Annotated in this window: 75 protein-coding genes, 3 tRNA genes and 1 pseudogene (1 of these 79 cut by a window edge); 35 read left to right on the forward strand and 44 right to left on the reverse strand. The window is 41.8% G+C overall.

Annotation, left to right across the window (positions count from 1 at the left end; all coding sequences use genetic code 11):
* The 3 genes and pseudogenes from FWE23_01500 to FWE23_01510 all read left to right on the forward strand — a co-directional run.
* A pseudogene (locus FWE23_01500) lies at positions 1 to 8 on the forward strand (lytic transglycosylase domain-containing protein) (it extends 391 nt beyond the left edge of the window).
* 1 nt (position 9) lies between these two features.
* A complete protein-coding gene (locus FWE23_01505; protein ID MCL2844118.1) occupies positions 10 to 501 on the forward strand; it encodes a hypothetical protein in 492 nt (163 codons plus the stop codon).
* A 144-nt stretch (positions 502 to 645) separates the two neighbouring features.
* Complete coding sequence (locus FWE23_01510) at positions 646 to 1518, forward strand: Abi family protein (protein ID MCL2844119.1); 873 nt, start codon at positions 646 to 648, stop codon at positions 1516 to 1518.
* A gap of 62 nt (positions 1519 to 1580) precedes the next feature.
* On the opposite strand, the gene FWE23_01515 is transcribed toward FWE23_01510, so the two are convergent.
* Positions 1581 to 2255 carry a hypothetical protein gene (locus tag FWE23_01515; protein ID MCL2844120.1) on the reverse strand — a complete coding sequence of 225 codons (675 nt, stop codon included), beginning with the start codon at positions 2253 to 2255 and terminating at the stop codon, positions 1581 to 1583.
* Positions 2256 to 2661: 406 nt separating this feature from the next.
* Between FWE23_01515 and FWE23_01520 the strand changes: the two genes are divergently transcribed.
* The 6 genes from FWE23_01520 (at position 2662) to FWE23_01545 (ending at position 8916) form a co-directional block, all read left to right on the forward strand.
* Positions 2662 to 4107, forward strand: coding sequence for a putative DNA binding domain-containing protein (locus tag FWE23_01520; GenBank protein ID MCL2844121.1), 1446 nt, complete (start codon positions 2662 to 2664; stop codon positions 4105 to 4107).
* Positions 4104 to 5156 (forward strand): DsbA family protein, encoded by a 1053-nt coding sequence (locus tag FWE23_01525; protein ID MCL2844122.1) that lies wholly within the window; start codon positions 4104 to 4106, stop codon positions 5154 to 5156. Before FWE23_01520 ends, FWE23_01525 begins: the two co-directional genes overlap by 4 nt.
* A gap of 3 nt (positions 5157 to 5159) precedes the next feature.
* Positions 5160 to 5648 carry a 2-amino-4-hydroxy-6-hydroxymethyldihydropteridine diphosphokinase gene (folK, locus tag FWE23_01530; protein MCL2844123.1) on the forward strand — a complete coding sequence of 163 codons (489 nt, stop codon included), beginning with the start codon at positions 5160 to 5162 and terminating at the stop codon, positions 5646 to 5648.
* A 133-nt stretch (positions 5649 to 5781) separates the two neighbouring features.
* Positions 5782 to 8346, forward strand: a complete 2565-nt coding sequence (locus tag FWE23_01535; protein MCL2844124.1) for a PEGA domain-containing protein — start codon at positions 5782 to 5784, stop codon at positions 8344 to 8346.
* 17 nt (positions 8347 to 8363) lie between these two features.
* Complete coding sequence (locus FWE23_01540; GenBank protein ID MCL2844125.1) at positions 8364 to 8789, forward strand: hypothetical protein; 426 nt, start codon at positions 8364 to 8366, stop codon at positions 8787 to 8789.
* A gap of 54 nt (positions 8790 to 8843) precedes the next feature.
* Positions 8844 to 8916, forward strand: a tRNA-Phe gene (locus tag FWE23_01545).
* 77 nt (positions 8917 to 8993) lie between these two features.
* Here FWE23_01545 and FWE23_01550 read toward each other — a convergent pair.
* From FWE23_01550 to FWE23_01560, 3 genes are all read right to left on the reverse strand, one after another.
* A complete protein-coding gene (locus FWE23_01550) occupies positions 8994 to 10028 on the reverse strand; it encodes an NYN domain-containing protein (GenBank protein MCL2844126.1) in 1035 nt (344 codons plus the stop codon).
* Positions 10029 to 10043: 15 nt separating this feature from the next.
* The gene (gene pgi, locus FWE23_01555; protein ID MCL2844127.1) at positions 10044 to 11696 is read right to left on the reverse strand and encodes a glucose-6-phosphate isomerase; all 1653 of its coding nucleotides are present in this window, start codon (positions 11694 to 11696) and stop codon (positions 10044 to 10046) included.
* Positions 11697 to 11788: 92 nt separating this feature from the next.
* Positions 11789 to 13882: an ATP-binding protein gene (locus FWE23_01560; GenBank protein ID MCL2844128.1), complete on the reverse strand. Its 2094-nt coding sequence runs from the start codon at positions 13880 to 13882 to the stop codon at positions 11789 to 11791.
* A gap of 228 nt (positions 13883 to 14110) precedes the next feature.
* On the opposite strand from FWE23_01560, the gene murJ reads away from it, so the two are divergent.
* Entirely contained in the window at positions 14111 to 15667 is a 1557-nt protein-coding gene (gene murJ / locus FWE23_01565; GenBank protein MCL2844129.1) for a murein biosynthesis integral membrane protein MurJ, read from the forward strand.
* Positions 15668 to 15709: 42 nt separating this feature from the next.
* Here murJ and FWE23_01570 read toward each other — a convergent pair whose 3' ends face one another.
* Positions 15710 to 16027 carry a helix-turn-helix transcriptional regulator gene (locus tag FWE23_01570; GenBank protein MCL2844130.1) on the reverse strand — a complete coding sequence of 106 codons (318 nt, stop codon included), beginning with the start codon at positions 16025 to 16027 and terminating at the stop codon, positions 15710 to 15712.
* Between the two features lie 283 nt (positions 16028 to 16310).
* Between FWE23_01570 and FWE23_01575 the strand changes: the two genes are divergently transcribed.
* From FWE23_01575 to FWE23_01585, 3 genes are read left to right on the forward strand one after another with little or no spacing between them, the layout of a single operon-like run.
* Entirely contained in the window at positions 16311 to 16826 is a 516-nt protein-coding gene (locus FWE23_01575; protein ID MCL2844131.1) for a 3-isopropylmalate dehydratase small subunit, read from the forward strand.
* Positions 16801 to 17523: an SDR family oxidoreductase gene (locus FWE23_01580; GenBank protein ID MCL2844132.1), complete on the forward strand. Its 723-nt coding sequence runs from the start codon at positions 16801 to 16803 to the stop codon at positions 17521 to 17523. Before FWE23_01575 ends, FWE23_01580 begins: the two co-directional genes overlap by 26 nt.
* Entirely contained in the window at positions 17520 to 18329 is an 810-nt protein-coding gene (locus FWE23_01585; GenBank protein MCL2844133.1) for an RNA methyltransferase, read from the forward strand. Before FWE23_01580 ends, FWE23_01585 begins: the two co-directional genes overlap by 4 nt.
* Before the next feature lie 10 nt (positions 18330 to 18339).
* Here the strand turns inward: FWE23_01585 and FWE23_01590 are convergent, their stop codons facing one another.
* From FWE23_01590 to FWE23_01615, 6 genes are all read right to left on the reverse strand, one after another.
* Positions 18340 to 18750 (reverse strand): polymer-forming cytoskeletal protein, encoded by a 411-nt coding sequence (locus FWE23_01590; GenBank protein MCL2844134.1) that lies wholly within the window; start codon positions 18748 to 18750, stop codon positions 18340 to 18342.
* Between the two features lie 27 nt (positions 18751 to 18777).
* Positions 18778 to 19554, reverse strand: coding sequence for a M23 family metallopeptidase (locus FWE23_01595; GenBank protein MCL2844135.1), 777 nt, complete (start codon positions 19552 to 19554; stop codon positions 18778 to 18780).
* 3 nt (positions 19555 to 19557) lie between these two features.
* A complete protein-coding gene (locus tag FWE23_01600; protein ID MCL2844136.1) occupies positions 19558 to 20469 on the reverse strand; it encodes a ParB/RepB/Spo0J family partition protein in 912 nt (303 codons plus the stop codon).
* Positions 20466 to 21275 carry an AAA family ATPase gene (locus tag FWE23_01605; protein ID MCL2844137.1) on the reverse strand — a complete coding sequence of 270 codons (810 nt, stop codon included), beginning with the start codon at positions 21273 to 21275 and terminating at the stop codon, positions 20466 to 20468. The genes FWE23_01600 and FWE23_01605 overlap by 4 nt, the downstream gene beginning before the upstream one ends.
* A 36-nt stretch (positions 21276 to 21311) precedes the next feature.
* On the reverse strand, positions 21312 to 23246 hold the full coding sequence (mnmG, locus tag FWE23_01610; GenBank protein ID MCL2844138.1) for a tRNA uridine-5-carboxymethylaminomethyl(34) synthesis enzyme MnmG: 1935 nt from the start codon (positions 23244 to 23246) through the stop codon (positions 21312 to 21314).
* Positions 23247 to 23495: 249 nt separating this feature from the next.
* Positions 23496 to 23696: a hypothetical protein gene (locus FWE23_01615; GenBank protein MCL2844139.1), complete on the reverse strand. Its 201-nt coding sequence runs from the start codon at positions 23694 to 23696 to the stop codon at positions 23496 to 23498.
* Positions 23697 to 23921: 225 nt separating this feature from the next.
* Here FWE23_01615 and FWE23_01620 point away from each other — a divergent pair, with 225 nt between their 5' ends.
* The 4 genes from FWE23_01620 to FWE23_01635 all read left to right on the forward strand — a co-directional run bounded on the left by FWE23_01620 (position 23922) and on the right by FWE23_01635 (position 28771).
* A complete protein-coding gene (locus FWE23_01620) occupies positions 23922 to 26279 on the forward strand; it encodes an SLBB domain-containing protein (protein ID MCL2844140.1) in 2358 nt (785 codons plus the stop codon).
* 21 nt (positions 26280 to 26300) lie between these two features.
* Positions 26301 to 27233, forward strand: a complete 933-nt coding sequence (locus FWE23_01625) for a methionyl aminopeptidase (GenBank protein ID MCL2844141.1) — start codon at positions 26301 to 26303, stop codon at positions 27231 to 27233.
* A gap of 94 nt (positions 27234 to 27327) precedes the next feature.
* On the forward strand, positions 27328 to 27630 hold the full coding sequence (locus FWE23_01630; protein ID MCL2844142.1) for a glycine cleavage system protein H: 303 nt from the start codon (positions 27328 to 27330) through the stop codon (positions 27628 to 27630).
* A 4-nt stretch (positions 27631 to 27634) separates the two neighbouring features.
* Positions 27635 to 28771 carry a cysteine desulfurase gene (locus FWE23_01635; protein MCL2844143.1) on the forward strand — a complete coding sequence of 379 codons (1137 nt, stop codon included), beginning with the start codon at positions 27635 to 27637 and terminating at the stop codon, positions 28769 to 28771.
* Positions 28772 to 28774: 3 nt separating this feature from the next.
* On the opposite strand, the gene FWE23_01640 is transcribed toward FWE23_01635, so the two are convergent.
* The 6 genes from FWE23_01640 to FWE23_01665 are packed head-to-tail and all read right to left on the reverse strand — an operon-like array spanning position 28775 to position 34311.
* Positions 28775 to 29260, reverse strand: a complete 486-nt coding sequence (locus FWE23_01640; protein MCL2844144.1) for a hypothetical protein — start codon at positions 29258 to 29260, stop codon at positions 28775 to 28777.
* Positions 29244 to 30806, reverse strand: a complete 1563-nt coding sequence (locus tag FWE23_01645; GenBank protein MCL2844145.1) for an undecaprenyl/decaprenyl-phosphate alpha-N-acetylglucosaminyl 1-phosphate transferase — start codon at positions 30804 to 30806, stop codon at positions 29244 to 29246. The genes FWE23_01640 and FWE23_01645 overlap by 17 nt, the downstream gene beginning before the upstream one ends.
* Positions 30807 to 30829: 23 nt before the next feature.
* Positions 30830 to 31147, reverse strand: a complete 318-nt coding sequence (locus tag FWE23_01650; protein MCL2844146.1) for a DUF721 domain-containing protein — start codon at positions 31145 to 31147, stop codon at positions 30830 to 30832.
* Positions 31135 to 32235 (reverse strand): DNA replication and repair protein RecF, encoded by a 1101-nt coding sequence (gene recF, locus FWE23_01655; GenBank protein ID MCL2844147.1) that lies wholly within the window; start codon positions 32233 to 32235, stop codon positions 31135 to 31137. The genes FWE23_01650 and recF overlap by 13 nt, the downstream gene beginning before the upstream one ends.
* Before the next feature lie 26 nt (positions 32236 to 32261).
* On the reverse strand, positions 32262 to 33410 hold the full coding sequence (dnaN, locus tag FWE23_01660) for a DNA polymerase III subunit beta (protein MCL2844148.1): 1149 nt from the start codon (positions 33408 to 33410) through the stop codon (positions 32262 to 32264).
* A gap of 52 nt (positions 33411 to 33462) precedes the next feature.
* Positions 33463 to 34311, reverse strand: a complete 849-nt coding sequence (locus FWE23_01665; protein ID MCL2844149.1) for a hypothetical protein — start codon at positions 34309 to 34311, stop codon at positions 33463 to 33465.
* Between the two features lie 337 nt (positions 34312 to 34648).
* On the opposite strand from FWE23_01665, the gene floA reads away from it, so the two are divergent.
* Both floA and FWE23_01675 read left to right on the forward strand, forming a co-directional pair.
* Complete coding sequence (floA, locus tag FWE23_01670; GenBank protein ID MCL2844150.1) at positions 34649 to 35635, forward strand: flotillin-like protein FloA; 987 nt, start codon at positions 34649 to 34651, stop codon at positions 35633 to 35635.
* Between the two features lie 2 nt (positions 35636 to 35637).
* A complete protein-coding gene (locus FWE23_01675; protein ID MCL2844151.1) occupies positions 35638 to 35805 on the forward strand; it encodes a hypothetical protein in 168 nt (55 codons plus the stop codon).
* Positions 35806 to 35910: 105 nt separating this feature from the next.
* Here FWE23_01675 and FWE23_01680 read toward each other — a convergent pair whose 3' ends face one another.
* Positions 35911 to 37056: an ATP-binding protein gene (locus tag FWE23_01680; protein MCL2844152.1), complete on the reverse strand. Its 1146-nt coding sequence runs from the start codon at positions 37054 to 37056 to the stop codon at positions 35911 to 35913.
* A 575-nt stretch (positions 37057 to 37631) separates the two neighbouring features.
* On the opposite strand from FWE23_01680, the gene FWE23_01685 reads away from it, so the two are divergent.
* Positions 37632 to 40001, forward strand: coding sequence for a hypothetical protein (locus tag FWE23_01685; protein ID MCL2844153.1), 2370 nt, complete (start codon positions 37632 to 37634; stop codon positions 39999 to 40001).
* Positions 40002 to 40098: 97 nt separating this feature from the next.
* Here the strand turns inward: FWE23_01685 and FWE23_01690 are convergent, their stop codons facing one another.
* A complete protein-coding gene (locus FWE23_01690) occupies positions 40099 to 40638 on the reverse strand; it encodes a hypothetical protein (GenBank protein MCL2844154.1) in 540 nt (179 codons plus the stop codon).
* A gap of 132 nt (positions 40639 to 40770) precedes the next feature.
* Between FWE23_01690 and FWE23_01695 the strand changes: the two genes are divergently transcribed.
* The gene (locus tag FWE23_01695; GenBank protein ID MCL2844155.1) at positions 40771 to 41727 is read left to right on the forward strand and encodes a flippase-like domain-containing protein; all 957 of its coding nucleotides are present in this window, start codon (positions 40771 to 40773) and stop codon (positions 41725 to 41727) included.
* Positions 41728 to 41750: 23 nt separating this feature from the next.
* On the opposite strand, the gene rimO is transcribed toward FWE23_01695, so the two are convergent.
* The 4 genes from rimO to FWE23_01715 are packed head-to-tail and all read right to left on the reverse strand — an operon-like array spanning position 41751 to position 48178.
* Positions 41751 to 43034, reverse strand: coding sequence for a 30S ribosomal protein S12 methylthiotransferase RimO (gene rimO, locus FWE23_01700; protein MCL2844156.1), 1284 nt, complete (start codon positions 43032 to 43034; stop codon positions 41751 to 41753).
* Between the two features lie 48 nt (positions 43035 to 43082).
* On the reverse strand, positions 43083 to 44312 hold the full coding sequence (locus tag FWE23_01705) for a hypothetical protein (protein MCL2844157.1): 1230 nt from the start codon (positions 44310 to 44312) through the stop codon (positions 43083 to 43085).
* 12 nt (positions 44313 to 44324) lie between these two features.
* Complete coding sequence (gene mutL / locus FWE23_01710) at positions 44325 to 46238, reverse strand: DNA mismatch repair endonuclease MutL (protein MCL2844158.1); 1914 nt, start codon at positions 46236 to 46238, stop codon at positions 44325 to 44327.
* On the reverse strand, positions 46238 to 48178 hold the full coding sequence (locus FWE23_01715; protein MCL2844159.1) for a pyruvate carboxylase subunit B: 1941 nt from the start codon (positions 48176 to 48178) through the stop codon (positions 46238 to 46240). The genes mutL and FWE23_01715 overlap by 1 nt, the downstream gene beginning before the upstream one ends.
* Before the next feature lie 101 nt (positions 48179 to 48279).
* Between FWE23_01715 and FWE23_01720 the strand changes: the two genes are divergently transcribed.
* The 3 genes from FWE23_01720 to FWE23_01730 are packed head-to-tail and all read left to right on the forward strand — an operon-like array spanning position 48280 to position 50562.
* A complete protein-coding gene (locus FWE23_01720; GenBank protein MCL2844160.1) occupies positions 48280 to 48765 on the forward strand; it encodes a hypothetical protein in 486 nt (161 codons plus the stop codon).
* 14 nt (positions 48766 to 48779) lie between these two features.
* On the forward strand, positions 48780 to 49517 hold the full coding sequence (locus FWE23_01725) for a phosphatase PAP2 family protein (GenBank protein MCL2844161.1): 738 nt from the start codon (positions 48780 to 48782) through the stop codon (positions 49515 to 49517).
* A 10-nt stretch (positions 49518 to 49527) separates the two neighbouring features.
* Positions 49528 to 50562, forward strand: coding sequence for an ABC transporter permease (locus FWE23_01730; GenBank protein MCL2844162.1), 1035 nt, complete (start codon positions 49528 to 49530; stop codon positions 50560 to 50562).
* A gap of 24 nt (positions 50563 to 50586) precedes the next feature.
* On the opposite strand, the gene FWE23_01735 is transcribed toward FWE23_01730, so the two are convergent.
* From FWE23_01735 to FWE23_01745, 3 genes are read right to left on the reverse strand one after another with little or no spacing between them, the layout of a single operon-like run.
* Entirely contained in the window at positions 50587 to 51558 is a 972-nt protein-coding gene (locus FWE23_01735; GenBank protein MCL2844163.1) for a calcium/sodium antiporter, read from the reverse strand.
* A gap of 2 nt (positions 51559 to 51560) precedes the next feature.
* Positions 51561 to 52556, reverse strand: a complete 996-nt coding sequence (locus FWE23_01740; GenBank protein MCL2844164.1) for a M48 family metallopeptidase — start codon at positions 52554 to 52556, stop codon at positions 51561 to 51563.
* Positions 52557 to 52576: 20 nt separating this feature from the next.
* Entirely contained in the window at positions 52577 to 53140 is a 564-nt protein-coding gene (locus tag FWE23_01745) for a LemA family protein (protein MCL2844165.1), read from the reverse strand.
* Between the two features lie 250 nt (positions 53141 to 53390).
* Between FWE23_01745 and FWE23_01750 the strand changes: the two genes are divergently transcribed.
* The 3 genes from FWE23_01750 (at position 53391) to FWE23_01760 (ending at position 55806) form a co-directional block, all read left to right on the forward strand.
* On the forward strand, positions 53391 to 53705 hold the full coding sequence (locus FWE23_01750) for a nucleotidyltransferase domain-containing protein (protein MCL2844166.1): 315 nt from the start codon (positions 53391 to 53393) through the stop codon (positions 53703 to 53705).
* Positions 53706 to 54028: 323 nt separating this feature from the next.
* Positions 54029 to 54991 carry a penicillin-binding protein activator LpoB gene (locus FWE23_01755; protein ID MCL2844167.1) on the forward strand — a complete coding sequence of 321 codons (963 nt, stop codon included), beginning with the start codon at positions 54029 to 54031 and terminating at the stop codon, positions 54989 to 54991.
* A gap of 20 nt (positions 54992 to 55011) precedes the next feature.
* Complete coding sequence (locus FWE23_01760) at positions 55012 to 55806, forward strand: penicillin-binding protein activator LpoB (protein ID MCL2844168.1); 795 nt, start codon at positions 55012 to 55014, stop codon at positions 55804 to 55806.
* A gap of 73 nt (positions 55807 to 55879) precedes the next feature.
* Here FWE23_01760 and FWE23_01765 read toward each other — a convergent pair whose 3' ends face one another.
* From FWE23_01765 to FWE23_01790, 6 genes are all read right to left on the reverse strand, one after another.
* On the reverse strand, positions 55880 to 56233 hold the full coding sequence (locus FWE23_01765; GenBank protein MCL2844169.1) for a DUF2335 domain-containing protein: 354 nt from the start codon (positions 56231 to 56233) through the stop codon (positions 55880 to 55882).
* Complete coding sequence (locus FWE23_01770) at positions 56223 to 56414, reverse strand: hypothetical protein (GenBank protein ID MCL2844170.1); 192 nt, start codon at positions 56412 to 56414, stop codon at positions 56223 to 56225. The genes FWE23_01765 and FWE23_01770 overlap by 11 nt, the downstream gene beginning before the upstream one ends.
* A gap of 151 nt (positions 56415 to 56565) precedes the next feature.
* On the reverse strand, positions 56566 to 57474 hold the full coding sequence (locus tag FWE23_01775) for an aldo/keto reductase (GenBank protein ID MCL2844171.1): 909 nt from the start codon (positions 57472 to 57474) through the stop codon (positions 56566 to 56568).
* The gene (locus FWE23_01780) at positions 57474 to 57683 is read right to left on the reverse strand and encodes a PspC domain-containing protein (protein ID MCL2844172.1); all 210 of its coding nucleotides are present in this window, start codon (positions 57681 to 57683) and stop codon (positions 57474 to 57476) included. The genes FWE23_01775 and FWE23_01780 overlap by 1 nt, the downstream gene beginning before the upstream one ends.
* 21 nt (positions 57684 to 57704) lie before the next feature.
* On the reverse strand, positions 57705 to 59939 hold the full coding sequence (gene glgB / locus FWE23_01785; protein MCL2844173.1) for a 1,4-alpha-glucan branching protein GlgB: 2235 nt from the start codon (positions 59937 to 59939) through the stop codon (positions 57705 to 57707).
* Positions 59940 to 60041: 102 nt separating this feature from the next.
* Positions 60042 to 62291, reverse strand: a complete 2250-nt coding sequence (locus FWE23_01790; GenBank protein MCL2844174.1) for an MMPL family transporter — start codon at positions 62289 to 62291, stop codon at positions 60042 to 60044.
* A gap of 137 nt (positions 62292 to 62428) precedes the next feature.
* Between FWE23_01790 and FWE23_01795 the strand changes: the two genes are divergently transcribed.
* Positions 62429 to 62505, forward strand: a tRNA-Met gene (locus FWE23_01795).
* Between the two features lie 21 nt (positions 62506 to 62526).
* Positions 62527 to 63840, forward strand: coding sequence for a tRNA lysidine(34) synthetase TilS (tilS, locus tag FWE23_01800; GenBank protein ID MCL2844175.1), 1314 nt, complete (start codon positions 62527 to 62529; stop codon positions 63838 to 63840).
* Between the two features lie 123 nt (positions 63841 to 63963).
* Here the strand turns inward: tilS and FWE23_01805 are convergent, their stop codons facing one another.
* Positions 63964 to 66180 carry a hypothetical protein gene (locus FWE23_01805; GenBank protein MCL2844176.1) on the reverse strand — a complete coding sequence of 739 codons (2217 nt, stop codon included), beginning with the start codon at positions 66178 to 66180 and terminating at the stop codon, positions 63964 to 63966.
* Between the two features lie 201 nt (positions 66181 to 66381).
* Here FWE23_01805 and FWE23_01810 point away from each other — a divergent pair, with 201 nt between their 5' ends.
* Complete coding sequence (locus FWE23_01810; GenBank protein ID MCL2844177.1) at positions 66382 to 66594, forward strand: hypothetical protein; 213 nt, start codon at positions 66382 to 66384, stop codon at positions 66592 to 66594.
* Between the two features lie 197 nt (positions 66595 to 66791).
* The gene (gene gltX / locus FWE23_01815; protein ID MCL2844178.1) at positions 66792 to 68222 is read left to right on the forward strand and encodes a glutamate--tRNA ligase; all 1431 of its coding nucleotides are present in this window, start codon (positions 66792 to 66794) and stop codon (positions 68220 to 68222) included.
* Between the two features lie 99 nt (positions 68223 to 68321).
* Here gltX and FWE23_01820 read toward each other — a convergent pair whose 3' ends face one another.
* Positions 68322 to 69767: a hypothetical protein gene (locus FWE23_01820; GenBank protein ID MCL2844179.1), complete on the reverse strand. Its 1446-nt coding sequence runs from the start codon at positions 69765 to 69767 to the stop codon at positions 68322 to 68324.
* Between the two features lie 329 nt (positions 69768 to 70096).
* Here FWE23_01820 and FWE23_01825 point away from each other — a divergent pair, with 329 nt between their 5' ends.
* The 3 genes from FWE23_01825 to FWE23_01835 all read left to right on the forward strand — a co-directional run bounded on the left by FWE23_01825 (position 70097) and on the right by FWE23_01835 (position 73145).
* Positions 70097 to 70864: an HAD-IIA family hydrolase gene (locus FWE23_01825; GenBank protein ID MCL2844180.1), complete on the forward strand. Its 768-nt coding sequence runs from the start codon at positions 70097 to 70099 to the stop codon at positions 70862 to 70864.
* A 63-nt stretch (positions 70865 to 70927) separates the two neighbouring features.
* Positions 70928 to 71003: transfer RNA gene (locus FWE23_01830), tRNA-Asn, on the forward strand.
* A 153-nt stretch (positions 71004 to 71156) separates the two neighbouring features.
* On the forward strand, positions 71157 to 73145 hold the full coding sequence (locus FWE23_01835) for an ABC transporter ATP-binding protein/permease (protein ID MCL2844181.1): 1989 nt from the start codon (positions 71157 to 71159) through the stop codon (positions 73143 to 73145).
* A gap of 74 nt (positions 73146 to 73219) precedes the next feature.
* Here the strand turns inward: FWE23_01835 and FWE23_01840 are convergent, their stop codons facing one another.
* The 6 genes from FWE23_01840 to FWE23_01865 form a co-directional block, all read right to left on the reverse strand.
* Entirely contained in the window at positions 73220 to 73882 is a 663-nt protein-coding gene (locus tag FWE23_01840) for an Abi family protein (protein ID MCL2844182.1), read from the reverse strand.
* A 363-nt stretch (positions 73883 to 74245) separates the two neighbouring features.
* A complete protein-coding gene (locus tag FWE23_01845) occupies positions 74246 to 74884 on the reverse strand; it encodes a GyrI-like domain-containing protein (GenBank protein ID MCL2844183.1) in 639 nt (212 codons plus the stop codon).
* A 15-nt stretch (positions 74885 to 74899) separates the two neighbouring features.
* Positions 74900 to 75061 (reverse strand): hypothetical protein, encoded by a 162-nt coding sequence (locus FWE23_01850; protein ID MCL2844184.1) that lies wholly within the window; start codon positions 75059 to 75061, stop codon positions 74900 to 74902.
* Between the two features lie 2 nt (positions 75062 to 75063).
* Positions 75064 to 75339 (reverse strand): BrnT family toxin, encoded by a 276-nt coding sequence (locus tag FWE23_01855; protein MCL2844185.1) that lies wholly within the window; start codon positions 75337 to 75339, stop codon positions 75064 to 75066.
* A gap of 109 nt (positions 75340 to 75448) precedes the next feature.
* Positions 75449 to 76207, reverse strand: a complete 759-nt coding sequence (locus FWE23_01860) for a virulence RhuM family protein (protein MCL2844186.1) — start codon at positions 76205 to 76207, stop codon at positions 75449 to 75451.
* Positions 76208 to 76390: 183 nt separating this feature from the next.
* Positions 76391 to 78055, reverse strand: a complete 1665-nt coding sequence (locus FWE23_01865) for a T9SS type A sorting domain-containing protein (protein ID MCL2844187.1) — start codon at positions 78053 to 78055, stop codon at positions 76391 to 76393.
* Positions 78056 to 78458: 403 nt separating this feature from the next.
* On the opposite strand from FWE23_01865, the gene FWE23_01870 reads away from it, so the two are divergent.
* Positions 78459 to 80393, forward strand: coding sequence for an ABC transporter ATP-binding protein/permease (locus FWE23_01870; protein ID MCL2844188.1), 1935 nt, complete (start codon positions 78459 to 78461; stop codon positions 80391 to 80393).
* A 46-nt stretch (positions 80394 to 80439) separates the two neighbouring features.
* Here FWE23_01870 and FWE23_01875 read toward each other — a convergent pair whose 3' ends face one another.
* The 4 genes from FWE23_01875 to FWE23_01890 form a co-directional block, all read right to left on the reverse strand.
* Positions 80440 to 80877 carry a type II toxin-antitoxin system PemK/MazF family toxin gene (locus FWE23_01875; protein ID MCL2844189.1) on the reverse strand — a complete coding sequence of 146 codons (438 nt, stop codon included), beginning with the start codon at positions 80875 to 80877 and terminating at the stop codon, positions 80440 to 80442.
* A 297-nt stretch (positions 80878 to 81174) separates the two neighbouring features.
* Positions 81175 to 83946: a hypothetical protein gene (locus tag FWE23_01880; protein MCL2844190.1), complete on the reverse strand. Its 2772-nt coding sequence runs from the start codon at positions 83944 to 83946 to the stop codon at positions 81175 to 81177.
* Positions 83947 to 84363: 417 nt separating this feature from the next.
* On the reverse strand, positions 84364 to 84813 hold the full coding sequence (locus FWE23_01885; protein ID MCL2844191.1) for a hypothetical protein: 450 nt from the start codon (positions 84811 to 84813) through the stop codon (positions 84364 to 84366).
* Between the two features lie 117 nt (positions 84814 to 84930).
* Positions 84931 to 85281 (reverse strand): ORF6N domain-containing protein (locus tag FWE23_01890; GenBank protein ID MCL2844192.1); only part of this gene is annotated, 351 nt, incomplete at its 5' end.

Raw genomic sequence — 85281 nt, forward strand, 5'->3', positions numbered from 1 at the left:
GAGGGTAAAATGGATAAAGACGTAGTAAAAAAATTCAAGTCAATAATGGGCAACCAAATAAATCTTCAAGACCAATTGACGAAAATGAACGAACAAATGCTTGTCGCGATTAAAGGACAAAACGTCGTGAACGTAAGAACGCTTTCGGGAGAAATCGACCAAATCGTCGAGCAGATGGATACGCTTGAGCGCGACAGGATAGAACTGCTCAGCCCTTACATAAACGACAAAAATCGCTTAAAACGCATAAGTTCTTTTATAGACGATTTTCCAAAAGAGGAGATTTTGGGGATACAGGAACTCCATAAACAATTAAAGGAAAAATCGCTTCAAAACTTTGAAAACACGCGCGTAAACCAAATTTTGTTGAACGAAGTGGTTTTGGAAATCCGCAAAAATATGGAAATAATAAACACCCAAGTAAACCGCCCGATAAAATACGGCTTCGACGGAGAAAAACAGTCGGCGTTGCCTGTACATTTGGTTAATCAGCGGTGTTGAGGAAACAGAAAAAGCGCAAAATTAGAAAAAACCTTGACTTTTGTTTGTTAAATTTATTATATTTCTTATACTAGAACTCCCCTTTGCTCATTATTGTTATCCGATTTTTCGGCGCAATAATGTCGGGGGGAGACATTTTTACACTTGGAACTACTTACTATGAAACCCGAAACTACAATAAAACAGCAAATCGAAATATTAAAATCCCGCAGTTGCATAATTGATGACAATGAGTTTGCGGAATATATTCTTTCGCACATAAATTATTATCGTTTATCCGCCTATCTTTTGCCATATAAATCTGATAATTACACTTCTTATGAGGAAAATACAAATTTTTCAAAAATATACAAAACATACGAATTCGACCGAAAAATGAGAAAGATTGTTTTTGTTGCCGTAGAGGAAATAGAAATAGATTTCAGAACGCGTATATCATACTATTTTGCTCATAAATATGGAGCAGAAGGATATTTAGATCCAAATAACTATAACGAAAAACATAATCACGAAATATTTGAAAAAAAGATAAAAACTTGCTTGGAAAACCATAAAAACAGCCTGATAGTTAAGCATCACAACAACAAGTATGGCGGCAGATTTCCAATATGGGCGTTAATAGAATTGTTTACTTTCGGAATGCTTACATACTTTTATTCGGGCTTAAAAATTGCCGACAAGCAAGAATTAGCGACAAAAATGTTTCAGACAACTCACAACAATGTCAGCAGTTGGTTGCGCTGTTGTTCGGACTTAAGAAATATTTGCGCGCATTACGGGCGATTGTATTATCATAAATTTTCGGCAATTCCTGCAAATTTGTCGGAAGTAGATAAAACGAGTGAAAGAAGTTTGTTTGGGGCTGTGTGCGCGTTAAAGGCACTTTATTATGATAAAGACAAATGGAACGACGAAATTTTCAGCGGCATAGAAAATTTACTAAACATCTATAAAAACGACATAAATTTGAAACATATCGGTTTTTCTGAGAATTGGAAAGAGAAGTTGGTTAAATAATAAAAATATGGTTTTGGCAGAGCAGCCCTCGTTTAAGAGGACTGCTAAATTTTAAAACAATTTTATCGCAATTCCAATCTTCTTTTCATAATCAAGCGCGTATAAGCAAGACTTGTTTGATACAATACCGAACGTCCGCCCTCATAATCAATATCGCCGCCAAATCCGATTAGTAATTTTTGAGATACTTCACCCCAATTTTTGCCTTTGCCAAAAAGAAACTTAGAAAAAGGACCTGTTCCCAAATTAAAATATATATCATTGGTAATATAGCCATAGCGCCGCCCGAAACGATCCGATGTGTATTTGTAATAATCCTCGGATACGTGCCACAAAAAACCTAAATGTCCGCCGACAATCATTTGAAACCAATCGTGCGACTGTATCCTTTGTCCCAAATTAAGCCCTGCACCGGCAGACCTCGGCAAACCGTAAAATTCAGCGCCCGCAAAGAAATTTTTCTCATTTATTCTTCCAAACCCAAAGCCTGCAACACTTGCCGCAGAGCCGCCCATATAACTTGGCGACGACACAAAAAATCCCATATTCAGGTATCGTTGCCTTGATACCACATTAGCATTGATTAAAGTATCAGACGTTCTGAACACAGAGGTGAATTCCTCTCTTTGCCTCGCTTGCGAGTTTTCGTTTTCTGTTTCATTTTCCAAGTCTGCCGCATACAAACACACCGACAAAGCCAACATAAAGCACAAAAAACCTCTTTTTTTTACTATCATTGTTCCTCCTAATAAAATTTATCACAAAAAGCACCATTGCTTGTTGCCTAATTAAGCCTATAATTTACAGTTATGGAAAAGAAAAAGCATACAGTAAATTCTGAATGGCTGTTCTGCCCATAATCATAATTTACCACAAAAACGACCATACCCATTAACAAACAAGGTGTGCTTGATAAGAGAAAAAATAGACAGAACAACCATAAAGGAAGTTTGTTTCTTTTTCTCTTATCGAGAAATCAAAAAATAAAGAGCCAATGGATTTATGAGAATACTTTATTTATGGGTATTTCCATAAAGCCGTTTTTGTGGTATGGGGAAAATACTATTTTCCTTTATAAAAAAGGAGAAATTTCTTTTTTATTGTGGCATTTAATATTTTTCTTTTGGAAAACACGGAGAAAATATGAACAAAAACGAATTGCTTGAGCGCCTAACCGACATCGAATGGGATGATTTTGAAGTCAAAGAAGCAAAAAACGAACTTCCTAAAAGCGTTTGGGAAACGGTATCGGCGTTTTCCAACACTTCGGGCGGTTGGATAGTTTTAGGCGTTTCGCAAAAAGGAAAAAACTTTGAAATTTTGGGCGTTGAAAACCCTGAAAAAACAGAGCAGGACTTTACAACTACTTTGCGTAGCAAAAATAAATTTAACGTATTGATAAACCCATTGTGCAGAAAATATAATATTGACAGTAAAACCATTTTGGCATTTTTTATTCCGTCGTCGCAACAAAAACCTGTTTATTTTAATTCGTTAGCGAACACATTTATTCGCTCGGGAAGCGGCGACCAACGTGCAACCGACTTAGAAATCAACGCTTTATTACGCGATCAGGCGTTCGGCGTGCGCTCCGACTTGACTGTTGAGGGGCTGGGAATAGGCGATTTAAGCACGGGGTCGCTTACAACGTATCGAAACAGAGTTAAGCACCAAAACCCACAATTGCCTTACAACGACTTGCCCGATACGGAATTTTGCGAAAAGTTGGGCATCACAAAAAACGGAGTATTAACTTACGGCGGATTACTGATGCTCGGCAATGGAGATACCGTGCGGCGAACATTAAGTTCTTTTTGGGTTGATTATCTCGAAATCCCCGGAATTTCTTACGCCAACGCCGAAACACGATACACTTTTCGCATTCAGGAACAAGAAAATTTGTGGGAATACTATAACGTGCTTATTCAACGCCTGCGAAACTACGCCGACAATCCCTTTAGAATGGGCGACAACGGTTTTGCATACGAGGACGAAACACAATTGGACGCATTGCGCGAAGGACTTGTAAATATGCTTATGCACGCCGATTATTTCAGCGTAATGCACTCTACAATAAAGGTGTTCAGCAATCGAATAGTTTTTCAAAATCCGGGAAAATTTTGTGTGGATATTTCCAAATTATCGAAAAATGCCGTGTCTGCTCCACGAAATCCTGCGATAGCGCGCCTTTTTCGCTGGGCAAAACTCGCCGAAAACGCAGGCTTTGGCGTGGACAAAATGCTCGTTTGGAAACATAAAGTCGAATTTGAAACTTTTGTCGAATATTCTGAGGTAACATACTATTTGGAAGAAAAAGAGGTCAGTGCCCCCAATACTACCCCCGATAGTACCCCGTTTAGTACCCCATTTAGTACCCCATTTAGTACCCCATTGCTCACTAATATGGAACAGAGTATATTAAACGCTATTTCCGAAAAAAATTCTATCACAAAAGAAGAATTGGCGACTACTTTCAACGTAGGATTAGATGCAATAAAAAAACACATTAAAAACCTGAATCGAAAAGGTGTTTTGACACGAGAGGGAAACAACAGAAGCGGTCATTGGCGATTGGTTGAAGAACAATGAAAAAAACAGCGTTTTTTATTTTCATCTTAATTCTCACACACGCATCATTGGCTAATGACAATAAATTTCAGGAAGTTAGCCCAATTTCCATAGAAATTTTTTCTATGAGCGGTTGCCCTTTCTCTAAAATAGCAATAAAAGATTTTTTACCGCTTTTTTCTGACGCTAAATTCAACATAACTATAAGATTTGCAGGAGATTACAACGAAACTACGAGCAAAGTTTCCCCTGCCCTGCCCGACGGTTCTCTATTGGACGAAAAAACTTGGCTTGCCGTTCAGGATTTGCTTCCCGAAAGATTTGGGGATTTCTTGTTTTTGGCGACAGTATCTGACGGCGACTACCAAAAAATCGCAGAAAGCATTGGACTAACATCCGAAATTTTTGAGAAATGGAGCCGCGAAAGAGGCGAAAAACTTCTTGTGCAAAATTATAAAAGAGCTTTGACATTTGGCATAAATTCTTGCCCGAGCTTCGTTGTGGATAATGAAAAGATATCGATTTCGCCAAAAAATCTTATCAGAAAATTGTGCCGTCAAACGGACAATATGGATTGTTTCGGCATTTTTGAGGCGGCAAATGTAAAACTTATCCTTCCTCCGCGCAAAACACCGAATTTGTCGGTAGGCTCTGTCCTCGAAAACACTTTGACGGATTTTTTGAAAGTAGAAATCGATACGCTCGATATTTCCTCTCCCCGCGCCCAAGAACTTTTGCAAAGATTTGAAATTCGCCGCCTCCCTGCGATTATTCTTGACAATCGCTTTGATTGGAATTGGGGCGATATTCCCGACGGTTTTTATTACATGCGAGAGCGACAAATTGACGAATTTGTTATTTTGGCGGATAGTAAAACGGCAGAAAAATTAAGGCGTTTTGTTGACAGAAACATAGAAAATCTGCATTTGCTTACAGACAATGAAGCTTTAGGTTGGCGTATTTGGCACGAAAACCAAAATTTGATAAGCGGACGAAATATTACCGAAGCAAAAAAGCATATTTTAGAGATACTGAGAGAAAAAATGACAAATTATCGAGAGCAAAGGTAAATTATGAGCGTTGCAGTTTTAAGTTTGGGAACAAACGTCGGCGACAGAGCGGCGAATATAAAATTGATGGAAGAAGAATTGCAAAAAATAAGCACAAAGCCAATTATTTGCTCGCCGCTTTACGAAAGTGCGCCCGTCGATGTAAAAGACGTGCAACAAAACTACTACAACAAAACCGTACGTATCGAAACCGAATTTTCGCCGACCGCGCTTTTGGAAGAAACGCAGAAAATCGAGAAAAAACTTGGACGAAAATCAAAAAACGACAAAGCGCCGCGCACTGCCGACATCGACATTTTACTGTTCGACGAAATTACGCTCGATTTGCCCGAACTTTCCATTCCGCACCCAAGAATGTTTTTCAGAAAGTTTGCGATTGAAGGCGTAAAATCCGTTGCCGCCGACTTAAAAAATCCGCTTACAGGCGAAAAATTCGGCAATTATTGCGTATGCAAAGAAGTTTTGCGGCAAAAAACTATGATTATTGAATAATTTCGCAGAAAAAACAATTTTTTTATTGCTTTTAGCGTTGGTTTTTTTTTATATTTAATATAGATTAAAATTAAAAAGGGTTATCTAAGGAGGGGTTATCAATATTTCAATATCTCAAACAGGCGTATTTCAGGTGCTTCTTCCCGAACTTGTCGGCGATGAACTGCTTGATTCTGTCGCGTTGGAAGTAAAAGTTAAAGCGCTTTCTTCATCAGGCAAACATTTCGTTGCGATCGACTTATCGCCGCTCGACTATATTTACTCGGATTCCATAAATAAGTTTATCGGAATGAATCGCTTACTTCTATCAAGCAACGGGCGGCTTGTTCTTGTTGCGCCTCACGATAAAGTTTTTGAAATTTTAACACGGGCAGGCGTTGCCAAACAAATAAAAATAGTTCGTTCTCCCGACGAATTGCACGCGCTTTCGGATTACCTTTTGGAAGCAAATCCCGGACTGAGAGCAGGAACACAGCAAAAAACCGAGCCGCAAAAGGAAGAAATCGCGCCATCCGTTGTCGAAAAAGAAATAGACGACTTCTCGGATTTGAGGCAAATTCTTTCGGACACGCTGACAATAGGCGAAGATTTACCCAAGCAAAGCAACACTTTACAAACTCCAAGCCCCAAGCCGACATCTGATATTGTGCCGGAAAGCGAGGCTTTTGATACCGAATTTGAAACAGAGCCCGATACAGAGGTTGCACCAATTCCAAGTTTTGAGACAGGACTTGAATTAGAACTCGAACAAGCTATCGACGAAGAACCAACAGCAAAAACCACCCCTGAACCGACTGCAAGCGCGATTTTTGAAGAAACTTTCGATGATTTATTTATTGAAGAACCGACCGCCCCCAAACCAAGCGAAACAGATTTTGAACTCGCAGACGAAATGGTTGCGGAAAAAATCGAACAAGATATAGAGCCAATAGATGAAATTTCCATAGAAATGCCCGACATAGACATAGAAATACCTGTAGAAGCGCCGAAAGCCGCCCCTGTCGTCGAGCAGGAAATCGTGATTGAAGAACCTAAAACAACACCTGCACCAATACCGACGTCGGAGCCAATACAAGAAATAGACTTAGACTTAGGCTTGGACATTGAAATTCCGCAACCCGAACCGAAAAAACAGCCAAGCAACGTCGCACCGACACCGCCTCCACCACCGCCGCCTGCGCCGAAACCACAGCTGACAACGTCGCCGCTACCTGCAGAAATAGCATTGAAAGCTGTTCCCGCACCAAAACCGAGCGCATTTGACGATGACGACGATTTTGAATACGAGGAAAAACGTAAAAAAGGAAGCGGTCTTAAAGTTGTTCTTGTGCTTATTTTGTTGCTGATAATTGTTGCATTGGGCATTTTGGGCGGAGTGCTTACAGGACGCATAAATTTATCCGACGAGTTGCTGAATAAAATAGGTTTGCAAAGATACGACGCACAAGTACAGCAAGTTTTACCGAATGAAAATATCGAAATAATAACCGAAACAGAAATTGTACCTACAGAAATTCCCGTTGCGCCTGCTCCTGAACCTGAGCCAACACCTGACCCCGTTCCTGTCTTTGCACCGACACCGCCGCCCGCACCTGCACCCGCGGCAAGACCTGCAACGCCTGCGGCTCCCGCAAGACAGCAAGCACAACCGCAAAGACAACAAGCGCAAAACTCAATACGAATTACCACACAACCTGCAGGCGCGCAAATTTTCATAAACGACAACTTTTCAGGCAGGACGCCTCATACAGTTGCTGTAAGAGACTTTCCTCGCGGCAACGTTGTTATTCGCGCAAGATTAGACGGCTACAGAGAACACGAATGGCGTATTAACAATAACGGCGGCGCCCTGCAAGATTTAACCGTGAGCTTGCAAAGACGAGCGGGACAGCAAACACAACAACAGCCGACGCCGCAACCACAGCAACAAGCTACTCCGCAAGCACAGCAAAATCAACAACAACAGCGACAAGCGGAACAAGAACGTTTGGCAAGAGAAGTAGCGGAACGCGACAGATTAGCGCGTGAACAAATGGCAAGAGACCAAGCCGTACGCGACCAAGCGGAAAGAGATCGTCTTGCACGCGAGCAAACCGCGAGAGACCAACAGGAGCGAGACAGATTGGCTCGGGAGCAAGCAGAACGCGATAGATTAGCTCGGGAACAACAAGCAAGAGAACAGGCAGCCCGCGACCAAGCAGAGAGAGACAGATTAACGCGTGAACAAGCGGCAAGAGACCAAGCTGAGCGCGACAGACTGGCTCGCGAACAAGCGGCGAGAGACCAAGCGGAAAGAGAACGTTTGGCACGTGAGCAAGCCGTAAGAGACCAACAGGCAAGAGAAGAAGCCGCACGCCTTCAAGCAGAACGCGACAGAGTAGCTCGGGAACAGGCGGAACGCGACAGATTGGCGCGCGAGCAAGCGGAACGTGAGCGTTTAGCGCGTGAACAGGCAGAGCGCGAACGTTTGGAGGCAGAACGCTTGGCGGCGCAAGAAGCAACGATTTTCTTCAATTCTCAGCCGTCCAACGCCGAAATTTTCCATAACGGAGTTTCTGTCGGCAGAACAGGCGTCGCTCCCATAACTGTCAGACCGGGCGAGCATACTTTTGAGTTCAGAAGAGACGATTTAACGGGAACTTGGACAGGTCGATTGCGCGAAGGCAGAAACCCTGCGCAAATGATACGTCTTCAATAAAAAGGAGTTATTGCACCGTGGAAAACGCAGGAATGGATGACTATTGCAAAGGGCTTATCTCGGCTCGCTTGATTGATACAAAGCGAGACACGAGATACACCCTTAAAGCATACGAATTTGTCTATATGATATTCAGTATCCTTGAAAAAATCAATATTAAGCAGGAAGGCGACTTCTCGGCGCGGCAAATAGTAGAAATAGCGACAACAACAGCCGCTACAATCTACGGTTCCCTCGCCGAATTTGTTTTGTCGGATATGGGAATTAAGTCAGCAAGCGACATTGAAGCGATTATTTCTAACTTTTCCGACCTCAATATTTTCTCAAGAATTGACATCTGCGAAAGCGCCGTATTTGCAAAATTATCCGAAAAACCGCTTTTCGCAAATATAAAACCAAAACCTATAAATATGGAAAATCTAAAAATTTTTGAAGATACTTGACTTTTGTCGTTGCGAAAAATTATATTCCTCTCGCATTTAGTTAAAAAAATGTTTGCCACCTTAGCTCAGTTGGTAGAGCAAAGGACTGAAAATCCTTGTGTCTACGGTTCGATCCCGTGAGGTGGCACCTCCTTTCTAAAATAAAAAAATCGGGGCATAAAACTGTCCCGATTTTTTTATTTGAAACAGATTTTAATCCGAAAATTACGCGATATTTCCGTTTGGTTCAACCGGTTTAACGTCTTTGGCTACGTATTTACCGTCGTTGAACGTTTCCAAGAACTCTATAGTATCGCCTACCTGCAACTGCGAAAAATCGCAACCTATAACGCTTGAGCAATGGAAAAACGCGTCCTGCGGCTCATTGTTAATAAAGCCGAAACTATCCTTAACCGCTTTAATTGTGCTCACTTTTAAGGACGGCTCAAATGTTGCAGACGTAAGCGGTTCCGCAATACTCGGGCGCGATGCGCTTGCATTTTCCTGTCCGCCGACAAAACTTGTCGGAGTTTGCGGCTTTGCGTCAGCAAAAGCGCCCTTTATATGCTCGGCATTTTCGCGGGTTGCCGTGAAAAGTCCGTTTATTATAGGGTCGTTTCTTTTTATGCGGTTGTCGATTATTTCGTGCATTGCGACAGGGTATGCCGCTTCTTCCAAAAGCGCTTGCGAAGTCCGCGTTATGCTGTTTTTGCCTGCAGAGTTAACGTATTCAAAATCCCACGACAAAACCATTACCCGAATGCCCAAAGCGTTTAATTTGCGTACAAGCGGCACATAATCGCCGTCTGATGCAATGATTACCAATATGTCAAATCTCTTGTAAAACGCCAATTCAAACGCCTCCAGAGCGAGCAAAACGTCTATGCCTTTTTCGTGCTTACTGCCGTCCTGCTCAATTCTTACGGGAAGATAATGCGTCGTAATCCCTTCGGCGTGCAACATATCGTCGAAAAGTCGCTCATAATAGAGAATTTCACTGCCATTTTCGGCGTTTCTGCTTTCAAAAGCGTTCACTCTGCCTCTGAAATAATGCGCATCCACAATATGACACAAATGGTCATCCGTATCGCACAAAAATGCCGCGTGGCTGCGAAGAAATCTGTGAAGTCCCGCAACACTCAAACGTGATTTTCTTTCGTGCGAATATTTATAATAATTACTTACGTGCAAAAAGTAGTTTCCGTCATAAAATACGCCGATCTTTGTAAGTCCGCGTCCGCCCATTGTTTTTACCATCATTTTTAACAACCTCCTTTATTTCCAAGTTTTCCACAAGTTAATCAGCCCATTAGTAGAACCATCGTGTGTATTAATTTTTTCGCTACCGTTTAATTCGGGCAATATTTTATTTGCCAATTGTTTACCGAGTTCCACGCCCCATTGGTCAAAACTGAAAATATTGAAAACTATTCCCTGAACAAAGATTTTATGCTCGTAAATCGCTATCAGTTTTCCGAGGGTTTTCGGCGTTATTTTTTTGAGCAGAATTGAATTTGTCGGAATATCGCCGTCGAAAACCTTGAAAGGCACTAATTTTTCATATTCGGCTGGTGTTTTGCCCGCTTTTTCAAATTCTTCGATAACCTGTTCTTTTGTTTTTCCGAATGCCATTGCCTCTGTTTGTGCAAAAAAGTTCGACAAAAGTTTTACGTGATGGTCGCCTGTGGGATTTTGGCTTATTGCCGGCGCTATAAAATCGCTCGGAATAAGTTTTGTTCCTTGGTGAATTAACTGATAAAACGCGTGCTGACCGTTTGTTCCCGGCTCGCCCCAAATAATCGGACCTGTTTCGTAATCGACTTTTTTGCCGTCTCTATCACACTTTTTGCCGTTGCTTTCCATATTTCCTTGCTGAAAATACGCCGCAAATCTGTGCAAATATTGATCGTAGGGCAAAATCGCTTCGCTTTGCGCGTTCAGGAAATTGTTGTACCAAATTCCTATCATTGCCAAAATTACGGGGATATTGTCTTTTAAGTCCGCCGATAAAAAGTGTTGGTCGGTTTCGTATGCTCCTTCAAGCAATTTTTCAAAGTTTTCATAGCCTATTGTAAGCGCTATCGAAAGTCCTATTGCAGACCAAAGCGAGTAGCGTCCTCCCACCCAATCCCAAAATTCAAACATATTTTTTGTGTCTATTCCGAAAGCTGAAACCGCTTTTTCGTTAGTGGAGAGCGCGGCAAAATGTTTTGCTATCTGAGCTTCGTCTTTTGAATTTTTCAAAAACCAGTCGCGCGCGGTGTTGGCGTTTGTCATTGTTTCTTGGGTTGTAAATGTTTTGGAAGCAATCAAAAAGAGTGTTGTTTCGGCATTGCACTTTTTCAGCGTTTCTACGATGTGCGTTCCGTCCACGTTCGACACAAAATACGAGTTTATCCCATCCACCCAATACGGTTTCAGCGCTTCGCTAACCATTACGGGACCCAAATCACTGCCGCCGATACCGATATTTACAATAGTGTCAATCGGTTTTCCTGTGTAGCCGAGCCATTTTTTGCTGTGTATTTCGCCGCAAAACGCTTTCATTTGCGCGAGAACTTTTCTCACATCGGGCATTACGTCTTTTCCGTCGGTAAACACTGCGTTTTGCCCTCTGTTTCGCAGGGCTGTGTGCAAAACCGCGCGATTTTCGGTAATGTTGATTTTTTCGCCGCAAAACATTGCTTTTGCCGCCCCGTGAACATCGCACGTTCCGGCAAGCGAAATAAGGTCATTAAAGATTTCGTCTGTAATAAGATTTTTCGAAAAATCGACAAATAAATCGTCGCCAAACATTCGAGAAAACTTTTCAAATCGATTTTTGTCGTCAGCAAACAATTTTTTTAGATTTTTGCCTTCGCCACTTAATGCTCTTTTGCCCAAAGAGCTCCATTCACTTGTTGTACTAGGGTTTACATTTTTTAACATAAATTCACCTATCCTAATCCATTAAAGTTAATATAATTAGTGCGTATCCGCCAGTAAAATAATATATATCAACACAAAATGGTATAATTTTTTTACTTAGGTCGGTTTTCTTTGACGATTTCTTTTAATTGTTCCAAAAACAGCGGCGTTTGCTCGTTTATTTTTTTGATATTGTTTTCATAGCCTGCTTCTTCAAGTTCGGCGGCAACAGCAGAAAGATCGCTACGCTCTATATTGTTAAAGGCGCTTTTCATTGAATGAGTGTGTACAATAAAGTTTTTCATCGCTTTATCGTCTATTTCGGATGAGTCGCAAAACAATTCCAATGCCGAAATAGACCTTTGAGCGTCCCTTAAAAAGGCGTTCATTATTTTATCTTTTATATTGGAATTTTCTTCGGTTTTTTCGACATCGCCGTCATTTTCCAGCGACATTTGCAGATTTGCTTTTTCGAGAACGTCTTTGGGTTGTTTGTCTCGTATAAACTTGTTCAAAAACGCATCAAGCCTTAATAAGTCGATCGGCTTTGACAAGTATTCCGTAAAACCGTTGCTTAAAAGCATTTCTACGACCCCCGCAAAAACGTTTGCCGTCAAAGCTATTATCGGTTGTTCGTAGCCAAGTTCACGTATTATTTTTGTGGCTTCAATTCCGTCCATTTCGGGCATTTTGTGGTCCATAAATATAATGTCGTAAACATTGCCGTCTTTGACTTTCCGGACAGCCGCTTCTCCGCAATTTACGGTATCCGTGTCTATTCTGTAAGGCATTAAAAAATCTTTTATTACTTCAATGTTCGATTCTACGTCATCGACTACCAAAACTCGTCCATACGGCATAAATTCGCGTTTAATTTTATTAACCATTCTTAAAGAGTTTTGCAAATTTTCAAGATTTTGCAGGTTTTCTATGTTTTTCTTGCCAAAAACATCCGTTCCTTGAGGGATTTGCGGTATATAAACAGAAAACGTACTGCCGACGCCGAGCTCGCTTTTTACTTCTATGCGACCGCCCACAATATTAACCAACTGCCAAACGATGTTCATTCCCAAGCCCGTGCCTTTAATGCTTTTTGCTTCGTCTGTTTTATATCTGTTATACTCTTCAAATAAAGCCTCCACCTCTTCTTCCGTCATACCTTGACCTGTATCCTGCACGGTAAAAATCAACATAATATCGTCGAAAGAAAAGTCGTCATAATCTTTTTGCTCAATACCTACAGACAACCGAATTTCACCGCTATCCGTATATTTAATCGCATTAGAAAGCAGGTTATTCAAAATTTGCTTAATGCTGACTTCGTCGCCAAGCAAACGAAGCGGCAGTTGTTCATCCAATTCCAACTTGAATTCGATATTTTTGTCGCCGATACATACAAGATGCAACTGCAATGTATCCACTATAATGCTTGTCAATTCGTAGGCATTGAAAGCTGTAGCCTTTTTTCCCGATTCTATCTTACCCAAATCAAGAATATCGTTAATAATTGCAAGCAACAAGGACGACGAATTATGAATACGCAAAAATGCTTTTTCGATTTCGGGAGAGTGATTTTTTTGCAGTTGGGTCTCGGTAATACCTAAAACAGAGTTCAGCGGCGTGCGGATTTCGTGGCTCATTCTTTCCAAAAAGCGGGTTTTTGCGTGGTTTGCGTCCGTTGCAATCTGACTTGACGCTACAGCTTCCTGCTCTTTCTTTTGGGCGGAAAATATATTACGCAAATCTGTTGTTGTAGCAAGAACTTTTAAACCTTCGCTGTCTTCAAATCTCAACAAAAAAATCTCTGTGGGAATAAGATTTCCGTTAAGGTCTTGGTGCAACCATTCAAATTGGGCACTACCTGTAGAAAACGCTTTTTTAACGAGAGCAACGGCTTTTTCAATGGAAGACGTTCCACAAGGCTGACATTGAGGCGAAAGTTCGGCAAATCTGTCCAAATATTCCTGCTGATTTTTAAGCCCGAACATTTTTACCGCCTGTTGGCTTGTTTGCACCAATCTGATGTCGGAAGTCCATACATTTATAATGTAAGGAGAGTTTTCTATAAAAGATTTTATAAAGCTGTTTTCCATTTGTTCTTTTTTTACTTTTCTTTGCGCGTCTTTCAACAAAAGAAACAACAACGCACCGATAAGCGCCAAAATTACCACTGAGGCAAAAAGTATATGTGTATATTGTATTAACATAAATATTCGTCCACCCCGTTATTATATAGTTGAGGCATCAAGTGTTTAGAGGTTTTTTGGTGTGTTTCTTGCATTTCTTTCCTGTCCTTTTCTTTGTTATTTTGTAATAACCCCACAAAAGACAATATACTAAATTTTTTTTATATTTGTCAAGTTGTTTTTGTGTATTTTACTTAATTCATCTAATTTTTACATTTTTTTATATTTGCAATATAGTATTTTTGCGCTATGAAAACAAAGCAACAAACAACTTTTTCGGCGATTTTGACCGTATTTTCATCCAATGCACTGAGCAAATTATTGGGATTTTTGCTTGTCGTTGTTTTTGCGGCGAAAGTCGGAACATCGAGCGAGGGCGACGCTTATACATTCGCATTTATTCTGCCCGATTTGGTAAATTCGATTTTGGCGGGAAGCGCGCTTTCTATCGCATTTATCCCGATTTTTCAAGGTTTGGCAAATAATCCCGAAAAGCAAAGTCGGTTTTTCTCTAATGTTTTTACTGTAGGAACACTGATTTTTGCCGTTGTTTTAACTGTCTGCTTTTTTGCCGCGCCGTTTTTAGTCAGCGTTCTTGCAGGTGATACTATAACTAACAACCCGCACATTTTTGATTTAACCGTTCGGCTCACGCGGATTGTGTTGCCCGCTCAGCTGTTTTTCTTTTGGGGAACGATTTTTATCGGTATTCAGCAAGCAAACAAAAACTACAAATTCGCCGCGCTCGCACCAATAATTTACAATACGTCAATCGTCGTTTTCGGGCTTGTATTCTTCCGATTTATTGGAATTGCGGGGTTTTCGTGGGGAGTATTTTTCGGCGCATTTGTCGGACACGCGGTCTTACAGTTTTTCGGAGCAAAGCGTTTTTCCGTAAAATATTCACCCGTAATCGACCTGCGCGACAAAGATTTCAGACAATGGTTCTTAAACACTCTTCCGCTGATGCTTGGGCTCGGAATAACATTTTCAAACGAATTCACTTTCCGCTTTTTCGGCTCGCGGATAGACGACGGACAAGGCGCAATAGTAGCCCTAAACTACGCCTACCGAATAATGATGATAGTGGTAGGACTTTTCGCAAGTTCAATAGCCGCGCCGATTTTCCCGTTCTTGTCCGAAAAAGCAAACGAAAAAAAATACGACGAAATGGAGAAAATACTAATCCCGATTTTCGTGAAAACCGCGGCAATAATAATAATAATCTCAGCGGCAATTTACCCGATTTCGGGCAATATTATCTCTATACTGTTCGGACGCGGCGCATTTGACGAGCAGTCGGTCGCGCTTACTTCAAGGGCGCTTATCGGTTATCTTCCGGGGATATTCTTTTTGTCGGCGGCAATCATTTTACAACGGCTTTTCTATGCCGCAAAAGACACCAAAACACCGCTTATAATCTCAACAATTTCGCTTGTTTTGTCCCTGCCGTTCTACAAAATTTTGAGCGAGATGTGGGGAATTACGGGTATTTCGGCGGCAACAAGCATTTTTTCGATTATTGCCACGTTCTTGATTGTTTGGAGATGGTATGTATTTTATCCGCAATCAAAATTGCTTTCTGCGCTTAAGCCTATTCTTCTTGCCGTCGTAATTGGCGGGATTGTTATCGGCACGCAGTTTTTTGTTATGCACCTTATCGGTGGTTTTTCTTTGCCGAGAATTTTGCAGGTTTTCTTTGTATCAACCCCTGCGGTAATCTTGGCGATGGTATTGCTTAATGCTTTCGGCATTTTGAAAATCACGGATTTGGTCGGGAAACTTGCGAAAAAACTAAAACGATAATATAAAATTTGATTTAACAACTGCTGTATCGATTGGGATTGCTTATTTCCGCCGTGCGTTCACAAATTCTTTTCGTTGCTCGGCTCGCTGTAGCAGTTCTGACTTCAATTCGTTAAATTCGTTTACCACCTCGTTGAGCGACAAAGGTTTTTTGTCAAACAGCTCGACAAACCCGTGTTCATAACCGAGAGCAAAGGCAATTTTCAATAACGATTTCAGCGATATTTCGCCTTTCCTTTCAAATCTTTTTAGCGACCCCAAAGATACGCGTGATATTTCGGCAAGTTTTTGTTGCGACAGTTTTTGTTCCTTACGACGCTGTCTTACACGCTGAGCTATTCCCATTTTAACAGCTAACATATTCACTATTTCCTTTATTTTTAAGATTTTTCAGCTAATATATTATCTGCACCTCGAATTTGTCAAGAGGAGAAAAGAGAAAGATAATTTTTGTGGTTTTTCTGTACATAACTGTTTATATTTTAATAGCCAATATATTATCTGTTTTGCTTTTTTACGATATTTTTAAGATAATATATTGGCTATACGCCGAATTTGTTGAGAAAAAGAAGAAATATATGACCGATTACCGTCGCCCATATAGTATTTTACCCGCAAAATTAACAATTTGAAAGGATTTTATATGAAAAACTTCGGCGGACAAGTTTTGTTTTTGGACAGAAGCGACATTAACACGGACGAAATAATTCCCGCAAAATACCTGACGGAAGTGGCAAAAGAAGCACTTAAACCGTATTTGCTCGAAGATTTAAAACTCGCGGGCTTCGACCCAAAAGGCGAGCCGCTTAAACTTGCAAAGGTTGTAGTTTCAAGAGCAAATTTCGGTTGCGGAAGTTCTCGCGAACACGCTCCTTGGGCATTTGAAGTAAACGATATTTATGTAGTAATCGCCGAAAACTTTGCACGTATTTTCCGTCAAAATATGTTCAACGGCGGAATGCTCGCCATAGAATTGCCGAAAACCGAAATCGACAAAATTTTTGCATTGTCGAATGAAACGGTTGAATGCGTCGTCGATATGGAAAATCACAAACTAACATTCAACGGAAAACTTGTTATTCCATTCGGTTTGAGCAAATTCGACGAAGCATTGGTAAAAGCAGGCGGTTGGGTTGAGTTCGCAGACGAGAAATATTGAGAAAAACAAAACCGTCCTCATCACAGGAGCAAGCGGAAAAATCGGTCTGAAATTAGTAAAAATCTTTTCGGATTTGGGCTTTGATGTTATTGCGCATTATAATACGAACGAGGACATTTCTGTAAGGGCAGGTTTAAAACCTGTCCCTACGTTTACAAACCGCATTACCGCAATCAAAGCAAACTTCCCTGCACAACTGCCTGAAATATACGAAATTATAGACAAACACAAAGAAAATCTTTGCTGTTTGGTTAATTGCGCGGCGATTTTTGAAAAAGGAAATCTTAAAGATACCGACAACTTACAAAAAACAATGCAAATAAATGGTTTTACCCCGTTAATTTTAAGTCAAAAATATGCTGAAATTGTAAAAAAGGGAAATATAATAAACATTCTCGACGGCAATATTTACAGGTTTAATGAAAACTATCAAAATTATCGCGTTTCAAAGCGTTTTTTAGAAGAAACGACCAAAGAGTCGGCTTTGATTTTTGCGCCCCAAATTCGCGTAAATGCGGTCGCTTTCGGAATGCTTGAAGAAAAAGCAAATCCGTCTAACACGGTTGCAAAAAACAAAGAAGTACTGAAAAACGAAATTTCGGATAAAAATATTTCGCGGTCAATAGAATTTTTACTCTTCTGCGAAAACCTAACGGGGCAAATAATTTATCTCGACAACGGAGTGCATTTGGTATGAAAGATGAACTTCCGATAAAATACTATCAAGACCTTTTAACAAGCAAAGGACGAAAAGAACATTCGGTGTTTATTGTTGAGGGCGTTCGACAAGTTGAACAATTTGTAAATTCAAACAAAATGAAAATTCTGGAAATTTTAACCGTAGGGGCAGACCCCTGTGTCTGCCCATTGAATGCCGCCGATTTTGGGCAGACACAGGGGTCTGCCCCTACGAGAACAACGAAAATTCCTGTAAGATATATAAATTCCAATACCTTAGGCAAAATCACCGATAGTAAAACTCCAAATGGGGTTATTGCAGTTGTCGAAATTCCGAAAGCACAAAAAATCGACCTAACTACCATTTTCGGCAAGGTCTTAATGCTGGAAAACATTCAAGATCCGGGGAATGTCGGCACGCTTATTCGAAGTGCGGCGGCTTTCGGGTTTTCAACAGTAATATTAAGTCAAGGTTGCGCAGATGTTTATTCGCCGAAAGTTGTTCGTTCCACGGGCGGCGCGCTTTGCAATTTGGATATAATTTCTTCGGCGGATATTTTTGACAGCATAAATGTCCTCAAAAAGCAAAAATATCGGTTGGTAGTTGCGGATTTGGACGGAACAAACGAAAATTTGCCCGAAAGGGAAGATGAAAAAATCATCTTCGCGCTCGGAAATGAAGGAAACGGTGTTTCCGATAAATTAAAATCACTGGCTGACTTTGTTTTTACAGTTCCGTTTGACAACTCGGCAATAGAATCGCTTAACGTTTCTACTGCCGCGGCTGTCGGAATGTATCTCTTGCGAAAAAAAGATTTGAACTAAATAAAATATCTTATTTTTTGTCCGAATTTTCGCCGGGCGGCGGCAATTGATTTGCACCTGCCTGTTGCCCTTGTGTACCCTGTTGTCCCTGCACCATAGACGATTGCCCGTGGAATACAGCGCCTTTTTTAATAACCAATTCTTTTGCAGTAATGTTTCCGCGAACTTCCGAGTGTTCTTCCAATTCTATCTGGTCTTTGCAAGTGATATTCCCGTGAACTTTGCCGCCAACCTGTGCGGATTTTGCAATAATATCCGCAACCACAACCCCATCACGACCAATTGTAATTGAATCGTTCGTTTGAATTTCGCCGTTAAACTTTCCGTAAATTTGGACTGTATGCGGCGTTTTGATTTTTCCCTCGAAAGACGCTCCCGCCCCAAGCAGAGTGATGCTTCCGCTACCCTTTTCCATACCCATAATAAATTATCTCCTTTCCGATTTTTTTCATAAAAATAATGTTTTCGGGTCTATTTGTTGCCCATTTCTTAATACTTCGTAATGCAAATGGTATCCTCTTGTTGCTCTTCCTGTGTTTCCGACAAGAGCTATAGTTTGCCCTTGAACAACTGTTTGCCCTACCGAAACCAATATTTTTTCGCAGTGAGCATAGAGCGTTTCATAGCCATAACTATGCGTTATCATAACGACGTGCCCCATATCAAGGTCAAAAAACACCTGACTTACCACACCGTCCGCAGTTGCTCGAACAGGTGTTCCGCGCGGCGCGGCAAAGTCAATAGCCTTGTGCGGAATGGTGGGGTCAAACCCTCTGCTTATTATCCCCGTAACAGGGCGGATTTTCGGAATGCTTCTGAATTGCTGTTGTGCATCGATAAATTCTTGCGACACAACAAGCGCCGTATCTCTCAAAAAGTCGTCTATTGTAGGAGGCGTTCCGTTTCTGCCTTCAATATTCGAAACCATTCTGAAGTATTCCAAATAGCGATTTATCCGCACAATATTGAGTTTAAGCGAATCTATTTGTTGCGAATGCAAAATAAGCGAATCGGTTTTAACTCGCATATCGTGATAATCTGTTAAACGTTGAAAAACAAACGACCAGCTAGCCGCCAATATTGCCGCCGAAATAAGTATAAAAATAACAGCCGTCTTAATAAGAAAAACCAAAAAGCCGTTTATTTTAATCATTTTAGGAGCATCTGTCGTTCTTTCTCGAACTATAATTATTCCCTTAACTCTGTTTTTATTTTCTATACCCATATACTATTCTCCGTTCTCTTTGCTCAAAAAAGCAATTATTTTTTCAAACTCTTCAACATTTTTAAATTCTATCTCAAGTTTTCCTTTTTCGGTATCTTTTTCTATAACTTTTAAGTCAAATCCGCCACGCTTTTTAATATCCGACAAAATTGACGAGTATCGATTAGTCAAAGCGTTTTCTGTTTTTGCTGAGCTTTGTGATGAATTTTCAGCAAGTTTTTCGGCGGAATTTCCTTTTTCAAGCATTTGCGACACTTTTTTTTCTATTTCTCTGACCGAAAGCGTCTTTTTTATGACTTCTTGCGCAAGTTCAAGCTGTAAAATCGGGTTTTCAACTGTTATAAGCGCCTTCGCGTGTCCTGTTGAAATTTGCTGATTGCGAAGCATTTGCTGAATTACTTCCGGAAGCTTAAGAAGACGCAAGGTGTTTGTTATCGACGCCCTGCTTTTTCCAAGCCGCTCAGACAACTCCTGATGAGAATAGTTGCAATCATCAATCAATTTTTGGTAAGAAAGCGCGGTTTCAATTTCGTTAAGGTTTTCGCGCTGGATATTTTCTACCAAGGCGAGCTCAAGCATTTGTTTGTCGTCAATATCATCTCTGATTATTACGGGCGCATCAACTTCTCCAAGCGATTTTAATGCTCTGAAGCGCCTCTCCCCCGAAACAATCTGGTATTTTTGTTCCGAAATTTTTCGCACAACTATCGGCTGTAAAAGTCCCTGTTCTTTTATGCTTTTTGCAAGTTCTTCTATTTGCTCAACATTAAAATCTATTCTGGGCTGAAACGGGTTTGGCGAAATTGCCGAAATAGAAACCGTGCTTTGCGCACTACTGCCACTGTCGGCAAGTTGTCCTTCTATTTCGCCGTATAATTGACTTAAACCTTTTCCAAGCGCTTTTCTGCCACTCATTTTTTACCGCCTTTTCCACCATTATTTTTAATGATTTCTTTTGCCAATTCCATATATGCAGTAGAACCAGTGGACATAATATCGTATTTTATAATAGGTTTTCCGTGCGACGGCGCTTCCGAAAGCTTTACGTTTCTCGGCACAACGCACTCGTAAACCTTGTCGCCGAAAAAGGTCTTTACTTCGTCGGCAACTTGCTTTGACAAATTAAGACGATTGTCGTACATTGTGAGCAAAACGCCTTCTACTTCAAGATTTTTGTTAAGATTTTTCTGCACTTTTCTTATAGTATTAAGCAATTCCGTAAGCCCTTCCAAAGCATAATATTCGCATTGAATGGGAATTAAAATCGAATCGGAAGCCGTCAAAATATTCACCACGATTGTACTGAGCGCAGGAGGAGAGTCTATAATAACGTAGTCGTATTGTTCCGTTGGCGGAAGTTTTCTCAACTCGTCCAAATGTGTACTCAAAATTCTTTCACGAGCTATTTTTGAAGCCCACTCCAAATCTATTCCCGCCAAGTCGATACTCGCTGGAAGAACGTCAAGATACTCAAAGTGTTCCGATGAAATTATTGCATCTGTGATTTTCAGGTCATCATTTTCGCTTGCTGAAAGCACATCATAAATCGAAACTTCCACGCCGTCTTTGTCAATGCCAATTCCACTGGTTGCGTTTCTTTGAGCGTCCATATCCAAAAGAAGCGTTCTTTTTTCGGCGCCCGCAAGACAAGCCGCCAAATTGACCGCTGTTGTTGTTTTTCCGACACCACCTTTTTGATTAAGTACGCAAATAACTTTCACTTTTTTCTCCAAACTAAAATTGTTCCACGTGGAACATTATTCTTCAAGATTTTCGTTTTTCTTAGATAAATATACTATTATTACAAACACATCTGCGGGAGTTATACCCGAAATTCTTAAACTTTGTCCGATTGTTTGCGGTCTGTGTCTGTTCAGCTTTTCACGCGACTCAGCGGAAAGTCCTGCTATCTCGTTAAAATTCAGCGTGTTAGGGATTTTTGTGTCTTCATAACGCAAAGTTTTTTCAATTGCTTCTTTTTGTTTTAGGACAAAGCCTTCGTATAAAATGTCGGATTGCGCCGCTAAGCATACCTCTTCGTCGTAATCCGAAACGTCAAGATTGCTGTTAGACACGATGTCCGAGAGCTCGATGTTCGGACGTTTTAACAGTTTGTCAGCGCGGGTATTTTCTTTAATTGGAAGAAATTTGTTGGTCGTTTCGGCTTCGCTCAACGACCGAGTTTCCGTCTCACTCCGGTGGCTGAGCGGAGCCGAAGCCCCCGCCGCATTCCACTTATCCGCCGAAACGAGTGTGTTGCGGATTTTTTCTTTTAGCTCTTCTTTTTTCTCCCACGATTTTTGGCGCCCTTCAAATGTTTCGCGTGAAACAAGTCCAAGCTCAAATGCTATCGGCATTATGCGTTCGTCGCAGTTGTCTTGTCGCAAAATCAGTCGATACTCCGCGCGCGCGGTAAACATTCGGTATGGCTCGTGCGTTCCTTTGGAAACCAAGTCGTCAATCAAAACGCCGATATATGCTTCGTCTCGTCGCAAAACGAAAGGCGATTTTTCGGACGTTTTTAGGGCGGCGTTTATTCCTGCGATAATTCCTTGCCCCGCCGCTTCTTCGTATCCCGACGTTCCGTTTATCTGTCCTGCAAAATATAAATTCGGGATTATTTTTGATTCGAGCGACAATGTCAGTTGCGTTGGGTCGAAATAATCGTACTCTATTTCGTACGCGGGCTTAATTATTTTTGCCGCCGAAAAGCCCTGCAAACTTTGCAGCATTTTTATTTGAACATCGACGGGAAGCGAAGTCGAAAATCCGTTTATGTAAATTTCGCGCCTGTTTAATCCTTCGGGCTCCACAAAAAGCAAATGTCCGTCCCGCTCTCCGAAGCGCATAATTTTATCGTCGATTGACGGGCAATATCTCGGACCTGCCCCCGTTATCGCTTTCGTTGTTCCGTAAATTGGGGATTGGTCTATGTTGTCCAAAATTATTTTGTGCGTTTCGTGATTGGTTTTTATCGTGTAGCAAACCGCCGAATTGTTGAGCGGAAAATCTGTGCTGAACGAAAAAGGCTTCGGATTTTCGTCGCCCTTTTGAATTTCGAGCTGTGAAAAATCTATGGTATCTTTGTCAATTCTTGCGGACGTTCCTGTTTTTAGCCGCGCCGATTTTACGCCTAATTTTTTTATGCTTGCGCTCAATTTTGTAGAAGCCAATTCGCCGAGACGTCCGCAAGAAATTTTGTTTTCTGCGATGTGCGCGACACCGTTTAAAAAAGTTCCCGCCGTAATAATTACCGCCTTGGATTTTATTTTAATTCCGCATTCGGTTATGACCCCGCAAGCGCCGTTTTCGTTTGTTAAAATTTCGCCGACCATATCTTGCAGAATTGTAATGTTCGATGTGTGTTCCAAATGTTCGCGAATAAATTGTCTGTATAAAAATCTGTCCGTTTGACAACGCGGTCCCCAAACTGCCGCGCCTTTGCTTTTGTTGAGCATTCTGAATTGTATTCCTGCGTGGTCTGCGGCGCGCGCCATAACTCCGCCGAGCGCGTCAATTTCGCGAACGATGTTTCCTTTCGCCACTCCCCCGATTGCAGGGTTGCAAGACATTTCTCCGATAAATTCGATGTTGCCCGTGATGAGTAAAACACGGCTGTTTAATCTTGCCGCCGCTGACGCCGCTTCCGCTCCCGCGTGTCCCGCGCCGATAACTATGATGTCAAATTCCATTGTTTGTTCCTTATATTATAATTGTTCCACGTGGAACAATTTTATTGCCGTTGTTTTTTTATGTAAAGAAAATACTATTTGTACGCGCTATGGTGGGTATCTACGGTTTTAATAAATTGAACTTTTGTAGGGGTAGTCCCCTTAAGACGGGGAAGAAGAATATGGCAGTTTTATGCGAGTGGATTTTTTTCGTAATCTTCAAGCAATTTCAACATTTCTTCCGTAGTTTTGAATTTATCATAGTTTGTGTCAATTACAATTTTCATACTTGTTGCGCCAATTTCTGTTAATTTCTTTTGCAAAAACATCTACTTCATTTTGCGGCACACTGTATCCCGAAGTTAATTCTATATAACGAAAATAATCAACTAATTCCTGCACTCGTTCTATATTTCTGGAAATTACAGGCATACGAATAATAAATTCGGTCGCATTTCTTTCTATTACCATAACAGAAACTCCTTTTTTATATAATCATAAGAAAATACCTTTTTGCCAATGGAAAATGCAAGTTTTTATTGTTTTTTTCGTTGGTTTTTTGCAAACCATAATAATCCCGCAATTTGGAAAAACAATAAATTTTATACGGAATAACAAAACTTAACACCCTTAACACCCGCGGCGAAACGTATTTTTATCTGTAAAAATTTAATAATTATTCCAAAAGGAGTTATTTTGAGAAACAAAATTATTGTCGCTTTGTTTTTTGTAATCTTGTTGACTGCGCAGCAGTTGACTGCGCAGCAGTTGACTGCGCAGCAGTTGGACAGTTTAAGATTATTGGCTACTGCCAACCAAGCCACTGTGCTCGACGACGATACCCACAGATTTGACCAAATGCTCAGAGAACAGCGACGAGAAGAAAGATTGCTGGATAGTTTGACGATGAGACATTTAGGTTTTGACACGGACAGTCTTGAGACTTTAGGTCTTGAGATTATTTCTGCTACACTTGATACCTTGTTGCTTCTTTATGACGAATCTGAAATAGAGTTTTTGACAAGAGAAAGATTAGACCAAACAACTTTGAATAATTCTTCGCTCAGACCTTTCGGACGTGATTTTTTCCGTATTGCCAATGAACGTTTTCTTACTCTGAATATGGGACCCGTAAATGCCGATTATATTTTGGGAGTAGGCGATGAAATTGTTATTCAAATTTGGGGCGAAGTTCAATCGACAGAAAGACATACCATCGACAGAAACGGAACAATAAACGCAACAGGTATCGGACAGGTAGTTTTGGCTGGACGAAATCTCAGAGAAGCAAGACAAATGCTTCTGCAAAGATATTCGAGAATTTATTCGGGTGTGCGAAACGGCGCTCCTAACGCAACAACTTTTATTGAAATAACCACGGGAACACTTCGTCAAAAAAGTGTTATTGTTGTGGGTGAAGTAGGAAGACCGGGAAATCATCTTATCCCATCGACCGCAGGAGTAATACACGCCATAGCTCGAGCGGGCGGACCTACCAATAACGCTTCTCTCAGAAACGTTGTTATTCGCAGACGCGGCGCGGCGGGTGAAGATGCCGTCGATACTGTGGATTTGTATAATTTTTTCCTGAACGGAATAATTACCGATACCATAACGCTTGCCGACTTCGACGTAATTTTGCTTAATCCCATCGAAAAATATGTACACATAACAGGCGCAGTTCGTCGTCCCGGTCGCTATGAACTTCGGGAAGGTGAAACTTTTGCAGACCTCGTAAGATTTGCGGGCGGATTTTTGCCTGAAGCACACACGCAAAATATATCGATAGAACGAACAACCGTCGGACAGCAAAGACAAAATTATGTCTTAAGCGAAGAAGAGCTGAGCAGGTCTATCCCGAAAAGCAATGATTTTCTCACCATTGACTTTGTTGACAGGGTCAATAATACGGTAAGCATTGAAGGTGCGGTAGAAAGACCCGGCGTTTGGGGATTTTCCGAGGGTATGAGAATTAGCGATTTATTGAATTTATCAGGTGGAGTGCTTGAAGATTTTTTCGGCGAAAGAATAATTTTAATCAGAACCGATGAAAATTTTGAAAAGCAAATTTTAGCGGTCAATATGGAAAACGTCTTAAACGGAAGAAGTGATATACCTCTGCAAAAATGGGATGTTGTACGTGTATTCTCTATTTGGGATTTACAATTTCATCAATACGTAGATATTTTTGGTATGGTTGAAAGACCGGGCAGATACTTTTTACGGGCAGGTATGACTATTCAGGATATTTTGCTTTTGGCAGGCGGATTTACAAAAGGTGCATTTCGCGAAAACGTAGAGATTTCGCGAATAATATCGCAAAACCAACACGAAGGAAACAGAACTTCGCCCACTCGAGTAAATATTTCTGCAGGATTTTTTACACACAACACGCACGAACTGCAACATCAGGACGTTATTTTTGTTCGTCAGGATGTCAGAGTGCAGGACCAGGAGATAATTTATTTAGGCGGTGAATTTCTTTTCCCGGGGCATTATGCAAAAATTTCCAGAGACGAAACTTTGGTACAGTTAATAAGAAGAGCAGGCGGTTTCAGAGAAAGCGCGTATCTCGAAGGAACAACTTTCACAAGGTCAAAAAACAATATAGGACAAGTCGCCGTTGACTTTGAAAGGTGGTTTGGAAACAACCGAAGAGTAAGACAAGATGTTAGTATTGTTCTTGAACACGGCGACAGTATTATTGCCGTAACAAATCCCAAAACCGTTGTTATCGGCGGAAGTGTAAACAGTCCAACGGCAGTCCGATTTGTAGAAGGACAGTCGGTAAGACATTACATTAACCGAGCGGGAGGCTTAACACTTGCAGGTCAAAGAGGGAGTATTTACGCCATAAGAGCAAACGGAGAAGTGCGCGAAGTGCGAAGAATGAGAGACAGAAACATTATAAATTCGGGAACACACCTTTTTGCGGTTGACGGACCTCCTCCGCGCGAAAGACAACCGCAGTTGGTTATAGCGGCTCTTTCGACATTGACAACAACTTTGCTGACGGCAACAACAATATTTATTATGCTTGATAACAGAGATTAAAAAAGCAGGAAAGCAAAACTAATGACAGGAAGAAACGACCCTTGCCCTTGCGGAAGCCAAAGAAAATTTAAGCATTGCTGCATAAACAAGCCGCAAGCGCCGACAAATGCAAATGCAGGGCAGGGAAAGCAAAAAAAAGGCAGAAATATAATTTTAAAAACTGCCGAACAAATCGAAGGAATGCGCATTGCCGGCAAGTTTAACGGTGAGCTTATGGACTATATCCGTACTTTTATAAGGGCTGGAATTTCCACAGGCGAAATAGACCGTCTTGTTTACAAATATACTGTAGAACACGGGCACATTCCCGCAACGCTGAATTACAACAAATATCCGAAATCCTGCTGTATTTCTCGAAACAGCATTGTCTGCCACGGTATTCCCAACGACAAAGAATATCTGCTCGACGGCGACATTGTAAATTTAGACATTACAACAAACGTCGGCGGCTATTTCGGCGACCAAAACGAAACCTTTCTTATAGGAAACGTAAGTGATAAGGCAAAAAACCTCGTAATGGCGTCATACGAAGGAGCAATCGCGGCAATGAAAGGTATCGCTCCCGGACTTCCCTTGTCGATTATAGGCGACATTATAGAGCCCATAGTAAACAAGCGCGGATGTTCGGTAGTTCGCGATTACACAGGGCACGGAATAGGTATGGACTTTCACGAAGACCCCGTAGTTATGCACAACAGAAACACGGAAAGCAGCGACATAATCTTGCAACCGGGAATGACTTTTACCATCGAACCGATGATAAACGCAGGCAACAGCAAAATCTTCACCGACAAAAAAGACGGCTGGACAGTTCGCACCGCCGACGGCTCACTTTCCGCGCAATTTGAGCATACTGTTCTGATAACGGATTTCGGCGCGGATATTTTAACGCTAACCCCAAGTCAAAAAGAATTGGGCGTAATTTTTGATTTGCCTAAGGAGATAATGGGGTAAAAAACGAATGGGTAGGGGCAGGTTTCAAACCTGCCCGTACAAATACGCCTGCGCACATTTAATAAGACATAAAAACAAAAAAGGAGATAAAAAAATGAGTGGAATTAACGAAAATTTTTGGACAAAAATCGACGGAAACACAGCAACCGTAGGAATTACCAACCAAGCGCAAAGCATACTCGGAGAAATAACTTACGTTCAACTCCCCGAAATCGGCAAATCGGTAAAAAAAGAAGAAGAAGTCGGTGTAGTCGAGTCGCTTAAAGCAATTTCTCCGCTTATTTCTCCGATAGACGGCGAAATCTGCGAAGTAAACGCTGTTTTGGAGAAAAAGCCCGAACTCATAAATGAAAGTCCGCTCGACTTGGGTTGGATTTGGAAAATGAAAATCGCTTGATATTATGATTTACCTTGATTTTGCCGCCACAACCAAACCAAGTCCGGAAGCGCTGAATATTTTCAACGAAGTAAATGAAAAATTCTGGGCAAATCCCGATTCAATGCACGATTTCGGAATAAAAGCCGAAGCGGTTTTAACACACGCAAGAAAAAATATTCTCGAAAGTTTTAATGCAGAAGACGAATACAATTTAATTTTTACGTCTTCGGCAACCGAAAGCAATAATTTGGTGCTCAAAAATTTTGCAAACTTACAAAAACAAATTATCTCGTCAAATATAGAGCACGCATCTGTTCTTGAGCCCTTACTTTTTCTGCAACAAAAACAGAAACTTAATGTAGAATTTTTACCTGTAAATCAATACGGTGTCATTTCTCTTGAAGATTTTGAAAAAAAAATAGGGCAGACGACCGTCGCCTCAATTATGCACGTAAACAACGAAATCGGCTCAGTTAACGATGTTTTTGAGATGGCGAAAATCATCAAACGAAAAAATAAACAAACTCTCTTTCACAGCGATTTTTCACAAAGCGTCGGAAAACTTCCCGTTTCATTAAAAAACAGCAATATTGATTTTGTTTCGTTTTCGGGACATAAAATAGAATGCGTCAAGGGTATCGGCGCGCTGATTTTCAAAAAAAACATTACAATAAACCCGCAACTCCACGGCGGAAATCAAGAATTCGGTTTTCGTGCTTCAACATCGAATACCGCGGCGGCGGCGGCACTTGCAAAATCAGTAAAAATCGCCGTAAAACTGCAAAAAGAACGATATGAAAAAGTGCAAAAACTGCAAAAAATTCTACTCGATAATCTTTCGCAAATCCCTGCAATTCAAATAAATACGCCTGCAAACGAGGAAAAACCGTTCGCGTCATCGCCGTTTATAGTAAATTTCAGTGTGCCCAAGCAAAAATCCGAAACTATCCTTCGCGCGCTATCTCTTAAGGAAATTTATATATCAACGGTTTCTGCCTGCTCGGCAAAAAAAGCAAAAGAAAGTTATGTGGTAAAAGCGCTGTTCAACGACAAACATCGCGCCGCTTCAAGTATGCGGGTAAGTTTATCGGCAGAGACAACAGAAACCGAAATTTTGACTTTTATTGAAGAATTAAAAAAAATTCTTGATAATTTGTAATCTTTACAGCGCACCCGCAGTAATAATCAAAACTATCAAAAGCAAAACCGGAGAAATTAGTTTCAACATTAAAAGCATACCTAAATAATACTGATTGTCTTGCGCAATTTCGTTGTGAAGTACAGCTTTTTTTATTTTGTAGTAAATACTGTCTTCGGCAAAAGGAACGCGCAGAATATCGTCGGTAAATTCAACGTATCTGTTTAGTTTTTCCACGTGCTTTGAGTTGTCTATAATCAAAAATGCGGGTGTTTTGCGCGCTTTTTGAAAGAGTTTCATAATCTGATTGGGAAATTCGGGCAACAGCTCTATATCCGCTATAAAAAGCGGCGGTTTGTAGTAAATAATCTTCTCTGCCGCGTCTTCAAAAGTCGAAACAAGGTCAGGCGCATATCCGTGCGAACTTAAAATCATACAAAGGTCGTTTTCTATTTCTTTTGTTTTTGAAAGAATTACGGTTTTTCTTCGGTCTTTAACTTTTTGAAGCATTATTTTCGCCCTCCTCATCTATTACGGAACTGCTTTCTCTGCTTGCACTTGTTGTATTTTCACTTATGTTCCCGAAATACGAAATTTTCTCAATATTATGAACCAACATCGTAATGTCGCAGGGATGTTCAACAGAATAAACATTTTTCTCGTTTTGGAGAATGTGAATATATTTTTCAAGATTTTCGCGAGTGGATATAAAAAATACCGCCGTATTAAAAAATTCGCGAATTTCGTAAATTTTACTTATATCACGCTCAATAAAGTCATCGCATTCGTTGTAAATAACGAAACTTTCGATATTTTTCTTCTTATATTCTTCCCCTATTGTGTCAAATTTTTCAACAAAGTAATTTTCGCCAACAGCCGAAATAATCGACCCTTCAAAATATCTGTTATTTGTGAAAATCATTATATATTTTTCGGAAACAAAGCCCTTTTTCAGATGAAATATTTTCTTTCCGTAGTTAAGATAATCTATTATTTTCAGAACTACAAAAACCGAATAAAACAAAACTATAATTTTAAGGATTTTGCTTTCCAAAAGCGTTAAAGCCACACTGCACAAGGCAAATAAAATCGCGAGCGTAGTAAGGAAAAACAGCACTCTTTCGTGGCTGTATCCCTTATTTACAAGGCGATGGTGCATGTGGCGATTATCGGGCATCATTGTCATTTTAATTTTGTCTATAATCCGCTTGTTTTCAGCCTGTCCGGAAGCGTATCTTCTTATTATTGAAATAAAAACTTCGACTACGGGAATTGCAACTATATAAAACAACGATAATGTCTCGACGCCCTCATTTGCGAGCATTCCCACTTTTACCGACAAAATTGCGGCGATAGAGCCAAAAAAGAGCGAACCCGTATCCCCCGCAAAAATCGTAGCAGGCGAATAATTGTATTTAAGAAACGCTAAAATCATAGCCATTATGGGGATTGTAATTATCATATATTTAATACTGTCGCCTCCCACAAGGAGAAAAATCACGGTCGCAAATATTAAACTTATAAGCGTTAAACTGCCCATAAGTCCGTCTATTCCGTCTATAATATTAAACGCATTCATTACGCCGACTATCCAAAAAACAGTCAAAATAGGTCCGAAAATTCCTAAATTATGTATTTGTCCCAAGAAGTTAAAATCGCTTATATAAAGATTAAAACCAAAGACCACAACAAGCGCAATAACAAACTGAACAGCCAATTTTTGCAAGGCGCTTACTTCAAAAAATGTTGTATCATCCAAAAATCCTATGACAAAAATTCCGACCGCCGCAATAATTATGGAAAGTCCGACAGGGTCGCTAAACCAAAACGAAACAACCGAGCTTTTAGCAATTAAAAGCATTATTATAGTCATAAAAAACCCGATTAAAATGCAAAATCCGCCAATTCTTGGAATATTTATGCTGTGAACTTTTCTTTTATCGGGACGGTCAATAAAAAAACGCGTTAATCCCGAACTGCTTATAAGATAAACAGAAACAAAAGAAAAGAAGAAAAACAAAATTGCCGACGGAAGTACGCCCATAAAAACATCCATTGTATCGTTCCTTTTCTAAAATTTTATTTGAAAATAATTTTTTCCACGAGTACTTTTGTGTTTTTTCTTGAATTTATCGATTTTTTGATTTCTTCCTCCATAAATTTGAATTCTACTTTTAATATCGGATCGGAAATTTTCACCGTTAATTTACCATCTCTAAACTTAACAACAGACGTCTTTGCGCTAATTTCCGCACCAACCGCATCGGCATAAATTTCAGAAATATCGACAGTTCTTTCAGAAGCACCTTTTTCATATTTTTTAAGGAGCGCGGGAATGAACTTGTCAATTCTTTTATTTTCAAGATTTTCTTTTCGTTTAATTTCTATTTTTTGCAAGATTTCATACCTCCGTGTTTTACTTCAAAATAATTCTCCAACGGATAATAATCTAATTCTTTCCAACTGTGAATTGCTATGAAAATTTGTCCGTTTTTGTTAAGTATTTCAAAAAATTTCTGTTTTCGCGAAATATCCAAGTCCGAAAAAGCGTCGTCTATTACAATTATAATTTTTTTGTTTTCTTTTGATAAATATTCTACAGCCGCAACTTTTAGTGCAATCGCCGCGGATTTACATTGTCCCTGCGAGCCGAAATTCATTAACTTTGTATGAGAGGCGACCGTCGCCAGAGGCAGACGAAATTCAAAATTATCTCTGTGAATTCCTGCGCTTGTATATTTCAATTCTCTGTCTTTTGCAAGATTTTGCTTTTGGATTGCATAATATTCGTCTTCTGTTTCACAATTTACACAAGGTAAATATTGCAAATCTATCTCCAAATCTCCACTTGAAATATTATTATAAACTTCTCTTACATAAGGACTTATCTGTGTAAAAAATTGTTTTCGCTCATTTATAATTTTTATTGCGACATTACTAATCTGCTCATCGTAAATATCTATTAAATTATTGTCAAAATTCGTGCTTATTACAAAATTTCTTTGCCGAACAAGATTTCTGTATTCTATTATATTGTGCAAATATTCGCTGTTTGTTTGACTTATTGTCATATCTATGAATTGTCGTTTTTCTTGCGGAATACCCCTTACTGTTTTAACGTCGTCAACGCCAAAATACACAAAACCGTTTCTTCCGTAAAGCGAAGAAAACGTCTTATGTTTTACACCGTTTTTTGAAATACACGTATCGTTATTCTTTGAAAATCCGACTGATTGGATGATTTTTTCGCTGTTAAAATCCGTAAAATTTGCCGAAACGCTTGCTTCGCGTTCTTCTATAAAAACCATTTCTCTTAATGTTGCACTTCTGACGGATTTTCCTGTTATACAAACGCCGATTGCTTCAAAAAAATTGGTTTTTCCACTGCCGTTTTCACCTAAAAAAAGACAGCCTTCTTTAGGCAATTCAACCGATAAATCTCTGTAAGAACGGAAATTTATCAGTTGAATATTATCTAAAAGCATATAGCGATTGTCGCCTGTTTGATTTTTTATTCGCTAATTCTGAGAGGCATTAACAAAAACAGAATATTTTTTGCTTCTTCGTCTTCGGCATAAATCGGTCTTACTACAGCGCCGATATTTCTCTCAACAAACTCAAATTTAACATTTTGAGTATCCATTGCCGAGAGAACATCAATTAAAAACAGCGAATTAAAGCCGATTATAAACGGCTCATCATTGTAATCTATGCTTAAAAATTCGTCGCTCTTAGTGTTTGTGTTTATGTCTTCGGAATGAAGTCGCAATTCACCGTTTTCGAGGTAAAACTTCGTTAAATTATTTGTTTTATCGGCAACACTTGCAGTAATTTTAAGAAGGTTAATGATTTTTTGTCTGTCAACCGAAAAATGCTTTTTATATTCCGCAGGAATTACTCTTTTGTAATCAGGATAAGGTCCTTCGAGTAATTTCGTTATCAATTCAAAATCATCGGCAAAAAACGAAACACTGTTTTCAAAAAATGAGAACTGAATATTTTCGTATCCGAAACTTTCCACTATTTTTGCAACGCATTCCAACGGCTTAGGAGGAATAATAACGGAAACATCACCGTCAAATCCGAGCGCTGAATTAAAAGACACAACACTTAATCTGTTTGCGTCGGTAGCAACACAAGTAAATCTGTCTCTTGTGCAATCAAAGTTAATACCTTCTAAAGCGCCACGATTTCGCGATGGGTCTTTTGTCGCCGCAAACGGAGCGACTTTCGATGACAAATATTTAAGTTTATCCGCAGGAAGCGTATAACTTTTGTTTTTATCAAAACTTACAAATTCCGGATAATCGTTTACATCAACGCAGGCAAAAGCGGACTTGGATTTTCCGCGGATTAAAATTATATTGCTGTCGCTGACCTCAATTACTACGTCTTGGTCGTCATCACTTGCCGAAACCGCGCTGTTAGTCCAACTGCATATTTTACTTGCATTTATAACAAATTTTGCTTCATCCTGACTATCTATTGCAATACTTGCCATAACCGACGTATCCATATCTGTAGCATAAACTCTAAGCATTCCGCCCTGAGTTGTAAATTTAAGGTTGCATAAAACAGGGTATGGTGTTCTTGTAGGAACGATAGGGGACACTTTTTGCAGTAAGTCCTTAAATGCCTTAAAATTTACCGAAAATGACATAAATTCTCCTTTTTTTCTTTTTTTCCGCACTAAAATACTATTTGGGCAACCGTCAAATACTCATAACGGCTTCATAAATCTGTTTTTCCGTAAGTTGATTACCTTTTGCATCAAAAACACGACTTGTTCCGGTCGAAATCTCATCGCCAAGCACTAAATTTCCATCTTTCGTATATCCGAATTCCATTTTTGTGTCTTTAAATTTAAGTCCTTGCTTTTCAAATTTCTCAGTCAAAAATTTCGCTCCGATTGCAGTCATACCCATTGCTTTTTGTAAATCGCAAGCATTAACGCCTTGTTGTACAAAATACTGCCACAAGAAAATCGGGTCGTTTGCGTTGTCGTGCTTAACACTTGTTTCAATCATTGGCAAACCATCGCAATTTCGCAAATCCGAGCCTTCTTCAAAATATGGAAAACGAGTTAAAACGCTTCCAACAGCAATATTACGCGCAATTATTTCTATTCCGCCGCTTGTGTATGTTTCACCTTTTTTTACAAATTCGGTATCAGAACCAAGATATTTGAATTTCATACCGCTACCCAAAAGCGTCAATGTTTTTGCAGTAAGCACATTTTTTTCAAAATCAACGTCAATATTTTGTGTAGGAATGCCGCATTCTTTGCTTAACATCTCAAAAACTTTCCAAGTCATAGCTAAATTCATATGTCCAAGTCCGTCCTGATGTCCTGCAATTTCGTTTCCGCCGCCGTCTTTAACGCCTGCAGTTCCCGTAAAACTATCCAAAAAGCGCATTACTACCTGATTTTTATCATCAATAATTCCGACAGCTTTTGTTTTGCCGCTTTTAATGTATCTCGCACCTTTTGCCTTAAAAATCTCCTTTGAGATTTCTTCCTGTTCAGCCATATACTGATTAATTTCTTTTTCCGTCATCATTCTCCTCCTTATTTTTAGTGGGAAAATACTATTTTTTATAATAGAAAAACGAAAAAAATTTAAGTAATATAAAAAAATAAATAATATTAATATTTTTAATATTTTCTCTTTCTTTATACTTGTTGATAACTGTTAGAAATTGCGGCGAACATAATAAACAGTGAATTTATATTGTTGAAACAAATGTAAAATATTGTTAAAATCAAGAGATTTTTTTAATTTAATATAGTTTTCAAAATGTTTTCAACTAAATATTTAACAATTATTGTTAATTTACTTTGGCAAATACTAATTTTATCGTGGAAAATTAAAAAATTATTTTTAGAGGAGTTTTATTATGGAAGGATTTGAACAACTGACATTAGTCGTCGGTATTTTTCTGTTTATAATGTTTATCGTTTTTGTGGGCTCGCCTTTTGCTTTGTGGTTTCAGGCAATTGTCAGCAGTGCGAACGTCGGACTTTTGAACATTGTATTTATGCGATTTCGTAAAGTTCCCGCAAAACTTATCGTTGACGCGATGATTACTGCGACAAAAGCGAATTTGCAGATAACGAGCGACCAATTGGAAGCGCACTATTTGGCTGGCGGAAACGTAATTCGCGTAATTCAGGCGTTGGTTGCGGCAAGTAAAGCGGGCATTCCCCTTACTTTTGAAAGAGCAACCGCTATTGACCTCGCGGGAAGAAACGTTCTTGAAGCAGTTCAGATGAGCGTAAATCCGAAAGTTATCGAAACGCCGAAAGTCAGCGCCGTGGCAAAAGACGGTATTCAGCTTATGGCTTTAACTCGCGTAACTGTTCGCGCAAATATCGACAGACTTGTCGGCGGCGCGGGCGAAGAAACGATTTTGGCGCGCGTGGGAGAGGGAATTGTAAGCACTATCGGCTCTGCGGATTCGCACAAACAAGTTCTCGAAAACCCCGATTCAATATCAAAACGCGTTCTTCAAAAGGGACTTGACAGCGGAACTGCTTACGAAATTTTGTCAATAGACATTGCAGACGTGGACGTCGGTAAAAACATCGGCGCAATTCTGGAAACCGACAGAGCGGAGGCAGACAAAAAAATCGCACAGGCAAAAGCTGAAGAACGTCGCGCAATGGCTTACGCAAAAGAGCAGGAAATGTTGGCGAAAGTCCAAGAAATGCGCGCTTTGGTTGTTGAAAAAGAAGCGGAAATTCCGTCGGCAATAGCGAACGCTTTCAGAACGGGTAATCTTGGAATTATGGATTATCAAAAGATTAAAAACATTGAAGCAGACACAGGTATGCGCGCGTCAATCGCTAAAGAAAGCACTGCCGAAAAGAAAGAAATTAAGTAAAAATGGGCAAGAAAAGACCATTAAACCCCATTTTTGAAGCGCAACCGGAGCCGCAAGAACAAAAACCTGCGGCTAATGCGCAGAATTTTATCGCTTCTCTCAACAAAGAAAAGCTGAGGGAAGCGATAATTTTAAAGGAAATTTTGGATTTACCTGTATCGTTGAGGTGATGTAGGGGCAGGTTTAAAAACGAAGTTTCGTGTAATCAAACCTGCCCTTCTGTTATGTGCTGGGCTTGCAGAAGTTTTTGGCTGTTTCAAATTAAACCGTCGTTTTCATTTCTTTATTTCGGCTAAAAATTGACGAATTCCGCTAATGAAAACATTGTCTTTATACGGATAAATATCCTCTATCGGACAAATAACAAAAGATCTTGTCGGTGATAAATCCTCTATACTGCTCCAAAAACCCTTGGATACCTTAGGAGAAGTGCTTGATTTTAATTCTATCGCAATAATTTTCCCCGATTTTTCGAGAAGCAAATCTATTTCCGCTCCTGCGCTTGTCCTATAAAAACACGGATTCCAATCGCTTAAAACCGAACAAATTTGCTCTATCGCAAACCCTTCCCACGAATTTCCAATCATAGTGTGCCCGAGCAAATCGTTGAAAGAATTGATTTTTTGCAGAGAATGAAATAATCCCGAATCGCGAAGATAAACTTTCGGCGTTTTTACAAGTCGTTTCTTTGTATTTGCAGAAAATGGTTGCAATGTTCTTATTAAAAACGCACCTTCTAAAAAATCAATATAACCTCGAAATGCAGTATGCGAAACTCCAAATATTTCGCCAAGTTTGCTGAAATTAAGTATTTCGGCGTGCGAATGCGAAATCAAAGAAAACAAACGGTTAATTTGCATAGATGCAAGGTTTATTCCAAGTTGCGGCAAGTCTCGTTCTATAAAAGTTTTTATGTAAAAAGTTCTCCAATCGTTGCTCAAATTTATGTTTGGCGCGGTAATGCTCCCCGGAAAACCACCTTTTAACCATATATCTTGGATAGGGATATTGCTCATTTCAACGCAATTCAACGGCGAAAGTTCGCAAAAAGCAATTCTGCCCGCAAGCGTTTGTGAACTTTGTTTTATAAGCCGCGGCGACGCCGATCCCAAAATGAGTATTGGCGTTTTGGTCTGCGCGCTATCGACAAAAGAGCGAATTTCGCCAAATAAATTTTCGCGAATTTGAATTTCATCAATTATTATCAATTTGCCGAGATTATTATTAAAAAACAGTTCGGGGTCGGATAATTTGAGATAATCGCTTTCTTTTTCCATATCGAGATATATGGAATCGCCGCTTTCTTTCGCAATTATTTTTGCAAGCGTTGTTTTGCCGCATTGCCGCGGTCCAAGTATCGCAACTACAGGAAAATACGAGAGATACTCTGCTATTTTTTTCTTTTCTTCACGTTCAAACATATAAAACCATCCTTGCAATTTGAAAGTTAAAGTTTCAATTTACAAGGATAAAATAGTTTTTGCGCGATATTGAAAGGGTGGTTTTTTCACAAAAAAATTTTTTTCCCATTTTAGTATTCATATTAAAAATATTTGCTATCAATAAATCAAAAATTTCCCGCAATTCTTCCCCGTTTCTTCAAAGCCTAAACCTATATTAAAAACAAATTTAATCAGCGATTTAATCACTGATTAAATCAATGGTTGAAATAATAAAATGTTGGTGTTGGTGTCAAGAGCGAAGAAAAATTGTGGGAAAAATGTCGAAATGCAAGATTTTTCTGCTGTTTGGTAGGGGGATAATGTATTTTGTGGGCGCGACGAATTGAATAATGAGATTTTTGTTCTCATTATTTGTTGTTTATTTTTGATAGTATTGAATCGATTGACGAATAGTCCTTAGTGGCTGTTCTGTCTGTCGGTCGATTCGGTATTAAACCAAGAACGAACATTATTCAATTTGTCGCAAAATTGTGAATTTTTCGGCAGAACAGCCTTTTGCTGTTTCTGTTTTAACTTTTATAAGAGGTTGTTTTATGGGCAGATTTATTAAGATTTTAGCGGCGGTAATGTTTGTTGCGAGTGTGGTATGCGGACAGATTGATTGGTCTGCAAATAGAATAACAATATCGACAGCCGAAGAATTACACGAATTTCGAGACACGGTAAACGCAGGAAGAAATTTTGCAGGACAGACGGTTTTGTTGCTAAATGACATTGACCTTAACGGAAATCAGGGAAATCAATGGTTGCCGATTGGACCGGGCAATTGGCATAGCACAGGATTTCAAGGCGTGTTTAATGGCAATGGCTATTCTGTAGAAGGAGTGTTTATAAACCAACCGGGAAAAGAATTTCAGGGATTCTTCGGAGTAATTGGGCAAAACGCAACAGTAATGAATATAGGTGTTTGTGTTAATATTACGGCAAGCCGATGGGTTGGTGGATTGGCAGCGATAAATTCCGGCACAATTGAGAATAGTTATGTTGTAGGTAATGTATCAGGAATACCAACATCTGAAACTACTGCATTGGCAGTCGGTGGATTAGTAGGCGATAATTATTTTGGAATAATTAAAAACAGTTGGGTAGGGGCAAACATTAAAGGTTTCCGTTCTGTAGGCGGAATAGTAGGCGGAAACCTAGGTAATGCTACAATTATTAATTCATACGCTATTGGAAATGTAGAAGGCGAGGAACTCGTTGGTGGATTAGTAGGCGATTTTAACACAATAGGCACTATCACCAATTCGTTCTCTCTTTCAGGAGAAGCGCCACATTGGATTGGAAGGATTGCTTCAAATGATGGTTTCAGGTCAATGAACCAACTTCGCCAACAATCCACGTTCACCGATTGGTGCTTTTACACCATCTGGAACATCGATGAAAACATAAACAACGGTTTTCCGTTTTTGCATCGGAGGACTAAACTCCCTGAAAATGCAATACAAAAAATTGAAACTCAAATTTTCACAAATTCTCCGATTACTCCCGGTATTGTAGTAAAAGACGGTGAAACTGTTTTGCGACCTGATATAGATTATGAAATCATTGGGCACAGAGGCAACACTAACATTGGAAAAGCATTTATAATTGTGAGAGGCAAAGGCGATTTTTCAGGAACGATAGAAGCACCATTCGGGATTGCTCCGGAGGGTGCTATATTATTAGATGTTCAGTGGTGCAATGAAGTTGAATTTGTATTTAATGGTGCTCCGCAATCTCCTACAGCAAGTATTGCCGTTAACCCAAATAACAACGATGTTTTTGTCGTTCATATAAGCGGAGCGCGAACAAATGTCGGACAAGGGCAAGCAAGAGCAAGTTTGGCAGATGGGTACAGCGCGCTTTATAGGTTGCGATATTATACAAGAAATTTTGATATACTTCCAAAAGTGCTTACTGTCGATTGGGATACAAACACTGCAATAATTTTCAATAGACAGGCACAAGTTCCGAATGCAACCGCAAGAGACGAAGAGCTCGATATTTATATTCAACTTGATATTTTTCACAACCTCAACCGTATTATGGCAAACAATATTAACGTAGGAGAATATTCTGTCGTGGCAATGATACGCCAAGACAACCGAGATTTTCACATAAATTACAGATTAAAGAAAGAAGATGTCGAACGCACTTATGAAATTGAGCACCGTCCGATTACCATTTTACTTGAAGCCGACCAAAACGCAGGTGTAAATTCAATATCAGGAGGCGCAGAAAAAGATACCATCGTTGTTATTCCCAGCTTATTTGCCGATTCGAACAACCTTAAAAATATAATTCTCGGCTTGGTTGATTTTGACAATTTTGTGGGCGACGACGACATAAGCGTTTTCGGCTCCGCGCGCCCCACGGTAAAAATTATAGACCCCGAAGCCGAAATAGAGGAATCGTCTCGCTTCGGACGTTCGGACGACCTTGTAAGATATCGATTATATCTGCTGAGAATAGAAACTGAGGGTATGTTTGCAGAAAACTACCAAATCGGAGCAACGGAGTTTTTTATAAGAACGGAAGAGTTTCTTCCAAACTTTATTCGCCAAAATACCTCGCGCGATAGCAGATACGGCATTCTCCTTGAAAACACAATCGTATCGGATTTTGCGAGGATTTCGGTAATCACCCCCGAACAGGCAACGGTGAATTTGGCGATTTTCGATAATTTGGGCAATGTTGTGTTTTCGGCGGACGGTGTAGGGGCGGGGTTTGCCCGCCCTGAAAACAGAACGAACGGCGATTTGGGCGGGCAGACCCCGCCCCTACAAAACGCCATCGTCTGGAATTTAACCAACCAATCAGGCAGATTTGTCGGCAATGGTACGTATTTAATTATCGTCGAAGCAACCGGTATCAGCGGGCGAAGATTCACCTATTCCGCGCGACTTGGAGTGAGTAGATAATTTAACCATAAAGAAATGGCAGACTTTTGCCTCTTTTAGGAATTAGAAAAAAAAGAACGTCCCGCTTGGATTTGCGGGGCGCTTTTTTTTGCTCCGCTTATTCCAACACTTCCGCTAAAAACCCGTCCCTATTCCTTCTCAATCTGAAACTTTCGTCAAATCTCGGAATATAAACGTTTCTTGCTCCGAATTCGCTTTCTTCTTCATCGGCGTACCAAATGGTAATTTTCGGGCGAAAAATATGCCTTTTTTCAGCAACGTTTGCGGAATCTCCCGAAACCACTAAAATGTCGCTTACAATATTTTGCGCCCGCCTAAAATCTTCTGTTTCTTCAAAGGGAATAACTATGAGAATATTATTTGCCTGCGCCGAAATTCCCCAGCTTTTGTTTTGTATTTTCCAACCGTGCACAAAAAAAGTGTCTATTATTCTCATACTCGGGTCGAGCGGAATTGAAATTCTGTAGTCCTCTGTTCGAGTGTTATGATTTTCCTGAAAAAAAATGATTGCGCCGTCGTCAAAATAAAAAGAGCTTCGCATTCTCCACGGATTATTAGCCGCTTGCTTCGAATACCATCCGAAAAAAAGGGCAAATCCTATAAAAAGCACGGTTTTTATTTTCTGAGCAACAGGCATATTTTCTCCAAGAATATAATTTTTTTTAACAAAAATAGTATTTTGCGCCGACAATATAGTATATTTAATTGCTTAAAGTAAATATAAATCGGCGCTGCGCGCCATCTAAAAGAGGAGTTGTCGCCGCCGAAAATGTCAAAAAATAAGATAATACTCAACATTGTCCGCATAATGTTTATAATAGCGCCTATTTTATGGCTGTTTTTTGCAGTCGATTACAAGTCGGTGATAGCGGAACTCGGCTCTGTTCATTTGGTATGGATTTTTGTCCTTTTTGCGATAATTTTCGCACATTTTATTTTACAATCGCTCAGATGGTGGATTTTAATTAGACCTTTTTGCGACAAAATTAAAGCCGGAGAATTCATTATTCTAAACTGGAAAGCGCGCTATTATTCCGCAATGCTCCCAACTTCCGCGGGCTTGGATGTAAGCCGCGCCGTGCTTCTTAAAGACCGCCTTTCGATGTCTCAAATAGTCGCAATTTCCTTATTTTTTCGGATAACGGGAATAATTATGCTTGTTTTGCTCTCGGTTTTCGGATTTTTTCAGTTTTCTTCGCACGACGGCGTATCGACCGCGGCTATAATTGTTGCGCTTATGTTTTTAGCTTTATGCGCGATAATGGCTCTTTCGCTTCACCAAAAAGCGAGCGACAAAGTATTGTCGATGCTGCCGCAAAAACTGCCCCAAAAACTTAGAAATTTCATAATAAAAGGCATTTCGTCAATCTTGCTTTACCAAAAATTTCCAAAACTTATTATTGCGAATATGTTTTTTTCGCTTTTAACGCACATTGTATTTTTATTTTTCCCGATTGCCGCAATTTTTGCGCTCAGCGGCGAATTAAAGATTTTGGAATGTCTTAGTTTTATCCCGCTTATAGAAATAATTTCCGCCTCAATTCCGATTTCGCCCAACGGCGCGGGCGTTCGCGAGGGCTTATCCATACTGTTTTTCGATTTTATAGGACTATCGCCCGAACAAGCGTTTTCGTATATCGCCCTATCAATGATTTTATATCTATGGATGTTTTCCGGCTTTTTTGTAATTTTGTGGGAAAAGATGAGGAAGGCGAGAAACGCATAAGTTTTATTTTTTTCGCCGAAAAATCACAACTTCCTCACAAACTTCGCAATCAAATCATAATCGTCGCACTCAATAACTTCCACTTCTAAAAAATCGCCCGCGTCGGCGTCGCCGTCGATTAAAAACACCCGCCCGTCAACTTCGGGGGCGTCGGAAATGCTTCGGCATTCAAAGTTGTATTCTTCAAAATCGCTTATTCTGTCAACGATGACTTCTATGATTTGTCCGACCTTGTTTTCTTGCGACTGCGCGCTGATTTCTCGTTGGATTTCCATAATTGTATTCACGCGCTTTTGCACGGTTTTTGTTCCCACTTGTTTGGGAAAATTCGCCGCTTTTGTGCCCTCTTCCGCCGAATACGGGAAAACGCCCATTTTGTCGAATTTCGCCCATTCTACAAACTCGCATAGTTCGTTAAAATCTTTGGGCTTTTCGTTGGGATAGCCGATGATAAACGAAGTTCTTAACGTGGCGCCTTCAACTTTTTCGCGGATTTTTTCCACAAGTTTGTATAAGCCCGCCGACAAAGGTCTTCTTCCCATCGATTTAAGAATATCGTCGCTTATATGTTGCAAAGGAATGTCGAAATAAGGTAAAATTCGCGGGTTTTGAGCGATAAAATCCAAAAATTCGTCGCTCACAAAACTCGGATATAAATACATAAGTCGTATCCAACGAAAATTCGTCTTATCTATAAGCATTTTCAGTAAGTTAACTATGTTTGTGCCTATGTCTCTGCCGTAAAAAGAACTGTCTTGAGCAACCAAAATAAGCTCTTTTACGCCTTTTTCCTGAAGCCAGAGCGCCTCTTTCAATATTTTATCCGTCGGCTCGCTCCTAAAATCGCCTTTAATGCTCGGAATTACGCAAAAAGAACATTTGTGCGAGCAACCGTCGGCAATTTTTAAGTATTGGCTGTGGATAGGCTCGGACAAAATTCGCGAAAAATCGACGTTTATTTTTTGCAAATCGTAAAAATTTTGCAGTTCTTCCTGCCAATTATCGGTGGAAAGCCATAAATCGACCTCGGGAAAATCCGCGGCGACTTTTTCTTTGTATCTTTGCGAAAAACAGCCCGAAACTATGAGTTTTGCGTTCTCGCTTTTTTGTCCGATATGCTCCAAAATAGCGTCGATAGCTTCTTTGGTCGCTTGTTCTATGAATGAGCAAGTGTTCACGATTATCGCGTTTGCTTCCGCCGAATTTTCAGTGAGTTCGAAACCGTTTTTTACCAGAAATCCCGCAATGGTATCGCCGTCAACAAAGTTTTTGGAACAGCCCAAGTTGCATAAGTGTAGTTTTTTCATTTTTTATATTTTTCCCTTCTTTTGATGGGTAAAATACTATTTGCCAACTTACTTAATCAAAACCCGTTTTGACAAATTGAAATCGTTTGTTTTTACCTGTAAAATTGCCGTTTGATTTTTTGCAATCGACCTTGGAAATGCTATGCTTGCCGAATTTTCGTTTACTTTTACGGCGCGTTCAAAAAGCAATCTTCCGCGCAGGTCAAAAATGGAAATGGTTGCGGTTTGCGCGGTTGTCGGAAGCGATAAATTTAGTTGTCTGTTGCGAATTGTCGCGTTAAATGTTTTGTTTGCGCGCGGAGAATTATTAAGATTTTGCGGCGTTTTCGACGATGGTATATCGTTTAGAGTTTCGTATTTTATCCAATCGAATTCCGCGGAAAATGTTCGGCTTGGCGCTTCTGTGGAGTTGGGTTTACCCTCTGCCGCCCAATCGTTTGTGTGCCAAAAATTGAACATAAAAGAAGCGGGTTTTTGCGTAATTCGAGAATCTTGGAGCGTTCTTCCGTGCGGCTCTCTGTAATCCCACATAACTATGGTGTCGCTTTCGTCGGCGGGGTTTAGCATCCACCAGCGAATGTTGTCGGTTTTCCAATCAAATCCATAAGTGTAAAAATTTTGGGAAGCGTCGAAATTCGGGATTGCGCGAATTGTTTCGGGATAATTTTCGACCCCCGTAAGCGGAATTCCCGCCGAGGCAAAACTTGTGCCGAACGTTGTAGAAAGAATTTCTCCCGTCGCCATATTTACAATTCTGCCTATTTTTCTGAAGTTTTCGCCGTCCTGAAAGTCTGTCCAAGCGGTCAAATAAACTAATTGCGGGTGGGCGACAAGCCATTCGATGTCGATTTCGCTGTTGTCGAAAAGTCCGTTTTGGTTCCAATCGGGCGCTTGTCCGCTGCTCCATTCATCGCTGTAATACGTGAAAAATCCGACAACGCCACCGACGTTCGGCTGGTCTTGAACGCACGGAATTCTTACTCTTGTCGAATATCTGCCGAAAAGCGTTAGTCTCGGCGTGTTAAAATTAGGTCCTTGCCACGCGCCTGCCGCATTATCGGGGTGCATATCCAATCTCATCACTCTCGTTTGCGGTTCTGTTTCGGAAAAAACCCCGTTTTCCCAAACATTTCGGTTTGAAGCGGCGCTCATATCGAATTGAAAATTAGTCGGCAAGCCCGCATTATTAAAGTTTTCGGTAAAACTTCCCATAAAACTTTGCGCAAAAATTTGCGCCGCAACTGCAAAAACCACTAAAAAAACGATTTTTTGTTTCATAAAATCTCCACATTACCTCAAAAACCGCTTGCCGATTTCTGCTAGTCCAAGCTTTGAAAAAGTTGGTCTTCCGTGGGGGCAGATGTGGGGGTTTTTGGTTGAAAAAAGGGCGGTTAATAAGGCGTTCATTTCTTCGGTTGTCAGGGATTTGCCGAATTTTATTGCCGCGCCGCAGGCGTAGGAGGCGGCGAAATGGCGGTGAACGGAGGAAAGGATTGCGGAGTTGTTTTCTTTTAAAAATTGCTCTATCATATCTTCTATCGCGTCTTTCAGTTGGCTTTCGTATTTAAAATCCGAGGGCATTGAATATACGGCGACCGTGTTTTGTCCGAAGTCTTTGATGTCGAAACCTGCTTTGGAGAAAAACTCGTTTACGGACAAAAGCGCCTCTTTTTCGTATGGTTTCAGTTCCATTGTTATTGGGAAAAGGAGCGATTGGCTTTCTATGCCGACGTCCATTGCGTCGAGAATTTTTTCGTATAAAATTCGTTCGTGGGCGGCGTGTTGGTCAATGAAAAGAAGCCCGTCCGAAACCGAAACTGCGATGTATCTGCTGTGAACCTGAAAACAACTTACCGAGTCTAAAGCGTTTTTGTCTATGCCCATTCCGAGCAATGGCGTTTCTTTTTCCTCCGCCGAAATTTTATCTAAAAAAGATATGGACATTTGCGTTGGTTTTTCGGGCGTTTCGCTGAATTTTGTGTTTGTAAATAACTCGTATTTTCCGTTTTTTTCTTCGACGGCAAATCTTTGCGGGATGTTTTGGGTGTAAGAGTAATTTGTGGTGGCTGAACCTGTCGAAACCGTCGGCATTGTTGAACGTAGGGGCGTATTGCATACGCCCGGATTACCGTCGTCAATGTTTTTTTCAGGGCGTATGCAATACGCCCCTACAGCGGCATTTTGGCAAGTCTCCAATTCCGTTAAAACAGTACGGAAAATGAACGAAAAAAGCGCTCGTTCGTCGTCGAATTTTATCATTTGTTTGGTGGGGTGGACGTTTACGTCGATTTTGGACGGCTCTATATCCAAAAAACAGAACCACGAGGGCTTGTTTCCGTAGGCGGACACGAAGCGCGAAAAGCTTTCGCGAATAGCCATTGAAACCGAGTTATTGTCGATTTTTCGCAGGTTTACATATAAATTTTGGTATTTTGGCTTGGGTTTTGCCTGCGACGGCGAGCAAATGTAGATTTCGGCGGACATTTCGGCTGTTTCGTTGCGGCAATAAATTAAATCTTGGGCGAATTCCGTGCCTGCGAGTTGCGAAATTCTTACTCTGTGGTCTTTTGCCGCGGGAATGTCGTAGATTTTTTTTCCGTCGGCGATACAGGTAAAATGAATTGTCGGAAACGCTATAAAAACTTGCTCGACGGTTGTTAAAATCGATAATCTTTCGCTTTTTTCACTCTTTAAGAATTTTTTTCGCGCGGGAAGGTTAAAAAATAAGTCCAAACACTCTACCGTTGTGCCTTTTACGTGAGCAATCGGCTCTATCTCGGCGGTTGCGGTGGTTGAGCCTGTCGAAACCGCCGAAGCCCCGCCATTAACCGATATTTTGTAGCCCGCGCCGTCTTCGGTTGTGGAGGACGAAAGCGAAAATTTGCTTGCGCTCGCGATACTTGCCAACGCCTCGCCGCGAAATCCCATTGTGGAGACGGAATACAGGTCTTCGGCGGCGGTTATTTTGCTTGTTGCGTGAGGGGTTATCGCTAAGGTCAGCTGGTCTTTTTCGATACCGCAACCGTTGTCCGTAATTTTTATCCGCGAAATTCCGCCGTTGTCGAAAATTACCGTTATTTTGTCGGCGCCGCTGTCTATGGAGTTTTCCAAGAGCTCTTTAACGATAGACGACGGGCGATCGATCACCTCGCCCGCCGCTATTTGTTCTACGACATTTTTTGCCAGAAGTTTTATTTGGGGCATTATTTTAACCCGATTAACGCCTGTCCTTTTTGCACAACTTCGCCGTCTTTTGCCAAAATCGCCGCGACTACGCCGTCTTTTGTCGATTTTATTTCGTTGTAAAGCTTCATCGCTTCGACCGTGCAAACTATGTCGCCGGCTTTAATGCTTTTTCCGATTTCTACAAATTTCGGCGCGTTTGGCGAGGAAGCAGAATAAAACGTTCCCGTAATCGGCGAATTTATTGTGTGCGAATATTCGCTCGCCGCCGCTTTGGCTTCGGCAGGCTCAGCCACCGCTGTTCCTTCCGTATTAGAAGCTTTTTGGGCTGGCGCGGCTACGGTGGCTGAGCCGGTCGTTGCCCCGCCTGTCTTAAGGCACACCGAAAAATCGCCTTTTTTGATAACAAATTCGTCAAATACAACGCCGCCGCTTTGGCTTAAAATATGGGCAATTCCGCTGTAATCGTCGTTGTGTATCATCGGCGCAACTTTTTCTTTTGCTGTTTTTGTCGCCGCTTTTGCCTCTTCGGCGCAACTTTGCGCCATTTCTACGTCGGCGGGAATAACGTCGCGCTCGTCTTCGGGTTTTTCGCGCCATTTAAAGAATTCTATTGCCACGTCGGGAAACACTGCGTAAGACAAAATATCCTCGTCTTGAGTTATGTGTTTTGGGTCTAATTCGTCGGTCGCTTTGTCCAAAAACGGCTTTAAATCGTCTGCGGGGCGGTGGTCGATTTGCTTTTCGTCGCCCAATATTTTTTTAACGAACGCCGCGTCCATTTTAACGGGAGAGCGACCGTACATTCCTTTAACGTAATCTCTTGCTTCTTTGGGCACCATTTTGTATCTTTCGCCCGAAATTATGTTGAGCGCCGCCTGATTTCCAACAATTTGCGAGGTGGGCGTAACCAAAGGCGGATAGCCGAAATCCTTGCGAACTGCGCTTACCTCTTTGAGAACGTCGTCCAATTTGCCCAAAGCTCCCTGCATTTCGAGTTGCGAACGGAAATTGGAAATCATTCCGCCGGGGATTTGGTGAATAAGGATGTCGGGGTCTATGGTGTTTACAAAATTTGCGGTTTTCGGCACGCGGCGCGGGAACAAATTCTTAAAGAAAGTCGCGCATTTTGACACGGCTTCCAAGTCGATTTCGGCGGCGTAATCCGTGTCCTTAAATATTGCGACAAGCGTTTCCACAGGCGGCTGAGAAGTGGTAAGAGCCATACTCGACACCGTGCAGTCAATCGCGCCCGCGCCCGCCTGAACGCCTTCCACATAAGTCGGCACGCCCATTCCGCTTGTTCCGTGAGTGTGCAGTTGAATAGGCACGTTTATTTCCTTGCAATTTACGAGCGCCGTCACCAAGTTTCGCGCGGCGATGGGCGATAAAATTCCCGCCATATCCTTAATGCAGAGCGAGTCTATTCCCATTTGCACCTGTTCTTTTGCGTCCGACACGTATTTTTCTACGGTATGGACGGGCGAAATCGTGTAGGCAAGCGTTCCTTGAGCGTGTCCGCCGTATTTTTTCACGAATTTAATCGCTTTTTCGAGATTTCGGGAGTCGTTGAGCGCGTCGAAAACTCTGAAAATATCCACGCCGTTTTTGATTGCCAACTGAATAAAGCGCTCCACTACGTCGTCGGGATAGTTGCGGTAGCCGACCAAATTTTGTCCGCGCAAAAGCATTTGAAGCGGGGTTTTGTGCGCCGCTTTTTTTATAAGCCGCAATCTTTCCCACGGGTCTTCGCGCAAAAATCTCATACATACGTCGAATGTAGCGCCTCCCCAGCACTCCAAAGAGTAGTAGCCGCAGTTGTCTATGGCGTCAATAATTTCCATAATGTCGGCGGTTCTCATCCGCGTCGCCCAAATCGATTGGTGCGCGTCTCTCAGCGTTGTATCAGTAATTCTCAACGGAATTGTTTGTGTTTTACTCTCTTTTAACTTCGCGAACATAAAAATTACCTCTTAAATTTGTAGGTTTTTCGTTTTTCCGATACAAAAAATACTATTTTTAACAGGGGCAAAGGTGTAAATTGGAAAAAAAGGAGGAATTTATGGATATTATTATAATCACAATAATTTTGCAGATTGTCGGAACGCTTGCTATTTTGGCGGAAATACTTCTTCCGTCGTTCGGGCTTTTGTCTCTTGCGGCAATCGGATTTTTCGCGTATTCTTACTGGTTGGTATGGCAACATTCGCCCGCCGCAATTATCTTTTTGGTGGCGATAAACCTTATTTCGATACCCGCCACGCTTATTTTTGTGGTGCGCCGTCTGAAAAAATCAAAAGCCGCCGCGCTCGCCGACACAATTAACTCGGAAGCGTTTGTTCCAAGCGTTAATATCGGCGATACGGGAGTAGCGATAACCGATCTTCGTCCTGCGGGAACAGCCCAAATTAACGGCAAGCATACCGATGTGTACAGCGAAGGCGGTTTTATAGAAAAAGGCGCGGAAATTAAGGTGATTTCAGCGGAAAATGCAGGAGTAAAAGTAGCGCAAGTAGCGCCTAAATCCGATTATTTGCCCAAAGAGTAAAGAAGTAGCGGCGAATGAAAAATGTTTTTTTGTCGCTTTTTTTGCTTGTATTTTTGATGAATGGGCAGGTGCAGGGGCAAACGCAAGGGCAGACACGGGGGTCTGCCCCTACGGGGTTTTCGGCGGCGTATCTTTTTGTTCCGCTTTCGTTGATTGGTGCGGGAGCGATAATGACTGCAGGCGGAAATCTAAACCAATCGGTCGAAGATAAATTCGCAGAACACCGCGGTCGTCCTTACAAATTCGATGATGTTTTAATGTACGTTCCGTCCGCAATGGTTTACGGTTTTTCGCTTTTCGCCGAGCCAAAACACGATTGGTGGGACAGGTCAATGATTTTGGGAACTTCGGCGACTTTCGTGCTTTCCACGCTTATAGTTAAGCAGGTCATAGACCATCAAAGACCCGACGGCAGCAAAAACACGTCTTTTCCGTCGGGGCATACCGCAGTCGCTTTTGTCGGCGCAGAAATAGTTCGCCGCGAATATCCCGCGTGGTGCGGAGCGATAGCTTATTCAATGGCTGGCACGGTGGCTTTTATGCGGCTGTATAATAAAAGACATTGGGTCGGCGATGTTGTTGCGGGAGCGGGTTTCGGCATTTTGAGCGTTAGCGCGGCGTACTGGTTGCTTCCTGTGCAACAGAGGATAATGTCGCGGTCGAGATTTAGGTCGAGAGAGACGGCGGTTGCGGTAAATCCGTATTTTGATAATGAAAAAATTGGGTTGTTTTTGACTTTTTCACCGAGATAAATAGTATTTTATGCCTATGAAAACACTAACCCTCCCCAAAACCATCGACAGAGCTTGGGTCGAGCAGGAAGGACAGAGCATTCTTTCCGAGAAGTCGGCGAGCGTTGTTTTTTGCGGCGATGTGCGGAGTTTTGACTCTGCGGGACGGGCGTTTTTTAGGTTGCTTGCGAAAAGAAAAAACTTGAAAATCTCTGATCTTTCCGATGAAATTACGCGCGCAATGCAACCAAGCCGCAATGTGCAAAACGAAAGTCCGCGCAAAAAAAAGAACTTTTTTGAAGACGTCGGCGACAAAACCGTAAATGCGTATAACGAATTTTGTTCGGCGCTTGTTATTTTGGTGGAAATGGTCTATTGGGGGACTTTCGGGCTTCTTCAAAAACGGGATTTTCGCAAAGGGGTTTTGGGCGAGCAGATGTACAATTTGGGCTACGGCGCGCTCGGAATAACGTTTCTGCTCACGTTCTTAATAGGAATAGCGATTTCGGTGCAATCGGCAATTCAACTGCGGCAATTCGGCGCGGACATTTTCCTCATAATGCTTGTGGTTATAGGAATGATACGCGAAATCGGTCCTCTTATGGCGGCAATAATTTTAGCGGGACGAACAGGCTCGGCGACCACCGCAGAAATCGCCACAATGAAAGTCCAAGAAGAAATAGACGCACTGAAAACTATGGGACTTAACCCGATACAGTTTGTTGTTGTGCCGAAGTTTTGGGCGATTTCCATAACAATGCCGCTTTTGAGTATTATGGCGACCATCGCGGGAATTTTGGGCGGTTTTGCCGTGGCGTATATCTATTTAGGGCTTTCGATAGACATAATTATGACAGAATTTGCTAAAAATATTATAGTTCGCGACGTAGTTATTTCGCTGATAAAATCGCTTGTGTTCTCGTGGTTAATTTTGTGGATAGGAGCGTATTACGGCTTAAGCGTTCGCGGCGGCGCGGAAGAAGTCGGCAAAGCGACAACAAAATCGGTCGTGACGGCAATTTTTGTGATAGTCATAACGGCGGCTTTGTTCTCGTTTGTTTATTAAATGGTGGCTGAGCCTGTCGAAGCCTTAACCGTTATACAAAACAATCATATAAGCCGCAAAAACGCCCAGAAGCAAAACGCCTTCCCAGCGATTTATTCTGCCTTTTGAAAGCGGAAGCATAACTAAAAGCAACGCAAGCGAAACGCCTAAAACCCATATCATATCGGAAAAAAACATAGATTGGTTGCTGATATTCAGCGGGCGAATAATTGCAGTTATCCCCAAAACTCCCGCGATATTGAAAAAATTTGAGCCGATAATATTGCCGATGGAAAGGTCTGTTTCTTTGCGGAATGCCGCTATTAACGACGATATTAGTTCGGGCATACTTGTGCCGACCGCGACAATGGACGTGGCGATAATGCGCTCGCTTACTCCCCATTGCACCGCGATTTGCTTAGCGCCTTCGACAAACCATCCCGAACTGAAATACAGCCCGCCGACAGCCGCCAAAATCATTAAAACCGCTATGTAGGGCTTCATTGTGGGGGGCTCGATTTCTTTTGCGGCGGCGCTTCTGCGCGATTTTATTACGGAAAAAGTAGTATAACTTATCAAAATAAGCACAAAACAAAGTCCCGCCCAAAAACTTATAACGCCGTTTAGTCCAAAAATAAGCATTAAAATTGTCGCCAAAGCCATTATCGAATAATCAAAAGCGATTGACCTGTTATTTATGGAAATCGGGCAAATTATTACAACCAAAGCCAAAATACACGCAATATTTGCAATGTTTGAGCCGATAACGTTTCCGAGCACTATGTCGTGGGCGTTGTTAAGAGCCGCGCCGATACTTATGAACATTTCGGGGGCGCTCGTTCCGTAGGCGACAATGGTAAGTCCAACCACAAGCGTGCTTATTTTAAGGTGGCGAGCGATTTGAACACTGCCCGATACCAGCAAATTTCCGCTGAAAATCAATAATCCAAGCCCTGCCGCGAGGTAAATGTATGGAAAAAAAACAACAAATTCGCGCGGGAAAAATTGCTCGAGCATTATTAAAACTGCTCCAACACCGAAATGCGCTTGGCAATCGGCGGGTGAGTTGCAAATACTCCCGCAAACGCCGCTCTGAAGCCCTCTTTTGGCGCTCTGTGTTCAATAAACATTTGGGCAATGTCTTCGTCCTGTTTTTGCAAGACGGGATTTCCCGAAATTTTGCGTAAAGCGTTCGCCAAAGCCAAGGGGTTTTTGGTTAGTTCCGCCGCTCCTGCGTCCGCCATATATTCCCTTTTTCGACTGATTGCAAAACGCATTAAAATGGAAATTCCGTATCCGACCGAAGCAAGCACAACCGCGAGCAAAATAAGTATTGCGCCGCCGCCGTTGTCTTTGCTGTTTCCTCTTCTGCCACCGCGCATACTTGAATAAAAAAGCGAGCGCATCGAAATCTCCGCAATCATTGCAAAAATTCCGACAAAAACAATGGAAATTATGAGAACGCGGACGTCGTTGTTGCGAATGTGCATAAGTTCGTGGGCTATAACTCCCTCTAATTCTTTGTCGTCAAGAGTATCTATAATGCCGCGAGTAAGGGTGACTGTGTAGGATTTTTTGCTTACGCCGCTTGCAAACGCGTTTAGGGCGCGGTCTTCTATGACGTGCAATTTCGGCATTTGCATTCCGCACGAAATACACAAGTTTTCCACAAGATTATACACCCGTTTGTTTTCTTTGCGCTCCAAAGTGTGCGCGCCCGTCGCTTTATCGATTATATAAACATTGGTAAAATATGCGATTATAAACCACAAAAATATGCCTACCCCGACAAACGGAAAAGAGCCGAAAAACAGTTCGTTCGCAATAATTGCAGGCTCGCCGTGCCCTTCCCCAAACGCCACAAGCGCATAACATCCTGCATAAAGCAAGGCAAATACGAGTATCGGAAAAGCCGCCAAAAGCGCGACCGACCTTAAATTATTGCGCCACTGCTGTGTGGCAATTCCCACGTATTCCTGTTTTTTCGACGTAAAAGACATCGATTTCGTCGCCATAAATTATTCTCCCGTCAAAATTAAAACTGAATTTTAGGCGCCGCGCCGACCGTTGCTCTGTCCGTTCCCAAATCGAAAGATATTTCTTTACGGAAATTAAACATTCCTGCGATAATATTTGCGGGGAATGTTTCAACGCTGTTATTGTATTCTTTGGTTGCCGAGTTGAAGAAACGACGACTTGCCGCGAGTTTGTTTTCGACGTCCGAAATTTCTTCCTGCAACTGCTTAAAATTCGCGCTTGCTTTGAGGTCGGGATATTGCTCAAACGTGATTTTCAGCCCCTGCATTGCGGAAGTAAGTTTGCCCTCCGCGACGATTTTTTCGTCGATAGTACGCGCCTGCACAGCTCCGTTTCGCGCCTCGACAACCGCCTGCAAAGTGCTGCTTTCGTGCTTCATATAGCCGCGCACCGTCTCCACCAACTGCGGGATAAGGTCGTGCCGTTGCTGTAATTGAACATCAATATCGGCAAACGCATTTTCGCGATTATTGCGCAATTTTATCATCGAGTTATACATACCGATAACAATAAACACCAAAATAACCACTACGACTATCGCTATAATACCTGCTACAGACATACCAAAACTCCTTTTTATTTGTTAATTTTCCCCAAGAAAATACTATATGCTTTGAATGTAATACGAAAAAACAGCAAAAGTCCACTGTTTTCAGAAAAATACCCCATCACGCCACAAACAAATATTATTTTCTCTATGAAGCGCAGATAATCTAAAAAAAAGGGAAAATATGACGCAAGAAGAAAATAGCAAAAGACCTTACAAGCAATGTAGCGCAAAACATTTTAACCAAAACCGAGGAGTTGCAAAAATGGACAAAAGAGAAGATATTATTTCCATAGCCCAAAAATATTTGGAATTAGTAAAGGCGAGTTCTTTTCCTATGCAAATAGAACGGGCGTATCTTTTTGGCTCGTTCGCTAAAGGTTGTCCTCACAAAGACAGCGATATTGATATTGCTTTAGTGGTAAATGAATGGAAAGGAAACTATTTTGAAGTAGTTCCGCCGATTTGGGGATTATGCAGAAATGTTGATTTCAGAATAGAGCCGCATATAATAGTTCCCGAAGAAGATTACGCCGATTTTTTGCCTGAAATACAACGGACAGGCGTTGAATTAGTGTAGCGCAGAGCCATTCAACTCAAACAAAAAACAGCAAAAGCCCGCTATTTTTCAAAAACTTTCCCCACTCCACCACAAACAAATATTATTTTACCCTCGCAACAAATAGTGAAATGTGGGATTTTATTCTTGCATTTCATTGTAGGTATTTTTTCTATTATGTCAATCGACAAACAACCTTTATTGGTTGTTCTGTTAGTCGGTTGATATTGTTTAATATATCTATTATGACACATTTCACTATTTGTTGCAAAATATGAATTATTTGGCAGAACAGCCTTTCGAGCCGTTTTGTCTTAACTTTTAATTTTGCAGGAGGTTGCTTTATGGGCAAGGTTATTCGAGTGTTGGCGGTAATATTAATTGTCGCTTGTGGAGTGTGGGCGCAACAGCAACATAGACCTTTGGTCGCCGTGTTGCCGTTTGAGGTAAGAACAGGGGTTAGCCAGCAAGATGCAGCAACCATAACCGAAATATTTATCAACGAATTGCAAGTGCAAGCAACGGGAAGAATTAGAATTCTCACTCGTGCAAGTGCTGATTTCGCTAGAATTTTGGAGGAAATGCAATTTCAAAGGACTGATATGGCAAGTGAAGAAAATGCCGCCCAAATTGGAAGACGGGCAGGCGCTCAATTTGTTATCAGCGGGCAATTCAGTAGATTAGGGCAAAATATTGTTTGGATAGCGAGAATGGTAAATGTTGAAACAGGAGAGGTGGCTTCAAGCGCTCGTGAAACAATAAAAAATATAGACGAAGTTTTAGGAAAAATGCCGAGTTTTAGTAAGCAAATTGTAAGCAATCTTGGAACAGCGCCGACAACGCGACCCACGTCATCTCATCAAATTATTGGAAAATGGAGGGCAGTATCGGGAAGTAGCGTGTTAGTAATAGAATTTCAAGAAGGAGGCAGAATTCGCGTTGAGCGATTTGGATATCTAAGACAAACTGGATGGCGGAGTAAAAGAGGACGACTTAAAAATTCTGATTTAAAACGTTGGCAATACGATGCAGATGCTATAGTAGGAAGCTATATGCTTAATGAACCTAATCGCATAAGCATTTTTTTAGATTTAACAGGAGTGGATTGGAGAAATGAGGCGCGTCCGTCGCCGTTAGAAATTCGATTTAATGGAACATATATTTTTGATTCAAGGTCTGAGTTCCGCCTCATTTCCAGTAATAATATCAGAGGTATTCCTTGTATGAATGATTTAAGTCAAACGAATATTTCAAATAGATGGCGTAGTTTCAGCTGTAATTACATTAGTTTTGTAAGAGTTCAATAAATTTTTTGGAGGGTTAAATTATGGGTATTAAAGCGTTTTTGGTTTCGGTCTTGGCAACAACGTACTTGTTCGCTAATCTCTCAATCGCAGTAATCGACTTTGACGCGGGCGGTCATTGCACAAACGAACAAGCGGTGGTTATCACTAACTTGTTCCGCAACGAACTAATCCGCTCGGGTAGAGCGAACGTTGCCGACCGCGGGAATATGGAAAGAATTCTCGCCGAAATGCAGTTTCAGATGAGCGACTGGGCAGACCCGTCGAGGATTAAGGCTGTAGGAAGAATGATTGGCGCGGATTATCTTATCACGGGGCAATTCAGCAAACTTGGCGACAACCTGCATTTGATTGTGCAAATGCTTGACATTGAAACAGCGAGAGCGGTAAACTCTTCGCGGATAACTTTGGCAAACGTTGAAGAATTTAACGAAAGAGTAAAAGCGTTTGCCGCTGATTTTATTCAAAAATTACCCGCGGGAAACATATTTACGGGAACTTGGTCGGCAGATGTAATGCACGGCGACGTTATCGACAATTATGTAATAATTTTTGGTACCAATAATCGTTGCCGAATTGAAATAACGTCTCTCGTAAACGGACGAGAATTCGCCGAAGACGTTGACGGAACTTATTCTTACGACGGCGAAATTCTAAGAATAAACGCCGTGTTGAGAGAGAGCGGTATTCCGCACCTCAGAATGATACAGTGGCGAAGCGTTGTTTCTATGAGCGCCGACAATACATCGTTTAATATGAGTATTATTCCAAGCCGCGCAAGCAACAATCAAATGAGGACTACGTTTATCAGACACTAAAATGTATTTGAGTCGGTAGTTTTCAAAAGGGCAGGCTTACGAGGTTGCCCTTTTTTTGACAAAACTTCAAAAATTATTCTTTTATTTGAGAATTCTTACCGATAAATGCAGAAGCCAAACCTGAAAGCGCGACTATTGCGGGCGGTATTGTCGCCAAAGGAACATTTAATATTATTCCGACAGACATAACCGCAAGCGACAACAATATAAGAAAGAATGCAAAAATTTGTCCTCTCGCAACAGATTTCATAAATTTGTTTTCAATAATATGTCTATGCTCCGCCTCTTTTTCTGCAAGAATTAATATTCTTTGCGCCGCGCCCACTAAAATTTGCTCATATTTTCCAAGCTCGGTTGCAGGCGGAAGAGGTCCCGAATATGCTATTTCGTGTTGTTGGCTAATTACGACTTCTTCTTTATTTTTCATTATTAAAAACACCTATCGCTTTGTAAATATCGCCGCCTATTTTATTCCAATCATTGCGCAACGAGAAAGCGTCGCGCGAAAAACCGTTGCCGCTATATTTATAGCCGCTCAAAAGTTTTTGTCCCGATATGTCAAACACAGAAAATACGCCGCTTGCAAAAGCATTTTCTAAAGCTATCATATAATTTCCTTTCTCTTGTTTAACATTATATTGAACTATAATATACTATTTATTTTGTGTAAAGTGGGAGAAAAATGTATTTTGGACAAAAAAATAAAAAACAGGAGCATTGCGAAATACTCCTGTTTTATTATGTTGCTAAAATCGCAGTTTACGGCAAATAATTCCCCGCGGAAATCCAAATTGCGTACCATTCTTCGCGGGTTAGCGTGATGTTTTGCGCCGCTATACATTCTTTTAGGCGGGCAGGACTTGTTGTTCCTATTACTACCTGAATTTTTGCAGGGTGGCGAAGTATCCACGCCGTGGCGATGGTGGTAGAAGATACGCCGTATTTTTTGGCGATTTCGTCTAATTTTTTGTTCAGTTCGGGATATTTTTCGCTTCCGATAAATACGCCCTCAAAAAATCCGTATTGAAACGGCGACCACGCTTGAACGGTTATGTCGTTCAGACGGCAATAATCCAAAATGCTTTCGTCGCGAGCAACCGCTTGTTCGGTTTCCATATTCACAAAAAAGCCGTGCGTTATCATATTCGAGTTTGTTATGGAAAGTTGCAGTTGATTTGCTACGATTTTTTGCTTTACGCTCTTCTTGAGAAGTTCGATTTGCATCGGCTTCTGATTTGAAACGCCGAAATGTCGCACTTTGCCTTGTTTTTCGAGAATATCGAACGCTTCGGCAACCTCTTCGGGCTCAAAAAGCGCGTCGGGGCGGTGAAGCAAAAGTATGTCTAAATATTCGGTATTCAAGCGTTTCAGTATTCCGTCGGTTGACTCGAGAATGTACTCTTTAGAAAAATCGAAAGAATTGTCGCGAATGCCGCATTTGCTTTGAATTATTATATCCTCGCGAATTTTGCCGCTTAAATCTATCGCCTCGCCAAAAGCGCTTTCTGTTTCGTAAATGTCGGCGTGGTCAAAAAAGTTTGCGCCGTGCGCGATTGCCGTATCAAAGAAATTGCGAATTTCCGATTTTGACATTTCGCCAATCCGCATACAACCAACCGCTATAGGCGAAACCTCCAAGCCTGTTTTACCAAGGTTTATTTTTGCCATTATTTCACCTCTTCCGCGGATGACGTATTAACAGGGATTATTAAATACGCAATAAAATACCCTATTGTAAACGGAACAAATCCGCTTAATACCGCCGCGACAAGAACGGCTATTCTAACGACAGTGGGGTCAATGCCGAAATACTCGGCAACGCCCCCGCAAATTCCAAAAATTTTTGTATCTTTTTCGCTTCTGTAAAGCCGTTTCATAATTTAGGCTCCTTTTTTTTCTCAGTCTTCAAACTCAAAAATGTTAAACGCAAGCGGCGGCAAATTTATTACCAAGGTGTTTGGTTTGCCTTGCGACGACTCTGCTTTTGCCGCAATCGCCTTGCTTCCGTTGCCTAAACCTTCTCCGCCGTATTCTTTCGCGTTTGAATTGAAAACTTCCTTGTATTTTGTGTTATACGGAACTCCCAAATGGTAATCGTGGCGAATTACGGGCGTAAAGTTAAGCACAAAAAGGAACTTTTTCTTTTGCGATTTCGACTTTCTTATAAACGCTATTACGCAGTTGTCGCGGTCGTTGTAATCAACCCATTCCCAACCGTTTTCTTGCGTGATGTCGTCTTCCCACATCGCAGGATTTGCAAGGTAGAATTTATTTAAATCCTTAACCATTCTGTGCAAACTGCTGTGATACGTGCCGTTGTATCTTTCGTCAAGCAGGTGCCAGTCGATTTCGCGTTTTTCGTACCACTCGTTTTTCATACCGAATTCCGCGCCCATAAAGCAAAGTTTTTTACCGGGGTGTCCGTACATAAAGCCGTAAAGAAGTCGCATATTTGCAAATTTTTGCCAATCGTCGCCCGGCATTTTTTCGAGCAAACTGCGCTTTCCGTGAACAACTTCGTCGTGCGAAAGAACGAGCATAAATTTCTCCGACCACGCATACCAAAGACAATATGTAAGGTCTGCTTGGTGATATTTTCTGTTTATCGGGTCTTGTTGGAAGTAGTCGAGCGTGTCGTGCATCCAACCCATATTCCATTTGTAGTTAAAGCCTAAGCCGCCCTGTTCAATCGGATATGTTACGCCGGGGAACGCAGTCGATTCTTCGGCAATGGTAAGCACGCCGGGGAATTTTTCGCGAACAACCCAGTTTGCCTGCTGTAAGAAGCCGATTGCCTCCAAGTTTTCGTTTCCGCCGCGAGAATTCGGCACCCATTCGTCCGATTTTCTGCTGTAATCGCGATAAAGCATACTTGCAACCGCGTCCACGCGCAAACCGTCGATATGATATTCTTTTATCCAATAAACCGCGTTTGCAACAAGGAAGTTGCGAACTTCGTGGCGACCGTAATTGAAAATTAAAGTTCCCCAATCTTTGTGTTCGCCTTCGCGCGGGTCGGCGTGTTCGTAAAGGTGCGTGCCGTCAAAATGCGCGAGCGCGTGTTCGTCTTTGGGGAAGTGTCCGGGCACCCAGTCCAAAATTATGCCGATGTCGTGTTGGTGCAAATAATCCACAAACCACTGGAAATCCTGCGGCGAACCGAAACGGTGATTTACCGCATAAAAGCCGCCGACCTGATAACCCCAGCTCGGCACAAACGGGTGTTCTTGCACGGGCATAAGTTCGATGTGAGTGTATCCCATTTCTTTAATATACGGAACCAAAAGTTTCGCTATTTCTTTGTAGTTGTGATAGTCGCCTTCTTCGTTGCAACCGCTTTTTTTCCAAGAACCCAAGTGCAATTCATAAATTGTCATAGGTTGGTTGTTGTGGTTGCCTTTTTCGGTGCGTTTTTTAATCCACTCTTCGTCGTTCCAACGGTGTTCTTTTGTCGAGCAAACTATTGAGCCGTGATACGGGAACGGTTGCTGTAAAGTGCCGTAAGGGTCGGATTTTAAAACCAAATGCCCGCTTCCGGCTTTTCGGATTTCGTATTTATATACGGCGCCGCTTTTTACTCCCGGAAGAAATAGTTCCCAAACGCCCGAACTGCCGACCGGGCGCATCGGATGCTGTCTGCCGTCCCACATATTAAATTCTCCGACAACCGCAACTCTTTGCGCGCTCGGAGCCCAAACCGAAAAGCAGACGCCCTCAATGCCGTCGATGGTCATTTGGTGCGCGCCCATTTTTTCGTATATATAAAGATTGTTGCCTTCGTTGAATAAATAGAGGTCGTCGTTTGTCATAACGGGCATAAACGAATACGGGTCGGCGGTTTTGCGGATAAATCCGTCGCCGTAAAAAACTTCTAATTCATACTTGAAAACGCTTTTTTGGTCTTTGAAAAAAAGCGTGAAAATCGGCGTTCCCTCCAAGTGATACATATCGCCTAAAAATTTCCCTTTGTCGTCATAAACTTTAACTTGAGCCGCTCCGTAATGAACGGTTGTAATCGCTATGCCGCCGTTTTTGGGGTGCATACCCAAAATTGAAAAAGGGTCTCCTACCGCACTGTTGCACAACTGTGAAATGTCGTGATCTGATAAAATTCCGTGAATATCCGCACTCATAAAACCTCCATTATTACAATAACTCAAAGGCAAAATATACTACCTGCCTTGCCTCAAAAGGTGATTTTTTTTATTTTTGATGAAAATTGGGTGAAAATTTCTTCATTCACGCCCTTTTCTGTCCAAAAATACGGGCAAAAACAGAAGCGTAAACAATGCGCCTACTATCATTGAAAGGAAAATGAAAATACCCAGAGTTCGCACGGGCGGGAAATTCGACAGGCACAACGTCAAAAATCCTACGCCTACCGCAAGGGTGTTGAACACTATAACCGTGCTTTTATCTTGAAGCGCGCTCAAAAGCGCCTCGGTTGTATCCGCGCCGTTTCTTCTGAAGCGCAAAAAGGACGAGGTAAAATGTATGGCGTAATCTATTCCTATTCCTATGCAAGCGGTTACAACTATGACCGTTACAAGGTTAATCGTCGTTCCTGTCGCCGCCATAATTCCTGCAATAAAAATAGCGCCGATAACTATGGGAAGGGTCGAAACAAGTCCCAACACAAAACTTCTGAACAAAATCATAAGCGAAATTGCTATAAGCCCAAACGTTATTAATAGCGAATAGGTCTGCGTTTTTATCAGAAGTTCCATCATTGAGTCAATAATAAGCGCCTCGCCCGAAGTGGTTATCCTGTATTCGGGATGAACGGAAATTATGTGATTTTCGATACGCTCGGCAAGTCTGGTATAGTCAAAAAACGGAATATTTTGACAAAACAGCGTAAATCGAACGGACTTTCGGTCGGACGTTAAAAAAGCGTCCAAAACATCGTCGCCGTCGGGATTTTGGGTTGCCGCGCCGCCAAGCATCATAGACACCGCCATTTCGCTTATGGGAGTGCTTACAAGAATGTCGCTTACTCTGTTAAGAACAGGGAAAACCGACATAACAGTGCCGACTTCGGGAATGCTGTCCTGTATCCAATTTACAATATCTTGCAAAATTTGCCAGCTTGCCGAGTCCGAAAAAGGAGTATCGCTCTCTATCATTACGTCAAAAAAGCGGGTGCCGCCGAATTGCTCGCCTATGATTTTATCGCTTTTGCGAACGTCGTGATATTCGTCAAAGAAGCTCATAGGATTGCTGTCGAAAGTGATTTTCGGCACAAAAATTATCGAAAAAACTATTACGCAGACAAGTAAAATCTTAGAAAGCGGCGTTTTGAAAATCATAAAATTAAAAAATGACATCGGAACAATCTCTTTCGGCTCTCGGTCGATGGTTTTTTCCTTTTCTTTGGGCGAAAAGCAGGCGGGCAGGAAAAATACCGACAAAAACAGAGCGATTACGACCCCAAGTCCCGTAAAAAATCCGAAATATCGCGTCCAGGAGAGCTCCGAAATCGTGAAAGAAGTAAAACCGAAAAAGGTGGTGGTCGCCGCAATAAAAATAGGGCTGAGCAATTCCTGATAGGTTTTCATAAACGCCTCTTCAAACGGCAGTTCGAGGTCGCGCCTGTTTTGACGATAACACTTTATTATATGAAGCGAGCCCGCAAGCCCCACGGGAAGCAAAATCAGAGGAATAACAGAAGTTAAAACGTTTAGCGAAACTCCCGCAAGCGACATAATTCCGAAAGTCCAAACGGTCGCAATCGCCACAAGTAAAAGGGGAGCCGCAACGCATCGGATTGTGCGGAACATCCAAAACAAAAGCGCGCCCGCAACAAGAATGGAAATCGGCAAAAGTATTCGCAAGTCCTTGTTCATATCGCGGCTCATATACCAACTTGTCGCCGTTGCACCCGTAATGTAGGTGTCCGTAAATCCCTCGGCGCGAATTTCGTCCAGAATTTTCATTGCCGCCGAAATTGTTCGCGGTCTGTCGGCGGCGTCGTTTGTGTATAAAATCATTAAAAAAGTTTTTTCGTCGGGCGAAATAAAACTGCCCGTAAGCTCTCTGTTTTCGTCTATTCTTCGGCGTAAAACATCGTCGTTTGTTTGTCCTGAAAGCCCAACTACCTGAACGCCGCCAAACCTTCCCATCATAGGAACTCGCAACGCCCCGATATACGACACGTTGGTAAAGCCTTTTACTCCGCCTATTTCGACCTGCGAAAATCTTTGCTCCCACGACGACAATATTTCGATTTTTTCGTGAAGCGCCAAATCCTTATTGTCGTCAAATTGCGTCATCAGAAAAATGGAATACGGCGTATCAAATTTTTTGCGGATATGGTCTTGATTTACGATTTGCGCCATAGTGTCGGGAACAGCGTTCGCCGCGTTGTTGTCCACCGTTATGTATTTTATGTTGTATCCGAAAAACGCCGTTAAAAGCAATATGATAATCGCCGAATACGCTCTGTTTTTTATTGTAAACGCAATGAATTTACTCTTAATTGACACGAAGTGCCCCACTTTCTTTTGATATTTTGACATAAAAATACTATTTGGGGACGACGGTCGCCACCCTTTTTTTAATAAAATGAAAATTTCACTTGACAAGCGCTCAGAAAATATAGTATATTCGCACTGTTTCTTATGGCAGATTAGCTCAGCAGGTTAGAGCAACGGAATCATAATCCGTGTGTCCGGGGTTCGAATCCCTGATCTGCCACCACCAAATTTCAGGTCTGATTTTATGGACATTTTATCAAAAACCAAAGATTTTTTCATCAAAAACGAAATAAAGAATTGTAAAATCGGCGTTGCTTTCAGCGGCGGAGCGGACTCGACGGCATTATTTTTATTATTATTGGATATTACGCCGATTTTTAATCTTGAACTCTGCGCAATTCACGTAAATTACAATTTAAGAGGACAAGATTCCGCCGCCGACGAAATTTTTGTCCGAAAACTAAGCGAAAAACACGGACTGAAAATATTCGTAAAAAGCGCAGACCTGTCTCAAACAAAAAGCAATTTGGAAGAAGTCGCCCGAAATGAGCGCTATGATTTTTTCAGGGAACTCCAAAAAGAAGAAAACATTAAATACATCGCCACTGCCCACAACGCCAACGACCAAGCAGAAACTTTGCTTTTCCGTCTTGCTCGAAAAACAGGAATTGCAGGCGCGGCAGGAATTCCGCCGATCCGCGAAGACGGGATTATTCGCCCGCTTTTACACACCACAAGAAGCGAAATTTTAGAATATCTTGCCCAAAAAAACCAAACTTTCCGCGAAGACAAAACAAACGCCGACGTAAAATTCAGCCGAAACAGAATTCGCGCAAATATTATCCCGGAACTCGAAAAAATAAATCTGAACGCTGTTTTGAACATTGTTCAGTTTTGCGATTTCGTAAGAGGCGACGGTCGTTTCTCGAAAAGCAGTAATATCTCGTCTTTTTTGATAGACAAGGAAACCTGTATCGACGAAATAAGAGAAACCTGCTACGAAAATGGTTTAATCTTAAATTTTGCTCATTGCACAAGCATAGAAGCCTGCAAAACAAACACGGGCGCAACCGTCCTTTTGCCAGATTTTACAATGTTCGTTCTGAAAAACGCGCTTTTTTTCACAAAATTCGGCGAAAATTCCATAAACATAGAAGAAACGCAAATAACAGAAAACGACAAAATCTTGCATATCAGCGATTTGTGGAAAATCGAAATTATGGACAAAATGCCCCCGAAAGGCGAAAATTACGCCGTAATTCAAAAAAGCGATTTTCCGTTGCAGGTAAAAAAATTATCCGCATTGTCTTTCGTTGCAACAAAACGAGGGGAACAGCGTCCCCCTCAGGACTCCCCCTTGCATTGTGTTTGCCTTAAAAACGACACAAAAACCGTCAATGAGCGAATGAAAAAAGCGGGAGTATCAAAATTCGAGCGCGAAAATTCGCCTGCTGTGTTTTCGGCGAGCGGTGAATTGTTGGCGACAGCGTTCGTTGCGTGGAAATTTGATGGCGGCGGAGAAGGTTTTAGGTGGTTGAGAGTGGAAACGACAGAATAGATTTCTTGCGAAATCAACGTTTGGGCGTATTGCATACGCCCAAATAACCGACAGAAATAAGCCAAATAACCGACAGAAATAAGGGCGTATGCAATACGCCCCTACGAAAATCACATTTTGGCTTTACCGCCTCACCCCAATCGTTGCTCTGTATGTATATGTATATCCACTCTCCCCCCTCGCTCGAACAACAACCAAATAACCGCCGCTGGCTACTCTTCTGCCGGAGGGGTTGGTTAAATTCCATTGAGTTGTCAACTCTTCTTCGGCGGTGGTGGTTTTTTCGGTGGGGCGGGTGAAATCGGTGGTTTCAAATACCATATTTCCTACGCTGTTGAAAATTACCATACGAACATCCGTTAGCGCTTCGTGGGCGACTACCGTTATTGTTGCAGGTCTTGATACTACCGCAGTGTCAAGCAGTATGCCGCCGTATCGAGGGCAGTCGAGGCGAGGAATTATTCGCACTTGCTTTATAGTGGGGTCGTTTAGGGCAAATCTTGTGCTGTCGCCGTCTTCGTCGCAGGTCGCGGGCGTTATTATCCAATTGCCCCACAGTATTGTGTGCGCACGCTCAAAGCGAATTTCTGTTATTGGGTTATTTGAAATCATATTAGTCGGAACAACAAATCTGTTGCCCTGCCAATGAACGCCGTTTACTAATGCGATATATCCCGCATTCGGCGTTATTTCAAGTTCCCACCAATAACAACTGCTACTGCCCCAAAGGGTAGTGTCGCTCGCCGTTATTTTGCTGAGTTCATACTTTTCCCAGCACCATTCTTCGTGAGAATAAAGCATAACCGTGCCGTGCTCGCCGTTTTCTATGGTGATTTGCGCCTCCACAATAACAGCCGCGCACAACGGCGGGACGCAATCCGAAATATCCTGAACAAAGACAATATTTACGGGTTGCTCCAGTCCTCCGAAGAACCCTATATCGGGAACAGGATACATCTCATCTGTAAAACGCACGCCGTTTACGTAGGCGACATATCCGTTATTTGGAGTTATAAAAAGATTTCTGTGGAAGCAACCCATATATGAAACCAAATATCCGTCCGCAATTTCTTTTCTGACATTCATACAAAATATCTCGTCAAAATATGCAAGTTCGACTTTGCCGTGTTCGCCGTTTTGTATGTTAATAACAGAATTGTATTTATAAGGTCGATAACACGCTATTAAAATACAATCAATAGCGGGCACAAAGCGAATTTCTGTTGGATTACCGGCGCGGATTTTGCCGCCTTCCCAACGCGCGCCGTTTACTATGGCGATATATCCCGCATTCGGCGTTATTGTAAGTTCCCACCAATGACAACTATTGGGACCCCAAAGGGTCGTGTCGCTCGCTGTAATTTCGTCGACTACATACTTTTCCCAACACCAATCAATGTGAGAATAGAGCATAACTTTGCCGTGTTCGCCGTTTTCTATAATGACTCGCGCCTCCACAATAACGTCCATACAAAACGGCGGGTCGCAAACTACAATTTGCGGCGAAAAATGCGGAAATCCGTCGTTTATAGCCGGGGATATTGACCAAATAGAGTTAAAATCCCAATCGATGAAAGTGTTTCGCTGTCTCATTTGCGTGGCATTTCTCAGTCCTGAATTTTGGCAGATTTCTCCCGTGCCTTGCTGAGTCCACAAACCCACAAAAACGCGCGAACATTGTAAAGCATAACTGCTTATAATTCTGCCGTCGCTAGTGCCGTGATTAGCGCCGACGAATTTACCGGCTATGTTAGGATTTCCGCCGCTTACATTTCCCTCAAAATAACTGTTTATTATTTCGCCGTTGTTCCATCCAGCAAATCCTCCGACAACGCTGTTTTGGGCGTGTCCTGCTACGCTTCCTCTTACAAAGGTGTTTTGAATTGTTCCCCTATTTGTTCCTACTAACCCGCCAACGCCGCTCCAGCCGTCAATATTAACGATAACGCCGAGGTTTTTTATTATGCCGTTATTATTTAATTGGTGAAAAAAACCTGCGGGACCATCGCCGGCATTGGGACGGTTAATTCTGACTCCTCTGACAATGTGTCCGCCGCCGTCAAATGTGCCGTCGAAGTTGCCGATGAAACGGTCATTTTGGCTTCCGATCGGCTCCCATTCGCCTAAGATAAGGTCGATGTCGGCGACGAGCGTAATGGTTTGTCCTGTGAAATTGCTACCGCTGCTAACCGTCGTCGCAAATTCCCGTAATTCGCATTCGTTGCTTATTGTTATTGTGGGCGCGCTCCAGTCAATGAAAGAGGGCGCGCACATCGCCGTTGCCGTTGAGGCGATAATCAAAATTGTTGCAAAAACTTTTAAGAAATTAAGTGGTTTCATAGACAACCTCCCGTTTTTTATTAGATTTTCGGAATAAAGATACATTATGCCGCAATAGGAGAGGGAGTTGTTTTTTAATTTGGGTAGATAAAAAAGCGTTTTAATTGAAGTATTTTATCTTTGATAAAGTTTAATAAAAGTAAGTTCGGTCTTGCGTGGATAAGCGGAAAAAAAGTATTTTAATGCAAAAGGGAGAAATTTATGACTAGCTTTTTGTTTTCATTGGTCGGGCTTATCGGTGAATATGTTCTTAATATGAGTTTGATTATATTTGGTGGCGTTGTAGTTCGCGGTCTATTTGGAGACGGTACAGAGAAAAACGAAATCAGGTGGGCTATTATAGCAATGGCTGTTTTGTTTTTTGTCGGTGCTTCGTTTATGATAGCGGTGTTTTTGAGAGGAGGTGCGCTATGAGTGCGAAACAATTCAAAGGTTTTTTAATGTTTTCTGTTGGTATGGTATTTGTAGCACTAATAGGTGGAGTTATCACAGGTTTGATATTCTTCCACTAACAAAACAAACTTCAGTAGCAGGGGCATTCGCTCCTGCTGCTCTCGAGCAATAAACACAGAAACAAAAAACAAGAAAAATAAAGGAGGCGACCACCGCCTATGCAAGAAACAAGAGTAAGATTTGCCCCGTCGCCGACGGGATATTTACACGTTGGAGGCGCAAGAACCGCGCTTTTTAATTGGCTTTTCGCAAAAAAAACAGGCGGAAAGTTTTTGCTTCGTATAGAAGACACCGACCGAAGCCGCTACGACGAAAACGCGCTCGGCGAAATATTCACGTCTCTTCGCTGGCTCGGATTGCAATGGGACGAAGGTCCGGAAGTCGGCGGCAATTGCGGCTCGTATTTTCAAAGCGAACGGCTCGATTTATACCAAAAATACGCCGACGAACTTATAGAAAAAGGTCTTGCCTACCGCTGTTTTTGCTCGTCCGAACGTCTCGAAGCGTTAAGAGAAGAGCAAGAAAAATCGGGCGAAAACGTTTTGGGCTACGATAAAAAATGCCGAAATTTAAGCAAAGACGAAAGCGCAACCCGCGCAAAAAGCGAAAGTTTCGTAATTCGCTTAGCAATCCCCGAAAACAGAACGGTCGGCTTTACGGACAAAATCCGCGGCGAAATTTCGTTTGACGCCAACACGCAAGACGATTTTATCCTGCTGAAAACCGACGGATTTCCGACTTATCACCTTGCAAACGTTATTGACGACCACTTTATGCGCATAACCGACGTTTTGCGCGGCGACGAGTGGATAACAAGCACTCCAAAACACGTTTTGCTTTACGAGGCATTTGGATGGCAGGCGCCGAATTTTGCGCATTTGCCCGTTATTTTAAGCGAAGACGGCAAAAAACTGTCGAAAAGAAAAGGCGCGGCAAGCGTAATGGACTTCAAAAAAGACGGAATTTTGGCGGAAACGCTCGTAAATTTCCTCGCGCTTTTAGGCTGGAACCCCGGCGACGACCGCGAAATAATGACAATACAAGAAATGGTTTCAGCATTTGCTTTAGAAAAAGTAAGCGCCAAAGCCTCGGTTTTCGACAACAAAAAACTATCGTGGATGAACGGCGAATACCTGAAAAAAACGCCAAATGATAAGATTTACGAAGAACTTAAAGATGAGTTTGATAGATTATCGCAAAACAAAGAAAAAATCCTCTCCGCAATAAATTTTATGAAAGAGCGCACGCAAAAAATCACGGAATTGCCGACTTTATGCGCATTCTTTTTTGCCGCGCCGAGCGTTTACGACGAACAAACATTGCAAAAAGTCAAAAAAGACGAAAATATGCCGAATATTTTGGCAAAACTGTCTCAAAAACTGCGCGAAACACCCGTTTGCAACAGCGAAACCTGCGATAAAATATTACAGGATTTAGTCGCCGAATTTGCTGTCGGCTTCGGCAAAGTCGGACTTCCCGCTCGCTTGGCGATAACAGGACAAGGCGGCGGACCGTCGTTGCACGATATTATTCCCGTTATCGGGAAAGATGAATGTGTGAAGAGGATTGAGGGGTTTTTGAAGAACTAAATTTATTAACAATTTAAAACAAAAAAGGGAGCATATTTTTATACGCTCCCTTTTTATTTGTAAGGTCGGGCAACCCGAAAGTCGCCCTTGCCTTAATTGTTAGTTGTTTTGGTTAGCGCTAACGCCAATCGTTCCTCTTACACCTACATTTGTATTGATAGTGTATGTGCCCGCTCTTGTGTTTGACGGAATTCTCCAAGTAATCGGAGAGTTTGTGTTTCCGTTCAATGTAGCAACTACGCTACCTGAAGCGTTCAAGATTGTAATAACAACGGGTGTTGTTTTTGCAGTGTTTACAACGATTATTGCGTTGTTGCCCGCTCTTGTCGGTCCTGTTGCTTGAACAGTCGCCGCCGCTGTACCGTTGTTGTTTCCGCCTTCGCGAAGAACGCCGTTTCCGTCGTTATTGCCGGGAGCTACGCCTTCGGGTCCTTTTTTGTCGCCGCAGTAGTCGTCGTTGCCGTTGCCTTTGTTGCTGACGGTGTTTTTGTCGTTGTTAGTGGTTTCGCCGCCTTTGGGAGCTTCTTCGCATACTTGATTAACTGCAAGATTTACAACTCTTGTACCGTTAAAGATAGCCCAAACTTCGTAGTCTTTGTTTGAGAAAACCAACTGTTCTCCGCCGTTTTGTCTGTTTACGCGCTGACTTCCGTGGTTTACAGCTCTTCCGTCAACATTAACAGTAATGTTTATGCTTGCTCTGTCGTTGTTTCCGTCTTGCCAGCTGCTGATAGTGCGCTGAACTACACTCAAATTGAGTTTGCGAACGGGCGCAGGAATTACAACTTCTCTCAAAATATCACCGCAGTCGCATACAACTATATAAGCGCCGGCTTCAGTGCAATGCGCCTCTTCTATGATAATTTTTTTGCCTTCTGTGCAAACGTGCGCAGGAGCCAATATCAAATACAAGTCTGCGTTGATTATTCCAGTGTAATCGCGCTCAATGGTAGCGCCGATTTCACGAACGTCTTCTGCGCAATTCAACACGTTCCAAGTGGTATAACCATTCAATGAGCCGGCTAATGTTGTGCTGTTCCAGTCGATTGTATGACCAACTTCTACCGATTGTGAATACACCGCTTCTTCCGCTCCGTTAAAAAATCTAACAGTTGCAGTTTCAGCAACAGGCTCGCACTGTACGCCTGTTAATCTCGGAATTGCGACTGAACGCTTATGTCCGCCAACAGTAGATACGTAATTTCTGACGCCTGCTTCATCGCAAGTTGCAGGAATTGTGTTTACCAAATCCCAACTGTTTGTGCAATTAACTTGCACGTTGTTGCCGTTCAAATCACTGCTTCCGTTGCTGAAATAGCTGTTAACTTTTGCTCCACAGCCGCAAGTAGCAGTAAAAGTCCAATTGTTGCCTTCACGAGTAAAGACCACATTGTTTTCTCTGTTATGTCCTTGGTTCAACCCTTGAACAACACCTGCGCGAACAATTTCGCAGTGGAAACCAACACTTTTTGTCTGCGTAGTCTGCGCAAACACATTAGCGACGAGCAAAGTCGCCACGAATACCAAAAAACCAAGCTTTTTCATTGAAAAAACTCCCTTCTTAAAATTATTATAATTGAAACCGAATGAACTTACTGAATTGCCGAAAAAGCAAACACGCAAAATGTTGAGCGCTTTTAAATCACGATTTTTACCCATTTTCCTCGTTCCTCACACTTTTTTAGATTTTTAGTGGCGTAAAATAATATTTGTTAAGAATGCGCGTCAAGGGGTAAATTAAAAAAAGCGTTTTTTCTTGAATTTTGTTGTTTTTTGCGTTAAACGACGATTTTTTCGATTACTTTTTCGGATATAACATATATTATATAGTATAAAACGCGTTATTTTCACGGAACGAAAGGAATGCAAAAAATATGAAAAGCATAATTTCCGATATGGACGGAGTTATTTATCGCGGGTCAAAACTTATTGACGGAGCGAACAGTTTTATACAAAAAATGATTGACGGCGGCGTAAAATTCTTGTTTTTAACCAACAATTCCGAGCAAACTCCCCGCGATTTAAAGCAAAAACTCGAAAAATTAGGAATAAAGGGGCTGAACGAGGACAATTTTATCACGAGCGCAATGGCGACCGCAATGTTTTTGAAACAGCAAAAAGAAAACGCAACGGCATACGTTTTGGGCGGCGGCGGGCTTATCAACGAGTTGTACAACGCGGGTTTCACGATTTCGCAGAACAATCCCGACTATGTAGTTGTCGGCAAAACAAGCGCGTTTAACTTTGAAACGCTGAAAACCGCCGTAAATTTAATTTTGGGCGGCGCAAAGTTTATCGGCACAAATCCCGATATGGTTGACCCGACCGAACAAGGCGAAGAGCCCGCCTGCGGAACAATTTTAGCGGCAATAGAGGCGGCGAGCGGCAAAAAACCCTATATAATAGGAAAGCCCAACTCGCTTATGATGATGATGGCGGCAAAAAAATTGGGCGTTCACCCCGAAGAAAGCGTTATGATAGGCGACAGAATGGACACCGACATTGTAGGCGGAATGGAAGCGGGAATGAAAACCTGCCTTGTGCTTTCGGGAGTGAGTAAAACCGAGGACTTGGAGGCGTTTCCCTATCGTCCCGACTATGTTTTTGGAAGCGTTGCAGACATCGACCCGACAAAATTATAGATTTTTGCATTTTACCCTTGCGCAGAGACAAAAATATTTATTATATTCACGTCCGTTATTGATTGGAGTGTAGCTCAGTCGGCAGAGCAGGTGGCTGTTAACCACCTTGTCCGGGGTTCAAATCCCTGCACTCCAGCCACTTCGGAGAGACGTAATGCTTACGTCTCTCTTTTTTTTAACCGCAAAATCACTTTCTCTCCCCGCTTCCCCCACGCCAAAGTTTATTTTTCTCTCAAAAAAACATACCGACGGTCGATTTTGGCACCTCTGTCGATAGAAAAAAGGACGAAAAATGTCGATAATTTTCAAGTTTATGAAACCCTACACCCTTATGCTTTGCGGCGTATTCGTCTTCATTTTGCTCGAAGTTATGACGGCGATTGCGCTTCCGGGGCGCACGGCGGACATCGTAAACGACGGCGTTATAGTAGGAAACATCCCGACTATATGGCGAAACGGCGGCATAATGCTTCTTTTGACGGTGGCAAGCGTCATCGTCGCGCTGATTTCGGGAGTTTTGATAGCAAAAATCGCCACGGGAATATGCAGCGATTTGCGAAGCGCGGTTTTCAAGAAAATAATGAGTTTTTCCAACGCCGAAATGAACAAATTTGCGACATCCTCGCTTATAACCCGCACCACAAACGACATTACGCAAGTGCAAACCGCTCTTATGCTGGCTTCTCGACAGTTTATTTTTGCGCCAATGATTGCAATCGGCGGGATAATAGCCGCGCTCGACAGAGCCCCGAATATGACTTGGGTGCTTGTTCTCGTCATTATTTTTATGGTTGGAAGTATGGCGACTATCGTAATAATAGCCCTCCCCAAATTCAATATGATACAAGGTTTAATCGACCGTCTTAACTTGGTTTCGCGCGAAAATCTAAGCGGAATTCTGATAGTTCGAGCGTTCGGCACACAAAATTTCGAGAAAAAACGCTTCGACAAAGCAAACAGAGACGCGACCGAAACAGGAAAATTCATAGCGCAGGCATTTGCGTTTGTAACCCCCGTAATACTGCTCACTTTTAACTTTACCGCGGCGCTAATCGTCTGGGTTGGCGCGCACGAAGTATCGGCGTTCAGAAGCGACATAGGCGACATTTTCGCCTTTATGCAATACGGAATTTTAATAGTTTCCGCATTTTTGATGATTTCGGTAACCTTTATTTTTGTGCCCCGCGCAATAGTAAGCGCCCGCCGAATATCCGAAGTACTAAACACCCAAAGCAGCATTAAATACCGCGAAAACCCCATAGATTTACCCAAAAATCTAAAAGGCGAAATAGAATTCAGAAACGTAAGTTTCAGGTACCCGGAAACGGGCGACGATGATGTAGGGGCGGGGTCTGCCCGCCCTGCCGACCAAACAAACGACGACGAAACCGTAGGGGCGTATTGCATACGCCCTAAAAATAAACACGAAACCGAAACAATAATAAAAAACGGCGGCGATTTGGGCGTATGCAATACGCCCCTACAGGGCAACGCCGACGACAATTTGGGCGGGCAAACCCCGCCCCTACAAAACGCCGCCGAAACGGACAACGAAAACGTCCTCGAACGCGTTAATTTCACCGCAAAATCGGGCGAAACCACCGCGATAATTGGTGCGACAGGCGCAGGAAAAACGACAATCCTAAACCTGATATTACGCTTTTACGACGTAAACGAGGGCGCAATTTTAATCGACGGAATTGACATTCGCGACGTTTCCAAAAAGGATTTGCACGATAAAATCGGCTATGTTCCGCAAAAGGCGCATTTGTTTTCGGGAAATATTCGCTCCAACCTCCTTTTGGCGGACAAAGAAGCAAGCGAAGAGAGAATACAACAGGCGGTCGAAATTTCGCAATCGCAGGCGCTTATAGAGGCAAAACCGGGCGGCTACGAAGCAAATGTCGCGCAGGGCGGCACAAATTTTTCGGGCGGACAACGCCAGCGATTGGCGATTGCAAGAGCATTGGTAAAAAAATCGGCAATTCATTTGTTCGACGACAGTTTTTCTGCGCTCGACTTAAAAACCGACGCGCTTTTGCGTGAAGCGTTAAAGAAAAAAAGCGACAAAAGCACAAAAATTATAGTCGCGCAAAGAATTTCGTCCATAATGGACGCCGACCAAATCGTGGTTTTAGACGATGGCGTAGTAGTAGGCAAAGGCAAACACAGCCAACTCCTCGAAACCTGCGAAGTTTACAAAGAAATAGCCGCCTCCCAGATGAGCGAAGAGGAACTCGTTTCGACTACGCTCAACGACCGAAGCGGGGCAATTTCGTAGGGGCGACCGCCCTCGGTCGCCCGTGTTGTTCGATAAATAACCGCCGTACTTCGACGATTATTATCCTTGCACTGTTAAAGAAAAAACTCGCGGAGTTTTTTCATATCAGCAATGGGGGACTCTACGTTTTGCAGAAAATCAGCTGGAAGTCCGAGGAAATGGGTGTATTTTAATATGATTTCCCAGATTTTCTGCATATATCTGTCTGAAATTTCGCCGCTTCGGTTAAAACAAATCGCTTCGTGGTGTGCAATTCGGTTTCGGAAATCTCTTATTTCTTTCAATTCATTAAAAACAAGTTTCTGATTTACGCCTTTTTCTTTGTTCGGGAAAATTTTCAGCAAGGATTGGTTGCCTTGATTGAAACAATGGCTTGAAAACATACTGACCCAAAATCCAAAACTCAGCGCCGCCACTAATCTGTCGGAAGAATAAGGTTTAAGCGGGGAAAGATTTTCCTTTTCTTTGCGGATAGTCATCTTTTTGTCTTCGGGAAAAAAGTTGCCGTTAATTTGCCCGATAATCCAATCGTCGTCATTAAAATGTTTTTTGTAATGTTTGTTTATTGCATTCCGCAAAACGACTTCAAACAAACATAATGCACCCCAAAACTTTTTTGATGTTTCGATGTTTAACATATATAATTCAAGTGCTTGTGGCTCGTTTCCGCCACAAGCGTGCTTGTATTTGTCAAGTCGAGGTTTTGATAAACATTCCTCGTAATCATTATAATTCACTTAAAAATTCTCCTTTTTGAGAGGAAAATACTATTTTTTACAGAAAAAATCAATAATACCTTGCATTTGTCGCGAAAATTATAGTATATTTATAGAGAACACCTGCCGGTCACTGTCGAAAGATATACTTTCAGGTAATGTCGGGGAGGTCTTAGGCACCTCCCCATTTTATTTTCTGCTGCTTTCACCTCATAATTTTTATACAAAAAAGGAAGCGTATTTTCATACGCTTCCTTAAAAAACGAGCAATTACACAGATTTGCTCCTACGTTAATTTACCGCTTCACATTAATTCTCTGCCTCAACACAGAAACGCCGTTTTGCTTCACGTTCAAGATAAACACACCTTGCGCCAAATTATCCCTAAACCCTTTTTATGGGATGTCGAATTATTGTCTTTAATTTTTCAGGCGCAACTTTGCGAGGGTCAGACAAATAAATCTCGTGATGCTGCCGTTCTTCGTTTATATCAATCAAATATCCCTGTTCTGCGGCATAAGTATCCATCATTAATATCGTTGCTGGCTCGTCATCATATGAACCGATGTGCATAACTTGTACGCACAACCCTTCCGTAATACTTTCAAGCCGTGCTTTTGATAAATCCAAATTCGGTTTCTTTTTGGCAAGCATTAATTTAGCGGCTTCAAACACTTCATTTGTAACAAATTCCGGTTGCCGTATTAATGATGTCCAAACAAATTTACTTTTGTCCGGCACAGCACCACCAAAGAATGTGCCGTCGTCAACACTCCAAAAACCCTCTAACGGCGGAACAACATACTCAAAATATCCTTTCGGCTGTGAACCGCTCATCTTACTCATTTTTATGGAGTATGACAATCCGTAAAGAATTTCCATAGCCGTTTTATATTCCTCTGATATGTTTGGATTTCCTTTGCCGTCAACAGCGATAAATACCATTTCCGGCACATCAATGATAGAAGGTGCAGTCTTAGGTTGATATAACTCTTTTTGAGTTTTCTTATAATCAATCGGCATATCGTTCTCTCCGTTTTATGCAAAAGCCATTTGCCTTTTTTTCTTTACCGCAACTTTACCTGTCGTTAATTTAGCGACAAGCATTAACTCTCTCTTTACCTCTGAAAAATTTTGAACGCGTTTCCATTCTCCGCGCTCAACAGAAGCAATCAGTTCTTTTTCTTCATAAGCAGTCATTTTCAAAATCCTCCCGTTAAATATTTTTTTGTATATTTACGACTCTTAAATGCTGTTTTCATAAAATACACATCTCCGTTTTTCACTGTCGGAACAACACAAGCATAGCCGTCAATATTCACAATCATTAAAATTTGACCGGGGTATTTTATCCTGTCCGTATGAGCAAAAACCTCTAACAGCATTCCGTTTCCAATCGCGCCAACTATTTGCTCAAAAGATATGCCGCGCTCAATTTGCAAAACAACATTTTTTGTTTTATCCCAGTCGAAACACATAGATATTACTTACCTCCACAAGATAAAATACGTTATTTTTTAGGTGGTGTACGAGGTTATTTTTGTTTTCGGCAAAATTTATCGTAGTGGCAAACACACGGATCCGCCCTTACGATTTCCATTTCCTGATTTTTTCTAAAACTAACAACCCGTCCAAATCCATTTTTGAAAACGCAAACCATTTTTTGCCGCTATCTTTCAAACTTGCGCCCCAATGATAAACTTCTTTGTCATCGACTATCAAAAATCTGTCGTGGCTGAGGTCGAATTCTTTTGCTTCTATCGGTGGATATTGTTCGTTAAATCGTTCTATATCCAATTTCAACTGTTTTGATATTTCTTTTGTAAAAAGCATAACTTTTACGTTTTCCATTCTCTTGGAAAATATTGTCAATGTAGATTCATTTATATAATTGTCTATCAAAATTATGGATTTTTGCGCCGTTTTTACAAAAAAATCTATTTTCTTTTCTGTTTCGGACATACGGTTTTCCAAGCGTTCAAATCGTTGGTCGAAAGAATAACCCTTTATAACATATTCCTTTAAAACTTGGTTCGCCCATTTGCGAAACTCTATTGCTCTGCCGGAATTTGCACGATAGCCAACTGATAATATTACATCTAAACTGTAAAACGCAACCGGTTTGTCCGAGTTTGGAATATGCAATTTTTGCATATTGCTTTTTTCATCAACTTCACCATCCTTGAAGATATTGCGAATATGTCGCGAAACGCCCGATTGGTCAACTGCGAATATCTTTTCTATCTGCGATTGAGTTGCCCAAACCGTATCATTTTTAAAATCTACCGACAATTCAATATTGCTATCGCCGCTTTCATAAACTATAATTTCGTGCATTTGATTCATTTTTATTCTCTCAAAATTTCTTATTAAACGAGACGGTAAAATACGTTATTCCTTACTAAGGATTACTTGTTTTCTCGTTTTTAGGAGTTTTTTCTCCTTTTTTATACAAAGATACTATTCGCCAAAAACAAAAAGAGACAAGGCGTGCCTTGTCTCTACAAAAAAACAACTGAAATTATGATTTTATCTTCTAACGTTAATCCTATGTCTCAACACTGAAACGCCGTTTTGTTTTACATTCAGAATAAACACGCCTTGCGCGATGTTATCCGTTCGCAAACCAACTGCATTCACGCCGTTTATTGCGGTGATGTTTGCTCTGCTTACCATTCGACCTTGCAAGTTATAAAGTTCGGCAGTGTAATTGCCAGCGGCGAGGTTTAGGTGGATTTGACCATTTCTTATTCCTGCAAATCTGGCAACGGAAACGTTTCTGTTTGTCGAGGAATTATTGCGGGAGATAGACAAGGGAGGCAAAGTCGGACGATCATCTGCCAAATCTTCGGCGCTTATGCCTAATACTATGAGTACATATTCCTCTGTAATATCAAGCGTATCGTTCAGCACAACTCTTCCGTTTTTAAGAATTACCTCTCTTTCGACTTTCCACTGCCAACTTCCGCTGACTTCCACTTGTTCCAGCTGTTCCGTTATTATGTAGTGAAAATTCTGAAAACTGAGCGATCCTGCTAATTCTCCGTTGAAATTTATTCTTCCGTTGTATTTGAACTCGTCTCGGCTTTCATTCGAATACCAACCGCAAAAATCCTCCCAGCCGTGAATTGCAGACCTGCCGTATCCGCCGCCTAAATACAAATTTCCGAGATTTGAAAAGTTGAAAAATTCTCTTGTTGTAGTGGTAGTTCTGATGCAGCCGTAGTCATTCGCTATTTCAGACCTCCTTTCTTTCGTCGAAACATAACCGTTTTCTTCACCGTGTCTGAGACGTTCGATGTCTTCGAATAATTCAAATCCGCGACCTGCTCTGGAATTGCGTTGTTCAAGTTCTTGGGCGTAGATTTCAAGAAAATCTTCGAGATTTGCCGCGGTTATAGTCGCACCGCCGCGACTTGTCAATTCTCCGCTCGGCGCTGTAGGAACGGCGGGCATAGTTCTGTCTATCGGAGTATCGTCGCCATAAATACGATTTTGGGTACTCGGTTGTATATAGCTGAAAAGCAAATAAATCGGAAGATTGATTTCAACATTGCCGCTTTTCACAAAAAACCTTCCGCTTGTTATTTTGTTTTCGAGAGAATCCCGCGAAGCGGCGACGTTTTCAAACACAATTTGTCCTTCATATTTTCCGCGGAAATCTATGGTTCCGTTTTTTTTGACAATATCGTGCTCAACGCCGTCTTCATAAGCGTTAGACACAAATATACCTACCGCTCCGCCCATAAAAAATGATTCGGCATTAGAAAAATCGAAATACTTAATTTCATAGACGCCACGCTCCTCTGCTCCTCTGTTGGATTCTTCAAATATCGCCTTTAACATAAATTCGACTTTTCCCGAAGAACTACCGAACCCTGTGGACGATGCTGTAATTCCTCCGATAAAAGACTCGCGTTCGTCAGGCAGGTTTGACTGAGAACGGGCACTGCGGGCATTTTGGGCGACGGCGGAATTATCATTGTAATAATCATCACCCGTAAAAGCAAATTTATACAATTTGATAAAATCGTCGAGGTTTGATTGATTAACCGCGGTATTTTCCATACCCTCGCCTTTTGTAAGTTCCCCACCGCTCACCGTCGGTGGATTGTCGGGGATAACAATGCTGTTAGAAGCAAACACGCAAGCGGTCAATACCGTTGCACAAAAAAATAACTTTCTGTAGTTCATAAAGAACCTCCGTCATTTAAGGTTTAGATAACAATTACGTTCAAAAACTAAAACGGAGCCATTCAAAAACAAAAAGGCGCACTCCATTTTCCCACCCATTTCCGTACTGTGAGGTCATCGCCAAAACCTATTTTATCCGAAAACAAACAAGAAAGGAGCGTGCCGACAGACACACTCTTTCTCATTCTCTCGATAAAATTGAATATTGGCGATATTCACAGTAGAGAAAATGAAAAACATTATTCTTTCAAAGAACAGAGAGAAAATAATATTTGTTTGCGGTGATTTACGAGGTTATTTAGGGTTTTGTGTTTTTTTTCGCCCATACATATATTTCCTCCACGCCAAATAGTATTTTCTTCTCGAAAAACACACCGAAAATCGGTTTTTTAAGGAAGCGCGAATGAGCGAAGAATTAGACAAAGTCGAAAAATACGACAGCGATCCTTTGGCGGGAATGACGGGGCAACAAGCGCTTGCCGGAAAAGCCAAAGATCCGAAGGCGACCATAAAAAAAATTATGGCGTATTTGTTGCCGCATAAAATCGCTTTTGCCGCTTGTTTGATTTTAGCCGTGCTTTCTACAGCGTTTGCGGTGGCGGGACCGCGCCTTTTGGGACGAATTACCACCGCGCTTGTTGACGGAATTGTCGCGCATTGGATGGGAACGGGGCTTCTCACAAATTTTCCGTATATGGCTACCATTATGTGGTGGCTTGCGGCGATTTTTATATTGTCGGCGGCTTGCAGAACGGTTCAGGGGATTATAATGGCGCGCATTTCCGCAAAAATAACTTACAAACTTCGCAGTCAAATCAGCGAAAAAATGCACAAACTTCCTATAAATTATTATGATTCGCGCGAGCGTTCGCAGGGCGACATTCTTTCGCGCATAACAAACGACGTGGACAGAATGAGCCAAACGCTCAACGAAAGTTTAATGCAGTTGGTATCGTCCGCCACCACAATTATCGGCGTTTTAATTATGATGATTTCAATAAGTTTGCTTATGACCGCCGCCTCGCTTATTACAATTCCCACGTCAATGCTTATTTTGGGGGTCATCTTAAAAAAATCGTATATTTATTTTGGAAATCAGCAAAAAGCAATCGGCGAAATGAGCGGCATCGTGGAAGAAACATACAGCGGTCGCGATATTGTGCGCGCCTTTAACAGCGAGACCGACGCCGAAGAAAAATTCGACAAAACCAACGAAAAAATCCGCTCCTCCGCTTGGAAAGCCGAATATATGACCAACATTATAGAGCCCGTTTTCGGATTTGTGTTTAATCTCGGATACGTCCTCATCTGCGTTTTGGGCGGCTGGCTCACGGTGCAAAGGGTCATTACGATTGGAGACGTTCAGGCGTTTCTTCAATATATTGGGGATTTCACACAGCCCTTAGGAGAACTCGGCGCCTCCGCCAACACAATGCAGGCAACCATAGTTTCCGCAGAACGCGTATTTGAATTTTTGGAGGAAAACGAAGAGGTAGCCGATATTGAAAATCATTCGCCCAAAAACAACGCCGATGGCGCAATTAGGGCAAATGATGATTTGCCCCTACAACAGGAAAACATTGAATATCAAGGAAACATCACATTCAAAAACGTTCATTTCGGCTACACGCCCGACAAAATCACCATCAACGATTTCTCGGCGGAGGTAAACGCGGGGCAAAAGGTGGCGATAGTCGGACCTTCGGGGTGCGGAAAAACCACATTGGTAAAATTATTGATGCGTTTTTACGAATTAAACAGCGGACAAATCCTTATTGACGGCGTAAATTCGACCGAATTTTCCCGCAACGATTGGCGCAATATGTTCGGAATGGTTTTGCAGGACACTTGGATTTACAACGCTTCCATAATGGAAAACATTCGCTACGGAAGCCCCGCCGCCACCGACGAAGAGGTAATCGCCGCCGCCAAAACGGCTCACTGCGACCACTTTATACACACGCTTCCGCAGGGTTATCACAGCACTCTCAACGAAGACGCGACCAATATTTCGGCAGGGCAAAAGCAACTTTTAACAATAGCGCGAGTAATACTGAAAGACCCGCATATACTAATTTTGGACGAAGCAACCTCGTCAATCGACACGCGGACGGAAGTTCTTATCCAACAAGCAATGAAAACCGTAATGAAAGACCGCACATCATTTGTAATCGCGCACAGATTATCGACAATAAGAGACGCCGACGTAATTTTCGTAATGCGCGACGGCGACATAATAGAACACGGCAACCACGACCACCTACTCGCAATGAACGGCTTTTACGCGGATTTGTATAATTCCCAGTTTTCGGAGGGAGTGGTGAGTGAGGAAGAATAACCGTAGGGGCGACCGCCCTCGGTCGCCCGTGTTCTCCGAGTGGTTTTTATTTGAAAATATTTTGTGCTGCCGAGCAAATTTCGTCAATTTTATCTTTACTAAGCGTTATTAGGTTAAGCGGCTTGTGCGAATCCTTTTTTCTGCGAAACGGCAACTGTAATCTATCAATAGACACAACCTTTAACATGTCGCACAGAGCCCAACATTCTTTTTCTGCCAAAATACCCGGCATTGCCCCTATTGGAATGAAAATTGTAAAAGAATCTCCCTTTGGTGGCTTTTTTGTAGTAAAAGGAATAACTACTGCTAATTTATGCCTTTTATGAGGATAAATCACAATAACGGGGCGAACTTTTCCGATTTCAGGTTTTATGTTCGCAATTATTGTCTCATTTGCATCAATACAAGAATTTGCCTTATTCCAGCAGTCCTCAAATCTGCACATAAATATCTGACCTCTTTTAACATAATTCGGCAATTTCATTAAAATTATCCTCACAATAAAAATAACCCCCGCATAAAGCAGGGGCAGTAACCCATTCAAGGGAAAAAGCAACGTTGCCGCTACTTTACCATTATAATATACGTTATTTACAAGAAAAAGTCAAGAGTAAAACAGAAAAAAGATAAATTTCCATAAAATAGTCCCCAAAAATCTAGAAAATCGCACCGCATGGTAGGGGCGGGGTTGCGGAATTTTCATTGAGGGTTAAACAATATTTGCGCTAATCAAAAAGGGACGATTGAAAGTCGTCCCTTGATAAATTTGAAAAACTAATTTTTATTTACTAACACCAATTCTTGCCGAATAGGTAAATCTTCTTCCGCTGATACCTGTTGCTTCGACGATAATTAAATACGTCCCATTTGCTACAAATCTGCCTGAGGGGTTGGTTAAATTCCAGACGATTGGCGATTGTTGCGGGCAACCGTTGCCTCCGTGGCGACCGAGGGCGGTCGCCCCTACGCCATCTGCCATGAACACAACATTCCCCAAATTATCCATAATTCGCAAGTTTATTGTTGCCTGTTCTGGCGTTATCACCGAAATTTTCGCCGCGTCGGACACGGGGTTTTCGGCGACAATTATGCCGTATCGGGTATCAGTGGGCTGGCGATGGCGAATTGAGGTCGGTCTTTGCTCGCCGAAATTAAATCCTTGGATTTGCGTGTTATCCAAACCTTTGATGTCGTCTATTGAAGCGATACGGTTGTCATCGACATTAAGGTAAGTCAAGTTCACGTTTTTCGACAAGTCGAGTTCGGTGAGGTCGTGACCGCTGACGTTCAGGTATTCGAGCGAAACAAAATGTTCTATGCCGCTCAAATTTCTGATTGTCGGAATAGTTGCTTCGTTTCTTGCCGCTCTGGTTTCGTTAATTATTTGCAAATCCAAGGTGTCGATGTCTCTAACATCAATGTCGAAAATCGGGACGGGGGCGGTTTTGCCGATTAAAGAATACACTGCCGCGCGGAAATTCGGGTCGGTGAATTTGTCGGTTATTGTTTCGCACAATGCGGGAATTACGGCGACTTCCGTCTTGGCATTACAAAGAGAACAAACTCGCGCTATTTCGCCTGCTTCGGCGCAAGTTGCGACTTTTGTTGTCGTCAAATCTCCCCAATTATGGTCTGAAACAGCTATTTCAACGTCTATTTCTACACTGTTATAATTGGGGTCGGTCGGTGTAAATATTGCCTTGTGAGCGCGGTTTCCGACAGCGCCTACCGATGTGCTTGCGCTTTCTTTCCAAGACCAGCCGCTTGGCAAATTAACAACTGCCAAGGTTTGACAAGTGCGCGCAGTTAAACCGCTCGGCGCAGTTGGGAGTTCGCTGAGGTTTCTTTTATTAACTCTCAACGCCACCTTAAATTCAATGTCTTCTACTGCTGAAAAGTCAAAGTCGCTGAACTGAAAAGGATACATAAAACTTGGTCTTACGCTAAATTCGTGCTCTCCTGCAGGCGGAACGGAATCCAAATCCACTACTATCCAATCCCAATACCAATTGATGTGTTCCAAAATGCCTTCGCCGTTGCTTGCGAGCTCCGATTCCCAAATCGCTTGCCCGAAATCGATTTGCGCCGCCGTTGGCAATATCAAATTGTCTTTAGTGGCGATAAAAGGCGTAATTCCGCCGCCGCTGTTCCACCAATTGCTGACAGGTAAAGAAAAATTATGGGAATAATTACCGCCGTCGGCTCCGCCTATCGTTATTTGCGAAATTACAAGCCGCGAGTGTGTGCGAAATCCCTCATATTCGCCGACGACCGTTGCCGACACTTCGTCGCCTTCTACTATGTGAGCCGCATTAAAACTAAACTCTATGTTTTCGGCTGTCGTGGTGCCGTCAATAACTTTCGTATGGCTCATTTCACCGAAATGAAGTTGGCGTTTAAGGACTTCGACTTCCGTTGTTGCCGTTCCGAAATACTTGCTGTTGGATGTACTTAAAATAGCAGTAATCGAGTAAATTCCCGCATTTATCGGAAGACCGTCGGAACACAATTTCTCATTACCGGTAGCATTGTTGCTGTTGATGGAGTATGACCTTCTCCAACTTGGATTAGCGGTAAGCGTAATTTCGGTTTGATCAATGCCAAAATACACGTTTGTGATACGGTCTTGCGGCATTCCGTTATAGGTAATGTTGGGAAAAGTCGAGAAATTTATATATTGCGAAACATCTATCGGATTAACAAAACCCGCCGCGTGAGACAGAAACTCATAAAATCCGCCGCCATACGAAATGCCTTTTTTGTCTCCTTGCAAAGCCCAAGATACTTCGGCGTTTTCTGGCAATGTATTTATGTTTCGCCTTGTTCCTGTTATAATCTCGCCGCCCGAACCCGAAGCGGCAATAATTACGCCGCCGTTATGACTTACTTGTCCCACATTGAGGTGTCCCACAGCGCTGCTCAAAGCGTTCGACCCTTTTACGATAATCGCGCCGCCGTTCATATTTATTCTGCCCACGCGACCATTCGGGCTGTCGGCGTCAAAAATCGCCTGAGCGCCTTCCATTGCAAGAACTCTTCCACCGTTAATATTGATTTCCTTTGTATGGACGGAAACACAAATCGTCGGTCCTCCGTTTATACTATTTGTTATACCATCACTTTGAACCAATCCGCCGTTTATCGTAATAGCCGCCAGAGCAGTGCTTTGCGACCAAATTGCCGAATGGGTAGGGCTTGTTGTTCTGATAATTGCGCCGTCTTCAACCTGAAATACGCCGCCGCTCATATTTGTAATTTCTACGGCGTGCCCGGTAGAAACTACCTGCGCTCTCCAAATTACCCTTGCATTTTGATTGCCCCAACCAATGTTCAATCTGACGGGCGACGTTCGATGAACAACGCCTTCGCTTATAATGGTAATCACATTGCTGCCAACCGACAGTTCTCCGCTGCTGTTTGCAGTAATAATCACAACGTCGCCGTCGTTAACCGTCGGCACGCTGCTCCACTCCCACCTGTGCGTTGTCGTCTGCGCCAAAAGTCCCATAGTGATAACAAATATCACCGCCATTGTTTTAATAAGTTTGCTCATAAAAACCGCCTTCCCGCCGTTCCCACACGGCAATGTTAAAAATTCAAGCAAGAAACAGCGGAAAGGCTGTTCTGCCGGTAAATTCGTGTTTTCTGCGAAAAAAAGTTGAATGGAACCTACGTATTTTTTATTTACAACATAGGACGACAGAACAACCACAAGGGTGTTTTGTCTATATTGTAAAATTAAAATATGATGAATAACGAGGATCAATCTCGCCATTCAACTTTTTTTCGCGCCTATAAAATACATTCTTTTTGAGGTGGTTTTTGGGATTATTTTCGTTTTTGGTGAAAATTGTGGGAAATTGTGGGAAATTATAGAAAATTTAATTTTACCCTTGACTTTTCGTGCGGTTATTTTGTATATTATGGTTGTAGGCAAATGCCTTATTTTAAGGGAGATGATATGTGTTCGCTATTCGGGTGCGTATCCATGGTCTCCCTTTTTTATTACCTCTATTGAATATATTCTGTCTATCTCTGCCTCGTCGTAATACTCTTTCACTGTTATTTTTATGGGATATGAAAAATTGTCGTATTCAAAATCTGTTTCGTATCTGTGAATATATTTTATATCATTCTCTTCGGCTCTGTCCATAGAGGTTTGTGTTTTTTTACTTTTCTCAAATAATTCACCAATGTTTTTGGCGGCTTCAAAATGTATTTTTGTATCTATTGATTTGTTTATCGCTTCTCGACTTACAATTCTTTTTGCCCCTTTTTGATACAAGCGAGCGCTTCTTTCTCCGTTTTTATTCTGAAATATTTTGCCAACATCTCTTTTTAACAACATTTCTGTATCTTTTTTCAGTTTTTGAAATTCGTCATTGGAAAGAATTATTTTTCTCCTGCAACCTTCGTCCATATATTTTTTCTCCATTTGCATTTTTTCGGGGAAAATACGTTATTTTTCAGGTGATTTTCGGGGTTATTTTGGTTTTTGTGAAAAATTGTTGTATGGGACAGACACACGGGTCCGCCTCTACGATTTCCATTTCCTGATTTTTTCTAAAACTAACAACCCGTCCAAATCCATTTTTGAAAACGCAAACCATTTTTTGCCGCTGTCTTTCAAACTTGCGCCCCAATGATAAACTTCTTTGTCATCGACTATCAAAAATCTATCGTGGCTGAGGTCGAATTCTTTTGCTTCTATCGGCGGATATTGTTTGTTGAATTTTTCTATATCTAATTTTAACTGCATTGATATTTCCTTTGTAAAAAGCATAACTTTTACATTTTCCGCTCTCTTGGAAAATATCGTCAATGTGGCTTCATTGACATAATTGTCTATCAAAATTATGGATTTTTGCGCGGTTTTTACGATTTGGCA

This window comes from Chitinivibrionia bacterium, assembly GCA_009779925.1.
Classification (GTDB): domain Bacteria; phylum Fibrobacterota; class Chitinivibrionia; order Chitinivibrionales; family Chitinivibrionaceae; genus WRFX01.

What these genes read in the sequence shown, in the direction of transcription:
- FWE23_01505 (MCL2844118.1), top strand. Translation starts at nt 10, where the DNA reads ATGGATAAAGACGTAGTAAAAAAATTCAAGTCAATAATGGGCAACCAA.
- FWE23_01515 (MCL2844120.1), bottom strand. Translation starts at nt 2,255, where the DNA reads ATGATAGTAAAAAAAAGAGGTTTTTTGTGCTTTATGTTGGCTTTGTCG.
- FWE23_01520 (MCL2844121.1), top strand. Translation starts at nt 2,662, where the DNA reads ATGAACAAAAACGAATTGCTTGAGCGCCTAACCGACATCGAATGGGAT.
- FWE23_01525 (MCL2844122.1), top strand. Translation starts at nt 4,104, where the DNA reads ATGAAAAAAACAGCGTTTTTTATTTTCATCTTAATTCTCACACACGCA.
- folK (MCL2844123.1), top strand. Translation starts at nt 5,160, where the DNA reads ATGAGCGTTGCAGTTTTAAGTTTGGGAACAAACGTCGGCGACAGAGCG.
- FWE23_01550 (MCL2844126.1), bottom strand. Translation starts at nt 10,028, where the DNA reads ATGATGGTAAAAACAATGGGCGGACGCGGACTTACAAAGATCGGCGTA.
- pgi (MCL2844127.1), bottom strand. Translation starts at nt 11,696, where the DNA reads ATGTTAAAAAATGTAAACCCTAGTACAACAAGTGAATGGAGCTCTTTG.
- FWE23_01560 (MCL2844128.1), bottom strand. Translation starts at nt 13,882, where the DNA reads ATGTTAATACAATATACACATATACTTTTTGCCTCAGTGGTAATTTTG.
- murJ (MCL2844129.1), top strand. Translation starts at nt 14,111, where the DNA reads ATGAAAACAAAGCAACAAACAACTTTTTCGGCGATTTTGACCGTATTT.
- FWE23_01570 (MCL2844130.1), bottom strand. Translation starts at nt 16,027, where the DNA reads ATGTTAGCTGTTAAAATGGGAATAGCTCAGCGTGTAAGACAGCGTCGT.
- FWE23_01575 (MCL2844131.1), top strand. Translation starts at nt 16,311, where the DNA reads ATGAAAAACTTCGGCGGACAAGTTTTGTTTTTGGACAGAAGCGACATT.
- FWE23_01585 (MCL2844133.1), top strand. Translation starts at nt 17,520, where the DNA reads ATGAAAGATGAACTTCCGATAAAATACTATCAAGACCTTTTAACAAGC.
- FWE23_01590 (MCL2844134.1), bottom strand. Translation starts at nt 18,750, where the DNA reads ATGGGTATGGAAAAGGGTAGCGGAAGCATCACTCTGCTTGGGGCGGGA.
- FWE23_01595 (MCL2844135.1), bottom strand. Translation starts at nt 19,554, where the DNA reads ATGGGTATAGAAAATAAAAACAGAGTTAAGGGAATAATTATAGTTCGA.
- FWE23_01600 (MCL2844136.1), bottom strand. Translation starts at nt 20,469, where the DNA reads ATGAGTGGCAGAAAAGCGCTTGGAAAAGGTTTAAGTCAATTATACGGC.
- mnmG (MCL2844138.1), bottom strand. Translation starts at nt 23,246, where the DNA reads ATGGAATTTGACATCATAGTTATCGGCGCGGGACACGCGGGAGCGGAA.
- FWE23_01615 (MCL2844139.1), bottom strand. Translation starts at nt 23,696, where the DNA reads ATGGTAATAGAAAGAAATGCGACCGAATTTATTATTCGTATGCCTGTA.
- FWE23_01625 (MCL2844141.1), top strand. Translation starts at nt 26,301, where the DNA reads ATGACAGGAAGAAACGACCCTTGCCCTTGCGGAAGCCAAAGAAAATTT.
- FWE23_01630 (MCL2844142.1), top strand. Translation starts at nt 27,328, where the DNA reads ATGAGTGGAATTAACGAAAATTTTTGGACAAAAATCGACGGAAACACA.
- FWE23_01635 (MCL2844143.1), top strand. Translation starts at nt 27,635, where the DNA reads ATGATTTACCTTGATTTTGCCGCCACAACCAAACCAAGTCCGGAAGCG.
- FWE23_01640 (MCL2844144.1), bottom strand. Translation starts at nt 29,260, where the DNA reads ATGCTTCAAAAAGTTAAAGACCGAAGAAAAACCGTAATTCTTTCAAAA.
- FWE23_01645 (MCL2844145.1), bottom strand. Translation starts at nt 30,806, where the DNA reads ATGGATGTTTTTATGGGCGTACTTCCGTCGGCAATTTTGTTTTTCTTC.
- recF (MCL2844147.1), bottom strand. Translation starts at nt 32,235, where the DNA reads ATGCTTTTAGATAATATTCAACTGATAAATTTCCGTTCTTACAGAGAT.
- dnaN (MCL2844148.1), bottom strand. Translation starts at nt 33,410, where the DNA reads ATGTCATTTTCGGTAAATTTTAAGGCATTTAAGGACTTACTGCAAAAA.
- FWE23_01665 (MCL2844149.1), bottom strand. Translation starts at nt 34,311, where the DNA reads ATGATGACGGAAAAAGAAATTAATCAGTATATGGCTGAACAGGAAGAA.
- floA (MCL2844150.1), top strand. Translation starts at nt 34,649, where the DNA reads ATGGAAGGATTTGAACAACTGACATTAGTCGTCGGTATTTTTCTGTTT.
- FWE23_01675 (MCL2844151.1), top strand. Translation starts at nt 35,638, where the DNA reads ATGGGCAAGAAAAGACCATTAAACCCCATTTTTGAAGCGCAACCGGAG.
- FWE23_01680 (MCL2844152.1), bottom strand. Translation starts at nt 37,056, where the DNA reads ATGTTTGAACGTGAAGAAAAGAAAAAAATAGCAGAGTATCTCTCGTAT.
- FWE23_01685 (MCL2844153.1), top strand. Translation starts at nt 37,632, where the DNA reads ATGGGCAGATTTATTAAGATTTTAGCGGCGGTAATGTTTGTTGCGAGT.
- FWE23_01690 (MCL2844154.1), bottom strand. Translation starts at nt 40,638, where the DNA reads ATGCCTGTTGCTCAGAAAATAAAAACCGTGCTTTTTATAGGATTTGCC.
- FWE23_01695 (MCL2844155.1), top strand. Translation starts at nt 40,771, where the DNA reads ATGTCAAAAAATAAGATAATACTCAACATTGTCCGCATAATGTTTATA.
- rimO (MCL2844156.1), bottom strand. Translation starts at nt 43,034, where the DNA reads ATGAAAAAACTACACTTATGCAACTTGGGCTGTTCCAAAAACTTTGTT.
- FWE23_01705 (MCL2844157.1), bottom strand. Translation starts at nt 44,312, where the DNA reads ATGAAACAAAAAATCGTTTTTTTAGTGGTTTTTGCAGTTGCGGCGCAA.
- mutL (MCL2844158.1), bottom strand. Translation starts at nt 46,238, where the DNA reads ATGCCCCAAATAAAACTTCTGGCAAAAAATGTCGTAGAACAAATAGCG.
- FWE23_01715 (MCL2844159.1), bottom strand. Translation starts at nt 48,178, where the DNA reads ATGTTCGCGAAGTTAAAAGAGAGTAAAACACAAACAATTCCGTTGAGA.
- FWE23_01720 (MCL2844160.1), top strand. Translation starts at nt 48,280, where the DNA reads ATGGATATTATTATAATCACAATAATTTTGCAGATTGTCGGAACGCTT.
- FWE23_01725 (MCL2844161.1), top strand. Translation starts at nt 48,780, where the DNA reads ATGAAAAATGTTTTTTTGTCGCTTTTTTTGCTTGTATTTTTGATGAAT.
- FWE23_01730 (MCL2844162.1), top strand. Translation starts at nt 49,528, where the DNA reads ATGCCTATGAAAACACTAACCCTCCCCAAAACCATCGACAGAGCTTGG.
- FWE23_01735 (MCL2844163.1), bottom strand. Translation starts at nt 51,558, where the DNA reads ATGCTCGAGCAATTTTTCCCGCGCGAATTTGTTGTTTTTTTTCCATAC.
- FWE23_01740 (MCL2844164.1), bottom strand. Translation starts at nt 52,556, where the DNA reads ATGGCGACGAAATCGATGTCTTTTACGTCGAAAAAACAGGAATACGTG.
- FWE23_01745 (MCL2844165.1), bottom strand. Translation starts at nt 53,140, where the DNA reads ATGTCTGTAGCAGGTATTATAGCGATAGTCGTAGTGGTTATTTTGGTG.
- FWE23_01750 (MCL2844166.1), top strand. Translation starts at nt 53,391, where the DNA reads ATGGACAAAAGAGAAGATATTATTTCCATAGCCCAAAAATATTTGGAA.
- FWE23_01755 (MCL2844167.1), top strand. Translation starts at nt 54,029, where the DNA reads ATGGGCAAGGTTATTCGAGTGTTGGCGGTAATATTAATTGTCGCTTGT.
- FWE23_01760 (MCL2844168.1), top strand. Translation starts at nt 55,012, where the DNA reads ATGGGTATTAAAGCGTTTTTGGTTTCGGTCTTGGCAACAACGTACTTG.
- FWE23_01765 (MCL2844169.1), bottom strand. Translation starts at nt 56,233, where the DNA reads ATGAAAAATAAAGAAGAAGTCGTAATTAGCCAACAACACGAAATAGCA.
- FWE23_01770 (MCL2844170.1), bottom strand. Translation starts at nt 56,414, where the DNA reads ATGATAGCTTTAGAAAATGCTTTTGCAAGCGGCGTATTTTCTGTGTTT.
- FWE23_01775 (MCL2844171.1), bottom strand. Translation starts at nt 57,474, where the DNA reads ATGGCAAAAATAAACCTTGGTAAAACAGGCTTGGAGGTTTCGCCTATA.
- FWE23_01780 (MCL2844172.1), bottom strand. Translation starts at nt 57,683, where the DNA reads ATGAAACGGCTTTACAGAAGCGAAAAAGATACAAAAATTTTTGGAATT.
- glgB (MCL2844173.1), bottom strand. Translation starts at nt 59,939, where the DNA reads ATGAGTGCGGATATTCACGGAATTTTATCAGATCACGACATTTCACAG.
- tilS (MCL2844175.1), top strand. Translation starts at nt 62,527, where the DNA reads ATGGACATTTTATCAAAAACCAAAGATTTTTTCATCAAAAACGAAATA.
- FWE23_01805 (MCL2844176.1), bottom strand. Translation starts at nt 66,180, where the DNA reads ATGAAACCACTTAATTTCTTAAAAGTTTTTGCAACAATTTTGATTATC.
- FWE23_01810 (MCL2844177.1), top strand. Translation starts at nt 66,382, where the DNA reads ATGACTAGCTTTTTGTTTTCATTGGTCGGGCTTATCGGTGAATATGTT.
- gltX (MCL2844178.1), top strand. Translation starts at nt 66,792, where the DNA reads ATGCAAGAAACAAGAGTAAGATTTGCCCCGTCGCCGACGGGATATTTA.
- FWE23_01820 (MCL2844179.1), bottom strand. Translation starts at nt 69,767, where the DNA reads ATGAAAAAGCTTGGTTTTTTGGTATTCGTGGCGACTTTGCTCGTCGCT.
- FWE23_01825 (MCL2844180.1), top strand. Translation starts at nt 70,097, where the DNA reads ATGAAAAGCATAATTTCCGATATGGACGGAGTTATTTATCGCGGGTCA.
- FWE23_01835 (MCL2844181.1), top strand. Translation starts at nt 71,157, where the DNA reads ATGTCGATAATTTTCAAGTTTATGAAACCCTACACCCTTATGCTTTGC.
- FWE23_01845 (MCL2844183.1), bottom strand. Translation starts at nt 74,884, where the DNA reads ATGCCGATTGATTATAAGAAAACTCAAAAAGAGTTATATCAACCTAAG.
- FWE23_01850 (MCL2844184.1), bottom strand. Translation starts at nt 75,061, where the DNA reads ATGACTGCTTATGAAGAAAAAGAACTGATTGCTTCTGTTGAGCGCGGA.
- FWE23_01855 (MCL2844185.1), bottom strand. Translation starts at nt 75,339, where the DNA reads ATGTGTTTCGACTGGGATAAAACAAAAAATGTTGTTTTGCAAATTGAG.
- FWE23_01860 (MCL2844186.1), bottom strand. Translation starts at nt 76,207, where the DNA reads ATGAATCAAATGCACGAAATTATAGTTTATGAAAGCGGCGATAGCAAT.
- FWE23_01865 (MCL2844187.1), bottom strand. Translation starts at nt 78,055, where the DNA reads ATGAACTACAGAAAGTTATTTTTTTGTGCAACGGTATTGACCGCTTGC.
- FWE23_01870 (MCL2844188.1), top strand. Translation starts at nt 78,459, where the DNA reads ATGAGCGAAGAATTAGACAAAGTCGAAAAATACGACAGCGATCCTTTG.
- FWE23_01875 (MCL2844189.1), bottom strand. Translation starts at nt 80,877, where the DNA reads ATGAAATTGCCGAATTATGTTAAAAGAGGTCAGATATTTATGTGCAGA.
- FWE23_01880 (MCL2844190.1), bottom strand. Translation starts at nt 83,946, where the DNA reads ATGAGCAAACTTATTAAAACAATGGCGGTGATATTTGTTATCACTATG.
- FWE23_01885 (MCL2844191.1), bottom strand. Translation starts at nt 84,813, where the DNA reads ATGGACGAAGGTTGCAGGAGAAAAATAATTCTTTCCAATGACGAATTT.